Genomic DNA, 115,343 nt, shown 5'->3' with positions numbered 1-115,343 from the left:
CGACAGTTCCTCCGCCGCAGCGGCGACCGTCTCGACGCTGGCGGAGGTCTGCTGGGTGGCGGCGGCGACCGCTTCCGACCGGAGATTGGTCTGGTCTGCCGTGTCGGTCATCATCTTAGCCGCCTGTTGCAGCACCCGCGCCTCGCCGGTGACCGTGCGCAGGATGCCGCCAATTCTCTGTTCCAGCCGGTCGGCCAGCTGCCGCATGGCCTGGATGCGTTCTTCCTCCGCCCGCAGGTCGGCGTTGCGCTGCTCCTCCTCCAGCCGGCGTTTTTCGATGGCATTGCCTTTGAAGACGACGAGCGCCGATGCCATGGCTCCGATTTCGTCCGCGCGACCTTCGGCCGGCACGACCACAGCAGTATCGCCGTCGGCCAGACGATGCATCGCGTCGGTCATGGCGGACAGCGGACGGGTGACGCCGCGCGTCATCATGATGGCGGTGCCCAGACAGGCGACCAGCCCGATCAGGCCGCCGGCAATCACCACCAGCTTCAGCGAATCGACATCGGCCCGCACGGTGTCGATCGACCGGTTCAGCTTGGCGATCTCCGCGGCGGTGGCCGTATCGGTCTTGCTGACCAGGGCTTCCAGGCTGTCGGTGATGGCTTCCGCCGTCTTGTCGAATTCGCCCATCAGGCGGTTGCCGCCAGCCGGGCCGTCGGCGATGAAGGCTTCGGCCATCCGCTTGCCGGTGTCGTAATAAGGGGCGAACGCGCCTGCCGTCTCGCGCAACGACTCCTGAACATCGGTCAGGTCGAGCGTGGAGGCGAGTGCCGCAGCACGCGCGATCTCGGCCCTGAACCCTTCGGCATGCTCGGCCGCCTTGGCCGGGCCGTCATCCAGCCCGTCGAGCCCGCGGGTGGCGGACACATCGGTCAGCCATTGCTGAACCTGAATGACGTGGATCTGGATTTCCTTGATCGACTTGACCAGTTCCAGACCGTTCTCGGTCACGCGGTCGGACGCGCTTTCCATGGTGTTCAGCGAGTCGTGCTCCCCGCTCACCGTCATCCAGGTCGCCGCCATCGAGAACAGCAGGATGGCCGCAATCAGGGCCATTGCGATCGACAATCTGCGCTTGATCGACATTCCTATGTATCCCTCGCTCGAATCCGCTGACTTGGATCAGGCCGGACGAAGCGGAGGGTCGACGGACCCGCTGTCAGGCATCCTGTTTTTGAATAAGTGATCAATAACGATGCTGTCGAGCGGTTCCGTTCGCATTCAAACAGAAAGCCATAAAAATCCGAGCAGGGTTCAGAAAGATTTCCCGATAGTTTGGTCTTTATATTGATTGATCGGTCATTGAGTGAGCGGCGTGGGCGTTTGCGATTTATTCTCAGTCCGCTGGCGGCAATCCCTGCGCCGCCAGCGCAGCGCTCTGCCGCGCCGCCAGCGCATCTACGTCGAAGTCGCGGATCAGCCCCTGGAACATCTGGTACCAGTTCAGCTCCGCCTTCAGATGCAGGAAGACCGAGCCCAGCCCGACCGCGGCGCGGTCCATGAAGACGAACTCGCGCGGGATTTCCACGCCGCCGACGCGGCGCAGCTCGGCATGGACCTTGCCGGCCGTCTCACGACCGTAATGGCCGCCGTTGGTCTCCTCGATCTTACGCTGGCGGTCCTCCATGATCGGGGCATAGACGAAGCGCGCCCAGATGTTCAGCACGTCGACCAGCTCGTTCGACGGGTTGACGAAACCCCAGGTGCGGTAGGCCTCCACCGCCTGCTCGCGGTTGTCGGTGCGCAGCGCATTGTAGAGGTCGATCACGCCCTTGACGAAGCTGGGCTTGAAGACGCGGATGCAGCCGAAATCGAGCAGGTTGATCGAGCGGTCGGGCCGGACCGTGTAGTTGCCCAGATGCGGGTCGCCGTGGATGACGCCGTAATTGTAGAAGGGCACGTACCAGGCCCGGAACATGTTCATTGCCAGCTCGTCGCGCGCCTCCGGATGTTCGGCGACGAAGTCCAGGATCTTGCGGCCATGCACCCATCCCATGGTCAGCAGCCGCTTGCTCGACAGCTCCGGCACCACGTCCGGCACATGGACGCCGGCCGTGCCGGCCAGAATGGACTGATAAAGGCGGGTGTGTTTCGCCTCGCGCTCGTAATCCAGCTCCTCGCGCAGGCGGGCGCCGATCTCCTTCTGGATCTGGCGGGTGGAGATGGCGCTGTCGGTTCGCTCGAAGATCGCGAAGATCAGGCCGAGCTGCCGCAGGTCGGCCTCGACGGCCGAGGCCATGTCGGGATATTGCAGCTTGCAGGCAAGCTCCCGCCCGTCCGGCCCGATGGCCTTATGGACCTGACCCAGCGACGCGGCGGCGGCCGCCGTATGCTCGAAGCTCTGGAAGCGCGATTGCCAGCTGGGGCCAAGCTCGCTCGCCATCCGCCGCTTGACGAAGGGCCAGCCCATCGACGGCGCGTCGGCCTGCAACTGCGCCAGCTCCTGGGTGTATTCCTTCGGCAGGGCGTCGGGGATGGTCGAGAGGATCTGCGCCACCTTCATCAGCGGCCCTTTCAGCCCGCCGAGTGCGGCCCGCAGTTCCGCCGCGTGGCGCTCCCGCTCCACGCGGATTCCCAGCACGCGCTCGCCCGCCAGCCGCGCGGCCAGCCCGCCAACGGCGGTGCCGACCCGCGCATACCGCGCGACCCGTCCGCCCCATGTGTTCTCATCGTGTTCCGGCATGCCCACAAGGTGGGTTCGCCTCCGGCAAAAGGCCAGCCCCGCCCGTTCGGAGACCGCCGATGGACTGCCTCCGAAAGGCGCTGCGGCGCAGCATGCGATTTTCTTGACAGCTCTGTGAAAGGAGCGCAGGCTTCGTCTTACAGTAATCAACACCGAGGTGAAGTGAGCGAACATCGGAAACACCTTACCGTCCAAGCGGTTAGCTTGAGCGGAACAGTAGAGACCGATACCAGGGAGGGTGAGTAAGATCATGACTCCACCGGCGCTTACCTGATTATGCCGATCTGTTCGGCCGATATGACTGAGGTTTCAGTTCCGAATTCTTTCGCCTGATTGGCGACTTCATCCGGGCCGTAGATGCCCGCTGCGAAAGCCCTCGCTTCACATCGGAGCGAGGGCTTTTGTTTTGCCCGGAGCGTTACCCTCATCCCCAGCCTGGAAAGAGCAAAGCTTCCGGCAATACGTTTCAAACGATACTGTTTGCATATGAAATCAAATCCCGCTATCCACGGAACCGAACGGTGCGGCAGGACGCCGCAGGTCGGCGTGCGCACCCGTCACACGAAAAGAGGATGGGGAGGATCGCATGGGTCGGTTGCTGAAGCCTTTCGCGCTGGCGGTGCTGCTCGCGACGACGGCGTTGTCCGCTGTCGCGGTATCGGCGCAAGCCCAGACCGCCAAGCCGGTGCGAATCGGCGTGCTGGCGGACGAGGCCGGGTTCGCGTCCGACATCGGCGGCAAGGGCGCCGTGCTTGCCACCCGCATGGCGGTGGAGGATTTCGGCGGCACTGTGCTCGGCCGGCCGGTCGAGGTGCTGTCGGCCGACATGCAGAACAAGCCGGACGTGGCCTCCAACATCGTCCGCAGCTGGTTCGATGTCGACGGCGTCGACATGGTGACCGACATTCCGGTCTCCTCCGTCGCGCTGGCGGTGCAGGCGGTCGCGCGCGAGAAGAAGAAGGTGCTGATGATCAGCGCCGCGACGACGACCGAGCTGACCAACTCCCAATGCTCGCCCTACAGCATCCATTGGGCCGACGACACCGCGTCGCTGGCTGTCGGCACGACCAAGGCGGTCGTGCAGTCGGGCGGCACCAGCTGGTACTTCATCACCGCCGATTTCGCTTTCGGCACGGCGATGGAGAAGGCGGCGACCGACGCGATCAAACAGGCCGGCGGCACCGTGGTCGGCGGTGTGCGCCACCCGATGGGCACCAGCGATTTCGGATCCTACCTGCTCAGCGCCCAGGGCAGCGGCGCCAAGGTGGTGGCGCTCGCCAATGTGGGGGCGGAGACCATCGGCACCATCAAGCAGGCCGGTGAGTTCGGCCTGACCGAGTCCGGCCAGCGGCTTGTCGGCTATATCGTCTTCATCACCGACATCCACTCGCTGGGCCTCGATCTCGCCAAGGGGCTCTATGTCACCAGCGGCTTCTATTGGGACCGCAACGACCAGACCCGGGCATGGTCCAAACGTTTCTTCGAGCGCCACGGCAAGATGCCGACCAAGGAGCAGGCCAACACCTACCTCGCCACCCTGCACTGGCTGAAGGGCGTGAAGGCGGCGGGCACCACCGAGTCCGAAGCGGTCACCGCCGCGATGAAGGCGATGCCGACCGATTATTTCGGCACCCCCGGCAGCATCCGCAAGGACGGCCGCGTGCTGTACGACCTTGAGCTGTACCAGGTGAAGAGCCCGGCGGAGAGCAAGGCATTGTGGGACTATTACAAGCAGATCCGCAGCATTCCGGCGGCCGAAGCCTTCCTCCCGATCAAAACCAGCAGCTGCCCCTTCGTGAAAGCCCAGTGACTGGCGCAGAGGTGACCTGCGGGTCGCTGCCGGCGGAATCCGAGTCGAGAGGGGTTCCCGCCGGACTGCGATCCGGGTTACACTCCGCTCTTTAGGTGCTGCGGGGACGGTACGTGGATCTACAGGTGCAAAGCGAGCGGCAGAACGACACCGGACGGTTGCGTTCGTCGGCGCTGGTGCGCCCGGTCTTCGCCGCGCTGGACCTCGGCACCAACAATTGCCGCCTGCTGATCGCCAAATCGGCGCCGGGTGGCTTCCGCGTCATCGACGCTTTTTCCCGCATCGTCCGCCTGGGTGAGGGGCTGAGCCGCAACGACCATCTGTCGGAGCCCGCGATGGAACGCACCATCGCGGCTCTGCGCGTTTGCGGTTCCAAGATCGAGCGTCGCGGCTGCACCGCCGTCCGCGCCGTCGGGACCGAGGCCTGCCGCCGCGCCAGCAACACCGCCGCCTTCGTCGAGACGGTGGAGCGCGAGACCGGCATCCCCCTGGAAATCATCTCCAGCCAGGAGGAAGGACGGCTGGCGCTGGCCGGCTGTGCCGCATTGCTGGAGCCGACCCATCCCTATGCCATCGTCTTCGACATCGGCGGCGGCTCGACCGAGCTGATGTGGTTGCAGGTGGAGAAGGGCAGGGCGCCGCGCCTGCTCGACCAGACCTCCATCCGCTGCGGCGTCATCGGCCTGACCGAGGAGTATGGCGGCCCCAACGTCACCCGCGCCAACTACACCCAGATGGTGGAGGCGGTCGCCGATGCCATCGCCCCGTTCGAGGCGCGCAACCGCATCCAGAGCCGCGTCGCCGCCGGCAAGGTGCAGATGCTCGGCACCTCGGGCACGGTGACGACGCTGGCCGGCGTGCATCTGGGGTTGTGCCGTTACGACCGCCGGGCGGTGGACGGCAGCTATCTGCGGGTCGATCATGCCCGCGCGGTGATCGACCATCTGGTCGCGCAGGATTTCGACGGCCGCGCCCGCCATCCCTGCATCGGCCAGGACCGTGCCGATCTGGTGGTCGCCGGCTGCGCCGTGCTGGACGCGCTGTGCGACGTCTGGCCGGTGGAACGGCTGCGCATCGCCGACCGCGGCTTGCGCGAAGGAATTCTGGTGGACCTGATCGGGGCTGCCGGCGAATGAACATGCCCGGCGACCCGAAATAGCAATCGAGCCGATATAGTATGATCGGGCAGGTGGGGAAGGCTTCCCGCCTGCGCCGGATGACCGAGGAACAGCAGCGATCATGACCGAAAAGACTCCGTCGACGCGTCCGGGCGGACGCCGTGCCACGGTCCGTGTGAAGACTGCCGGCAAGCGCACGGAATCCTCCAAGCGCTGGCTGGAGCGCCACCTGAACGACCCCTATGTGGCCGAGGCGACCAAGCGCGGCTACCGCTCGCGTGCGGCGTTCAAGCTGTTGCAGTTGGACGAGAAGTTCCGCCTGCTCGCCCCCGGCAAGCGCGTGGTCGATCTCGGCGCCGCCCCCGGCGGCTGGACCCAGATCGCGGTGGAGCGGGTGCAGACCGCCAAGGACGGCTGGAAGGTCGTCGGGCTGGACATCCTGCCGATGGACCCGGTCCCCGGCGCCACCATCATGCAGGCGGATTTCCTCGAGGAGAGTGCCGCCGACCGGCTGAAGGACGCGCTGGGCGGCCCGGCCGATCTGGTGCTGAGCGACATGGCCGCCCCCACCACCGGCCACCAGCAGACCGACCATCTGCGCATCATGGGGCTGGCCGAGGCTGCCTATGATTTCGCGGAGGAGGTGCTGGCCCCCGGCGGCGCCTTCGTCGCCAAGCTGTTCCAGGGGGGGGCCGAACGCTCCCTGCTCGACCGGTTGCGGCGCGACTTCGCCGTCGTCAAGCACGCCAAGCCGCCGGCCAGCCGCGCGGAATCGTCCGAAACCTATGTGGTCGCCACCGGTTTCCGTGGCGGCAACGTGAACGACTGACTACGACTCTTTTCGCACTTGCATAACAGATGCTGTGTGCGCACGGGTTCACAAGCCCATGGTCTTGTGTATAAGTGCGCCACGTTTATCTTCCGGGAGATTCCACATGGCGCGCGACACCAAAATCCGCGAAGCCCTGACCTTCGACGACGTCCTGCTGGTTCCGGCCGAAAGCTCGGTCCTGCCGAACGACGTGGACACCCGGACAAGATTGACGAAGACCATCGAACTGGGCATCCCGCTGATGTCCTCGGCGATGGACACGGTGACCGAGAGCCGTCTCGCCATCGCCATGGCCCAGGCCGGCGGCATCGGCGTCGTCCATCGCAACCTGACCATCGAGCAGCAGGCCGAAGAGGTCCGCAAGGTCAAGCGCTTCGAATCGGGCATGGTCGTCAACCCGATCACCATCACGCCGTACGCGACGCTGGCCGACGCGCTGGAGCTGATGTCCTACCACAAGATCTCCGGCATCCCGGTGGTGGAAAGCCGCGATCAGCTCGGCAGCGGCAAGCTGGTCGGCATGCTGACCAACCGCGACGTCCGCTTCGCCACGGATCCCAAGCAGCCGGTCAGCGAACTGATGACCAAGGATCTGGTGACCGTCCGCGAGGGCGTCAGCCAGGAGGAAGGCAAGCGCCTGCTCCACCAGCACCGCATCGAGAAGCTGCTGGTGGTGGACGAGGATTACCGTTGCATCGGCCTCCTCACCGTCAAGGACATCGAGAAGGCGCAGGCCTATCCGAACGCCTGCAAGGACAGCAAGGGCCGGCTGCGCGTCGCCGCCGCCACCGGCACCGGCAGCGACGGTCTGGCCCGTGCCGAGGCCCTGTTCGACGCGGGTGTCGACGTGCTGGTGGTCGACACCGCTCACGGCCATTCGCTGAAGGTGCTCGATCAGGTCCGCGCCGCCCGCGCCCTGTCCAGCTACACCCAGGTCATCGCCGGCAATGTCGCCACCGCCGAAGCGGCCAAGGCGCTGATCGACGCCGGTGTGGATGCCGTCAAGGTCGGCATCGGCCCGGGCTCGATCTGCACCACCCGCATCATCGCCGGCGTCGGCGTGCCGCAGTTGACCGCGGTCATGGATGTGGTGGAGGAGTGCGAGAAGCACGGCATCCCGGTGATCGCCGACGGCGGCATCAAGTATTCGGGCGATCTGGCCAAGGCGATTGCCGGCGGCGCCAGCGTCGCCATGCTGGGCAGCCTGTTCGCCGGCACCGACGAAAGCCCGGGCGAGGTCATCCTGTTCCAGGGCCGCTCCTACAAGAGCTACCGCGGCATGGGCTCGGTCGGCGCCATGGCGCGCGGCTCGGCGGACCGTTACTTCCAGCAGGAGGTTTCGACCATGAAGCTGGTGCCGGAAGGCGTCGAGGGCCGCGTCCCCTACAAGGGCCCGGTGTCGGCGGTCATCCACCAGCTGGTCGGCGGCCTGCGCGCGGCCATGGGCTATACCGGCAGCGCCTCCATCGCCGAGATGCGCGAGAAGTGCCAGTTCGTCCGCATCACCAACGCGGGCCTGCGCGAAAGCCACGTCCACGACATCACCATCACCAACGAGTCGCCGAACTACCGGCAGGGCTGACGGTGACTTCGGGAGCGTCGCCGCCGGCCGTCACCCGGCGGCGACGCTCCCCTCCGCCACCATCTTCCAGGGCTGCCACCCGCCCAGCCGCACGCCGACCGCGAGGCTGGTGAAGGGGATCCGCAGTTCGATGTCCCGCGGCTGGAAAAAGGTCAGCCGTTCCGGTTCGCCCCGGTCGTCGAACTCCAGCCGGGCGCCTTTCGGCTCGGGTGCATACTCGTCGCTCATCACCTGCCAGATTTCCAGGTCGCTGCCGTGGTTGGTGATCTTGTACTGGCCGCAGCGCCAGGTCGCCGCTTCACCGACGCTGCCCTCCACCACCTTCTTGTCGCCTTCCATCCGCACGTCGCCGATTCCGGCGGCTTCGCCCTTCATCGACGGACCCTGCCGTTCGGCGCGGAAGCCCAGCCGCAGCCAGGCCGAGCGGCTGTGCGGGATCAGCCGGCGCACCGCACGCGCGTCGTCCGCCGCGAAATGGTCGGGGTCGTCGTAAAGGATGCGGTCCAGCGCGGCGGCGACGATCATGCGGTCGTCGATGCGCAGGTCCGGTGCAGTGGCTTTGCTCATCAGGCCAAGGGACTCCGAAGGGTGTGCCCATAGTATATAGGGACTTACGCCGGCCGTCGCCCCGATGAGGTCGCCCTGGTGAGGTCCGCCCCCCGACAGACTCCCGAAACCGGTTCTCAGGCGCTATCCTGCGCGGCCCTTCTCCGGAAGACCCCGATTCGTCACGAGACGCGCCATGCAGGACCTGTTCGACACGCCGCCCAATCCCCGCAGCATCGCCGTCGATGCCCTGACACCGGAGCAGGCGGCGGCGGATCTGGCGGCGCTGGCCGCCGAGATCGCCCACCATGACCGGCTCTATCACCAGCAGGACCAGCCGGAGGTCTCCGACGCCGATTATGACGCGCTGGTCCGCCGCAACCTCGCCATCGAGGCGCGCTTTCCCGAGCTGCGCCGCGCCGATTCGCCCAGCCTGCGTGTCGGCGCCGCTCCGGCCGCCGGTTTCGGCAAGGTGCGCCATGCCATCCCAATGCTGTCGCTGGGCAACGCCTTCGCGGCGGAAGATGTGGCGGAGTTCGATGCCCGTGTCCGCCGCTTCCTCGGCCTGTCCGACGATGCGCCGCTGACCTTCGTGGCGGAGCCGAAGATCGATGGGCTGTCCTGCTCGCTGCGCTATGAGAAGGGTGAACTGGTGCTGGCCGCCACCCGCGGCGACGGGGCGGAGGGCGAGAACGTCACCGCCAACGTCCGCACCATCCGCGACGTGCCGCACCGCCTGCCGGCGCCCTTCCCCGAGGTGCTGGAGGTGCGCGGCGAGGTCTATATGAGCCGCGACGATTTCCTGGCGATGAATGCCGCCCGCACGGAGAAGGGCGAGCAGTTGTTCGCCAACCCGCGCAATGCAGCGGCCGGCAGCCTGCGCCAGCTCGATCCCTCCATCACCGCGTCCCGGCCGCTCTGCTTCTTCGGCTATGCGCTGGGCGAGGTGTCGGAGCCGATTGCCGAGACCCAGTGGGGCATCCGCGAGCGGCTGAAGGGCTGGGGCTTCCAGTTGAACCGCCCGGCGGAGCTGTGCGACGGCAAGGACAAGCTGTTGGCCTACTATGAGGGCATCGGCCGGCGGCGCGCCGGTTTGCCCTTCGACATCGACGGCGTCGTCTACAAGGTCGACAGCCTGGAGCTACAGCAGCGGCTGGGCTTCGTCAGCCGGGCGCCGCGCTGGGCCATCGCCCACAAGTTCCCGGCCGAACAGGCGCAGACCCGGTTGAAGGAGATCACCATCCAAGTCGGCCGCACCGGTGCCCTGACACCGGTGGCGGAGTTGGAGGACATCACCGTCGGCGGCGTCGTCGTCAGCCGCGCCACCTTGCACAATGAGGACGAGATCGCCCGCAAGGACATCCGTGTCGGCGATCTCGTGGTGGTGCAGCGTGCCGGCGACGTCATCCCGCAGGTGGTGGAGGTGGTGCTGTCGCAGCGCCCGGCCGACTCGATCCCCTATGTGGCGCCGGAGACCTGTCCGGTCTGCGGCAGCCTCGCCATCCGCGAGGCGGGCGAGGTGGTGCGCCGCTGCACCGGCGGGCTGATCTGTGCCGCCCAGGCCAAGGAGCGGCTTCGCCATTTCGTCTCCCGTGACGCCTTCGACATCGAAGGGCTTGGCGAGAAGATCATCGAGGAATTTTGGGACGAGGGTTTCATCAAGTCTCCGGTCGATATTTTCACCCTGGAGGGCCGCGTCGAGCTTATCGGCCGGCCGGGCTGGAAGGAGAAATCGGTCCAGAACCTGTTCAAGGCCATCCAGCAGCGACGCGACGGCATTGACCTGCATCGGGTGATCTACGCGCTCGGTATCCGCCATGTCGGCGAGGTGACGGCCAAGTCGCTGGCCCGCCACTACAAGACCATGCAGGGTTGGGTCGGCGGCATGCTGGCGGCGGAGCAGGCGATGCCCGGCCAGGAATGGCGGGACCTTCACGCTTTGAGCGGAGTCGGTCCGGTCACCGCCGACACCATCCTCGTCTGGTTCGCCGATCCCGAGAGTGCATCCAAGCTGGACTTCTATGCCGGCAACGACGCGTTGCGGCTGGAGACCATCATCAGTTCGCTCGGCATCAAGCGGCTGAACACCCGCGCCGCTCAGGCGCTGGCCACCCGCTACGGCACCCTGTCCGACTGGCGGGCGGCGATGGAGCGTGCGGTGGCGCAGGCACCGGGTCAGCCTTGGCTCGATCTGGTCGCCACCCCCGATGTCGGCGAGGTGGCGGCCGAGGAGCTGGCCGGCTTCTTCGCGGAGGAGCGCAACCTCGTCATCGTCCGCGGCCTGATGGAGCGGCTGACCGTGCTGGACGCGGAACTGCCAAAGGCCAGCAACTCCCCCATCGCCGGCAAAACGGTGGTCTTCACCGGAACGCTGGAGCGGATGACCCGGTCGGAGGCGAAGGCACGCGCCGAATCGCTCGGCGCCAAGGTGGCGGGCTCCGTGTCCGGCAAGACCGACTATCTGGTCGCCGGGGCGGACGCCGGCAGCAAGGCGGCCAAGGCCAAGGAGTTGGGTGTCGAGATTCTGACCGAGGACGAGTGGCTGGCCCGGATCGGAGGCTGATTGGCTCCCCATCCGGCCTTCGCCAAAATGTCGCATCCCCGTTCGCCCGGATTGACGGACGGGGATTGGCGGAGTGAGGTCAGAAAACGCTTATAGTCAGAAGCGCAACGATGCCGGACAGGTGGACCGCCCCGAAAACGGGACGGCGCCGACGGGCGGTCAACGCCCGCACCCGCCTGCCCGGCTGCCAACGAAGGGGACGAAGGAAACGCCATGGAGCCAATTCAGTGGTCGCGCTGGATGAGCGTGGGCAACGACGCGCTGGACGAGGATCACCGCGTCCTGATCGCCATCGTCAACAAGCTGTATGACGACAAGAACCGCCAGGACCCGGCCCTGATCGGAGCCATCCTGGACGAGCTGATCGCCTACACCCGTCATCACTTTGCGGAGGAGGAGGCGCAGATGGAGCAGCTGAGCTATCCGACCTTCGCCGCGCACAAGGCTCTGCACGACCGGCTGACCCGGCAGGTCGAAAGCTACCGCGACGAATTCCGCGCGGGTGGCAGCCGGATCAGCGGCGAAGAGGTGTTCCTGTTCTGCTCCGACTGGTTGGGCAAGCACATCCTCAAGGAGGACACCCGCTTCGGCGAATATGCCGGCACCGGGGCGGAGATGGCGGCGGTGGGGTAGGGAGCCCTTCCTGTCCCGAGAGGGTGTACTCTTGGCACCCATGAAGATCCCATATTAAGAAAATTACCTAAAATACTGAAATAAATCGAGAATGCGGAAATCCCACCAAATTGCGCAGAGCGCCCGCTCCGAGAGGGGAGGGCGCTTTTCCTTTGCGTGGGTCGCAACGACGGCAGGGGAGGGGAGTGCGCCAAAGAAAAAGCCCTCCCCGGTGGGGGAGGGCAGGGGCAGACCTCTTGAAAAGACCATCCTGGAACGATGATGGCGATCAGGCGACCGCCAGCTGCTCCAGGCCGCGGCGCGCGACCGGCAGCGACACCGCCGTCTCGTAGCGCCAGGCGCTGCGGTCGGCGAACAGCGCACGCAGCAGCTGGTTGTTCAGGGCATGGCCGGAGCGCACGCCGTGGAAGTGGCCGACGATCGGCGCACCGGCCAGATACAGGTCGCCGACGGCGTCCAGGATCTTGTGGCGCACGAACTCGTCCTTGAAGCGCAGGCCCTCGGCGTTCATCACCGTGTCACCTGAAATGACCACCGCGTTGTCCAGCGAGCCGCCGCGGGCGAGGCCCATCTTGCGCAGCCCCTCGACCTCATGCAGGAAGCCGAAGGTGCGGGCGCGGCTGATCTCGTCCTTGAAGCTGTCGGGATCGATCTCCAGGGCGCGGGCCTGACGGGAGATGGCGGCGCTGTCGAAGTCGATCTCGAAGCTGTAGCTGGTCGCATCGTCCGGGGTGAAGGACGCGCTCTTGACGCCGTCGCCGATGGCGACCGGCTTCAGGATGCGGATGAAGCGGCGGGGCGACTTCTGCACGGCGCTGCCGGCCTGCTCGATGGCGGCGACGAAGGGAGCGGCGCTGCCGTCCATGATCGGCACCTCGATGCCGTCCAGCGAAACCACGGCGTTGTCGATGCCGCAGCCGGCCAGTGCCGACATCAGATGCTCGATCGTGCCGACGGTGGTGCCGTGGTCGTTGCCGATCACGGTGCACAGGCGGGTGTCGACAACCGTGTCCCAGCGCGCCGGAATTACAGAGGCAGCACCACGGAGGTCGGTGCGCAGGAAGGTGATCCCGGAATTCGCATCGGCCGGCGAAATCGTCAGCGTGACGATGACGCCCGAATGCAGCCCGACGCCGGCGATGGTCACCGACTTCTTCAGGGTCTGCTGGAACATGCCGTCCACGTTGCTGCGATTGTTGGCCACGATGTCTTTTCCATCTTGGTCGTGAAGGAGAGGTTTCCGGCGATCCGCGCCGCTTGATCTTGGGAGATCACTGCGTCGGCGGCTTTCGCTTTCGACCATGCTGATAGGTAACACCGGGGATCGGAAATCGGCAAATCACTCATTGTTACCGTTTGTTGCAGGGCAAAAGTGGTGCGCAATACAAGCAATCAGTTGTTTGAGGCAAGTAGCGTGAAATAAAAAATCCCCGGTAACGCACGACGGCATCACCGGGGTCCGAAAGGTTCGGTCAGGTTGTGGAGCCGCCGGCGCCGCGATTAGGAGGCTGCGGCGACGGCGGTTATCTCCGGCTTTCGCCGGGATCGGCCGGCCGCCAAACCCGACATATCGTCGGGGAAGGCGGCCAAGATCGGTTCACGTTCGGACGTTCTCGCCGCTCAGTTGGCCTGACGGCGCAAGAAGGCCGGAATGTCCAGTTCCTCCTGCTCGCCCGGCTTGCCGTCGGCCCGCGGGGCCGGAGCCTGCGCCTGCGGAGCGGCGGGATAGGCCTGGGCATGCTGCGGAGCGGACTGCTGCGGCGGATAGACCGGCTGCTGCTGCGGCGCCGGATACTGCTGGCCCGCCGGGTAGCCCTGGTGGGGAGCCTGCGGCTGCTGCTGCGGGTAGGCGGGCTGCTGCTGCGGATAGCCCTGGGGAGCCGGCTGGTACTGCTGCGGGGCCGGCTGCGGCTGATAGGCCTGCGGCGCGGGCTGCTGCTGCACCGGCTGCGGCGCCGGTTCGGACTTGCGGCCCAGGCCGGTCACCAGACCGAACAGGAAGTTGCCCTTGCGGGCCGGCGCCGGTTCCGGCGCGGGCGCCGGGGCCGGACCGACGGACAGGCCGCCCGGGTGCTGCTGGCCGGGGTGCTGCTGATGGCCCTGCGGGGCGGCATGGTGATGCTGCGGCGCCATCGGGGCCGGCTGCTGCGGCTGGTGCTGCGGCTGCTGGTGGCCCTGCATCTGCGGCGCCTGCGGGGTGTGCTGCTGGTGGGCCGGCTGCTGCGGGGTCGACAGCGGCGCGGCGCCGACGGTCACCGGTTGGCGCGGACCGGCGTCGGCCGGCTTCGGCGCGAAGAAGTGGCCGCCCTGGTTCTCGCCATGCAGCGGACCGGCGGCCGGCTTCGGCGCCTCGACAGGCTGCTGGCCATACTGCTGGGCCGGCTGCTGCTGCGCCGGGTCGTGCTGGATGGCGGCGGCACCGGCGGTGACCGGCTGCGGCGTGCGCAGGCCGGCGGCGGCGCTGGGAATGGCCGAGCCCTGGGCGGCGGCCGGAGCCGGAGCGCCGGTCAGGTTGCCGGGAGCGCCCGGCTTCTTGGCGCGGTCGCCAACCAGCGACAGGTTGACCGGGTGCAGGGTGCGCGGGTTGCTCATCGCCGCGGCGTCGATGCCGGTGGCGACGACCGACACGCGCATCACGCCGTCCAGCGAGCTGTCGAAGGTCGAGCCGAAGATGATGTTGGCGTCGGGATCGACCTCGTCACGGACGCGGTTGGCCGCCTCATCGACCTCGAACAGGGTCATGTCGTAGCCGCCGGTGATGTTGATGAGGACGCCACGGGCACCCTTCATCGACACGTCGTCCAGCAGCGGGTTGGAGATGGCGGCCTCGGCGGCTTCGATGGCGCGGCGTTCGCCGCCAGCCTCGCCGGTGCCCATCATCGCCTTGCCCATCTCGGTCATCACGGACCGGATGTCGGCGAAATCCAGGTTGATCAGGCCGGGCATCACCATCAGGTCGGTGACGCCGCGCACACCCGAATGCAGAACGTCGTCGGCCATCTTGAAGGCGTCCGCGAAGGTCGTCTTCTCGTTGGCGATGCGGAACAGGTTCTGGTTCGGGATGATGATGAGGGTGTCGACATACTGCTGCAGTTCGGCGATGCCGCCTTCCGCCAGCCGCATGCGGTGACCGCCCTCGAAATGGAAGGGCTTGGTGACGACGCCGACGGTCAGGATGCCGCGCTCGCGGGCAGCGCGCGCGATGACCGGGGCCGCACCGGTGCCGGTGCCACCGCCCATGCCGGCGGTGATGAAGACCATGTTGGAGCCTTCGAGATACTGGACGATCTCGTCGATCTGCTCCTCGGCCGAGGCACGGCCGACGTCCGGCTTGGAGCCGGCGCCCAGGCCGCGGGTCGTGCCGGTGCCGAGCTGGATGCGCTTCTCGCACAAGGAACCCTTCAGCGCCTGCGCGTCGGTGTTGCCGACGACGAAGTCCACGCCTTCCAGGTTCGACTTGATCATGTTGTTGACGGCGTTGCCGCCGGCCCCGCCGACGCCGAACACGGTGATGCGCGGCTTCAGTTCAGGCTCGATCTGGGGGATGGTCACGTTGATCATTCTATTCAGGCCTCCACAACCTGTTTTCGTTGGGTTTGATGTTTGATATGCCGCGACCGGCGCCCGGTTGTGTCCGGTGTCTGTCCGTTCGGGAATCGGTGAATGGCGGCTGCGGAAAGGATCATTACAGATTCTCCCGCAGCCACAGGCCGACGCGGCCGAGGAGCCCGGTTGACGCGACCGCCTCTTGGCCGGTCACCATCAGCTCCGTCGGGTTGCGGACGGCATGTAGGAGAAGGCCCGCCACCGTCGAGAAGGCCGGTCCGCCATGCGCCTCGTTGAGGCCGGCGATCCGGGTGGGTCGGGCGATGCGGACCTGCTTGTCGAGGATGGGGGCGGCCATCTCGCGCGTGTTGGGCAGCTGGCTGGCGCCGCCGGTCAGGACGACGCGCCGGCCGACCAGCTGGGAGTGGCCGGACTGCTCGATGGCGCTGCGCACCTCTTCGAAGATCTCTTCCATCCGCGCCTGGATGATGCTGACCAGGAAGGAGCGCGGGTGGCTGGCGGTGCCGCTGCCGCTGCGCTCGTCCTCGCCGATCTGCGGCACTTCGATCATCTCGCGCTCGTCGGCTGGGTTCACCCGGGCGCTGCCGTAGAGCACCTTCAGCCGTTCGGCATGGACCAGCGGAGTCGCCAGCCCGTGGGCGATGTCGTTGGTCACGTGCCGGCCGCCCAGGGGGACGAAGCCGGTCCACACCAGATTGCCCTCGGCGAAGATCGAGATGGTCGTGCCGCCGCCGCCGATGTCGACGCAGGCCGCCCCCATCTCCATCTCGTCCTCGACCAGACAGGCGAGGCCGGAGGCGAAGGGGCTGACGACGATGGATTCGATGTTCAGGTGGCAGCGGGCGATGCAGGCGTGCAGCGTGCGGATGGCGCCGGCCGCGGCGGTGACGACGTGCAGCTGGGCGCCCAGCGTATGGCCGCTCATCCCCTTGGGATCGCGGATGCCGCGGCTGCCGTCCAGGGTGAAGCCAAGCGGGATGGTGTGGATCAGCGCCTGATCGGGGCCGGCCTGCAAGGTGCGGGCATGGGCCATGGCGCGCCGAATGTCGCCCTCCGTCACCTCCTGGCCGGAGACCGGGACGGTGGCGGTGAAGGCGTGGGAGCGGGGATGGCCCATCGACAGGTTGACGACGACGTCATGCACCGTCTCGCCGGCCATCTGTTCGGCGGCATGCACGGCGGCGCCGATCGAGGTCTCCGCCGCCTCCATGTCGATGATGGTTCCGGCGCGGATGCCCGTGGCGATCTGGTGGCCAACGCCGATCACGCGGAGGGAGCCGGGCTCCTCCATCCGCGCGATGACGCAGCACACCTTCGTCGAGCCGACGTCCAGCGCCGTGACGATCCCGCCACGGGCCGGCCGCTTCGGCTTCTTGGCACCGTTGAATCCCATCCCGAACATGCCCCCCAAGACTTTCCCTAGACTTTTGTCCGCCGGCGACGGGCGCTTCCCCACAAGCGCCTGTCGTCACCGGGGCTTCAAGATTTCTTGCCGTTCTTCTTCTTCGTGTCGTCCTCCCAGCCCGGAAGCTGAGCGGTGGCGGAGGTCTGGATCGCGGCCTTGTCGGGCAGGCGCAGGTCGATGGCGACGATGTCGCGGTCCAGCACATGGCTGGCCGTGTGCATCTGCTCCAGTTGGCGCAGGGCGCGGCGCATCTCGGCATTGCCTTCCGGCAGCTTCACCGTCACGCCGTTGCTGAGCTGCAGGTTCCAGCGGCGGTCGCTGATCCAGCTGGCGGACGACAGCATCGGCGCGATGGTCGGCGCGCCGTCCAGCGCCGACAGCAGGGTGTGAACCTGCTGCGGAGCATTGGCGCCGATCACCTGCGGCAACGTCTCGATCCGCTGGTTGCCGCGGCGCGCCAGCTCCGCCGCGTCGGCCAGCGGACGGCCGGCGCGGTCGATGACGGTGAACTGGCGCTCATGCTGCCAGATCGCCATCGGCTGGCGCTCGGACAGGCGGATGTAGAGGAAGCCGGGCAGGCGCCGCTCGATGGAGGCGGACGACACCCAGGGCAACTCCTCCAGCCGCTGCTTGGCATCGGCAAGGTCGATGGACAGGATCGGCTCGCCCCGGCGGACGCCCAGCGCGTCGAGCACGACGTCGCGCTCGGTCTCGCTGCGGCCGACCACCAGGATCTCCGACAGGCGGAAGCCCATCTCGCCGGTCAGGCGGATGACGCTTTCCTGCGCCGCCTCCATCGTGTCGGCCAGATTGCCACGCTTCCAGGTAGAACCGGCGGCGCCAACCAGTCCCAGAACCGGCACCAGCACCAGCGCCGCCTTGACGGCGGAGCGGGTCCAACGGGGCCAGGCGCGGCGCCGCTTGCCTTTTTCCGCCGACGCGGCCATGGCGCGCGGCGGGGTCGGCATCTCGTCCCGGGCCCGCGCGCCGGCGGCGGCGCGGAAGTCCGGGTCGGCCATCAGGCGAGCTGACATGCGGCATTCTCCACGAGCCAGCCGACCAGCGCGCCGTAGGTGATCCCCACATGCGCGGCCTGTTCGGGCACCAGCGACAGGGGCGTCATGCCCGGCTGGTTGTTGATCTCCAGGAAATACAGACCGTCCGTTCCCGGCCGGCTGTCATCCCAGCGGAAGTCGCTGCGCGACACGCCCCGGCAGCCCAGGGTGTTGTGCGCCAGCACCGCCAGCCGCTTCGCCTCCTCCGCAACGATCTCGGGGATCGCCGCGGGGACGGTGTGGACGGCGTGTCCGGCGCTGTATTTCGCGGTGTAGTCGTAGAGCTGAGCCTGGAAGACGATCTCGGTCACCGCCAAAGCGCGGTCACCCATGACGCCCACAGTCAGCTCGCGGCCGGGGATGAACTCCTCGACCAGCACGCGTTCGCCAAAGGTCCCCCCGAACGAACCGTCGTCGCCGACCGGGCTGTTCTGCCCCTCGCGGACCAGGGTTACGCCAACGGTCGAGCCTTCGTCCACAGGCTTGACGATATAGGGCGCAGGCATGGGGTGGCTGCCGCCGGCGATCTCTCCACGCGACAGCACCATGCCCTTGGGCGAGCGGACGCCGACGGTGTCCAGCACGCGCTTGGTCATCGCCTTGTCCATGGAGATGGCGGCGGCCTGGACGCCCGAATGGGTGTAGGGCAGGCCCAGGAACTCCAGAACGCCCTGGATCGTCCCGTCCTCGCCGCCGCGGCCGTGCAGGGCATTGAACACCACGTCGGGGCGCGGGGTGGACAGGGCGTGCATCAGCCCGCCCAGGTCGCGCTGCACATCGATGGCGGTGACGCGGTAGCCTTCCTCCTCCAGCGCCTTGGCGACGCCGGCCCCGCTGACCAGCGACACCTCGCGCTCGGCCGACCAGCCGCCCATCAGGACGGCGACATGCTTCTTGTGGGCGTGGAGAAGGGCTTCGGTCATTGGGCGGTGCTTCCTTCGGCGGGAACGCCGATGCGCTTGATTTCCCAGTCCAGCGTGACGCCGCTGGTCTCGAACACGCGGCGGCGGACCTCCTCGCCCAGCGCTTCCAGCTGGGCGGCGGTGGCCGTGCCGTTGTTGATCAGGAAGTTGCAGTGCTTTTCCGACACCTGGGCGTCGCCGATGGACAGGCCGCGGCAGCCGGCCTTGTCGATCAGCTCCCAGGCCTTATGGCCCCCGGATATTTCAGGAGCAGGGTTCTTGAAGGTCGAGCCGCCGGTGCGGGAGCGGACCGGCTGGCTGTCGGCGCGCTTGTCGGAGATCTCGGCCATGCGGCGCGCGATCTCCAGCGGGTTGCTGGGCTCGCCGCGCAGGACCGCACCGGTGAAGATGCAATCTTCCGGTGCGGCGCTGTGGCGGTAGGTGAAGCCCATCCCGGCATGGCTGAACTCCAGCCGGCGGCCGTCGCGCGCCACGGCGGTGGCGGAGACCAGCACGTCGGCCAACTCGCGGCCATAGGCGCCGCCGTTCATGCGCAGGGCGCCGCCGATGGTGCCGGGAATGCCGGAAAGGAACTCCAGCCCGGCGATGCCGGCGTCGCGGGCGACCATGGCGACATTCAGGTCGAGCGCCGCCGCTCCGGCGGTCACGGTCATCCCGTCCGCGGCGATGTCGGTGAAGCCGCGGCCGAGCCGGATGGTGACGCCCGGCACGCCGCCGTCCCGCACCAGCAGGTTGGAGGCGACGCCGATCACCGTCACCGGCACCTCGGCCGGCAGGGCGGCCAGGAAGTCGGCGAGGTCGTCGGCATCGGCCGGACGGAACATCACCTCAGCCGGGCCGCCGACGCGGAACCACGTCACCGGCGCCAGCGGCGCGTCGGCGGTCAGCCGGCCGCGCACGGCGGGCATCCGTTCGATCAGGTGGCCGTCGGGGGCGGTCATGCCGGGCGCTGCCGTCATCGCGTCGCGCCATAGAGGGAGGCCAGTTCACCCGGCAGGGCGTTCGCCCACTGGGTGATGTTGCCGGCGCCCAGGCAGACGACGAAGTCGCCGGGCTTGGCCATCTCGCGCACCACCTGGGCCAGCTCCTGCTGGCTGTGCAGGGCGACGACATGGCGGTGGCCATGCATCCGCAGGCCCTCCACCAGGCTGTCGCGGCTGACACCTTCGATGGGGGCCTCGCCGGCGGCATAGACGTCGGCGACGATCACGGCGTCGGCGTCGTTGAAGCAGGTGCAGAACTCTTCGAACAGGGCGGCGAGGCGGGAATAGCGGTGCGGCTGGACGACGGCGATGGTGCGGCCGGTGCCGGCGGTGCGCGCGGCCTTCAGCACCGCGGCGATCTCCACCGGATGGTGGCCGTAATCGTCGATGACGGTTATGCCGTTGGTCTCGCCGGTCTTGGTGAAGCGGCGCTTCACGCCCTGGAACTTGGCCATGCTGTCGCGCATCACCACGTCGGGCAGGCCCATCTCGTTGCCGACGGCGAAGCAGGCCAGCGAGTTCTGGACGTTGTGCGGCCCGTACATCGGCAGGCGCACGCCGGCGATGGCGCGGCTCTCGCCGGTGTGGCGGTCGTAGATCAGCACATCGTACTTGGCGCCGTCGGGGCCCAGCTCCACGTTCACCGCGCGGATGTCGGCCTGCGGCGAGAAGCCGTAGGTGACGATGCGGCGGTCCGACACGCGGGGGATCATCGCCTGCACCTCGGGATGGTCGATGCAGAGCGCGGCGAAGCCGTAGAAGGGGATGTTCTGGACAAAGCTGTCGAAGGCGGCCCGCGCGTTGTCGAAGGTGCCGTAGAAGTCCAGATGCTCCGGATCCATGTTGGTGACGACGGCGATGCAGGCCGGCAGCTTCACGAAGGTGCCGTCGCTCTCGTCCGCCTCCACCACCATCCAGTCGCCGGTGCCGAGCCGGGTGTTGGAGCCATAGGCGTTGATGATGCCGCCGTTGATGACGGTGGGGTCGAGGTTGGCATGCTCCAGCATATGGCCGACCATCGAGGTGGTCGTGGTCTTGCCATGGGTGCCGCCGATGGCGATGGCCCATTTCAGGCGCATCAGCTCGCCCAGCATCTCGGCGCGGCGGACCACCGGCACCAGGGCGGCGCGGGCGGCCACGACCTCCGGATTGTCGCGCTTGACGGCGGAGGAGACGACGACGACGGCGGCCCCGGCGATGTTCTCGCCGCGATGGCCGACGAACACCTTGATGCCCAGTTCGCGCAGGCGCTTGACGTTGGCGTTCTCGGCGAGGTCGGAGCCCTGGACGGTGTAGCCCAGGTTCCGCAGCACCTCGGCGATGCCGCTCATGCCGATGCCGCCGATGCCGACGAAGTGGATGGTGCCGATCGAGAGGGGGAGGGCGCGCATGTCAGGCTTACTTTCCGCGGCGAAGCATCAGGCGAAGGGTGGCGTCGACCGCCCCGTCGGACAGGTCGTTGGGGAGGGGCTGCGATCCGTGGATCATCGACAGGCGGTCGCGCAGGAAGCCGCCCTCAGCGAGGAAGCGCGGCACCAGCGGGCAGCCCGGACGGTTGTACCAGCCGCCCTCGGTCCGAGTCATGTCCGCCGGCCAGTCCTGCAACGGCCGCGGCGTCGGCCGGGTCAGATTCCGCATGGGTTTCATCATTCCGCGGCCCCCTTGGCGCTGGCACCGGCGGATGAGTGCCGGGCGTGTTGGGATCGGTCGTGGTCGGAGTGGGCGTGATCGTGAGCGGCCGGGCCGCCGTCCAGCATCGCCAGCACGGCGTCGGCCAGCGCGGTGGCCGCGTCGGCGGTGCCCCAGCCATGGGCGGCGCGGGCCGCGGCGGCGAGCGCCTGCGGATCGGCCAGCAGGGCGGACAGCCGCTCGGCCAAAGCCTGGGCGGTAAAGGAGGGCTGCGGCACCAGCCAGGCGGCGCCGGCCTCCGCCAGATGGCGGGCGTTGGCGGTCTGGTGGTCGTCGGTGGCGTGCGGGTAGGGCACCAGGATCGCCGGACGGCCGACGCAGGTCAGCTCGGCGATGGTGGAGGCTCCGGCGCGGGTGACGGCGAGGTGGCAGGCGGCCAGCCGCTCCGGCACGTCGCGGAAGAAGGTCTGCAACTCCAGCCGGGCGAGGCCCAGCGGCTCCAACGCATCGCGGGCGGCCTCAAGGTCTTCCGGGCGGCATTGCTGCGCCAGATGGATGCGGGCGCGCATCTCCTCGGGCAGCAGGGCCAGCGCCGCGGGGATCACCTCGGAGAAGATTCGAGCGCCCTGGCTGCCGCCCATCACCAGCAGGCGGACGGGGCCGGCGGCGCAGGGCGCCTCGTAGGGTGACAGGCGGCGGGCGGCGACGGCCGGGCGGACCGGGTTGCCGGTGCGGACGATCTTGGCGCGCTGCGCCTCGCCCAGCTTTTCGATGTCGGCGAAGGCGACGGCGATGCGTTTGGCCCCGGCGATCAGCATCCGATTGGCGCGGCCCAGCACGGCGTTCTGCTCGTGCAGCAGGGCCGGCAGCTTCGACTGGATGGCGGCATAGACGGTGGGGACCGACGGGTAGCCGCCGAAGCCGACCACGGCGGCGGGATCGAGCCGGCGCATCAGCGCCCGCGCCTCCAGCAGGCCAAGGCCCATCTGCAGGGCGGCCTTCAGCTTGCCGGCGATGCCGGCGCCGGGGGAGGCGGCGCGGATGCGATGGACCGGCACCTCCGGCAGGTTCTCGCCGAAGGCATGGCCGCGCTTGTCGGTCACCAGCGTCACCGCCCGTCCACGGGCCAGCAGCTCGCGCGCCAGCGCCTCGGCCGGGAACATGTGCCCGCCGGTGCCGCCGGCGGCCAGCACGATCACCTTGTTGGCGTTGGCGTCGAAGCCCGCAGGGAAGCCCGCATTGGAGCCAGTCGTGCTCAAGTCGGTCGGCCTCCTCATTCCGCGGGGCCGAAGCGTTTGCGTGTCAGTGCCAGAACCATACCCATGCCGAACCCGAGAGCGAGCAGCGAAGAGCCGCCGTAGGAGATGAACGGCAGGGTCATGCCCTTCGTCGGCATAAGATGCAAGGACGAACCCATGTTGATCGCCGCCTGAAGGCCGAACTGGATCAGAAGACCGGCAGCGGCGAGCAAAACGAAATAATTGTTGTCGTTGAAGACACGAGCGAACCCGCGCAGAACGACGAAGGCGAACAGAACCACCAACCCCAGGCAGAAGATAAGGCCCAGCTCTTCGCCCGCGACCGCGAAGATGAAGTCGGCATGGCTGTCGGGCAGGTAGAACTTCACCGTGCCCTGGCCGGGGCCGGTGCCCATCAGCCCGCCGTTGGCGAAGGCCTCCAGCGAGCGGTTGACCTGATAGTTGTCGCCGGCATGCGGATCGAGGAAGCGGTTGATGCGGCTGGTGACGTGCGGCAGCGTGTAATAGGCGCCGACCAGCCCGACCACGCCCAGCCCGCCGAGCCCCATCACCAGCACGAGGTTCAGACCGGCCAGGAAGAACTGGGTGAACCACACGGCGGAAACGACGAAGGTCATGCCCAGATCGGGCTGAAGGATCAGGCCGGCCATGGTGATGCCGTAGAGCGCCATCGACACCAACGCACCGGGAAAGCCCGGGTTGGTGCGCGACAGCGAGAACAGCCAGGCGGCGACCACGGCGAAGGCCGGCTTGACGAACTCCGACGGCTGGATCGACAGGCCGGGGATGTGGATCCAGCGGCGCGCACCCTTGATCTCGACGCCCACCACCAGCGTGGCATAGACCAGCGCCACCGAGATCAGGAACACCGCCAGCGCCACCCGTCGCACGCCGCGCGGGCTGAGCAGGGAGACGCCGACCATGATGACGATCGCGGGGATCAGCATCATCACGTGGCGTTCGACGAAATAGAAGGTGTCCTGGATGCCGATGCGCTCGGCCACCGGCGGGCTGGCCGCGGTGATCAGGACGGTGCCGAGAAACATCAGCAGGGCGACGGCGCCCAGCTGCCAGCGGTCGACGGTCCACCACCAGCGGCCGAAGATCGATTGGTCGGTACGGTCGAAGGTGATCATGCAACGCCCCCGCTGGTGCCGTCCCCGGTGTACTCATGCGCCGCGACGATGTTCGCGACATAGGCGGCGAAGGCTTCGCCGCGCTTCTCGAAACTGGCGAACTGGTCCCATGACGCGCAAGCTGGGGACAACAGCACGCAAGCGCCTTCCAGCTGTTCCGCCAGGGCCAGTCCGGCCGCCTTCGCAGTCGCAACATCCAGCGTTCCACAGCGTGTATAAGCAACACCGTGTATGTCGAGCCATGCGGCGAATTGTTCCTGCGCCTCGCCGATCAGGAAAGCGTGGCGGACGCGGCCCATATAACCTTCCAGGCCGTTCAGCCCGGTGTCCTTGGCCTGTCCGCCGAGGATCCAGTAGATTGGGTCGAAGGTCGCCAGTGCCTTTTCGGTGGCGTCGGCGTTGGTCGCCTTGCTGTCGTTGACGAAGCGCACCCCGTCGAGCGTGCCGACCAGCTGCTGCCGGTGGGCGAGGCCGGGGAAGGTCGCCATCGCCGCGACGATGGCCGGCACCGGCAGGCCGGCGGCCTTGCAGGTGGCGAAGGCGGCGGCGGCATTCTGCCAGTTATGGGCACCCAGCAGGCTGGGCAGGCCGGACAGCTCCACGACCTTGGCTGCCTCGCTGTCGGTGTCGTCGACCAGCCAGCCGTCGGCGGCATAGACGCCGCCCGCCACCGGCCCCTGGGCGGAGATCGGCCAGATGCGCTGGTCGCCGGCGGCGACGAGGTCGGCGTGGATCTTGCGGCAATGCTCGTCGTCCACCCCGATCACCGCGGTGCGCGGCCAGGTCTGGCGGTGGAAGATCAGCTTTTTGGCGGCGATGTAGCCCTCCATCCCGCCATGGCGGGCGAGATGGTCGGGCGTGATGTTCAGCAGGACCGCGATGTCGAAGGTGATCGAGTGGGTCAGCTCCAGCTGATAGCTCGACATCTCCAGCACGCAGGTGCCGCCCGACCCGATCGGATCGAAGGTCAGCACCGGCGTGCCCAGATTGCCGCCAACGGCGGCCTTGCGGCCGGCGGCGGCCAGGATGTGGCCGATCAGGGTGGTGGTGGTCGACTTGCCGTTGGTGCCGGTGATGCCGATGAAGGCGCAGTCGCGCTCCGCCCGGCCCAGCAGCTCGATGTCGCAGATCAGCTCGATCCCCAGCGCGCGGGCGCGCTCGGCCACCGGATGCGGCTTGGGGTGGGTGTGGGGGATGCCCGGCGACCAGACGATGGTGGTCAGGTCCGACAGGTCGGCACTGGCGAGATCGACCACGGCGAAGCCCTCGGCCTCCGCCGCGGCACGGGAGGCGGGGTTGTCGTCCCACACCCGCACCTCGGCCCCGCTGTCGCGCAGCGCACGGGCGGTGGCGAGGCCGGACTTGCCCAGCCCCATCACCGCGACCGGCAGCTCCTGCATGTAGAACAGGTCGATCATCGCCGGTCCCCCCTCAGCGCAGCTTCAGCGTGGACAGGCCGACCAGCGCCAGGATCGAGGCGATGATCCAGAAGCGGATCACCACTGTCGGTTCGGCCCAGCCCTTCTTCTCGAAGTGATGGTGCAGCGGCGCCATGCGGAACACGCGCTTGCCGGTCAGCTTGAAGGAGGCGACCTGCACGATCACCGACACCGTCTCCAGCACGAACAGGCCGCCGATGATGGCCAGCACGATCTCATGCTTGGTCACCACGCTGACCGCACCCAGCGCGCCGCCCAGCGACAGCGACCCGGTGTCGCCCATGAAGACCATCGCCGGCGGGGCGTTGTACCACAGGAAGCCCAGGCCGGCGCCGACCAGCGCGCCGCAGAACACCGCCAGCTCGCCGGAGCCCGGCACATGGTGGATCTGGAGATAGTTGGCGAAGATGGCGTTGCCCGACAGGTAGGAGATCAGGCCGAAGCAGCCGGCGGCGATCATCGTCGGCACGATGGCCAGCCCGTCCAGCCCGTCGGTCAGGTTCACCGAGTTGGAGGCGCCGACCATGATGAAGGCGCCGAACGGCACGAAGAACCAGGACAGCTGGACCAGGAAATCCTTGACGAAGGGGACTGCCACGCCGCCCGACAGCGGCGGGGCCGACACCCACATGATCAGTGCCGAGGCGACCAGTCCGATGGCGATCTCCCAGCCCAGGCGGAAGCGGCCGGACAGCCCCTTGGTGTTGCGCTTGGTCAGCTTCAGGTAATCGTCGCCGAAGCCGATCAGGCCGTAGCCGATGGTCACCAGCAGGACGACCCAGATATAGGCGTTGGTCAGGTCGGCCCACAGCAGGGTGCTGACCGTCATGGCGATCAGGATCATCAGGCCGCCCATGGTGGGCGTGCCCTTCTTCTTGAAATGACTCTCCGGGCCATCGGCGCGGATGGGCTGTCCTTCACCCTGCTTGCGCTTCAGCCAGGCGATCAGGCGCGGAAAGAAGACGAAGCTGATGACCAGCGACGTGATCACGGCGCCGCCGGTCCGGAAGGTCAGGTACCGGAACAGGTTGAACGGCGAAAAGACGTCGGCCAGACCGAAGAGGAGGTTGTAGAGCATTTGGGTCCGTCAGCCTCGCGGGGCCTGCGCGGATTGCGCGGCCGCCTGCGGCTGGTTGGTGGTTCGGGAGGCGGCTTTGTCCTCGCTTTCGCGCCCGCTGTCGAGTGCCGCGAGCGCATCGACGATCAGACCTGTACGACTGCCCAGCGACCCCTTGACCATGATGACGTCGCCGCCCTTTACGGTCGCGGTCACGAGGGGGGCCAGCTCCACGCTGGTCTCGGTCCAGGCGCCGCGCATCGCCGCCGGCAGGCGGTCGAACAGCGTCTTCATATGCGGTCCGCAGGCATAGACGGCATCGACATGCGCAGCGCGCAGCGGCTCGGCCAACCCGATGTGCAGCGCGTCGGCGCGCTCGCCCAGCTCCCGCATATCGCCCAGCACGGCGATGCGCCGGCCACCGGCGCCGGGGTCGATCTTGCCCAGCACCTCCAGCGTCGCGGTCATCGCGGCGGGGCTGGCGTTGTAGCTCTCGTCGATCAGGGTGAAGGCGCCCTGCGGCAACTGGATGCGCTTGCGAGTGCCGCGCCCTTTGACCGGCGGCAGGCTGGACAGGGAGCGGGCTGCGGCGGCGACATCGGCGCCCAGCGCCTTCACCGCCAGCAGCACCGCCAGACTGTTCATCACCCAATGCCGGCCCGGCTGCGACAGGCAATATTGCACCCGTTCGCCGCGGATCAGTGCCGTCACCGCGCTGCAAGTGGCGTGCAGCGAGCAGTCGACCAGCCGGGCGTCCGCCTCCTCATGGGCGCCGAAGCTCCAGATGTCGGTCAGCCCTTGGCGGCGCGCCGCGGCGGCCAGCCGGCCATACTGCCCGTTGTCGCGGTTCAGCACGGCGATGCCGTCCGAGCCCAGCCCCTCGAAGATCTCGGCCTTGGCGTCGGCGATGGCCTCGACGCCGGAGAAGAACTCCAGATGCACCGCCTCGATTGTGGTGATGACGGCGACATGCGGCTTGACCTGCTGCGACAGCGGGCCGAGTTCGCCGGCGTGGTTCATCCCCAACTCGAACACGCCATAGCGGCTGTCGGCGGGCAGGCGGGCGAGCGACAAAGGCACGCCCCAATGGTTGTTCAGGCTGCCTTCATTGGCATAGGTCGCCCCTTGCGCCGCCAGGACGTGGCGCAGCGTCTCCTTGGTGCCGGTTTTGCCGACGGAGCCGGTGACGCCGACGAAGCGCGCGCCGCAGCGCGCCCGCGCCACCAAGCCCAGCGCCGCCATCGACTCCAGCGTGTCGGATGGGGCGATCAGCAGTGGCGCGCCTTCCGGGAGGCCGTCCGGCAGATGGTCGACCAGCGCCGCGGCGGCACCGGCGGCCAGCGCGGCGCCGATGAAGGCATGCCCGTCGAAATTCGGTCCGCGGATGGCGACGAACAGGTCGCCCGCCGCCACCTTGCGGCTGTCGATGGCGACGCCGGTCGCGGTCCAGGCGGATGGACCGGAGAGACGCCCGCCTGTCGCGGCCGCCGCCTCATCCGCTGTCCAAAGGACCGTCTTGTCCCCGCTCATGCTCCAACCTCCGCTACGGCTTTCCGGGCCTCGTCCGCGTCGTCGAACGGACGCACCTCGGTGCCGATCGTTTGTCCCTGTTCGTGGCCCTTGCCGGCGATGACCAGCACGTCGCCGGGCTGAAGCTGCCGCACCGCGGTGCGGATCGCCTCGGCCCGGTCGCCGATCTCCTCCAGCCTGCCGGCCAGTTCTCCGGTGGCCCCGGCCAGCACCTGACCCCGCACGAAGGCGGGATCCTCGGTCCGCGGGTTGTCGTCGGTGACGATGGCGCGGTCGGCCAGTCTGGCCGCCAGCGCCCCCATCACCGGCCGCTTGCTGCGGTCGCGGTCGCCGCCGCAGCCGAACACCGTCACCAGATGGCGCGCGGCATGCGACCTCAGCGCCAGAAGCACCGTTTCCAGCGCGTCCGGCGTGTGGGCGAAATCGACGTAGACCGTCGCCCCGTTGGGGTGGGTCGCGACATGCTGCAACCGGCCCGGCACACCCTCCAGCGAGGAAAGGCTGTCCAGCGCCCGCCCGACGTCACCGCCGGAACCGATGACCAGCCCCAGCGCGCAGAGCACGTTCCAGGCCTGGAACCGACCCGCCAGCGGCAGGTCCACCGTCACGTCGCGGCCGAGCACGGACAGGGAGAGGCGCTGGCCATGGGCCAGCGGCTCCACCCCGGTCACCCGAAGCTCGGTGCCGGCCAGACCATAGGACATGACCCGGTGGCCACGGTCGTTACAAATGGTGGCAAAATGTTGAAATTCCGGAGAATCGGCGTTCAGCACCGCCACGGCGCCCGGCGGCAGGACGCGGTCGAACAGCATCGCCTTGGCGTCGCGGTAGGCCTCCATCGTGCCGTGATAGTCGAGATGATCCAGCGTCAGGTTGGTGAAGCCGGCGGCCTTGATCGCCACGCCGTCCAGCCGGAACTGCTCCAGCCCGTGGCTCGACGCCTCCATCGCCAGATGCTCGATGCCGGCATCCTTGGCGGCGGCGAGGTCGCGGTGGAGCAACACCGGATCGGGCGTCGTCATCCCGCCATAGCCGTGCAGGCCGGGGCCGAGCAGGCCCAGCGTGCCCAGGCTACCGGCGGGCAGGCCGAGGCGCGTCCAGATCTGGGCGGCGAACTGGACGGTGGAGGTCTTGCCGTTGGTGCCGGTCACCGCCACCACCGTCTCCGGCTGGCGCCCGCCATGGAAGGCGGCGGCCATGAGCGCGAAGGCGAGGCGGGGCTGCGGGTCGGTCAGCAGGACGGCGGTGGAGCCGGCGGGCAGCTCGGTGCCCTCGGGCGCCAGCACGGCGACGGCGCCCCTGGCGAGTGCGTCGGCGATGAAGGCGCGGCCATCGGCCTTCACGCCGGGCAGGGCGGCAAAGACAAAGCCGGGCCTGACCGCTCGGCTGTCGGCGGTCAGCCCGGCGATGTCGGGGTCGGCAACGCCGCGGGTGGCGTCAGCGCGGCTTGGTCTGAGTTGGGAAAGACGCAACGGTGCTTCCCTTCGCGGGAGGTGGGGCGGTGACGGGCGGCAGCGACTGCTGCCAGCTGGTGGAACCGGCGGCGTTCAGATAGGTGGAGTTCAGGATCTCCGGCGTGTTCTCATCCACCACCGGCACGTTCAGCAGCGGGCCGATCTGCTTGACGATGCGGCCCACTGCCGGGGCGGCGACCCAGCCGCCGGTGGCGTAGCCGTAGGTCTTGGCCGTTGCCTGCGGTTCGTCGACCAGCACATAGACGATGTAGCGGGGATCGTTCATCGGGAAGGCGCCCAGGAACGACGACATTCGCGAGTTCTTCTGGTAATGCTTACCCTTTTGCTTGTCCGCCGTGCCGGTTTTTCCGCCGACGACATAGCCCTTCACTCCGGCTGACTTGCCGGTGCCTTCGGTGACCACGAAGCGGAACATGCGCCGCATCATGTCGGAGGTCTGGCGCGATACCACCTGTTCGGTCGGAACCTCGGCATCGGGCTGGCGCTTCAGCAACGTCGGCTTGTGGAAGAGGCCGCCGTTGATGACGGACGCGGCGGCGGCCACCGTGTGCATCGGGCTGACCGAGATGCCGTGGCCGAAGGAGATGGTGTAGCTGTTGACCTCGCGCCACGGGTTGGGCACCAGCGGCCAGCCGCTTTCCGGCAGCTCCAGACCCGTGGGCTTGGTGAAGCCCATCTTGGTCATGAAGGCCTTCTGCGCCGCCACGCCCACCTGCTGCACCATGCGCACGGAACCGAGGTTGGAGGAGTGCTGGAACACTTCCGCCACCGTCAGGGCGCGGTGCAGGTTGTGGTAGTCGTTGATGGTGAAGCGGCCGATCTTGACCGGGTGTGCCGCGTCGAACATGTCCGACACCCGGATCTTGCCGGTATCGAAGGCCAATGCAGAGTTGAAAATCTTGAAGGTCGAACCCATCTCGTACACGCCGAGGGTCGCCCGGTTGAACAGCGTGTCGGGGTTCAGGCCGGTCGGATCCTGCGGGTCGAAATCAGGCAGCGAGACCATCGACAGTACTTCGCCGCTGCGCACGTCGAAGACGATGCCAGCGGCGCCGATGGCGCTGAACTCCTGCACCGTGGCAGCCAGCTCCTTCTTCAGGACGTGCTGCAACCGCAGGTCGATGGACAGCTGAAGCGGCGTGCCGGGCTCCTCGGTCAGCCGCTTGTTGAAGCCCTGCTCCATGCCGGCAAGGCCGTTGTTGTCGATGCCGGTGAAGCCGACGATGTGCGAGGTCAGCGGGCCCGCCGGATAGAAGCGGCGCTCCTCCCGCTCGAACGCGACGCCGGGGATGCCCAGGCGGTGGACGGCGGCCTGCTGCTTCGGCGTCAGGTTGCGCTTCAGCCAGACGAAGCGGCGGTCGCCGCTCAGCTTGCCGAGGACGTCCTTGTAATCCAGGTCGGGCAGGGCGCTGACCAGCTTCTGCGCGGCCTCTTCCGGGCGCGAAACCAGCTTGGGGTCGGCGTAGAGCGACTGGGTGACCAGCGAGGTCGCCAGCAGGTTGCCGTTGCGGTCGGTGATGTCGGCACGGTTGGTGGTGGTGTCGCCCACCTCGAGCGCCACATGCTGGCGCGGCTCGCCGCCGCCCGCGAGCAGCGTGGCCATCGCCAGCTTGACGCTGATGGCGGTGAAGACGGTCGTGACCACGGCAGCCGTCACCATCAGGCGGTAACGGCTCTGCTCCAGCGCGACAGCCAGCGAGGTCCGCGGCTTGGCAGACGGCTGCGGGGCCGGCTGGGGAAAGGGCGAGGGCGCCGGCGGCGGCACATAGGTGCTGCCGGTGCTGGCGCCGGGCTGGCCGTAGCCGGCCGGGCCGCCGTGGTCGTGACCGATCATCGATTGGCCCCCAGGCGCGCAACGAGCAGCCCGAGGCTGTCGGTCGGCTTGGGCTGATAGGGCTGCTGCGCGGCGGGGGCCGCGGCGGCAACCTTAGGTGCCGGCGCCGGGATCGGGCGGGAGGCCAGTTCGGTCGGGCGCGCGGTCGGGGCGTTGGGCGCCAGCTTGCCGGCGGCGGCCGGCGCAGCCGACTTCTCCGTAGGCGCACGGGCGGAGCCGGGCACCAGGGCGGCCGGTTTGATCCGGTTGGCGCGGGATGGATCGGCAAGGGCGGCGCCGGAGGGCAGGGACGCCGGCACGACGACAGGCGCGCGTTCCAGCGCCTTTTCCATCGGCAGCGGCTTCGCCAGCCCGACCGGCGCGCTGACCGGAACGATTCCGGCAGCGGCGTTGTTGTTGGGAGCGGCAGGCACGCGGGCGGCGGCCAGCTGGGAATTGCCGGTGCCGGGCGCGCGGACCATCGGCGGCAACGGAGCGCCGGGCATGGCCTTGCCGGGCAGGTCCTGCGCCGGCGGCGGGACCGCATCGGCCGGGCGCATCGGGATCATGTCCATCGCCAGGTACTGGCGCGGCTCGGTCGGCTGCAGCGTCAGATAGGCCTGGGCCATGTTCTCCAGCTTGGTGGGGTCGTTCAGGTAGCTCCACTCGGCCTTCAGGACCTGGATCGACTCCTGCTCCAGAATGATCTTGCGGTTCAGCCCGGCGAGCTTCTCCTCAAGATCCTGGACGTCGTAGCTGGTCTGGAACAGCACGCCACCGGCGGCCGCGATCAGGCCACCCCAGAACAGCCAGGTCTTGCCTTTCATGCTGCCTCCTTGCCGGGCGCCGGGAACGCGGGCGCCTCGGTACGTTCAGCCGCGCGCAGCCGGGCGGACCGGGCGCGGGGATTGTTACGGGCTTCGGCCTCGCTCGGGTCCACGGGTTTCCGGGAGAGCAGGCGGAAGGATGGGTTATGCGCCGCGACCGCGGTCACGGGCGTGTGGCGGGACGGGGAGGGCGGCGGCGAGGAGCGTTCCCGCAGGAACGCCTTGACCTCGCGGTCCTCCAGCGAATGGAAGGAGACGACGGCGAGACGCCCGCCGGGCGCCAGCAGCGACTCGGCGGCGGACAGGCCGCGCCGCAGTTCGCCCAGCTCGTCGTTCACATGGATGCGCAGGGCCTGGAAGGTGCGGGTGGCCGGGTCGATCCCGTCGCCCTTCCCCTTCGGCACCACCGACCGGATGATCTCGGCCAGCCGTCCCGTGCGCTCGATCGGCGCCTCGCGGCGGGCGGCGACGATGGCGCGGGCGACGCGGCGCGCCATCCGTTCCTCACCCAGCTGGTAGACGATGTCGGCCAGATCCGATTCGTCGGCGGTGTTGACCACGTCGGCGGCTGTCGGCCCATCCCGTCCCATCCGCATGTCGAGCGGGCCGTCGAAGCGGAAGGAGAACCCGCGCTCCGGCTCGTCGATCTGGGGGGAGGAGACGCCGACGTCGAGCGCCACGCCGTCGACCGTTCCGACGCCATGGTCGGCGAGCAGCCGGTCCATATCGCCGAACCGGCCCTCGATCACCTCCAGCCGTCCGGGGAACTCCTGGGCCAGCGCACGGCCGCGCTCGATGGCGGCGGGGTCGCGGTCGATGCCGATCACGCGGCAGGAGGCCGATTGCAGCAGGGCGCGGCTGTAGCCGCCGGCGCCGAAGGTGCCGTCCACATAGAGGCCGCCGTCGCGCGGGGACAGCGCGGCGATCACCTCGTCCAGCAGGACGGGAATGTGAATGCGGGTGTCGGACATCAGGCGCCCTCCCCGCTCCGGCTGGCGGCGCCGCGGGAGGCCTTGGCGACGATCTGGCTGAGGGAGATGTCTTTGCGCACGACCTGTTCGCGCAGTGCCGCCTCGTGGGCTTTCAAGGCGTTGGGTTCCCAGATTTGGAAGGTTTTGCGGCGGCCGATGAAGGCGGCCTCTTCGGTGATGCCGGCGAACTCCGCCAGCTCCTTGGGCAGGACGATGCGGCCTTCGGCGTCGGAGGAGACGGGGATCAGCTTTCCGAAGATGAAGGTCTCGATCATGTCGCGCTCGTCGGCATCGAGGTCGGGGGATTCGAGGCTTTCGGAGAGGACGTCGAGATAGTCCTGGTCGGCGCCTTCAAGCGCCTGGTGGTTCAGCGAGGGCCAGAGATAGACGGTGCTGGGAGCCGACGTCTTGGCAAGCGACTGCCTGAACTGTGCCGGGATGGACACACGCCCTTTCCTGTCAACTTTGTTGACGTATGTGGACAGGAAAACGGCCATAGGCCCGGCGATCCCCCCTGCTATCCCCCGTGCGCGGTCGGGTGCTCCGCGCTAGCCCCGCTTGGCCCATTCAGCTCCCGCCTCCCGGTGTTAACCAGAATGGGTAAGAGCCCCCCTTAAATGGGCATTCTTGGGATAGCATGGGACGGCATGGGCGTCAACGCTCCCCCGAGTATTCAGACGGGGGTGTCAAGACTTTTGGGTCATGCTGTGGCATCCGGGCAAGTTGGTGTACGAAATCTCAGAATCTTCGCAGTATTCCGCTGGACTCTCGCGATGTGGATAAAGTTATCCACACACGTTCTTCGAACGTTCCAAAATTTTAAGAAAATGCCGCGTACGCATGGTTTGTCGGACTGTCGAATCGACCCCCTCGGACGGCATAGAACCTTGGGTGGGAAACCGCGGTCCGGCATGGGACAGCATGGGAAATCGCCCCACAGTTATCCACCGGCTGTGGATTAGTCTGGGGAAAATGTGGATGGGGCCGTGCACATCCTGGGGATGGCGGCGGAAAAGCCCGTCGGACTGCGGGGTGCAGGGGGAGGAGCGGTCGCATCCGCCCTGTGGATGACATCGGAAACCGCCCGTCGACTGCCCCTCTGCTGCCCACGCCGTCCCATGCCCGCGCGTCGAAAGGGGCGGGGCGAGGGCAAACGGGTGCCGCCACGGGGCGCCATGGGATCGGCCGCCCCGATGGGGGAGCCGATTTGGGACGGGCTGGGCAAAAGAGATGGGAAAGTGCCAGATGGCCTGTAAGCCGGGTTCTGTATCCCGCCCCGAGGGGCAGGCGATGGCCATTCGTCTGGGACGCCGGTTGCCCGGACGCCTCGCGCGACCAACCCGAGCGACGGCGCGGAAACGCGCTTGACCCACGCCCGTCCCGTTGCGGGGACAGTGGTCGGGCCGCTCCTATTCGGTCTTGCTCCCGGTGGGGTTTACCGTGCCGTCCCCGTTGCCGGGTCCGCGGTGCGCTCTTACCGCACCCTTTCACCCTTACCTGCGTCGAAACGCCGGCGGTTTGCTTTCTGTGGCACTTTCCCTAGGGTCGCCCCCGCCGGCCGTTAGCCGGCACCGTGTTTCCGTGGAGCCCGGACTTTCCTCCCCCGGTCGAAACCGAAGGCGGCCATCCGGCCATCTGGCGCGGTCGTTCTATAGGGAAGCGGCCGTGGGGGCAAACCCCAAATCGCGGATGCCGCCCGTTACCGTCCCGTCAACCGCAGCAGCGCGCGCAGGCGCCGCACCGTCTCGGGGTCGGGAAGGCCGGTCAGGCAGTCGGGATGGAAGTGACGCTGGAAGGCCAGCAGCGCCCGCGGCTCTGCAGGGCCATACCCATAGCGTCCCAGCAGTGCCGCGACCTCCACTGTGTCGGCGGGGCCGTCGTCTGGCTGGGACGGCGTGGGCCAGAGCCCGAGTCCCTGGGCGGCGAGGCCCGGCCAATCGAACAGTTCGCCCGGATCCTCCTTGCGGGTGGGGGCCACGTCGCTGTGGCCCAGCACGTCGGCGGCGGCGATGCCGTGCCGCGCGACGATGTCCAGGCAAAGCTCGGCGACTGCGGCCATCTGCACCGGCGGGAAGGGCCGGTAGCCGAACTCGTGGCCGGGATTGACGATCTCCACCCCGATGGAGCGGCTGTTGACGTCCTCCGCCCCGCGCCAGCTCGACCGGCCGGCATGCCAGGCGCGCCGGTCCTCCGGCACATGGGCATAGACGGTGCCGTCCTCGTCCACCGTGTAATGGGCGCTGACCTGGGACGCCGGGTCGCACAGCCGCTCTAGCGCATGGGCGGCGGTGGGCATGCCGGTGTAGTGGAGGATCAGCAGCTCTACCCGCGTGCCCTCCGCCCGCGGGCCGTGGTTGGGGGAGGGAAGGTCGATCCGGCGGAAGCGGCTCATGTCGGCATCAGGTCGGGTTGGTGACGGTCTCGCTGACGGTGCGCGGACGGCGCTTCACGATCACCGCGACGCCGCCGATGGTCAACAGTCCGCCGATGGCGAGGTTGATCGTCACCGGATCGCCCATCAGCAGCACGCCGCTGGCGACGCCGAAGACCGGCACGGTCAAAAGATAGGGCATGGTCTGGTTGACGGAATAGCGTCCCAGCAACGGATACCACAGCCCATAGGCGATGATGGTGACGGCGACGGCCATGTAGGCGATGGACGCCCAGCCGACCCAGGTGGAGTTTGCCAGCGCCGCCATCTGCCCATGTTCCGTCAGCAGCGACAGGACCAACAACTGCGGCATCGCGAACAGCGCCATCCAGCCGTTGACGGCAAAGCCGTTCACTGCCCCGATCAGCTTCATCTGCACGCTCGCCACCGCAAAGGCGAAGCTCGCGGCCAGGATCAGCAGCAGCGAATGGAGCGACTCGCCCAGCCGCGGCTCTCCGGCGATCACCGCCACGCCGGCGAAGGCGGCGGCCATGCCGATCCCGCGGCGCCAGCCCAGCTTGTCCTTGAACACCAGCGCCGCCAGCAGGGAAGAGAAGGGGACCTGCACCTGTGCCGCCAGCGAGGCGGTGGCGGCGTCGATCCCCTTTAGTCCGCTGAACATCATCGGGAAATGGATGCTGCCCAGCGTGACCGACAGCAGCGCGATCTTCCACAGCTTGTCGCGCGGCACGCGGAAGAAGGGGATGATCAGCACCGCCACCAGGGCGAAGCGCAGGAACATCACGAACAGCGGCGGAAATTCGGCCAGCGCCCATTTCGCCACCACGAAGTTCAGCCCCCACAGCGCCATCACCACCAGCGCCTGGAGTGTGTGGGCAAAACTCATGCCCGCCCGCCTTCCAACTCCTCGCGCATCGCCTCGAGCTCCAGCCAGCGCTCTTCCGCCGCGGCCAGCGCCGCCTGCTTGGCGTGCAGCTGCTCGCTCGTCTTCTGGTACTTGGCGGGGTCGCGGGTGAACAGGTCGGGGTCGGCCAGCGCCTTCTCCAGCTTGGCGATCTCGCCCCCCAGACTGTCCATGCGGGTGGGCAGTTCGTCCAGCTCGCGCTGATCCTTGTAGCTCAGCTTGCCGCGCGGCTTGGCCGCGGCGGCCGGTGCCTGGGTGGCCGGCTTAGGCTTGGTGGCCGCAGCGGCGGGCGCCGCCTTGGCCGGGCGCTGCACCAGATAATCGGAATAGCCGCCGGCATATTCGGTGGCGGTGCCGTCGCCTTCCAGCGCGATGGTGGCCGTCACCAGCCGGTCGAGAAAGTCACGGTCGTGGCTGACCAGCAGAAGCGTGCCCTGATAGTCGCCGAGCACATCCTCCAGCAGGTCCAGCGTGTCCATGTCGAGGTCGTTGGTCGGCTCGTCGAGGATCATCATGTTGCTGGGCTTGGCGAACAGCCGGGCCAGCAGCAGCCGGTTGCGCTCGCCGCCCGACAGTGCCTTGACCGGGCTGTCCAACTGCCGGGTGTCGAACAGGAAATCCTTCATGTAGCCGGCGACATGGCGCGACACGCCGTTGACCACCACCGCATCGCCGCCGAAGGGGCACAGCACCTTGCGGATGGTGTCCTCCGGGTTCAGCCCCTCGCGCCGCTGGTCGAAATAGGCGGTGTCGAGGTTGGTGCCCAGCTTCACCGTGCCCTCGTCGGGATCGAGTTGGCCGGTCAGCATCTTCAGCAGGGTGGACTTGCCGGCGCCGTTCGGCCCGATCAGGCCCACCCGATCGCCGCGCAGAATGCGGGTGGAGAAGTCCTTCACGATGGTCTTGCGGCCGTCGGGCGTGTCGAAGCCCTTGGAGATGCCGGTCGCCTCGATCACCAGCCGGCCGCCGCGCTCGGCCTCGGCGATGGCGAGCTTGGCCTGCTGGCCGCCCTTGATCTGCTCCGCGCGCCCGGCCCGCAGGTCCAGCAGGTTGCGTACGCGCCCCATGTTGCGGGTGCGCCGGGCGGAGATGCCCTCGCGCAGCCACTTCATCTCGCTTTCGATCTTGCGGTCCAGCTTGTGGGCCGCGGCCTCTTCCGACTCGAACACCTCGGCCTGCCAGGTCTCGAACTCGGCGAAGCCGCGGTCGGTCGCGCGCACGGTGCCGCGGTCGAGCCACAGCGTCCGCTTGGCCAGCCGGTTCAGGAAGGCGCGGTCGTGGCTGATCAGCAGCAGGCCGCCGCGGAAGGACAGCAGTTCCTCTTCCAGCCACTCGATGGTGGGGAGGTCGAGGTGGTTGGTCGGTTCGTCCAGCAGCATGACGTCGGGGTTGCCGACCAGCGTGCGGGCCAGCGCGGTGCGGCGCGATTCGCCGCCCGACAGGGTACGCGGGTCGAGGTTGCCGTCCACCTGGAGCCGGTCGAGCACGGCGTCGACGCGGTGCGCCTCGTCCTGCTCGTCGGCGGGCAGGCCCTGCACGACATAGTCCTGGACGGTGGCGCAGCCGGTGAAGTCCGGCTCCTGCGGCAGATAGGCGAGGCGGGCGCCCGGCTGGACGAAGACGGTGCCGCCGTCGGGTTGGATCATCCCGGCCAGCACCTTCATCAGCGTCGACTTGCCCGACCCGTTGCGGCCGACCAGACAGGCGCGGTCGCCGCGGCCGATGGACAGGTCGATGCCGTCGAACAGCGGACGGCCGCCGAAGGTGACGGAGACGCCCTGGAGCGCCGTGATGGGTGCGGGAGGAGCCATGGACCGTTCGTGCGCCGGAAAATCGAGGGAAGGGGATGGGTTATAGCGCGCCGTCCCCCTCCACCGCGACCCGGAAAAACGGTTGGGCGGGTTGCGCCCGGTGGAACCGCCCCTGCCGTCAGGCTGGGATCAGGCTGGTAATTGCGCGATGCCGGTCGGCGCCGGCACCTGCTGTTCCTGCATCTTGAAGCCGAAATAGGTGCCGTTGCTGATGCCGGTGAGGGCCAGCAGGTTGGCCGACAGCTCCGGCATGCCCAGCGTGCGGGTGACCTCGTAGAGGAAGGTGATGCCCAGCACCCCGGTCCAGGCCAGCAATTGCAGGCGATGGATGTTGTAGCCGGCGGCGTCGCTCAGCAGATCGGGCAGCAGCCCCTGGGTGGGCGGATAGACCTGCTCCAGGCTGGCGGCCATCGCCGTCCGGTCGGGCGGGGTGGCCGCAGCGGCGGCGATGTAGAGGGCGGCGTGCTGCTGGCGCCGGGTCTGGTCGTCGCTCGGCCGGCGGTCCTGGAAGGCAGCCAGGACCGAGGTGCCGCCGACGATCCCCATCAGCGCCATGGTGCCGGTGGTGATGGTGTCCATCGATCCGGTGATGGTCAGGATGGCGGCGTAGGAGGCGGTGACGATTCCGCTCCACCACAGAAGCTGGAAGCGGGCGAGGCTGTAGGGTGCCCGGTAGTCGGCCGGCATCGGCACGCCGGCAATCGGGGTGATGGCATCGGTGCGTCCGAAATGGCGGAAGAAGGCGAACAGGAACACCGCCGCCACCAGGACGAACCACACCGCTGCCAGCCCGAGATCGCGGTCGCTGGCGCCCTGGATGGACACCATCTGTGGCGCGGTCGTCATGCCGCCGCTGGCCGGGCCGAAGGCGACCGGCAGGGTCTTGGCCCCGGCGAGGCTGAAGAAGCCGCTGAAGGCGGTCTGCCAGGATGCCCGCCGCTTCGCCGCGTCGTCACCGTTGCCGGCGATGGAGGTCGAGGCGGTGCCCATCAGGTCGCCCTTGGCGGAGCAGGCGAAGCTGGCGCGGGCGCCGGGAACGGTCTGGCCGTTGGCGACCAGGACCAGCGCTTGCGCGTTCAGCATTGCCGCCTGCGTGGCGCAGTCGGTGCCGGCAGGCGGCACTCCCAGATTCAGCGTCAACGGCTGGCCCAGCACCACCGGGGCGTCGCCGGCTGTTGCGGGGGACGTCACCTGCGCCTGGGCGCCACACCCCATGGCAATCGCCGTTCCCAATATAGCGGCGAAGACCGTCCGGATGATCGTGCGTCGCATCGTCGTGTCGTTCCCAAAGCACGCGGGCAACCGGTCGCCCGCCCCGCCGGAGACGATATGTCAGGAAACGAGATAAATGCCATGAGAAAACAATTTTAAATGAACTCGACCGACAACAGCTCGCGGCAGGTCAGGACAGGGCGGTAGCACCTTCCCGTTCGCGGCGGATGCGGTCGTAGGCAGCATTGATCAGCGCGAGTTTCTGCGTTGCCAGATCGATGAATTCCTGTGGCATGCCTTGGGCGATCAGCCGGTCCGGGTGGTGTTTCCGGACCAGCGCCCGGTGCGCGGCCTTGACCGCATCGTCGCCGGCCAGACGCGCCACGCCGAGCACGGCATAGGGGTCGGTTTCCGTCGGGGTCCCGGCCAGATGGTGACCGGCGACGATGCGGCGGAAATCGGCTTCGTCGAAACCGAAGATCACGGCGACGGCGTGCAGATACTCGACCTCCGTCTCGTGCAGCTCGTCATCGGCCTCGGCGATCATCAGCAGGCTGTCGAGCAACTCCTCCAGCACCGCGTGCCTGTCCTCGAACAGCTTGGCGATCTGGCGGGCGTATTCCTCGAACCCGCGGGTGTCGCGGCGGGCGAGGTCGAAGACCCGGCCGACATTATCCAATTCCTCTGGCGGGACGCGGAACAGCCGCTTGAAGGTGTCGACCTCCACCCGTTTCACCACGCCGTCGGCCCTGGCCATCTTGGCGGCCAGCGCGATTACGCCGATGGTGAAGGCGACGGTCTGCTTGGCCGCTTCGGCCTCGGCATCGCTCATGCTGCGGCGCGGTTGCTCGTCCGCGCCGCAGGGCGACCACAGATCGACCGCGTGCCCGGCCAGACCGCCCAGCAGGGCGCCGAGCGGACCGCCGGTGAACAGGCCGGCCGCGCCGCCCAGGATCTTGCCCCAGATGCTCATGTCATGCCCTTTTGTGCACAGGCCACCCCACCCGTGAGCGCAGCATAGCGGCCGGGAAAGGGCAGGCCAACTGTGGCTTGCCGGCAACAGGCCAGCATTGTTGGTATCGCGAATTTCTAATAAGCGCTTGCGAATCCCGCCGGCCGCGCCATGTTGCAATGCAACAAAAGGTGCCGGAGAGAGCGCCGCTCGCGATAAGACGGTGCCTGCTGACGGCGGTGCCGGAGCCTGGGGAAGAACGTTCTGCACGAATGCGTTTTCGGATTTCGAGAACCGTGAGCAGAGCCATGCCTGTCATCCGCAAGATCATGCCGACCGAGCTGCCCCAGTACCGGGCGCATCTTCTCCGCCTCGACCGCACGGACCGTTATGCCCGCTTCGCCGGCACCCTGTCGGACGAGGCGGTGGAGCGGCATTGCACGGCCATCGACTGGGGTCGGACGGTGATTCTCGGCGCGTTCGAGGGCGGCGTGCTGCGCGGCGCCATCGAACTGTGCGGCGACCGCCTCCTCTGGCCCGAACAGGCTGAATTCGGCATCAGCATCGAGTCGGGATTGCAGGGCAAGGGTGTCGGCAGCACGCTGGTCCGCCGCATCCTGACCGTCGCCCGCAACCGCGGCATCCGGCATGTCCATATGGTGTGTCTGGCGGAAAACTCCCGCATGCGCGCCCTGGCCCGCCGGTTCGGCGGACGGCTGGCGCTCGACGGCGGCGAGATCACCTCGATGTTCGAGCTGCCGGCCCCCAATCAGTTCTCCATCGCCCTGGAGGCGCTGGAGGACGGCAGCGGCGCCTTCAACAGCATCCTGGCGGGCAATGCCATTCAGTCCCGTCTGTCCACCCGCCCGTGGGAGCGGCTGGCTGCCTGACGGTGACATCCGCAAGGCCGGTCGTCTGTGATCCTGTGCTCTTTCCGCCGCGTCCTTCTTTCCTGATGGGGGCTGGGCACTCAAGCTGTTGAAATTCGCTGCCGGATCGCGAAACTCCGGCCCACGCGCGGTGCGGTTGCCGCGCATGGACTTCGGCGGGTGCGACAATGGGTGAGACGAAGAACGCGGCGGTGGCCGGAGGGGCAGTGGCCGGAACGGCGGAGACCAAGCCGGCCCGGTGGCAGTTCTGGGTGGATCGCGGCGGCACCTTCACCGACATCGTCGGCCGCCGGCCGGACGGATCGGTGGTGACCCACAAGCTGCTGTCGGAGAATCCGGAGCGTTATGCCGACGCCGCCGTCCAGGGCATCCGCGAGCTTCTCGGGCTGAAGCCGGGGCAGCCGATCCCGCCGGACACGGTGGAGGTGGTCAAGATGGGCACCACCGTCGCCACCAACGCCCTGCTGGAGCGCAAGGGCGAACCGACCGTCCTGCTGATCACCGAAGGACTGGCCGACCAGCTGCGCATCGGCCATCAGGCCCGCCCGAAGATTTTCGCCCGCCGCATCGATCTGCCCGACCAGCTCTATTCCCATGTGGTGGAGGTGCCGGAACGGGTGATGGCCGACGGCCGCGTGTTGAAGCCGGTCGATCTGCATGCCGTGCGCCGCGGGCTGGAGGAGGCCTACCGCCGGGGCTTCCGCGCCGCCGCCATCGCGCTGATGCACGGCTACCGCTATCCGGAGCATGAGCGTCAGGTCGCCTCGCTGGCCCGCGCGGTCGGCTTTACCCAGGTGTCGGTCAGCCATCTGGTCAGCCCGCTGATGAAGCTGGTCGGCCGCGGCGACACCACAGTGGCCGACGCCTACCTCTCGCCGGTGCTGCGCCGCTATGTCGACCGGGTCGCCAACGACCTCAGCGTCGACGGCACGCCGGTGCCGCTGATGTTCATGCAGTCCAATGGCGGCCTGACCGACGCCCGCCGTTTCCAGGGCAAGGACGCCATTCTGTCCGGTCCGGCCGGCGGCGTGGTGGGCGCGGTGCGCACCGCCGGCATGGCCGGCTTCGACCGGGTCATCGGTTTCGACATGGGCGGCACCTCGACCGACGTGTCGCATTATGCCGGCGAGTATGAGCGCGCCTTCGACGCGGTGGTGGCCGGCGTGCGGGTGCGCGCACCGATGATGCACATCCACACGGTGGCGGCCGGCGGCGGTTCGCTCTGCGTCTTCGACGGCACCCGCTTCCGCGTCGGGCCGGACAGCGCCGGTGCCAACCCCGGCCCCGCCTGCTACCGCCGCGGCGGGCCGCTGACGGTCACCGACTGCAACGTGATGGTCGGCAAGATTCAGCCGCGCTTCTTCCCCAATGTCTTCGGCCCCAACGGCGACCAGCCGCTGGATGCCGAGGTGGTGAAGACCCGCTTCACCGAACTGGCCGCCACCGTCAACGCCAAGCTCGGCACGGCGATGACCCCGCAGGAGGTCGCCGAGGGCTTCCTGCGCATCGCCGTCGACAACATGGCGAACGCCATCAAGAAGATCTCGGTCGAGCGCGGCTATGACGTCACCGGCTACACGCTGAACGGTTTCGGCGGAGCGGCGGGCCAGCATGTCTGCGCCGTCGCCGACGCTCTGGGCATGACGCGGGTATTCCTGCACCCGCAGGCCGGCGTGTTGTCCGCCTACGGCATCGGGCTGGCCGACACCGTCGCCATCCGCGAACGCGCGGTCGAAGGCCCGCTGAGCGATGCCGTGGTCGACCGGCTGACCATGCTGTTCACCGATCTGGAGACCGAAGGGCGGGCGGAGCTGACCCGCCAGGGCGTCGATGCCGGGCGGCAGGCGATCAACCGCCGCGTCCATCTCAAGGCCGCCGGCTCCGACACCACGCTGACGGTCGCCTTCGGGTCGAAGGTGGCGATGACCAAGTCCTTCGAGGAGGCGCATCGCCGCCGCTATGGCTTCCTCACCCCCGGCACCGCGCTGGAGGTCGAGTCGGTGACGCTGGAGGCGGTCGGCCTGACCGACGTTCTGGAGGATCCCGAGCTTCCCGCCACCACTGCGGTGCTGCCGCGCCGGCTCGCCACCGTTGCCATTCACAGCGCGGGCCAGCGTCGTGAGGCGCCGCTCTACGACCGCCGTCAGCTCCAGCCCGGCAACCGCGTCGTCGGTCCGGCGATCCTGGCCGAAGCGGTCTCCACCACCGTGGTCGAGCCCGGCTGGATGGCCGAGGTCACCCGCAAGAACCATCTGGTGCTGACCCGGCTGGAGCCGGCGACCCAACGTCAGGCCGCCGGGGTCAAGGGTGGGGCGAAGGTCGATCCGGTGACGCTGGAGGTCTTCAACAACCTGTTCATGTCCATCGCCGAGCGGATGGGCGTGACGCTGGAGAAGACAGCCCGGTCGGTGAACATCAAGGAGCGTCTGGACTTCTCCTGCGCCCTGTTCGACCGCGACGGCGGCCTGATCGCCAACGCCCCGCACATGCCGGTCCATCTGGGATCGATGGGCGAGAGCGTGCGCGCCGTCATCCAACGCCGCGGCGGCACCTTCACCGCCGGCGAGAGCTTCGCGCTGAACGATCCCTATCACGGCGGCACCCATCTGCCGGACATCACTGTCGTCTCGCCGGTGTTCGACGAGGCGGGCAAGGATCTGCTGTTCTTCGTCGCCTCCCGCGGGCACCACGCCGACGTCGGCGGCATCACCCCCGGCTCGATGCCGCCGGACAGCAGGACCATCGCCGACGAGGGCGTGCTGCTGGACTGCGTGCCGCTGGTGGAGAACGGCCAGTTCCGTGAGCAGGAGATGGTGGAGCTTCTGCGCTCCGGCCCGCATCCGGCGCGCAACCCGGTGCAGAACATCGGCGACCTCAAGGCGCAGGTCGCCGCGAACGAGCAGGGCACCCGCGAACTGCACCGCGTCGTCCGCCTGCACGGCCTGTCCACCGTCATCGCCTATATGCGCCACGTCCAGGACAATGCCGAGGAGCAGGTCCGCCGCGCCATCGGCGTGCTGAGCGACGGCGACTTCGCGGTGACGCTGGACAACGGTGCGGTCATCAAGCTGCGGGTGTCGATCGACCATGGCGCGCGCTCGGCCATCGTCGATTTCTCCGGCACCAGCACCCAGCTGACCAACAACTTCAACGCCCCGTCGGCGGTCTGCCGGGCGGCAGTGCTGTATGTCTTCCGCTGTCTGGTGGACGACGAGATCCCGATGAACGAGGGCTGCCTGCGCCCCATCGAGATCGTCATCCCGCCAGGCTCGATGCTGTCGCCCAATCCGCCCGCCGCGGTGGTCGCCGGCAATGTGGAGACCAGCCAGTGCATCGTCGACGCCCTGTTCGGCGCGCTGGGGGTGATGGCGTCGGCCCAGGGCACGATGAACAACACCACCTTCGGCAACGAGTGGCACCAGTATTACGAGACGGTCTGCGGCGGGTCGGGCGCCGGCAACGGCTTTAACGGCACCGACGCCGTGCAGACCCACATGACCAACTCGCGCCTGACCGATCCGGAGGTGCTGGAATGGCGCTTCCCGGTGCTGGTCGAGAGCTTCCGCATCCGCCGTGAGTCCGGTGGGGCAGGGCGCTGGCGCGGCGGCGACGGCGTGATCCGCCGCCTGCGCTTCCTGGAGCCGATGACCGCCGCCATCCTCGCCAACCACCGCAAGATCGCTCCCTTCGGCCTGAAGGGCGGTGCCGACGGTGCCGTCGGCCGGACCTGGGTCCAGCGCACCGACGGCAGCGTGCAGGAGTTGGCCTCCCAGGACAGCGCCGTCATGCGGCCGGGCGATGCCCTGGTGGTCGAGACGCCGGGCGGCGGCGGCTTCGGGGCCGCAGGGTAAAGGGGAAAGTTGTGGGCGGCCGAGACAGTCTCTCGCCGCCCCCCTTCACTCCGCCCGATGCGGCGCCACGATGCCGAAGCGGTGCATCTGCCGATGGACGGTCGAGCGGTCGACCCCCATCGCGCGCGCCGTCGCTGAAATGTTCCAATGATGCCGTCGCAGCGTTTCGCGCAACCGGGCGGCCGGGTCCTCCTCCGTCGCCACCGTCTGCGCGGTCTCCTCCGGCCAGGCCCGGAACAGGCCGCTGTGCTGAACCGGCTCCGGAATGTCGCCAAGGTCGATCAGCCCGCCGTCGCTGACCGCGCAGGCATAGTCCAGTGCATTCACCAGTTCCCGCACATTGCCCGGCCAGCCATGGCCGCGCAGGGCGGCCAGCGCCGCCGGGGTGAGGCGGTAGCCGATGCCGTCTCGCTCCGCCCGCTCGGCCAGCAGCCGTTCGATCAGCCAGTCCAGGTCGCCGCGCTGGCGCAGGGGCGGCACGGTGAACACCGCGCCGTTGAGACGAAAGTACAAGTCGTCGCGGAATTTGCCGGCCTTGACCAGTTCCACCAGATCGCGGTGGGTGGCGCCGATGACGCGGACATCGACCGACACCGCCTTGGTCCGGCCGATCGGCGTCACCTCGCGCTCCGCCAGCACGCGCAGCAGCCGGGTCTGCGACGACAGCGGCATGTCGCCGATCTCGTCTAGGAACAGGGTGCCGCCGTCGGCCTCCAGGATCAGCCCCTTCTTGCCGCGCGCCGTCGCCCCGGTGAAGGAGCCAGGCTCGTAGCCGAACAGCTCGCTCTCGATCAGGTTCTCCGGCAGGGCGGCGCAGTTGACGGCGACGAAGGGCTTGGTGCGGCGGATGCTGGCCTTGTGCAGGGCCTTGGCCAGATGCTCCTTGCCAGTGCCGGTCTCGCCGTGGATCAGCAGGCTCATGCGGGTGTTGACCAGCTTGGCCGCCCGCGTCAGCACCGCCTTCAGCGTTGGATCTCCGCCGGACACCACGCGCAGCGGCTCCGGCAGCGGCTCTCCGCCATGATCCGGCGTGTGGTTGCGCGGCAGCGATACGGCGGGCGGCGGCATCGCCTGGGCGAACAGCGGAAGGCCGGTGCGGCGCAGGCGCAGCGTGCGCTGCTCGGTCGGCAGCGAACGGACGAAATGGACCAGGTCGTCCACCTCGCAGTCGAACAGTTCGGCGAAGGAGCGGCCGAGCGGTGACGCTCCGTCCTCCGCAAGCAGATCGTGGGCCTTGTGGTTGAAGCCGACCACCCGCCCGCCGCCGTCCAGCGCCAGGACGAAGTCGGGATCGACCTCCGCGAACTCCTGCGATGCCGACAGCTTCAGCACCCAGTCGCGGCGGAAGTTGTTGTAGAGGTTGGCCGTTTCGATCTTATGGACATAGGCGCGCACCATCTGAAGCGCCAGATACTGGCTGATCTTCGGTTCCGGCGAATGCAGGGCGGAGATGTCCAGCACGGCGGCCAGTTCGCCGCCGCTGTCGAAGACCGGGGCGGCGGTGCAGGTCAGCGGGATGTGGGTGGAGTCGAAGTGGTCGGTCTGGTGCACGGTCAGCGCCTGGGCGGTGGCGATGCAGGTGCCGACAGCACAGGTGCCGGCATGCCCCTCGTTCCAGTCCGACCCCAGATACAGCCCGGCCCGGCGCAGGTGGTTGTCGAAGGTCGGGTCGCCGATGAAATCCACCGTGACGCCGTTGCTGTCGGTCAGCAGCAGCACATAGCCCATACCGGCGACCTGCCGGTACAGCGCCTCCAGCCCAAAGCGGGCCATGCGCAGGAACTCGTCCATCGCGTCGCGATGCTCACGCAGCCGTTCCTGCGGCAGGATGTGCGGTTCCCGCCCAACGGTGGGGTCCAGCTTGTGGTCGGCGACGCATCGGCGCCACGAGTTTTCGATGATCGGATCGCGGGCGGACGGCACCCCTGCGGAGACGCGGCCGGTGGAGACACGGACGAGTTCATCGATGTGGGCCGCGCGTGCGCTGTCCATGGTCGTGCCTCCCGCACTCATCGTCCGCTTGTTCCACGAACATATTGAGACAGACAGTATCAAGCGCGCGACCCGATAGGCAACATGTGCAAAAGCATCAGATCGTCCCACCGGCTGGACGCCACCCACCACCCCGGAATACCAGCGTATGACCTCTGCTTTTGGTTATCCTGCCATGGCATGACGTTAAGGACATTTGCACAAGTAAGGTCTCATGCTCCATAAACGCGCAGAGATCGCCGGGAGCTTTCGATTTGCGGATTCTGATCGTCGACGATTCACCGCGCCACTTGACCATGATGGTGTACGAGCTGAACAAGCTCGGCTACGCCACCAGCGTTGTCAACAACGGCGCCGCCGCCATAGAGGCGGTGGCGAATGAGCGGTTCGACGTGGTGATGGCCGACATCCGTCTGGACGACATGACGGGGCTGGAGCTGTGCTGGCACCTGCGCACGGCCCAGGGGCTTCGCCATCTCTACCTGATCCTGATGATCCCCGGCAGCATGACCGACCAGTTCCACGAACTGGTGGAGGCCGGCGCCGACGAGTTCCTGCGAAAACCTTTGGATTGGAAATGGACGGCGGCGCGCCTGCTGGCGGCCTCGCGCGTCGTGGCGATGCAGCGCGATCTGGAGCGGCTGGCAACCACCGATGCCCTGACCGGGGCCATGAACCGCCGCCGCTTTCTGGAGAGGGGGGCTGAAGAGTTTACCCGCTCGCGACGATACGAGCGCCCGCTGTCGGTGGTGATGCTGGACATCGACCATTTCAAGCGGGTCAACGACAGCTATGGCCACGCCACCGGCGACGAGGCGATCCGCAGCACGGTGCGCGCCTGCAAAGACAGCTTGCGCGCCTGCGACCTGATCGGCCGGCTGGGCGGCGAGGAGTTCGCCGTGGTGATGCCGGAAACCCCGCCCGTGAATGCTTTCGCCGCCGCCCAGCGCCTGCGTCAGGCAATCGCCGCCCAGCCGGTGAAGCGGGAGGACGGCGGAGAGCTTTTCCTGACCGTCAGCCTGGGCCTGAGCTGGCTGACCGGTGGCGACACCGGCATCGAGCCCCTGCTGGCCCGTGCCGACGCCGCCCTCTACCGCGCCAAGAACGCCGGCCGCAACCGGGTGGAGGTCGAGCCGCAGATCGCATTGCCGAAGTCGATGACGGGGTAGGGGGAGCCACCGGTTCCCCGCAGTCGCCGATCCGCAGTCCACGCTGCGTCAAGCTGGAAGCGCGCAAAGAAAAACCCCCTGGCTTCCTTCCGGAGACCAGGGGGTTTTCTATGATGGTAGCAGCGGAGGGATTTGAACCCCCGACCAAGGGATTATGATTCCCCTGCTCTACCACTGAGCTACGCTGCCATCGAGTTCGCCGCTGTTGGCGTTTCCGCCGCCGTGGCTACCATCGTGTCCCGTCGTCGCCGCCGGGAGCCGCTATATAGGATAGGGCGACTTAGCCTGTCAACGCGGAATTTTCGGGGGGTGCGATTTTTTTTGGCCGACCAGCGGAAAGTCGCCTAAGCCCCTGATTCAGGCCGCCGTTTCCCCCGCTTCCATAAACTTGGCCGCATCCTCGCCCACGCCGCCGGCGGTGGCGGAAATCCAGCCGCCGCCCAGCACGCGGTCGCCCTGATAGACGACGCAGGCCTGACCCGGGGCGATGCCATGCTGGGGTTCCAACAGTTCGACGCGCGCGGTGCCGTCAGGCCCGGCGCGCCACAGGGCAGGGGAAGCCGGCTGGGCGGAGCGGAGCTTCACCGACACCTCGATCCCGGCGCCATTGGCTATATCGGGGCCCAGCCAGTTCACGTCGCGCACCATCACCAGCGAGCGGGCGAGGTCGCGGCGCGGGCCGACGACGACGCGGCGGCGGGCAGGCTCCAGGCGGACGACGTAGAGCGCCTCCTCCTCCTGGCCGCGGATGCCGCCGATGCCCAGCCCCTTGCGCTGGCCGACCGTGTAGTGGACGACGCCCTTGTGGCGACCCAGAACGCGGCCGTCGACATGGACGATGTCGCCGGGCTCGACGGAGCCGGGGCGCAGCTTCGCCACCACCTCGGCATAGTTGCCGTTGGGGACGAAGCAGATGTCCTGGCTGTCGGGCTTGGCCGCCACCTCCAGCCCGTGGCGCTCGGCCAGAGCGCGGGTTTCCGGCTTGGTCAGGCCGCCGAGGGGGAAGCGCAGGAACTCCAACTGTTCGCGCGTGGTGGCGAACAGGAAATAGCTCTGGTCCTTGGCGGGGTCGACGGCGCGGTGCAGCTCGGCGCCATGCGGGCCGGCGATGTGGCGGACATAATGGCCGGTGGCCAGCGCCTCGGCACCCAGGTCGCGGGCGGTGTTCAGCAGGTCGCGGAACTTGACGCGCTGGTTGCAACGCACGCAGGGGATCGGCGTCTCGCCGCGCAGATAGCTGTCGGCGAAATCATCCATCACGTCCTGGCTGAAGCGGCCTTCGTAATCCAGGACGTAATGCGGGATGCCGATGCGGTCGGCGACCTGACGGGCGTCGTAGATGTCCTGGCCGGCGCAGCAGGCGCCCGGCTTCTGCAAGGCGAGGCCGTGGTCGTAAAGCTGCAGCGTGATGCCGACGACGTCATAGCCCTCCTCCCGCAGCATGGCCGCGGTGACGGAGGAATCCACCCCGCCGGACATCGCGACGACGACGCGGGTGTCCTGGGGGCGCTTGGAAAGACCGAGGGAGTTCATGGCGCCCTATATAAGGCGGGCAGGCGCCCGGAAAAGGCAGGAATGCGCAGCGGGGTAATACAAGAGGCCGCCGGGTGCCGCAGCGCGCGGCGCCGTCCCGGCGGCCGGAACAGGGTTCCCCCGAACGCTTACTTCATCGCGTTGTTGCTGCCGCCCGGCAGGCGGACGACAAGGCCGTCCAGCTCTTCGGTCATGATGATCTGGCAGCCCAGGCGCGAGGTCTTGGTCAGGCCGAAGGCGAGGTCCAGCATGTCCTCCTCATCCTCCTGCGCGTCCGGCAGGACGTCGAACCACTCCGGCTCGATCACGACATGGCAGGTGGAGCAGGCCAGCGAGCCCTCGCAGGCGCCTTCCAGATCCAGGCTGTTCTTGTGCGCGATCTCCAGCACGGACAGGCCGAGCGGGGCATCCACCTCGCGGCGGGTGCCGTCGGTCTCGATGAAGGTCATCTTGGGCATGGGGTCCTCGTTCTTTTAAGGTTGCCTAGCGATTTAAGGGGCGATTGTAAGAAAAATGTGAATCACGGCCGCGGGGGCGTCCGCGCGGCACGGCGGTCGCGCACTTCGGAGGCCAGCGCCTCCAGCCGCTCCAGCCGGGCCAGGATGCGGGCGGCACCGTCGGCGGCCGGCAGGCTGTCGGGTGTTGACGCCGCCTGCGCCTTGCGGAAGGCGGGAGCGAGATATTTGATGCAGGCCTCGACCCGCTGGTTCAGGTCCAGCCCGATGCGGTCCAGGTCCAGCACGTCGTCGGCACGGGCCAGCCGGGCTGCGAGATCGGCGATTTCCTCGTCGCCGTCCTCGTCGCCATCGGCCGACATGCCGCCGATCAGCTCCAGCAGCGCATGGGCGCGGCGGATCGGATCGCGCAGCACCTCATAGGCGTCGCGCAGCGCCTCGATCTGGGCCTTGGCGTTGGCCTGCTGGCGTGGACCGCGGGCAGCGAAGCGCTCCGGGTCCATGGCGCGGGTGAAGCCGGCATGCTGCTTCGACAACTGCTCCAGATCGATGTCGAAACGGCGCTCCAGCCCCAGTCGGGTGAAGGGGTCGAGCGGCCGCGGTGGCTGTGCCGCGCCGCAGGCATGGCAGAACAGGGCGCGTGGCGCCACCGAGCGGCCACAGCTGCCGCAGGGCTCCAGATCGCCGGCGATGGCGCCGGAAATGCCGCCGCTGCTGTTGCCGGGCGGACCGGATTTGGGCGGGCCGGATTTGGAGCTGGTCATGCGCGCAGTCCGTCAAAACGCCGAAAGGCTCGGCCGATGGGATGGTTTACCCGACATGAGGCCGCTGTCGTCACGAAGGCCGCCGTCACGAAGGCCGCCTTCCGCGGGGTCATACCGATAAGCCGCATCCGGCGCAATGCGCGAATGCGGGCTTTCCGGGCCGAGGACAGATGGTCGCGCAGCCATGGCGGGTAACAGGCGGGATCAGCCATCCGCGGGCGCGCTTCGCCGCGCCATCGCGGTCCAGGCCGTCAGGAAGCGGTCGACCGCCTCGTCGTCGCTGGTCCAGCCCAGGCTGACCCGGATGGCGCTGGCGGCGGCCCGGTCATCTTCGCCCATCGCCGCCAGCACATGGGATGGCTTCACCTTGCCGCTGGAGCAGGCCGATCCGGCGCTGACCGCCACGCCGGCGAGGTCCAGCGTCATCACCTGGGTTTCGCCGGGCAGGCCGGCCAGCATCAGGCAACTGGTGTTGGCGACCCGCATTGCACCGGCCCCCATCGCCCGGGCGTGCGGGATGGCGGCCAGCGCCTCCCGCTCCAGCCGGTCGCGCAGGGATGCGAGGTCGGCGGCCTCCGCCAGCCCGTCCAGCGCCAGCCGTGCCGCGGCGCCGAAGCCGACGATGCCCAGCAGGTTCTCTGTGCCGGCCCGCTTGCGCCGTTCCTGCCCGCCGCCGCGGATCAGCGCGTCGGGTTCGAGCCCCTCCGCCAGGATCAGGGCGCCCACGCCGGTCGGCCCGCCCAGCTTGTGGGCCGACAGCGTCACCAGATCGACGCCGAGATCGCGCAGGGACAGCGGCATCCGTCCGGCCGCCTGCACCGCGTCGCAGTGGATCAGCGCGCCATGGGCGTGGGCGATCCGGGCGGCGTCGGCCACCGGCTGGATCACACCGGTCTCGTTGTTGACCAGCATCAGGGAAACCAGCGCCTGATGGTCGGCCGTGGCCAGCCGGCGCTCCAGCTCGTCCAGGTCGGCAACGCCATCACGGTCCACGCCGAAGCGCTCCGCCTCGGGCTGGGCGGCCAGCACCGACTCATGCTCGATGGCGGAGGTCAGTGTGCGGCGGCCGGGGAAGCCGCGGAGCGCAAAGTTGTTCGCCTCCGTACCGCTGCCGGTGAACAGCACCTGGGCCGGCTTCACGCCCACCAGCGCCGCCACGGCGGCACGCGCCTCCTCCACCGCCCGGCGGGCGCTGCGGCCGAAGGCGTGGACGGAGGATGGGTTGCCGACCAGATCCATCGCCTGACCCATCGCCGCCCTGACCTCCGGCTTCAGCGGAGCGGTGGCGTTGTGGTCGAGATAGACGCCGGTCCGCCGGAACGGGGCAACAGACGGGGCAACGGGCGGTGAAGTCACTTTTCAGGCACGCTCAACGTGGAAGGCCAATCTCGCTCCGCCGGATCACTCGGCGGCGGCGGCGGCGCTGTCGGCGGCCGGGGCCGGGCGCAGCAGGTTCAGGCCGCTGGTGCCGATGATCCGCCGCTCCACCACATCGGCGACGGTGACCGAGCTGAGATACATGTGGATCTGGTTGCCCAGCTCTTCCCACAAATCGTGGGTCAGGCAGCGCGAGCGGTTGGTACGGCAGCCCTGCGGCGTGCCGTTGGCGCAGCGGGTGGTGCGGATCGGCTCATCCACCGCCAGGATGATATCGGACACCCGGGTCGCATCGGCCGGGTGGGCAAGCAGATAGCCGCCGCCGGGACCGCGCACGCTCTTGACCAGACCGCCCTTGCGCAGCTTGGCGAACAGCTGTTCCAGATAGGACAGGGAAATCTCCTGCCGCTCCGCGATGTCGGCCAGCGCGACCGGGCTGCCCTGGCTGGTGGCGGCCAGATCGACCATCGCCATCACGGCATAGCGTCCCTTGGTGCTGAGTCTCATCGCGATTCTCCTTGCGCTTCGTGCATCCCGTTTGCGTGGGACGCCACCGTCTCTGGCGGTGTGGGTGTTGAACAGGGGAAGGCAGCGGGCGGACGATCCGCTTCCAACTCGCCGACACGGGCCTGCAGCGCCGTCATCTGGTCGAGCAGGCCGGTCAGCGCGCGGGCCACCGGGTCGGGGATGTCGCCGCAGGGTGTGCCATAGGGCATGAATTTGCGGGTTTCGGCGCGGTCGCGTGCCACCACCGGCTTGGCCGGGATGCCGACCACCGCCGTGTCGGCCGGGACGTCGGCCACCACCACCGCATTGGCGCCGATACGCGCCCCGCGGCCGATGGTGATGGCGCCCAGGATCTTGGCGCCGGCGCCGACGATGACGCCGTCGCCCAGCGTCGGATGGCGCTTGCCGGGATTGAGCGAGGTGCCGCCCAGCGTCACCCCATGATAGAGCATGACGTCGTCGCCGATCTCCGCCGTCTCGCCGATCACGACACCCATGCCGTGGTCGATGAAGAAGCGGCGGCCGATGGTGGCGCCGGGATGGATTTCGATGCCGGTCAGCGACCGGGCGATCTGCGAGATCAGGCGGGCGGTGGTGTGCAATCCGGCGTCGCGGGCACGCCGGGCGATGCGGTGGAGAACGATGGCGTGCAAGCCGGGGTAGCAGAGGGCGACCTCGAGCCGGGACCGCGCGGCGGGATCGCGCGCCATGATCCCATCGATCTCTTCGCGAAGATGCTTGAACACGCCATCACCCGCCGTGGTATAGTCCGCCGCTCTCATCGGCCGCCCGTGCCCGGTTTCGGCCTGTCGGACCCTTGCGGTTCAGGACCTTCCGGTCCGGAACCTCGACGGTTCCGACCGGCAGGGACCCGGACTTATCGATGGGTCCGGCTAGCGCTGGAGCCGATCGGGCGGGTCAGGCGGGTTGTCCCGGAGGACGTTACGACGCATATATGATGACCAAGCAAAACGGTCAAGAATTGTGTGCGGAAAACCCCACTCCAAGACGGGAAAATCCGTGATGGGCCAAACGGCCCGTGCGCCGGGGCGGTTTGCCGGATGAAAGTCCGGCCGGTCGTTGCGGTGGTTCCAACAACCCTTTGTCCGCGTCAGGAACGTCGTTCCCATGCCTGAAGTGCTCTTCAACGGTCCCGCCGGTCGCCTGGAAGGCCGTTACACCCACGGCAAGCAGCCGAACGCCCCGGTCGCGCTGCTGTTGCACCCGCACCCGCAGCACAATGGGACGATGAACAACAAGGTGGTCTTCACCCTGTTCCAGTCGTTTACCAAGCGCGGCTATTCGGCGCTCCGCTTCAACTTCCGCGGCGTCGGGCGCAGCCAGGGCACCTACGACAAGGGGGAGGGCGAGCTGGCCGATGCGGCGGCGGCGCTGGATTGGTTGCAGACCTACAACCCCAACGCTCCGCTCTGCTGGATCGGCGGCGTGTCGTTCGGCGCCTGGATCGGCATGCAGTTGCTGATGCGCCGTCCGGAGATCGACGGCTTTGTGTCGGTTTCGCCGCCGGCCAACCTGTTCGACTTCTCGTTCCTGGCGCCGTGCCCGTCCTCGGGCCTGATCATCAATGGCGACAAGGACGAGGTGGTGCCCCAGGCCGCGGTGACCAAGCTGGTGACCAAGCTGTCGCACCAGAAGGACATCCGGATCGACCACCGCGTCGTTCCCGGCGCCAGCCACTTCTTCGTCAACCGCACCGACGATCTGGCGATCCAGGTGGACGATTATCTGGACAAGGCGCTGGGCAATCCCATCGCGGCGGTGGCCGAGTAAGCAGGATCAAGCAAGGGAGAGCGGGGGAGGGGGCAAGCGGCCCGGACCTCCCCATCCCCTCATTGTTCGCAGCCCAGAACCCACACATCATAGATCGGGTTCTCCATCGCCGAGAGTGCGGGGCTGGAGGCAAACATCCAGCCGCTGAAGACCTGTTCCGCCTGCTCGCCCGGCTTGATCTCCGTCACTTCCAGGAAAGCGGCGGATTCCGGCGTCTCGATCGGCGGATTTTCGCGGCAGGCGCGCAGGGTGATGCGCAGGCTGCTCATCGCCTTGGTCTCCCCGACCTTCATGGTGAAGGTGGAGGTGCGGGCGGTCACTTTGTCCAGCCATTGCAGCTTGGCCGCCGGCCGCTCGATCATCTGGCTCGGCACCGGAGCGGCCTGGACGGCCACGGATGCTAGCAGCGCCGCGGCACCCAGCAGGCCGGCGGCTGGCCGGAGAAGATTGGGCCGGAGATAACTAGAAAGTCTCGTCACGTCGGATCGCTTCCGTAATTGCGGACGGCACTCCATGGCAAGACCCAGCCTGTCAGCGGGAACTTTGCCGGGGCGCTCCGCCTTCTATCCCGGAAGCGGGGTCACCGTCTAGTGGCGGGGTCCAGTGGTGGGGACGCCGGGGTGCGTTGTGCGGAAATTGCGGCTCAGCGTGTGACGGTGCTGCGTGACGCCGGCGCACTGTAGGTGGCGCCGGACCCGCTCTGCGTGGCGTTGCGGTCTTCGATCTTCTGGGTCGCCGCACCGGCGCCGGCCCCCGCAGCCGCTCCGACCACGGCACCCACCGGTCCGCCGACCACGGCACCGCCAAGCCCGCCGGTGGCCGACTTCTCTTCCATGTCGGCGCCGCAGGCGGCGGTCGCCAGAGACAGGCCGAGGGCGGCCAGATGGAACAGACGCATCGCGTTCCTCCTGCTTCGTGATCCGGCTGCGAGGTCGATCCGGACTGGAGAAGGAACGCTTGGGCGGGGCCGTCGGTTCCGGCCACGCCCTGGGTTGGACGTCACAGCTCGTTGGACATCACAGCTTCGGCGGCTGGGCCGGGGCCTGTCCGGGGGCCTGGCCCTGCTGGCCGTTGGCCTGATCGCCCGACTTGCTCATGCTCTGCAGCGAGAAGATGACCTGACCCAGCAGTTGTTCCAGGCCCGGCGTGCTCTGGGTGAATTCGATCTTGCCGTTCGGCTTGATGGCGTCGGGATCGCCGCCCGGCTCCAGCGACAGGAACTTGCCGCCCAACAGGCTTTCCGAGGCGATGACCGCCGCGGTGTCCTTCGGCAGCTTCACCGAATTGTCGACCGACAGGTGAACCACCGCCTGATAGGTGGTGGGATCGAGCGTCAGTCCGGTGACCGTGCCGACCTTCACGCCGCTGATCCGCACGTCGGCGCCGCTCTGCAGGCCGGTGATGCTGTTGAAGTTGGCGGTGATGTCATAGCCCTGCACCTTGCGCAGGTCCGCACTTTTGTAGGCGAAGGCAAGGAACACGGCGGCCACGGCGAGCACGACGCCGCCAAGCACGGTCTCAATCACATTCCGGCGCATAGAGCTATCCTGCTGCGAATTCCCGAATCGAAACCCGGCCCGCATGGGGGCCGGGCTTTCCGTTCCGCTTTCCGTTCCGACCCGATGGCCGGTGCCGGTGTGGATCAGCTCGGAGTCCAGGGCTCGTAATCGCCGGTGGCCGGCACGCGCTGCCCGCCGGCCAGCACATGGCCGGGCGGACGGTAGGCCTGGACCGAGCCCGACATGTTGGGCAGATGTTCCTTCTGCCACGGCTTGTGGTAGGCGCTCGACCCCTCGGGCAGCGGCTCCTTGGTGGTGTGGTGCAGCCACCCGTGCCATTCCGGCGGGATCTTGGAGGCGTCGGGCTCACCGGCATACAGGACCCAGCGGCGCTCGCGCGTGCCGGGCTTGGTGTCCTTGTTGCGGTAATAGACGTTGCCGAAGCGGTCGCTGCCGACCTTGGCGCCCCGACGCCACGTGACGTAACGGATGTGAATGTTCGCCAGTTTGGTGAACAGGGAGATCGGCTCGCTCATCGTCGCTCACGAATTCCGGAGTCTGGCCCCGCGGAAACGGGGCTGGTCGAATGCGGGCCGCACTATGACACCGCAAGACACGCGCGTCCACCGTTGGTGAGGCCCAAGCTGCCCGAAGGGTGGAAAGAGCGGAGCTATTGCAGGCGGGTCGCGGCGATCCTGGCCGTATCGACCGGGGTGGCAGTGCAGCCGCCCAGCGTCGGGCCGACCGGAAGCTCGCCGAAGGCCGCCAGCGCGCCCTCGGCCTTCAGCCGGCCGACGAATCCCGGCTCCACGCCGCGGGCGACCCAGGCGAATCCGAGCCAGGTGGAGCGCACCGGCTCGCCCCCGGCCCGCACCATCGCCGCCATCGCCTCGGCATCGCTGGTGCCGGGGGAGAAGACCGCCAGCATCATGCCGTCGGTCGTGTCGGGCAGCGCGGCGCGTTGCAGTGACAGCCCCATCAACCCGGCCCAGACCAGCAGGATGCCGCCCAGCAGTGCCGCGGCAAGGCCGTGGCCGATGGGAAATGCGGCGGGGGAGGGGGCGGGGCTATCGCTCATGCGTGTTTATCTTACGCCTTTGCTTCGGCCGCCGCCAGCGACGGGGCGGGCTTCTCGGCGATCGGCCAGTGGACGATTGTCGCGAACATCGCCAGCGCCACGCCCAGCCACCAGACGACGTCGTAGGACCCCGTCCGCTCATACAGTACGCCGCCGAGCCAGACGCCCAGGAAGCCGCCGACCTGATGGCTGAAGAAGGCGAAGCCGTAGAGGGTGCCCATGTAGCGGGTGCCGAACATCAGCGCGACGAGGCCGGAGGTCGGCGGCACGGTGGACAGCCAGAGCAGGCCCATCACCGCGGCATAGGCAATGACCGTGACCGACGAGATCGGCAGCAGGATGAAGATTGCCGTCGCGATGCCGCGCGAGAAATAGTTGGCGCACAGCAGGTAGCGCTTGCTGACCTTGCCCGCCAGGATGCCGGAGGCATAGGAGCCGACGACGTTGAACAGGCCGATCAGCGCCAGCGCCCAGGCGGCCAGCGTCGGGCTGATGCCGGCGGCGGTCAGGTAGGGCGGCAGGTGGGTGGTGATGAAGGCCAGTTGGAAGCCGCAGACGAAGAAGCCGGCGACCAGCAGCACATAGCTGCGGTGCTGGAAGGCCTGACGCACTGCGGCGACGTAGCCGATGTTGGCGCCGGTCACCGCCGGAGTGCCGCTTGCCGTCATGCCCTTGGGGCCGGGGAAGACGCCAGCCAGCAGCGGCACCGCGATCATCGAGGCGGCCAGCAGCAACAGGGCTGTCTGCCAGCCGAAGCCGGCGATGAACGCCTGACCCATCGGCGCGAACAGGAACTGGCCCATCGATCCGGCGGCGGTGGCGATGCCCACCGACCAGCTGCGCTGTTCCGGCGGCAGCAGCCGGGTGAAACCGGCGATGATGATGCCGAAGGAGGCGCCGGACAGGCCCAGCCCGATCAGCACGCCGGCGGTCAGGTACAGTTCGGCGCTGGTGGTGGCATAGGGCATCAGCGCCAGCCCGGCGGCATAGAGGATCCCGCCGCCAGCCAGCACCGGGGCCGGACCGTAGCGGTCGGTCAGCGCCCCGGCGAAGGGGCCGCCGGCACCCCACAGGATGTTCTGGATCGCCATCGCCAGCGCGAAGACGTCGCGGCCCCAGCCGCGGGTTTCCGAAAGCGGGCCGATGAACAGGCCCATGCTGGAGCGCGGTCCGAAGGCCAGCATCGAGATCAGGCAGCCGCAGACAACGACGAGTGCGGGCGTCCTCCAGGAGGGCGCCGGTGCAGGGGTAACGGTGGTCAAGGCATCCTCCCGGATCCGGGCGCCGCTGCGGGGTATCGCCGCGCGCCGGTGTTATGGAACTGCTCTGCCTGCGACGATAGGCGGGCCTCAACAGTTCGGCAAATTCATAATCGGCAATCGGGTCATTCCGCAGCGGAATGCAGGAGGGGATGCTCGTCCATCGCGTGCTTGGCCGCTGTGCACCCGGGCAGGCGTCCAGCCGCCAGTTCCTGCCGAAGCGCCTCCTCCAATCGGTCGAAGACCGGGGCGATGCGTCCGGCCGTCCGCGACTGGATCAGCCAGATCGTCACCGACATCCGGAAGTTGGGAAGGTCGAGCGGGCGCACCGCCGTCGCATCGGGGATCGGTGCGATCAGCCCCATCGGTGCCAAGCCGAAGCCGACGCCGCGGGTCACCAGCGACACCAGCAGGCTCTGGTCGTAGGCCTCCACCGTCACGTTCGGCTGCAAGCCGAGCGGCGCCAGCGCCTGCTGCAGCGCCTCGCGGTAGCGGCAGCCGTTCGGTTGCAGCACCCAGCCGCGCCGGTTCATGGCGGCGAGATCGCTGGATGCGTCATCGGGAGAGGCGATGACGTTGACCGGTTCTGTGCCGATCCGGCGGACCGGCAGGTCGTCGGGGGGCATCTGCCCCTCGCACAGCAGGATCACCGCGCCGTCCAGCGTGCCGGCGCGGACCTGCTCGATCAGCGGGTTGCTCCAATCCGAATGCAGCCGCAGGGTCAGGCCGGGGAAGCCGGCGCGCAACTCGTCCAGCGGCCGTCCAGTGGCCAGAGCGGTCAGCACATGGGCCATGCCGAGCCGCAGCAGCCCGCGCGGTTCGGCCGACCCGGCGAACGCGTCGGCGAAGTCGCTGGCCGCCGCCAGGATGCGCCTTGCATGGGCCAGCGCCAGTTCGCCGTCGCGGGTCAGGGCCAGCGGCTTGGTCTGCCGGTCGAACAGCACGACGCCAAGCTCCGCCTCCAGCCGCTGGATCAGCCGCGACACGGCGGACTGCGTCAGCCCCAGCCGGTTGCCGGCCTCCTGCACCGACTGCGCATCGGCAACGGCGATGAAGGTGCGGATCTCGTTGAGCTTCATGGGGCGGCCATACGGTCGGGTGGGGTGTACACCGGCAGGACGCGGCACTGCGTCTTCGCGACTGGTGTACCAGTGTCGGACCGCGCTACCCTCGGGTCAAGACATCGATAGGGAGCCGTTCATGTCCGCCACTCCGCCCGACCGTTCCAGCCGCGAATATCCCGACCGCCCCTGGGTTGGCGTCGGGGCCGTCGTCTGGCGCGGCGACAAGGTGCTGCTGATCCGGCGGGGCAAGGCGCCGCGGATGGGGCAGTGGAGCCTGCCGGGCGGAGCCCAGTCGGTCGGCGAGACGGTGTTCGAGACCGCGGTGCGCGAAGTGCGGGAGGAGACCGGGCTGGAGGTCGTGCCGACCGGGATCGTCACCGTGGTGGACGCCATCACCCCCGATGCCGAGGGGCGCGTCCACTACCATTACACACTTGTCGAGGTGGCGGCGGAGAGTGCAGAGGGCGAACCGCTCTGCGCCGACGATGCGCTGGAGGCCTGCTGGGCGACCGCCGATGAGGCCGGGGAACTGACGGAGTGGGACGAAACCCGCCGGGTCATCCTGATGTCTGCGGCCCAGCGGCAGAGCCTCCCAACCCGATAGGCGGCAGGATCGCGCTGCGCTCGGCAAGGAAATCGTCCACCCCGTCGGCGGTCAGCGGGCGCGACAGCCAATAGCCCTGCAAGACATCGCAGCGGTAGGCTTGCAGGTAGAGCCGCTGTTCCGGCGTCTCCACCCCCTCCGCCACCACGCCCAGCTCCAGCGCGTGGGCCAGCGCCACCACCGCCTGGACGATGGCGGCGGCATCACGGTCCTCCACCATCGCCTGGACGAACTGCTTGTCGATCTTCAGCGCCTCCACCGGCACCCGGCGCAGGGTCGCCAGCGAGGACCAGCCGGTGCCGAAATCGTCCAGCACCAGCCTGATTCCGGCGCCCCGCAACCGCAGCAGCGCCTCCCGCGCCTCGGCCGTCTGGCTGAACATGCTGGTTTCGGTCAACTCCAGCTTCAGGTTGGCGGCGGGCAGGCCGGTCTCCGCCAGGATGCCCAGCACCTTCAGCACCAGCCCCGGATCGTCGAGCTGCCGCGCAGACAGGTTGACCGACACCGGAATGTCGGGATAGCCGGCGCGAAGCCAGCCGGTCGCCGCGACACAGGCCGTCCGCAGGGTCCATTCGCCGAGCAGGTGGATCGCCTCCCCCTGCTCGGCCATCGGCACGAAGACATCGGGGGGCAGCATGGTGCCGTCGGACAGGCGCCAGCGCGACAAAGCCTCGAACCCGGTCAGGCGGTTGGTGACGACATCGGCCTGGGGCTGGAAGACTAGGGACAACTCCTGCCGGTCGATGGCGTCGCGCACCCGCGCGGCGAATCCGGCGTCGGATATCCCCTGTGTGCCGGGTCCGTTCGCGGGTCCGTTCGACGTCGCGTGCGTGTTCGCCACCGTCCGCTCCCTCTCGACAACCATTCCTTGGCTCTTCAAAACCCCGTTGGGGGTCGCTGCCATAACAACCACAGGAGGGGTTTGTTAACCATGTCGCGAAAGAGCTTGACGAATTTTATATGGTTACGAAAGTGTTAACGTTGCTGCGCCGGTGACAAGAAAAGGTCGAAGCCGAAGCGGCACAGCTCCCCTATGGGACGTGAACGCTTACGCCCGAGCTGCTCCCCGTTTGAGACGACTGGGCAGCAGCTCACCCGATTGATCGAGGACTGGATAGGCAGCGGCAACCAGATGGGCGTTGATCCGCCGCAGGTCGCGCAGGATGTCGAGGTGGAGGGCGCTGGTCTCCACGCTTTCCTTGCGGCCGGCGCGCAGGCGGGCGAAATGCGCCTCGGTGGCGCTGGTCTCCAGATCGCGGATCACCTCCTTTTCATGGATCAGCGCGCGGGCCGAGCGGACATCGCGCGACACGAAGACGGCGGCGGCCAGCCGCTGGGTTTCGCTCAGCCGTTCCAGCATGCCGGCGATCTCGCCGGCCCCCTCGGTGGAGAAGCGCAGCTTGCGTCGGATTTTCTTCGAGGCCGTCTCCATCAGATTGCAATCGACGATGTCGCCGACATGCTCGAGGTTGATGGTGAAGGTCAGCACGTCCGACATCCGGCTGGCGTCGCTTTCGTCCAGATCCTCGACATTGATCTGGGTGAGATAGCCTTTGATCGCCTCGTGCAGCCGGTCCAGCACATCGTCCATCCGGCGGATTTCCTGCACCCGCTTGCGGTCGTCGGTCTGGAGCACGTCCAAGGCACCGCGCAGCATGCCATCCACCGTGTCGGCCATGCGCAACGCCTCGCGCGAGGCATTGGCGATGGCAAGATGGGGGATGCGCAGCGCGCTGCGGTCGAGATAGAGCGGCATCGCCGGGTCGGCGACCGCCACCCGCTCCGGGAACATCCGCGTCAGTGCTCGCGCGAACCAGGGCAGCGGGCCGATGAACAGCCCCGCCATCGCCAGGTTGAAGGCGAGGTGGAAGTTGGCGGCGAGCCGCGTGGCATCCGGCGACACCGTTTGCAGGCCGGCGGTGATCGGCCCCAGCAGCGGCACGACAATCAGGCAGCCGACGAGGCGGTTGATCAGGTTGCCGACCGGCAGCCGCCGGGCCGCCGGGTTGCGGCCGTCGCCGCCCGGCCCCTCGATCACCGGATTGACGGCGCTGCCCAGATTGGCGCCGGCGACCATGGCGATTGCGGCTTCCGGCCCGATCACCCCGCCGCCAGCCAGCGAGGCGATCAGCAAGATGGCGGCGACGCTGGAATGGGCGGCCCAGGACAGCAGTGCCGCCAGCATCACCGCCACCACCGGATCGGCGGTCAGCATCGCCAGCATCCGCCGCAGCATCGGTGCATTCTCCGCCGGGGCGATGGTCGCCAGCAGCAGGTGCAGCGACAGCAGCATCAGGCCGAGCCCGATGGCGACGCGGCCCAGGTCGCGGCTGCGCGTCCGCGCCCCACGGCGGAAGGCGATGAAACCGCCCAGCAGCAGGACCGGCGCCACATGGGCGACGTCGAAGGCGAGGATCTGGACGATCAGGGTGGAGCCGACATTGGCACCCAGCATCACCGCCAGCGCCGGCATCAGCGACACCAGCCCGGTGGCGGTGAAGCCGGTCGCCATCAGGCCGGTGGCGGTGCTGCTTTGCAGCAGCATGGTGATGCCCATGCCGGACAGGAAGGCGGTCCAGCGGTTGCGCAGCCCGGCCCCGAGGATGCGGCGCAGGTCGCCGCCCAGCGCGCGGGTCAGCCCGCTCTGCACCATGTGCAGCCCCCACAGGAGCAGCACGACATTTCCGGCGAGTTCCAGCAGCACCCGTGTCGCCTGCATCGCACCCCCTTTGTCGGATCGGGGATGCGGTCAGGCGGCACCCCTAACTGAAGGGTAGGGTGCGCGGATTGTTGCGACAATATGACAGTTGGGTGACAGCGTAGGGGGAAGGGGAGCGATTAAGCTCCCGTTCCCCCGGTCGGCATGACTCAGACGTTGAAGCGGAAGTGGAATATGTCGCCGTCCTGGACGACATATTCCTTGCCTTCCTGGCGCATCTTGCCGGCGTCCTTCGCCCCCTGCTCGCCACCCAGCGTGACGAAGCTGGTGTAGTCGATGGTCTCGGCGCGGATGAAGCCGCGCTCGAAGTCGGTGTGGATGACGCCGGCGGCCTCGGGCGCCTTGGCGTTGCGGCGCACGGTCCAGGCCCGCGTCTCCTTCGGGCCGACGGTGAAGAAGGTGATCAGGTCCAGCAGCTTGAAGCCGGCTCGGATCAGCTTGTTCAGACCGGTTTCCTCCAGCCCCATCGACTCAAGGAACTCGGCCTTCTCGGCCGGGTCGGACAGCTGGGCGACCTCGGACTCGATGGCGGCCGAGATCACCACGACCTCGGCGTTCTCGGCCTTGGCCTTTTCGGCGACCTTGGCCGAGAAGCTGTTGCCGGTCGCGGCCGACGCCTCTTCGACGTTGCAGACATAGAGGACCGGCTTGTCGGTCAGCAGCATGAACTGCTTGAACACCGACCGCTCGTCGTCCGACACCTCGACCACGCGGGCGGGCTTGCCGTCCTGCAGCACCTTCAGGGCGCGCTCCATCAGGTCGGCCTTGATCTTGCTGTCCTTGTCGCCGCCCTTGGCCTTTTTCTGCAGGCTGGTCAGCTGGCGCTCAAGGCTTTCCATGTCGGCGAGCATCAGCTCGGTTTCGACCACCTCGGCATCGCGCAGCGGATCGACATTGCCCTCGACATGGGTGATGTCGTCGTCCTCGAAGCAGCGCAGCACATGGACGATGGCGTCCACCTCGCGGATGTTGGCGAGGAACTGGTTGCCCAGCCCTTCACCCTTCGACGCCCCGCGGATCAGGCCGGCGATGTCCACGAACTCCAGCTGGGTCGGGACGACCTTCTGCGACTTGGCGATCTCCGCCAGCTTGTCCTGCCGCGGGTCGGGCACGCTGACGCGGCCGACGTTCGGCTCCTTGGTGCAGAAGGGGAAATTCGCCGCCTCGGCCGCCTGGGTGGCGGTCAGGGCGTTGAAAAGGGTCGACTTGCCGACGTTCGGCAGGCCGACGATGCCGCAATTGAAGCCCATGGTTGGGTGCTCGCCGTCGGAAATTCTGGAATTGACGCGCTTTATCCTACGATGGGGACCAAAGCGCAAACGCGAAGTGGGGGAATGCCAGAACCGGCAAGGCCCGGCAGGGACTTATTTGCCTTGGGTCGCCACCGTCACCTTGTTCATGAACAGCTCTGGCTGCCCATCCACGATCAGCGGCAGATTGTCGGAGACGGCGTCCAGCAGCGGGTCGATCCAGCCCTGGTCGGCCTTGGCGAAGTCGTGCAGCACATAGCCGCTGACCAGATCCTTGTTGCCGGGGTGGCCGATGCCGAGCCGGACGCGCCAGTAGTCCTTGCCGATATGCGCGTCGATGGAGCGCAGGCCGTTGTGGCCGCCATGGCCGCCGCCCTTCTTCACTCGGATTTTGCCGGGGGGCAGGTCCAGCTCGTCATGGATGACGACGACGTTCTCGGGCTTCAGCTTATAGAACTGGAGGGCGGCCACCACCGACTGGCCGGACAGGTTCATGAAGGTGGCGGGCTCCAGCGCCAGCACCTTGTCGCCGGCGACGGTGCCTTCGGCGGTCTGGCCCTGGAACCGCTTCTTCCACGGGGTGAAGCGGTGGCGCTGGGCGATGGTCTCCACCGCCATGAAGCCGATGTTGTGGCGGTTGCGGGCATACTCGTTGCCGGGGTTGCCCAATCCGACCAGTAGCAGCATGTCCCTCACCCTTTATCCGGAAATCAGGCTCCACAAACGAAGTGGGGGGCCGAAGCCCCCCACCGTAACCATCTTCGAAGAACGGACGCTCCCGATCAGGCAGCGGCGCCCTCTTCCGACTTCAGGCCCGACGGCGCAACGATGGTCGCGATGGTGAAATCGCGGTCGGTGATCGTCGAGGTCACACCCTCCGGCAGCTTGACCGAGGAGATGTGGATCGAGTCGCCGACATCGAAGCCTTCGCACGAGATGGTGATGTGCTCGGGGATGCTGTCGGCCGGGCAGCTCAGCTCCAGCTCGTGACGGACGATGTTCAGCACACCGCCGCGCTTCAGGCCGGCCGACTTGTCCTGGTCGGCGAACTCGACCGGAACCTGCACGTTGATGCGGGTGTCGGACGAAACGCGCAGGAAGTCGACATGCAGCGGGACATCGGTCACCGGGTGGAACTGCACGTCGCGCGGCAGGACGCGATGGGCAGCGCCGTCGACGGTGACCTCGAACAGGTGCGTGAAGAAGCCCGGCTGATGCAGGACGCGGGTGAACTCGAACTTCTCGAGCGAAATGGTGACAGGAGCCTGCTTACCACCGTAGATGACGGCCGGAATACGGCCGTCACGGCGGGTCTGGCGGGCGGTCCCCTTGCCGGCCCGTTCGCGCGTCTCAGCGCCGAGCGGAATGATCTTGGTCATGACGATGCTCCAAAACGAAAAGGGCGCCGGCCTCCAGGGGTGCCGACGCGTGCGCGGCGTGCATACGGCAAATAGCAGAGCACGTCAAGGTCCGCGCCGAATGGAACATTTGAAACATCGCGCCGCCGGCTGTTCAACGTTCCATCCCCACACCCGTCCCATCCGTCGCCACCAGTCTGCCACGGCGGGGCGGAGCGGGTGAAATTATCGTCAAGAAGACTGACGTTAGGAAGACTGGAGCGGGCGCGACAGGGCGATGGAGCGCACGGCCGGATCGGCCTCCAGCCCGGCGAGGTCGGCCGCAGCGATCTCGGCGGTGACGATGCCCGGGGCTATCGGCCGGCCGCTGGACAGGCAGTCGGGTGCGGTGGCGTTCGCATGCAGGCGGACGATCACAGCGACACGCTGGGCGTCGTCCAGCGGCTGGGTCAGCATCGACGGGGAGGGGCTTTCCAGCTTCCTGAGCGAGGCGAGGTCAATCGGCATGCCGGCCATCCATAGGAAGGGGCGAAGGGCGACAGGAAAAGATCTGCCCTCCGCGTCCGGGCGATGATGAGCCCCACCCCCCGTCAAGGCAAGCATGCGGGCGATGGCGGCCCATCGTCACATTCCGGCGGTTCAGGCCCTGGCCTGGCCTCCGCCCTGGGTGGCATACCACTCGTCGAAGTCCTGGTTGCGGGCGGAGTCGTAGTCGAAATCCTCCAGGATGGCCGCGGCCGATGCCCGTCCGTGGCCGTGCTGCGGATCCCAGTCCGCTCCATCGGGCGGGTCGCGGTGGACCATGCGGATCAGGCGCTCGCGCAGAATCGCCGTGTCCATCGGCAGGCGCTTGCGGATCGACCGGGCATAGATCAGCGCGATCAGTCCGGTCACCGCCGGGGCGGCCATGCTGGTTCCGTATTTCTCGACCACACCGGTCACCGTCCGCGACCACGCCGCCTTGACGCGGTGTCCGGGGGCGGAGAGGTCCGGCTTCTGCCGCCCGTCACGGGTCGGGCCGGCGCTGGAGAAGAAGGAAATGGGCGTGCCGGTCGAATGGGCATCGTGCGACCCGACGATGATCGTCGAATGGCCGGTCGAGATCGAGCCCAGTATGTGCGAGGCGACCGGCTGGGCGAACTGCGCCTGACCGGCATCGGACCGCTCGATCCAGGCGTGGTAGTCGACGGGGCCGTCGTCCAGCGTCCGGAGCCGGATGGTCCATTCCCCCTTCGGCGCCCCCAGGGCGATCCAGATGCCGATCACGTTGTCGTGGTTGTTGGGGTCGTCCAGCCGGTTGACGATGAAGACCGCCGGCGGCTTGCCCGGAACGCCGTAGGGCAGCGAGCCGTTCGGATCGACCGGGCCGATCTCGGTGCCGTCGGGGGCGACCAGCGTCACCGACAGACGCCGCTGGCCGGGATACCACAGCTCCACCTCGCCGCCGGCAGACGTGGTCTCGTAGCCGGGGATGGTGAGCGTGGGGATGCCCAGGCCGATGGAACATTCGCCGCCGGCCGGGACGGTGCCGCTGGTGTGGGTTCCGCTCTGCTGGGAATTGCCGGCGGCGATCACCACGGCGCGGTAGGGGCCCGCATTGACCATGGCATCCAGCCCCTGCTCCACCAGGGAGGTGCCGTCATGCGGACCGCCGTTGGTGCCCAGGCTGAGATTGACCACGCAAGGGCGGTTGCCGGCGGCGTTGAAGATGTAGTTGACCGCTTCCAGCAGCTGGACGGTGCTGCCCAGCGTGTGGTTCAGCTGGTCGGGCGAGTTGAACGGGGTGGGGAGCTTGGCATCGACGAAGATCAGCGACGCCTTCGGCGCCACGCCCGGCTGCTTCGATCCCAGCCCGTTGCCCGCGGCGATGTCCATGACATGGGTGCCGTGGGTGCCGTTTTCCTGGGGCCTGGCGGGATCGTCCTTGGCCGGAGCGTAGCCGAGGGCTTCGTAGGGATCGTCGCTGGCCAGCGCCGCGTCGATCTGCGCGGGCGTGTAGAGCGCGCCATAGGGGAAGAGCGAATTGGGCGTGCCGGACTGGTCCCACAGCGCCAGCAGGCGCGTACGCCCGTCGGCCTGCCGGAAGTTCCGGTGCACGTAGTCGCAGCCGAAATCGACCACGCCGACGACGACACCCTCGCCATCCCGGTGCGCATGCTGGACCCAGGGCGGCAGCACGCCCGGCACTGCGGGATCGTGCAGTCCCGGCACCGCGACCGTGCCCAGACCCATCTCCGAAATGGTGGCGTCCAGCGCGGAATGGGTCGGCTGCGCCGCCTTCAGGCTGAGCACCACGGCATGGGCGTGAACCGCCTCGACCTGATCGGCATGCAGGCGGCCGGTGACGATCCACGAGCCGTCGGCCGCCTTGCCGATGGTGCTGGCGGATTTCACGCCCGGCAGGGCAGCCCACTCGTCCGGCGAGGTGACGCGGGCCATGACCGGCACCTCTTCGTCGGCAGCCGGTGCTGCGGCCATCTGGTCCTGCGCGGGGCTCTGCGCGGAGCGGGCATGGCGGCGGGCATGGGAATCGCGGTTGAGGATGCGGAGCTGGAGCCGGTGGTCCATCGGAGCGCCGGGGCCGCCCGGAAGGCTCCGCCCGGCGGACAGATCGGGAGACTCGACCGGGGTCAGGCCCATATGGTGGGCATGAAGCGGTAACCGTGGCGCCATTGGCGGGGGCCTCCGTAAGCGGGATCCGAACCACAGACCGCATTCCGGCCAGCCGGACGGGGAAGGCCTCTACGAGAAGGTGCGGGCCCTACCGTAATGCATGCAAAAGACTGTTGTCTGCGGATGATGTATATTTTTACGGAAGATACTTTCCAGATTGCAACCGCTCAGAATGGTCCCGGCCTCACAGCCCCGTCGGGGTCGGGCGCGTGTCGGCGGTCCTCGTGCTACCCTGGTCGATCAGCGGCTGGAGCGCCGGGGCGAGGCTTTTCAGCAGTTGGGCGGGCAGGGCGCTGGTGAAGCGGTAATTGTCGGCCTCCGGCCCATGGACGAAGGCGGTCATGGTGCCGAAGAAGCGGTCGCCGATGTAGAAGACGAAGGTGGCGGTGCGGTTGACCGCCTTCGATTCGATCAGCACGCCGCCTGGCCCCCAGCGGTCGAGCCGGTGGTCGCCGGTGCCGGTCTTGCCGCCCATCGGGATCGGTGCGCCCGCCGGATCCTTGAAGGAGCCCCAGACGCGCTTGGCGGTGCCGTTCTGCGCCACATCCATCAGGGCGCGGCGCAGGGTGGCGCAGACCTCCGGCCGCAGCACTCGCTCGCCCTGCAAGGGGCCCAGCCCGAGCTTCGCCTCATAGGGCGTGCCGGCGGCGAAGTGCAGCGAGCGGATCTTCACCGTCGGCTGGCGCACCCCGTCGTTCAGGATCAGCCCCATCAGTTCCGCCAGCGCCGCCGGGCGGTCGGCCGAGCTGCCGATGGCGGTCGCCAGCGACGGCACCAGCGTTTCGAACGGATAGCCGACGCTGCGCCATTGGGCGGTGATGCGCTGGAACGCCTCCTCTTCCAGCCCGATGCGGATGCGGGTGTTCTGGGCGGCCATGCCCTTCTTGAACAGCCAGCGATAGCTCTCCTGGCGTTCGTCGGCGCTGGCGGCCAGCACCTCCGCCCGCTTGGCGTCGGGATGCTGCTGGAGATAGGCGACCAGCCACAGCTCCAGCGGATGGACGCGGGCGAGATATCCCAGATCGTTCAACGGGAAGCGGTCCGGCCCGTATTTGGAATAGAGCGCCGACAGCTCGGCGTCGGACAGCGCTTTTCCCGGCAGCCGGCCGCGCAGGAAGCTGGAGAACTCCGCCAGCCCGGCCTTGGGCCGCACGCTGCGGAAGATCACCGCCAGCCGGTGCGGCACCGGGCGCGAGCGGGTCGCCAGCCGGGCCAGCGCCTCGTCCGGGCTGCGCTTGCGGTAATCGTTGTAGAAGCGGTTGAGGAAGTCGGTGCCCTCGCGGTCGGCGAAGCGGGCGAGATAGGCCTGCCGGGCGGGATGATCGGGGGTGCGCAGGATGTCGGCGCCGTCGTCCGCCCCCTCGTCCATATAGAACTGGACGACATCGCGCATCAGCCGGATGAAGGGCAGGTTGACGCTGTTCCGCAGCGCTTCCTGCACGGTCAGGATGCGGCCGTTGTCGTCCTTGTTGAAGTTGACGAAGCTGTGCTGGCCGCCGCCAGTGAAGAAGACCTCGCCGGGGCTGGCGGAATAGCGCCGCTCCATCGCCGCATCGAGCATGACCGGCAGCCGGCGGTCGGGCGCCGCGGCAAGCCAGGAGGTCGCCCAGCGGGTCAGGTTGTCCGAGGCCTCGTCCTCGACATCGCCCAGCAGCTCCTTCGGCAGATGGGCGTAGCGGCTGTGCAATTCGGCGACGATCTGCAGATATGTCGCCAGCGTGCGCAACTTGGCGGTGGAGCCGAGGTCCAGCTTCGCCCCGTCGTTGATGTCCAGCGGCTGGTCGAGGTTGTCGGCCTGGACGCGCAGGTAATTGGCCTCGGGGCCGCGCTCGTAGAGGGTGATCGAATAGACCAGCTTCGACAGGTCGTTGTTGCGGGCGTCGAGCAGCCGCTCGCCGGTCAGCCCGAGCGAGCGGGCATAGTCGGGGTCGTTCAGCCTGCCCAGCACCTCCACCACGCGGGCCTGGGTTTCGGCGTCCAGGGTGGATTGCGCGGTCAGGTCGAGCCGGTCGAGCGCGTAGAAGTTGGAGACGCCAAGCATGCCGAGCAGCCGGGCGCGGATGGCGTTGGTCGCCTTCTGCTCGACATAGGAGGTGGCGGGGCTGGTCGGCGCCTCCTCGCGGAAGACAAGCGGGGTGGCGAGGGCGGCGTCGCGCAGGGCGGGATCGATCACGCTGGCCTGGGCCAGGGCGCGCAGATGGGCGTCGGCCAGCCGGTCGAGCGCGGCACGGTCCTGGATCAGGTAATGGGACGGCCGCCGCTGGGCCAGCAGCAGGGCCAGCACCTGCTTGTAGGCCAGCGCCTTCAGCTTCAGGGTGCGCGGGTCGCCTGCGGGGTCGCTGAGCACGCGCTTGGCGATGGCAAGGTCGGTGCCGAACCAGGCCCACAGCCCGTCGCCCAGCCCGTTCACCTCGCCGAAGCCCGAGCGCGCGGTCAGCGGGGTGGAGTTCAGGTAATCGACCAGGATGCGGCGGCGCGCCTGGGTCGTGTCCTCGCCGTCGCTGTAGGCGCGGACGCTGGCCGAGGTCATCTGGCGCAGCTTCTCGACGCTGCCGACGGTCTGGCCGTCGGGCGAATGGCGGTATTTCTCGATCTGGGTGGCGAGCGTCGAGCCGCCGGGGGAGCGCTGGCCCGGCCGGATCATCTGGATCGGCAGCATGGCGACGGCGGCGCCGAAGCGGTCCCATTCCACCGCCGGGTTGCGGCGCGGCTGGTCCTCGTCCAGAAGTTCGCGATTCTCGATGAACAGCAGCGTGTCGGCGACCAGCTTCGGCACATCGTCGAAACCGTCGAACACCCGTTCGGGATAGCGCGCCGAATACATGACCGCGCCGTTGCGGTCGAGCAGGGTCAGCCCGGCCTGCGTCTTCTCGCGGTAGATCGGAAAGCCGCCGCCGGCCATGAAGCGGTCGAGGGCCGGCGACAGCACCGCCTGCTGCTCGATTGCGTAGACGTCGTGGGTCAGCGCGTCGAGCTGGCCGGGCAGGGCGGTGTAGCCGAGCCGCTCGTTGTACGGCCCATGCTTGGGATGGCGCGCCTGGGGATTGGGGCCTTCGCGCAAGGAGACGGTCATCGACTGGGCGACGCCGGAGAGCAGCCGGGCCTGGAGGCGCGAGGTCTCCATTTCCCGCCAGCCGGCATAGCCGGCGGCGGCGAGCGTGATGGACAGCGTCGCCGCAATCGCGACCCGCCCGGTCCAGCGCCCAAGCTGCATCCACCCCTTTGCCATCTCGGATGCGCACCCCCTGTCGCCCGACCCACACGGCCGGTGTAGGTCGGAACGATAGGCGAATTATGGTTAACGGGGGTTTAAGGGGGTGCCTCTCACCCCTCCAGCAGCGTCTTCGCGCGGGCGGCCAACTCCGTCAGCGGAACCTCGACCTGCTCGCCTTTGACCAGATGCTTCAGGGTCGCGGTGCCGCGGGCCTTTTCGTCGGACCCCATCAGCAGGACGACGGGGATGCCGGCGCGGTCGGCATATTTCATCTGCTTGGCGATCTTGCCGCCGTCCAGCTGGATTTCCGTGTTGATGCCGGCGGCGCGCAACTCGCTGGCCATGCGGAAATAATCGGCGGACAGGGCCGGGTCCATCTGCGTCACCAGCACCTGGGCGGTGGGGGTGGCGTCCTTGATGATGCCGGCCTCCATCAGCTGGTAGAACAGGCGGGTGGCGCCGATGGAGATGCCGACGCCCGGCAGCTTCGACTTGGTGTAGTGGCTGGCGAGATTCTCGTAGCGGCCGCCGGAGCAGACCGAGCCGATGCCGGGATGGTCGTTCAGGAAGGTCTCGTAGACGGTGCCGGTGTAGTAATCGAGGCCGCGCGCGATGGCGAGGTTGATGCGCACCGTGCCCTCCGGCACCTGGAAGGCCTTCAGCCCCTCGATGACGGTGGTCAGCTCGCCCACGCCTTCGCGGAAGAGGTCGGTCTCGATGTCGAGTGCGCCGAGTGCGGCCAGCGTCTCGGCGTTGGTGCCCTCCATGGCGATCAGCGACAGGATGGTGTCGGCGGCATGCTCGGTCACGCCGAGGCCCAGCAGGCTCGCGCGCACCTTGTCCTGACCGATCTTGTCCAGCTTGTCGATCTCGCGCAGAACCAGAACGCGGGTGTCGGCGTCGGCGACGCCCAGACCGTCGAGCAGGCCGAGCAGGATCTTGCGGTTGTTCACGTTGATGGTGAAGCCGCCGAAGTTCAGCTCGGTGAAGACATGGTGGATGACCGCCGGGATCTCGGCGTCGTAATGGGCGGACAGGCTGTCCTTGCCGATCACGTCGATGTCGCACTGGTAGAATTCGCGGAAGCGCCCGCGCTGCGCCCGCTCGCCGCGATAGACCCGCTGGATCTGGTAGCGGCGGAAGGGGAAGGCGAGGTCGCGCTCATGCTCCGCCACATAGCGGGCGAGCGGCACGGTCAGGTCGAAGCGCAGCGCCAGCTCCGGCTTGTTGCCCTGCTGGATGGCGCCGGTGGACTGGACGAAATAGACCTGCTTCTCCGTCTCGCCGCCCGACTTGGTCAGCAGCGTGTCGACCGTCTCGAACACCGGGGTTTCGACGGGGACGAAGCCGAACCGCTCATAGCCGCGGCGGATGGTGTCCAGCATGCGCTGGAAGGCCACCTGCTGGCGCGGCAGCAGCTCCATCGTTCCGGGCGGGGTGCGGGGCGTGATCAGGCTCATCGGAGAAGGTCCGCGCTTGGATAGGAAAAGCGTGGGTTTTCTAGCCCCTTTCGCCGGCCCCGTCACCTGCGGCCAAAAAAGGCGGCGGAAAAATTTTCAGGCTCCTCGAAAATTTTTTGGAAGGGCGTGGAATGAACGGCAGCGGGGCCACGTTCATCTAAGCACGATCCCGCAACGAGGATCGCTCACCGAAATGGAGAAACCAAATGTCCGGCACCGTCTTTGGGTCGCGTATCCGCTCGTCCGTTTCGACTTTTGCGTTTGTCGCCCTGATGGCGACGGCCCCCGTGCTGAGCGCGGGTGCGGCAACGGTCGCGCCGGCCGTTCCGGCCACGCCGGCCCCCGCCGCGACGACCGACTCCACCACGACGGCTCCGAAGCTCGACCAGAAGGCCGATCAGAAGGCTGTCACCAAGAGCGAGGCCACCAAGACCGAAGTCCAGAAGACCGAGGCCCCGAAGGCCGATGCCACCAAGGCGGATGCCGGCAAGACCAAGCATGAGCAGGTCGCGGCCACCCCGAAGGCCGAAGTGACCAAGACCCAGGCCGACGCCGTCGCCAAGGAACTGGGCGCCAAGCCGACCGACCAGCTGACCGTCCAGCTCGGCAAGTACCACGAGCAGATGCTGGCCGCCCATGCGCTGAAGGACAGCGCCGCCCGCGACAAGGCGGTGGCCGACGCCCGGCAGCAGCTCGCCGGCATCGGCGGCAAGCCGGTGACCGCGGAGCAGGCCGCGAAGATCGACGGCATCCTCGGCCTGAAGACCTCGACCACCATCCAGTAAAGTTTCGGGCCAGTAAGGTCTGCCCATGACGGCCAGCCCCCCGCCAACGCCGGCCGGCGGGGGGCTGCCGGCTTCCCTTCATGTTTCCAGCCTGCGTTTCCGGTTTGGGGACCGCCTCTGTTGAGATGCCGCGGCGATGGCGATAGAACGTCGTCCAAGCTCACCGCCCCTCGACACCAGCGCCGGGACCCGATCCATGCCGAACGACCGTCTTGTCATCCGCCGTCCCGACGACTGGCATGTCCACCTGCGCGACGGCGCCATGCTGAAGGCGGTTCTGCCCTTCACCGCCCGCCAGTTCGGCCGCGCCATCGTCATGCCGAACCTGAAGCCGCCGGTGGCGACGGCCGCCGACGCCATGGCCTACCGCGAGCGCATCCTGGCGGCCCTGCCTGACGGCGTCGCCTTCACCCCGCTGATGACCGCCTACCTAACCGACGGCACCGATGCCGGCGATCTGGCCCAGGGCTTCACGGATGGGGTCTTCGCCGCCGCCAAGCTCTATCCCGCCAACGCCACCACCAACAGCGCCCATGGCGTCACCGACATCGCCCGCATCGCCCCGGTGCTGGAGCGCATGGCGGACATCGGCATGCCGCTGCTGATCCATGGCGAGGTCACCGACCAGTCGGTCGACATCTTCGACCGCGAGGCGGTGTTCATCGACAGCATCCTGGCCCCGCTGCTGGAGCGCCACCCCAGCCTGCGAATCGTGCTGGAGCATGTGACGACCGCCGACGCCGTGCAGTTCGTGCGGGCCCATGCCGCCAGCGGCCGGATCGCCGCCACCATCACCGCGCACCATCTGCTGATCAACCGCAGCCACATCTTCCAGGGCGGCATCCGCCCGCACCTCTACTGCCTGCCGATCGCCAAGCGCGAGACGCACCGGGTGGCTCTGGTCGAGGCGGCGACGAGCGGCGAGGGGCCATTCTTCCTCGGCACCGACACCGCCCCGCATACGGTGACCGCCAAGGAGGCCGCCTGCGGCTGCGCCGGCTGCTTCACCGCGGCCAACGCGCTGGAACTCTATGCCGAGGCGTTCGACGAGGCCGGCGCGCTCGACAGGCTGGAGGCTTTCGCCAGCCTGAACGGCCCGCGTTTCTACAACCTGCCGGTCAGCGAGGAGCGGGTGGCGCTGGAGCGCCGTCCGTCGGTCGCCCCCGACCTGATCCTGGTCAGCGAGGGCGACGCCGTGCTGCCCTTCCGCAGCGGCGAGACCCTGCGCTGGAGCTTTGCCGGCGCGGTGTGACGGTCTGCGGACCGGTTTCGCGGAAAAGGGCGCGGATAGGGGAAGGACGGAACGGTCATGGCGACGATCCAGGAAGCTCTGCTCATCGCCTTCGACCTGCACCAGGAGCGGCGCCTCGAAGAGGCGGATGCCATCTATCGCCAGATTCTGGACGCGGTTCCCGACCATGTCATGACGCTCCACCTGCGCGGCATCCTGCTGGGGCAGAGCGGCAGGCTGGAGGAGGGTTGCGACCTGATCCGGCAGGCAATCGCCGGCGATGGAACGCAGCCGGATTTCCACACCAACCTCGCCGGCCTGCTGGAGGCGCTGGGCCGGTCCGGCGAGGCCCTCGACCCGATGGTCCGCGCCGCCACCCTCGACCCGACCCGGATCGTCCAGCTCAACGATTTTGCGATGCGGTCCTTGAAGGCGGGCCGTCCCGGCGAGGCCGCGCAGGCGCTCCGTGCTGCGGTCGGGCTGCAACCGCTTTCCATCGAGCTGCGCTGCAACCTTGCGGTGGCGCTGGCCGCCGACAGGCAGGGTGCGGCGGCGGCGGCGGAGCGCTGCATCGCCCTGCTGCTGGTTCCCGATGCCGCCGAGATGCTGCGGCTGCTGGGGGAATATCTCCTGCAACTGGGCCGGCAGGCTCCCGACGGCGAGGCGGCACGGACGCTCCGGCGTGCCCTGATCCTCGACCCGCTGCATCACGGCCTCTGGAACGGGCTGGGCAGGCTGCACAAGGAGGCCGGACGATTGATGGAGGCGCGCCGGGCCTACGAGTCCGGCCTTGCGGTCGATCCGGCGGCAGCGGAGCTGTGGAACAACCGTTCGAATGTCCTGAAGGGGCAGGACGATCTGGAAACCGCGCTGGCCGGCCAGCGCCGGGCGGCGGCGTTGCGGCCGGACGAGATCGGCATCCGCAGCAATCTGGGCGACGCGTTGCTGCTCGCGGGCCATCCGGAGGAGGCCTTGGCGAACACGCAGGCGGTGCTGGCGCTCGCTCCCGAGCTGGGGGAATCCCGGCTGCTCCGTGCCCTGGCCCTGCTGACGCTGGGCCGTTTCGAAGAGGGGTGGGCGGCCTGGGAAGACCGCTGGACCGTGCAGCCCTGGCTGTTCGCCGCCGGACGCTTCCCGCAACCGGCCTGGACGGGCCAGCCGCTGGGTGGGAACCGTCTGCTGATCTGGGGCGAACAGGGGATCGGCGACGAAATCCAGTTCGCCAGCCTGCTGCCGCTGCTGGTCCGGGCGGGTGTCCGCTGTGTGTTGGAATGCGAACCGCGGCTGGTTCCGTTGTTCACGCGCTCGCTGCCGGAGGTGGAGGTGGTCGCGCGGGGCTGGCCCCCCGATGCAAACCTGACGCTGACCGAGGGGGCCGACCCGGACCATGCGCCGATTGCCGCGCAAATCCCGGCGGGCAGCCTGCCGCGCCTGCTGGCGGACGCCGGGGGAGTCCCGTACTCCGCCGCGCCCTATCTGCTGGCCGATCCGGCCAGGGTCTCGGATTTTCGCGCGGCGATTCCGGCCGGCACGCTGGCGGTCGGCATCGCCTGGCACACCACCAATCCCAAGCACGGGCGCAGCCGCAACATGCCGTTGCGCGTGTTGGCCCATGCGCTCCACCGGCCCGGCGTCCGCCTCGTGGTGCTGCAATATGGCGACTGGACGCAGGAGATCGCCGCCTTGACGGCGGAGGGCATCGACATCGGGGAACTGCCCGGTCTCGATCCCTGGGGCGATCTGGACGGGCTGGCCGCGGCGGTTGCCGCCGTCGACCTCGTGGTCTCCATCGACAATGTCACCGTGCATCTGGCCGGGGCGCTGGGGCGCCCAACCTGTGCACTGCTGCCCCATGCCGCCGAATGGCGCTGGCTGCGCGACCGGTCGGACACCCCCTGGTATCCGACCGTCACCCTATGCCGCCAACAGGCGCCGAAGGACTGGAGCGTGCCGCTTCGGCTTGCACGGCAACGGCTTGACGAACTGGCCGACGGATAACCGGCTCCGCTCTGTCCCTGTCCGACCCAGGCCACGCAGTCTCAGAACAGGCTGCCCTGTACCGGCACCGGCCGAGGCTTGCGCGGTGCCGCCTTTTTCTCCGGCTTGGGGTCCGCCTGCGCCTCGGGCTTCATCTCCGCCTTGGGCGCGCCGCCATCGACAGTTGCGGCAACTTTGGCATCGTCGGCGAAGACGATGTTGACGGCCAAACCCGGCGTCGCCTGATCGGCGCGGGTCACCGGGCGGCCGTCGCGGTCCTCGACCAGGGCGAAGCCACGGGCCAGCACGCCTTTGTAGCTGTAACTCTCCAGCAATTGGCCGAGCGACGCCAGAGACGCCGCCTTGTCGGCAACACCCTTGGCATGGCTGCGGTCGAGGCGCGGCGTCAGGTCGGCGATGCGGCGGGTGCCTTCATCCAGCTTTACCCGCGCCGGGGTCAGCGACAGCCGGCCGGCAACCCGGTCGAACCGCCCGCCGGCGGTGGTCACCGCATGGCGCAGGCCTGAATCGAGGGCGCGGCTTTCCGACGCCAGCTTCTGCTCGGCCTGGGCCAGCTTCTCGCGCGGATGGCGCAGCTTGGCGGCCAGCTCGCCGACGCGGGTGCGGCGGCGCTCCAGCAGGGCCATCGCTGCAAGGTTCAGCCGCTCCGCCCGGTCGTCCAGCCGCTGGGCATGGCCTTCCAGCAGGGCGCGGGGATCGCCGAGGCCGCGGGCCAGCCCCTCCACCCGGTTGCGGCGGTCCTCCACCGCGCGGGAGGCGCAGGCGAGCAGCCGGCGCTCGTCGTCGAGGATCTGGGCCAGCAACTCGCCGCGCACCGGCACCGCCATCTCGGCGGCGGCGGTCGGGGTGGGCGCCCGCAGGTCGGACGCGAAGTCGATCAGCGTGGTGTCGGTTTCGTGCCCGACGGCGGAGATCAGCGGAATGGCGCTGGCCGCCGCGGCACGGACGACATTCTCCTCGTTGAAGGCCATCAGGTCCTCCAGCGAGCCGCCGCCGCGCGCGACGATGATCAGGTCGGGCCTCGGAACGCGCCCCCCCGGCTGGATGCGGTTGAAGCCCTCGATGGCCGCCGTCACTTCGGCCGCCGCGCGCTCGCCCTGCACCGCGACCGGCCACAGCAGGACATGGCGGGGGAAGCGGTCGTTCAGCCGGTGCAGGATGTCGCGGATGACCGCCCCGGTGGGGGAGGTGACGACGCCGATCACGTCGGGCAGGAAGGGGATGCGCTTCTTGCGGGCGGGATCGAACAGCCCCTCCGCCGCCAGCCGGCGCTTGCGCTCCTCCAGCATCTTCAGGAGCGCGCCTTCGCCGGCCAGCTCCATCGACTCGACGATCAGCTGGTACTGCGAGCGGCCGGGATAGGTCGTCATCCGCCCGGTGACGATGACCTCCAACCCCTCTTCCGGCCGGATGGCCAGCTTCGCCATGGTGCCGCGCCAGCACACCGCCTCGATCACCGCGGTGTCGTCCTTCAGCCGCATGTAGCAGTGGCCGGAGCTGTGCTTCTTCGGCTGGCTGATCTCGCCGCGGACGCGGACGAAGCCGAACTCCTCCTCGATGCTGCGCTTCAGCCGGCGGGCGAGGTCGCCAACGGTGAATTCCGGAAGGTTGGAGCCGGGGCGCGGTTCCGGAGCAATCAGCGGCGTGGAGATTTGGGGTGCGTTTTCGGACGTCATGGCGCTCTTGAGTTGGGGCGCCGCCATGATACAAGGCGCGCAGATCGCAACAAGGCGGAAGGAGCGCCCCCCATGAAAGTCCTCGTCGTCGGATCGGGCGGTCGTGAGCACGCGCTCTGCTGGGCCATTTCCAACTCGCCGCTGTGCGATGCGCTCTATTGCGCGCCGGGCAATGCCGGCATCGCCGACGTCGCCACGCTGGTGCCCATCGGGTCGGAAGATGTCGACGCGCTGGTGCGCTTCGTCCAGGACAACGCCATCGACTTCGTCGTCGTCGGTCCGGAGGGGCCGCTGGTGCTGGGTCTGGTGGACAGGCTGACCGCGCTGGGCGTCAAGGCCTTCGGGCCGAGTGCGGCGGCTGCGGAGCTTGAGGGGTCCAAGGGCTTCATGAAGGACATCCTGGCGAAGTACGGGGTGCCCACCGCCTTCTATGAGCGCTTCAAGGATCCCGAAGCCGCCAAGGCCTATGTGCGCAAGCATGGCGCCCCCATCGTGGTGAAGGCCGACGGGCTGGCCGCCGGCAAGGGCGTCACCGTCGCCCGCACCGAGCAGGAAGCCTTCGAGGCCATCGACGACGCGCTGGTCGGCGGCCGCTTCGGCGCCGCCGGTGCCGAGGTGGTGGTGGAGGAGTTCCTGGACGGCGAGGAGGTCAGCTTCTTCGCGCTGTGCGACGGCGAGAACGCGCTGCCGCTGGCCTCGGCCCAGGACCACAAGGCGGTCGGCGACGGCGACACCGGCCCGAACACCGGCGGCATGGGCGCCTATTCCCCGGCCCCGGTACTGACCGCCGATTTGCAGGATCGCGTGATGCGCGAGATCATCCTGCCGACGGTCAAGGGCATGGCGGCGGAAGGCAAGCCCTTCAAAGGCGTGCTGTTCGCCGGCCTGATGATCATGCAGACGCCGGACGGCCCGGTGCCGAAGACGCTGGAGTTCAACGTCCGCTTCGGCGACCCGGAATGCCAGACGCTGATGATGCGGCTGAAGTCCGACGCGCTGGCGGCGCTGGTGGCGGCGGCCGACGGGGTGCTGGACAGCATCGACCTGCGCTGGCACGACCGGACCGCGCTGTGCGTGGTGATGGCGGCCAACGGCTATCCCGGCGATTACACCAAGAACACCGAGATCCGCGGGCTGGACAAGGCCGGCGCGGTGGATGGCGTGACCGTGTTCCACGCCGGCACCAAGCGGGCCGAGGATGGCCGGGTGCTGTCGGTCGGCGGCCGGGTGCTGGGCGTGACTGCGCTGGCGCCAACAGTGGCGGAGGCGCAGACGGCGGCCTACAAGGCGGTGGACGCGCTGGACTGGCCGGGCGGCTTCTGCCGCCGCGACATCGGCTGGCGGGCGGTGGGGCGGTAAGCTCTGCTGTCGGACAGAAAATCGGGGGGCGCAGCGATGCGCCCCCCTTTCTTTTCCCTCAGGTCTTTTCCCTTTACGCCCGCAGCCGTTCCGACGTGGAGGCGATGTTCTGCGACACCACTTCGATGTCGCGGACCACGCGGGTGACGCTGTGGGCGATCTCCTTGGTCGCCGATTCCTGCTGCGACACGGCAGCGGCGATGGTGGTGGAGATCTGCTGAACGTCGGTGACGATCGTGCCGATGCGGCGGATGGCGTCGACCGCATGCAGCGCCTCCTGCTGGACCGACGCGATCTGCGCCGCGATGTCGTCGGCCGCGCTGCCGCTCTGCTGGGCCAGCGACTTCACCTCGTTCGCCACCACGGCGAAGCCGCGGCCCGCCTCGCCGGCGCGGGCGGCTTCGATGGTGGCGTTCAGCGCCAGCAGGTTGGTCTGCGAGGCGATGCTGTTGATCAGCTTGGTGATGGCGCCGATGCGCTCGGCCGAGGTGACCAGGGCTTCCACCGCGGCGTTGGTGCGGGTCGCCTCCTCCGATGCCTTTAGCGAGGCGCCGGACGCCTCGTTGGCGCGGTTGCTGATGTCGGAGATCGAGGCCGACAGCTCCTCTGTCGCGGCGGCGACGGTCTGGGCGTTGGCGGTGGCGCGGTCGGCGGCGGTGCCGACTTCGCGGTCCAGAGACTCGGCAAGGGTGGCGATGCTGCTGCGGCGTTCGCCGTCCAGTTCCGCCTGCCGCAGTTCGGCCATCTTCTGGGCGTGGATGTCGATCAGCGAGCCGCAGGCGCGCAAGGCCAGGCCGTTGCCGTCGCGGGCGACGCCGCCGATGGCGCGGAACCAGCGATAGGTGCCGTCCTTCAGCTTCAGCCGGTAATCGACGTCGTAGCCGGTGCGGCCGCTGCGGTCGTTCAGGCAGGCCATGAAGCCGTCGAAGGTCGGCTTGGCGTCGTCCGGGTGCAGCCGGTCGGCCCAGGAATTGACGCCGTCGGGAAAGCCGGCCTTGTCGTCACGGTCGAACCCGGCGAGGCGGCGGAACTCCGGCGACCAGTGCCACCGGCTCTGCGCATGCATCGGGTCGGCGTTGTAGAACACCGCATCCCACAGCCCGACGCCGGCATGGCGGTCGAGCAGCTTGGCCCGCTCCAGTTCGTTGCGCTCGGCATCGATGTCGATCAGCGATCCGCAGGCGCGGAGCGCAAGGCCGCTGCTGTCGCGGGCGACGCCGCCGATGGCGCGGAACCAGCGATAGCTGCCGTCCTTCACCTTCAGCCGGTAATTCACATCATAGCCGGTGCGGCCGCTGCGGTCGTTCAGGCAGGCCATGAAGCTGTCGAAGGTCGGCTTGGCGTCGTCGGGGTGCAACCGGTCGGCCCAGGATCCGACCTTGTCGGGGAAGCCGGCCGTGTCGTCGTGGCCGAAGCCGACGAGGCGGCGGAATTCCGGCGACCAGTGCCAGCGGCTCTGCGCATGCATCGGATCGCCATTGTGAATCACGGCGTCCCACAACCCGACACCCGCATGGCGTCCCAGCAGAGCCAACTCTTCGGCTGCCTGATTGTCCTGGGGCTTGCGGAACGACAGCATTCTTTTTAACTCCCGATGGCTGAAGGCGACAGACGCATCATGGGCATATATTCGTTAAACAAACACTTAACAGAGCATACCTTGTTTATACTTATCATATGCACCGGTTGCTGCGATCTGAAGAATTTCGTCCGGATTTTCTGTGGGGTGAATTTGTTTGCATGCGTTTGCTGTTGAGAAATTCTGTTCCGGCATGGCGATAACAATAATGCGCAGAGCGAGAGCCAAACCGTCGGCAATGGCCTAGCGGCGCTTCCTGAAGAAGTCCCGCAGCAGCGCCCCGGCCCTGGTCTCGCCGATTCCGCTGTAGATTTCCGGCGCGTGGTGGCAGGTCGGCTGGGTGAAGAAGCGCGGGCCGTGGTCGACGGCGCCGCCCTTGGGGTCGTAGGCGCCGTAATAGACCCGCCGGATGCGGGCGAAGCTGATCGCCGCGGCGCAGAGCGCGCAGGGCTCAAGCGTCACATACAGGTCGCAGCCGGGCAGGCGGGGCTGGCCGCGCTCCGCACAGGCGGCGCGGATCGCCAGCAGTTCGGCATGGGCGGACGGGTCGCACAGCTCCTCCGTCCGGTTGCCGGCGGCGGCGAGCACCGCGCCCGTGGCGGGATCGACGACGACGGCGCCGACCGGTACCTCGCCGCGCGCGGCGGCGGCCTCGGCGGCGGCGAAGGCGAGGTCCATATGGGAGGGAGGGGGCATGGCCGGGCAGGGTGCCAACCGCCCGCCGGGCCCGTCAACCGGATTCCGGTGTCGGGGCGCTGGACTCGTGTTGCGGGCGGCGCGTCCAGGCCCTATGGTCCGGCCATGGACCGCTCCGATACTGTCAAGAAATCCGATTCCGCCAATAATGGCGGTGAACGCATCGCCAAGCGACTGGCGCGCGCCGGCCTATGCTCGCGCCGCGACGCCGAACGCTGGATCGCCGAGGGCCGCGTCGCGGTCAACAGCCGCGTGCTGGACAGCCCGGCCTGCGTGGTGCGCCCCGGCGACATCGTGCAGGTCGACGGCAAGGTCATTCCGGAACCGGAGCCGGCCCGCCTTTGGCGCTATCACAAACCGTCGGGTCTGGTCACCACCGCCCGTGACGAGAAGGGGCGCGAGACCGTTTTCGACCGCCTGCCGCCCGACCTGCCGCGCGTGGTCTCCATCGGCCGTCTCGATCTGACGACCGAGGGGCTGCTGCTGCTGACCAACGACGGCGAGCTGGCCCGCTTCCTGGAACTGCCGGCCACCGGCTGGACCCGCCGCTACCGCGTGCGCGTCTTCGGCGAGGTCGATGAGAGGCAACTGGCGGCGCTGGAGAAGGGGCCGACCATCGAAGGCGTGAAGTACGGCCCGATCGAGGCCGCGCTCGACCGCATCCAGGGCCGCAACGCCTGGCTGACCGTCAGCCTAAAGGAAGGCAAGAATCGCGAGATCCGCAAGGTGATGGAGTCGCTGGGGCTCCAGGTCAACCGGCTGATCCGCGTCGCCTATGGCCCGTTTCAGCTCGGCAAGCTGGAGGAGGGCGCCGTCGAGGAGGTGCCGAAGCGCGTAGTCCGCGAACAGATCGCCCCCTTCTTCGGCACGCCCGAAGGGGCGGAATCGACCGAGTCCGGTACCAAGCAGCGCGCCAAGGCCCGTGCCGAAGCGGCGGGGAAATCCGGTCCAAAGGCCGCATCTTCCAAAGTCGGCGCTGCGGCGAACGCCGATGCCAAGGCGGCGCCGAAGCGCGCGCCGCGGTCCGCCACCAAGCGGCACGAGGCCGAGGCCGCCCGCACCGAAGAGACCAAGCCGGCGCGGCGCGGCGCATCCACCCGCGGCACCCTGTCGCTCGGCGGCGGCTCGGCGAAGCCGGGCCGTTCCGGCAAGCCGGAGGGTGCCCGGTCAGACGCCCCGCGGTCCGAGGGCGCACGTTCTCGCGATGACAGGCCTCGTGACGAGAGGCCCCGCGATGACAGGCCGCGCGACGGCAAGGCTCCGGGCTTCAAGCCGGGCGGGTCCAAGCCGGCTGGTCCGAAGGGTGCCGGTCCGGCACCGCGCGGTGGGCCGAAGGCCGGCGGCGGCGAGAGGTCTGGCGGCGGGGCTGGTGGACGGACGGAGCGCCCGCGTGCGGATCGTCGGCGGTAAGCACCGCGGCCGCAGTCTGGTGGCACCGGGCGGGCACGATACCCGCCCCACCACCGACCGCACCCGGCAAGCCATCTTCAACATCCTGGCCCACGCCGACTGGGCGCCCGAGTTCGAGGGCGCCGCGGTCGTCGATGCCTTTTGCGGCACCGGTGCGCTGGGGCTGGAAGCCCTGTCGCGCGGTGCGTCCTGGTGCGGCTTCCTCGACATGGGCCGGCCGGCGCTCGACGCCGTGCGCGCCAATGTCGAGGCTCTGCGCGAGACGGCGAACGCCCAGATTCTGCGTGCTGATGCGGCCAAGCCGCCGCCGGCGCCCCGTGCCTGCATGCTGGCCTTCCTCGACCCGCCATATGGCCAAGGGCTGGCGCCGCGTGCGCTTGAGGGTCTGCTGCGCGCCGGCTGGCTGGCCGACGGCGCGCTCGCCGTGGTTGAGGTCGCCGACCGCGATCCGCTGCCTCTTCCCGACGGTTTTTCGGCGCTCGACGAGCGCCGCTATGGCGACACCCGCGTCGCCTTCCTGACGGTCCGCCACCCGGCCTGACCGCATGGACGGTTCCCGCTTGCCCTGCCCTTGGCGTTGCGGGTCAGTCCTTTAGATCCCCCTGAGTTCCATTTTTTACCGACCCCGCCCACCCGCCGTTGGGGACGCATCCCTGGCGTTCCAAGGCTGCCGCCCGTGTTTTTCCATCATGCGGAAAGACGAAACGGATTGTTGAGTTCCAAAACAATCCGAGCAAAACATTATGTGTCGCCGATGCGGTTCCTCTATGGAAACGGCGGCATCTATCTATCTCCTAAGACTGCACACCCTCGTTTGAGGGGGCCGTGCAGGTACCGGCACGGCTTCTTTTTACAGAACACGCGACCGATCGGGTGATCCGATAACAGAACCGGTGTGGACCGCTCGCCGGATGTGGTGTGTAAGGTAAGTTTTACTTGATCAGACTGTATGCCTACGGCGTCGATCCGTCCGTCGGTGTCTTTTTGTCCCCGGTTTTGGCATACCAGATTACATATCTGGCATTCCTAAATCGGGACAATCGAACTCCGAGCGATTGTCGGCATCCGCGCCGAGTTCCGGAAAGGAACCGTCAGCAAGAGCGGTCCGTCCGGGTCATTCCGCAATCGTGATTGGCGTGCCGGTCCCCGGGAGAGGGGCCGTGCCGCCGGCTCAGGCAAGTTTAAGGGAGGCACGATGGCTCATATGAATTCACAACCGGCGGCGGAATCCGCGGCGCCGGTGACCGACGCGGTGCGCTGGACGCAGATCGTCGTCGGCATCGTCTGCATGGTGGCGGCGGCCAACATCCAGTATGCCTGGACGCTGTTCGTCCCGGAAATCCAGGCGACCCATGGCTGGACGCGCGCATCGATCCAGACCGCCTTCACCATCTTCGTCGTCGTGCAGACCTGGCTGACGCCGATCGAGGGTTACTTCATCGACAAGTACGGCCCCCGCGTGATCGTCGCCGCCGGCGGCTTCTTCACCGGCCTGTCCTGGATCGTCGACAGCTATGCCGGCACGCTCGCCATGCTGTATGTCGGTTCGGCCATCGGCGGCATCGGCGTCGGCTGCGTCTACGCCACCTGCGTCAACAACGCGCTGAAGTGGTTCCCGGAAAAGCGCGGTCTGGCGGTCGGCCTGACGGCGGGCGGCTATGGCGCCGGTTCGGCCCTGACCATCCTGCCGATCTCGGCGATGATCCACAGCAGCGGCTATCAGTCGGCCTTCTTCTGGTTCGGCCTGGTGCAGGGCGCCATCATCATCTGCGCCGCGCTGTTCCTGCGCATGCCGCAGAAGGAGCAGGTCAAGGCCTCCACCAAGGTCGCGCAGACCCGCCGCGACTACACGCTCGGCGAAGCGGTCCGCACCCCGGTGTTCTGGGTCATGTGGGCGATGTTCATCGGCACCGTCACCGGCGGCCTGATGGCTGTGGCCCAGCTGGGCGTCATCGCCCACGATCTGGGCGTGAAGGAAGCACCGGTCAGCGTCTTCGGCCTGACCATGGCGGCTCTGCCCTTCGCCCTGATGCTCGACCGCGTGATGAACGGCATCTCGCGTCCGCTGTTCGGCTTCATCTCCGACCACATCGGCCGTGAGGCGACCATGTTCGTCGCCTTCACCCTGGAAGGCGTCGGCATCATCATGCTGAGCCGCTTCGGCCACGACCCGATGATGTTCCTGATCCTCAGCGGCATGGTCTTCCTGGCCTGGGGCGAAGTGTACAGCCTGTTCAGCGCCACCTCGGCCGACACCTTCGGCACCAAGCATGCCGGCAAGATCTACGGCGTCCTGTACTGTGCCAAGGGTGTCGCCGCCCTGCTGGTCCCGCTGGGCAACCTGCTGATGGAAGCCACCGGCACCTGGGCGACCGTGCTGTATGTCACCGCCACCATGGATCTGACCGCCGCGGCCTGTGCGCTGCTGGTCCTGAAGCCGATGCTGGCCCGGCACCACGCCCGGAACGAGGAGTTGGCACGCCGTGCCGAACATGGCGATGCAAGCCGCGCCGTCCCGGTCGGGGCCGCCGCCGGCACCGCCAACGGGTAAGGCGCAGTCGGGGGGCTTCGCTCGGAAGACTGACTGACGGATGCGGGCCGGGATGCGCGAGAAGCGCCCCGGTCCGCATCGTTCATTCGATCCAGAAGGGACGGTCCTTGGCCTTGCCGGGTTTGCCGTCGGAATTCTTTTCCGCTTGGGCCGCCTGCTGGAAGCGGTCGGAGGAGAACAGGATGCCCGGCTCCTCTTCCGTCTCGTCCTTCTCCGGCTCGATCACGGTGAAGCCGCCGCGGTCGCTGGCCATGTAGACGGCATGGCCGATCATGCCGGTCAGCGCGAGGAACAGAAGGGCCTGGGTCTCGATCATGGCGGAAACGTCCTTATCGGGAGGGGCGGGGCGTCGACAGGAAAAAAGGGGACAGGAACAAAGGCGATAGGAACAACAGTGCATGAGGCCGAACGACGTCCCCCGCGGACAGCGGGTGCCCACGGTGACGGTTCAGTCATGCTGTACTGCAACATAAGCAAACTGGCATGCCACCGCAAAAAGTTTTGCATGCCAGATGCCGGATGCCTGACCTGCAACTTTGCCGCAGGCGCATCTACCGCCGAAGAACGGTTTGCCCCGCAACCAAAGTGGCCTCGCCGCTGTTCCCCGCCTGTCCTCCCCGCATCGGGCCGGGAGTTGGGCATCGCGATGGAGCGGCCATGATCCGGGACCTCTGGTACAAGAATGCGGTGATCTACAACCTGTCGCTGTCGACCTTCATGGATGCCAACGGCGACGGCGTCGGCGATTTCCAGGGGCTGCTGCGCCGGCTGGATTATCTGCACGGGCTGGGGGTGACCTGCCTGTGGCTGGGGCCGTTCCAGACCTCGCCGATGAAGGACGACGGCTACGACGTCGCCGACTATTACAATGTCGATCCGCGGTACGGCACGCTGGGCGATTTCGTCGAGTTCACCCATGCCTGCGAACAGCGCGGCATCCGGGTGATCATCGATCTGGTGATCAACCACACCTCCGACGAGCATCCCTGGTTCAAGGCCGCCCGCAGCGATCCCGACAGCAAATATCGCGACTGGTATGTCTGGTCCGACAAGAAGCCGGAGAATGCCGACCAGGGCATGGTCTTTCCCGGCGTGCAGAAATCGACCTGGACCTATGACCGCGAAGCCAAGGCCTGGTATTTCCACCGCTTCTACAAATTCCAGCCCGACCTGAACACCGCCAATCCGGAGGTGCATGCCGAGCTGCTGAAGATCATGGGCTTCTGGATCCAGCTGGGCGTCGCCGGATTCCGCATGGACGCCGTGCCCTTCATCATCGCGGAGAAGGGGGCGGACGTCACCAAGCCGAAGGAACAGTTCGGCATGCTGCGCAGCTTCCGCGAGTTCGTGCAGTGGCGGCGCGGCGACGCCATGCTGCTGGCGGAGGCCAACATCCTGCCGGAGGACGACCTGCACTATTTCGGCACCGACGGCGACCGCTGCCACATGATGTTCAATTTCCAGGTCAACCAGCATCTGTTCTATGCGCTGGCGACCGCCGACACCGCACCGCTCGCCAAGGCGCTGGAGGTGACGAAGCCGCGGCCGGCCACCGCCCAATGGGGCACCTTCCTGCGCAACCACGACGAGCTTGATCTGGGCCGGCTGACCGAGGAGCAGCGGCAGGCGGTGTTCGCCGCCTTCGGGCCGGACAAGTCGATGCAGCTTTATGACCGCGGCATCCGCCGGCGGCTGGCGCCGATGCTGAACGCCGACCGGCGGCGGATCGAGCTGGCCTACAGCCTGATGTTCACCCTGCCGGGGACGCCGGTCATCCGCTATGGTGACGAGATCGGCATGGGCGACGACCTGTCGCTGCCCGAACGGAACTGCGCCCGCACGCCGATGCAGTGGTCGGACGAGCCGCATGGCGGCTTCACCAAGTCCGACGCGCCGGAAAGCCCGGTGATCAGCGGCGGCGTCTTCGGCTATGAGCGGATCAACGCGGCGATCCAGCGCCGCGACCCGCAATCGCTGCTGAACTGGACCGAGCGCATCATCCGCATGCGCAAGGAGTGTCCGGAAATCGGTTGGGGCGACTTCCAAATCCTGAAGACGGGCCGGCCGGAGGTGCTGGCTCTGCGCTATGACTGGCGCAACAACGGGGTGGTCGTCCTGCACAACCTGTCGGACAAGCCCTGCGAGATCGTCCTGGATGTGGACGGCCATGGCGAGGATTGCCGGCTGGTCAACCTGCTGTCGGAGGACCACAGCGAACCCGATGCCAAGGGTCGCCACCATCTGGTGATGGAAGCCTACGGCTATCGCTGGTTCCGGGTCGGCGGGCTGGATTATCTGCTGCGGCGGACGGAGGGGGACGGCAAGCCCGGCGAGCAGGTTTAGAGTCTGTCTGGTGCTTATTGAAGCACCAGACAGACTCTAACCTTTTGGTTTTTCCGTGTGATTCACGCTTCAAGCGATTCCGCTTGAACCGATCACACTCTAAGCGACGTCCAGCCGGACCGGCGCGCCGTCTTCCGTCCGGTCATAGGCGGCGCGGGCCTCCAGCATCTGCGCGATGTGGGTTTCGGCCCACATCCGCAGTGGCACCAGCGTTTCGGCCAGCGTGGCGCCCAGCGGCGTGATGGAATATTCGACGGTGACCGGCACGGTCGCGAAGGCCCTGCGGCTGACCAGCCCGTCACGCTCCAGGCTTTTGAGGGTCTGCGACAGCATCTTCTGCGAAATGCCCTCGATCTCGCGGCGCAGCTGGTTGAAGCGCATCGGCCCGCTTTCCAGCAATCCCAGGATCAGCACCGTCCATTTGTCGGCGATCCGGTCCAGTGCCTGCCGGGTCGGGCAGGCGGAGGCATAGGCGTCGGGCAGTCGATCCACCTCCGACGGCCGCTTGCCGCCCAGCCCCAACAGGGTCCTGTCCATCCGCATCCACTCCCAGTTCAGTCATCCAGACCGGCAACCCGGCGGTTACGCGCGGGTGACCATGTCACGAAAAGGTGCCTTCTTTACACCAGATTTCCAAAGGGGCATCAAGTCACTATTGGAAACCTAGTTGAAGGACACCCGCCATGAACGTCGCCATCATCGGTGCCGCCGGCCGCGCCGGCAGCCGCATCCAGGCCGAACTGCTCCGCCGCGGTCACAGCGTCACCGCCATCGTCCGCGATCCCGCCAAGGTCGCCGCCGCCCCCGGCCTGACCGTGAAGGCCGGTGATGCCAACAAGGCGGAAACGCTCGCCCCGCGGCTGGCCGGCCATGACGCGGTGGTCAGCGCCGTGATGTTCCTGATGGGCGATGCCGACAGCCTGATCGGCGCGGTGAAGACCTCCGGCGTGCCGCGCTATCTGGTGGTCGGCGGCGCCGGCAGCCTGGAGGTGGCGCCGGGCAAGCGCGTGCTCGACCTGCCGGAATTCCCCGAAATCTACAAGGCCGAGGCCACCAAGGGCGCCGAGTTCCTCGACCGTCTGAAGGCCGAACCGGCCCTGAACTGGACCTTCCTGTCGCCGTCGGCCGAGTTCGTGCTGGGCGAGCGGACGGGCAAGTTCCGCCTTGGCGCCGACTCGCTGCTGGCGGACGAGACCGGCCGCAGCTGGATTTCCTACGAGGACTTCGCCGTGGCGCTGGTCGATGAGATCGAGACGCCGAAGCACGAGCGCAAGCGCTTCACGGTGGGGTACTGAGCGCGGCCGGGGTATCTCTCCGGTAGGTTGTCCGGAGCAGGGGGCTGCAATCTTCCATTACCCCTCCCATGTCTTCGGCAAGGGCAGATCAAGCCCGGCAAGACAAGACATGGGAAGGAACGGAATGGCTCTGATCCCCTGCGCCGCCTGCGGCCACACGATCTCCACCGAAGCGCCGTCCTGCCCGTCCTGCGGACACCCTGGTGCGAACGCGACGGGTGGCCGCGACGGGATGGCGCGGATCGCCGGGACTGTCGCCGGCTCCTACATCTCGGCGCAGATGCTTGCCAGCATCATCGTCGGCTCGGTCGCCATCGTCAGCTTTGCCGCCATCATGATCGCGGTGATCCTGAAGGGGTGAGCCTAGGCAGCCAAGACCGGCAGCGGAACTGCCGGTCTACCTCCGCCCGAACAGCCTCTCAATATCGGCCAGCTTCAGTTCCACATAAGTCGGCCGGCCGTGGTTGCACTGGCCGCTGTGCGGGGTCGCCTCCATCTGGCGCAGCAGGGCGTTCATCTCGTCGACGCTCAGCGTGCGACCGGCGCGGACGCTGCCGTGGCAGGCCATCGTCGCGCAGACCTCCTCCAGCCGTTCCTTCAGCGACAGGGCGTCGCCCAGTTCGGACAGTTCCTCGGCAAGGTCGCGGATCAGGTTCTTCACGTCGGACTGGCCGAGCAGGGCCGGGACCTCGCGCACCATGACGCAGCCGTGGCCGAAGCCTTCGATCACCAGACCGAGTTCTGCCAGTTCGGCGCTGCGGGCCAGCAGGCGGTTGGCGGAGGGTTCGTCCAGCTCGATCAGTTCGGGGATCAGCAGGGCCTGGCGCTTGACGCCGCCTTCCAGCAGGGCGGTCTTCATCCGCTCGTAGACCAGCCGTTCATGGGCGGCGTGCTGGTCGACGATGACGATGCCCTCGCGGGTCTGCGCCACGATGTAGGTGGTGTGGACCTGTGCCCGCGCCGCGCCCAGCGGGTGGCTGTCGGGCGGCGGCTCGGGCTTGTGGGCGGCGGGGTCTGGGGTGCGGTATTCCGGCGGGCGCGCTGCCGGGGCGAAGCCGTTGCCGAAGCCGCTGAGTCGGCCTTGCAGCGGCGGCAGCCCCGTCTGGGTCGGCGCCTGGAAGGCGGCGGAGCGCTCCGCCAGACCGCGCGGCACGGATGTGGGCGTGTAGGAACCACCCCAACCGCTCCCGCTTGACCCGCCGCCGGAGCGGCCGTAGGGCAGAGGGGAGGGGGTGAAGCCGCTGTCGGTCCCAGCAGCATCGCCGGCAGGTTCCGGCCGCAGGGCGCCCAGCGTGGCGAGGCCGACGGTGGTGGAAGCGCGGTGGCCGGCCTCGGCCAGCGCGTGCTTCAGCGAGCCGACGATCAGGCCGCGCACCAGACCCTGGTCGCGGAAGCGCACCTCGGCCTTGGCCGGGTGGACGTTCACGTCGACCTCCTGCGGGTCGATGTCGAGGAACAGCGCCAGCATCGGGTGGCGGTCGCGCGGCAGGAAATCGGCGTAGGCGGCGCGCACCGCACCCACCATCAGCTTGTCGCGGACCGGGCGGCCGTTGACGAACAGATGCTGGTGCTTGGCGGTCGGGCGGTGAAGGGTCGGCAGGCCGATCCAGCCGGCCAGCGACGCCCCCTCGCGCACCGCCGTCACCGGAACGGCGTTCTCCTGGAAATCGCGGCCCATCAAGGCACCCAGCCGGGTCAGCCGGGCGTCCAGCAAATCGCCCTGCGCAGCACTCAGCCGCAGTCCGCCGCGCCCGCCGTCGGAGAGCGTGAAGGCGACGCCGGGATGGGCCATCGCCAGCCGCTCCAGGCAATCGGCGATGTGGTCGTATTCGGTGCGCGAGGCTTTCAGGAATTTCAGCCGGGCCGGCACGGCGGCGAACAGGTCGCGCACCTCGATCCGCGTGCCCTGAGCCAGCGCCGCCGGCTGCGGCTGGCCCTTGGCGCCGGCATCGACGGTCAGGCTCCAGGCGCTGTCGGCGTCGCGGGCGCGGCTGGTGATGGTCAGGCAGCTGACGGCGCCGATGGACGGCAGTGCTTCCCCGCGGAAGCCGAGAGAGCGGATGTCGAGCAGGTCGTCGCTCGGCAGCTTGGAGGTGGCATGGCGTTCGACCGCCAGCGCCAGCTCGTCCGGCGTCATGCCGCAGCCGTCGTCGGTGACGGCGATCAGCGACTTGCCGCCGTCGCGCGCCACCACGTCGATGCGGGTGGCCCCGGCGTCGATGGCGTTCTCCACCAGCTCCTTCACGGCGGCGGCGGGACGTTCGACCACCTCGCCGGCGGCGATGCGGTTGACCAGTGTTTCTGGGAGCAGACGGATCGGCATGCCCATAGATATAGTGCCGACCGTCGGCCGACACCACCATCATCAGGCCGCTATTCGCGTTTACAGACCCTTCAGGGCCTTCATGTATTCAACCAGCTTGCGTTCGTAGAAGGGTTGCGGCGACTGGTAGCGGGCGACGAGGCCGGCTTCCGCCGTCATCTTCACCACCATGCCCATGCAGGAGACGTCCACCGGATCGCCGCCGAGGTCGAATTGCAGGCGGAAATCGAACTTTTGCTTGGCGATCAGGTCGCCGTCATAGGGACGGATGCGGAAGGAGCCGATGACGAACTCCTCCGGCACATATTCGTGATGGTCGATGACGATCTTCGGCGGGGTGGAGGGGCGTTCCTTGCGCGGCTCGGCCGCGGACTTCGCACCGCCCGGCTCCTTGTTGCCTCCAGAGAATTTCGACAGCCAAGACATGAAGAGCGACGTCCTCTTGTTCCGAAACCCTGAAACCATACCGACATATTCAGACAGTTTTGGGGGCACATCGTTTAACAACAGTTAATGGCATAAGCATTCGTTACGGCCCGGTAATTTTCCTGCCGGGACCGCGTATTGACGTTGCCGGCCTCGCCGACGGAGCCGTGACTTTCGGGGTTGCTCCTCCCTGCCGCTTCCGCTGCCGTCATGCTAGGCTTGGACCTCGTCCCGTTGCCGCCCGCCCTTTGCCGCCCTTTTGGGGGAACCGCCATGCCACTGTTGCCGGTGATCCGCGATTTCGCTGCGGAGGCGTCGGATCCCCGGCGCTACGCCGCGCTCGGCGGCGGTTGGTCGCTGGCGGTTGCCGACGTCACCGGCAGCACGCTGCTGGCCACGCAGGGACGCCATCGCGACGTCAATTTCGTCGCCGCCGGGGTGGTCGCGGTGCTGTCCGACGCGGTGCGCATCGGGCAGGAGCCTGCCGCCTGCCAGTTCGGCGGCGACGGCGCCATCGCCGCGGTGCCGCCGGGGCGGGAGGACGGGGCGCGGGCGGCGCTGTCCGCGCTTGCCCACTGGTCGGCGGAGGTGATGGACGTGCCGCTGCGCGTCGGGCTGGTGCCGGTGCAGGCTCTGCTCGACCAGGGGCTGGAGGTGATGGCGGCGCTGCACGATGTCGGCAACGGCAACAGCTTCGGCCTGTTCCTGGGTGCCGGGGTGGTGGCGGCCGATGCCTGGGTGAAGGAGGATGCGCGCTGGCGCCTGCCGCCGCAGCCGGGCCCGCTGCCGGGGCTGGAGTCGGTGTCCTGCCGATGGAACCCGGTGCCGCCGCGGCGCGGAACCGTGCTGTGCGTGATCGTCGATGCGGTCGATCCGGGAGCCGAGGGGCTGCTGGAGCTTGCCCGCGTCCAGCGCGCCATCGAGGCCATCGTGCCCACCGCCGGCGCCGCCCCGCTGGGGGTGGGGGAACGGCTGGAAACGCGCTGGCCGCCTGACTTGCGCTCCCTGCTGATGGAGGCGCGCGGCGGCCGGGATGATGCCGGTCTCGGGCCAAGTCCGGGCACGCGCGTCCGCCGGGTGGGCAAGGCGCTAGCCGGGTCGGGACTGCTGGTCCTGCTGCTGAGGCTGGGCCTGTCGCTCGGCAATTTCGATCCGCAGCGCTACCGACGCCACATGGCGGAGCGCACCGATTTCCGCAAATCGGCCGGCGGGCCGCGGCTGGTGCTGGACGTGACGGAGGGGGAAGCCGACGCCATCGAGACGCTGCTGGCCCAGGCGGCACAGGCCGGCTCGATCCGCTACGGCACCGCGCGGGCCGATGCGACCACCGTCACCTGTCTGGTCGGCGACGTGATGGCCGACCGCCATGTGCATTTCGTCGATGGGGCCGGGCTGGGGTTCTGGCGCGCCTCGGTCATGCTGAAGGCGATGAAGGCGCGGGAAAAGGCGGGGCAGGCGACGGAACCGGAGCCCGCCGCCGCCCTGTCGTGATCCGACCGGTCAGGCGGTGATGTCGACGCCCTGCGAGCCGCGCGGCGTCAGGCTGGCGAACAGGCTCTGCGCGCCGGAGATGTCGCCGGAGCTGAGCGAGCTGCTCAGGCTGCCGAGATTCTTCTTCAGGGTGCCCAGGAAGTCGGTGGAGCTGCTGTCGCTGCCACTGTCGTCCCCGCTGTCGCTGGCGCTCTTCAGCATATCCGACAGGGCCGACAGCGAGTCCTGGGCGCCCGACACGTCGCCGGATTGCAAGGACTGGGCGAGGCTGCCGACGGTGCTGCGCAACTCGTCCGATCCGCCCTCGTCACCCGGCGGCGGACCGTTCGGCGGTGGGCCGCCCGCTCCGCCGGGACCTCCACCGGGACCGCCGGCACCGCCCGGAACGCCGCCGGGCGGGCCGTTCTTGGACATCGCCTGCTGGACCTGACCGATGTCACCGCTCTTCAGCGCCTCTCCCACGCTGGACAGCAGCTTCGACAGCGGGTCCTTACCGGTGCTGGCGCTTGTGCTTGACCCGCTGCTCGACCCGCTGCTGCTGCCCTGCTTGTCGGACTGCAGCTTCGACAGGGAGTCGTAGGCGGACTGGACGGCGGTCATGTCGCCGGACTCCACCGCCTTCTTCAGGCTGTCGACTCCCTCGCGGATTTCTTTACCCGGCCCTTGCGGCCGCTGATAGGTCTGGCCGACGGCCGACGCACTCACCATGGATACCGACATGGCACTCTCCAACGGATAGCCTCACAAGAGGCAGTACGGGGGAGGCATGGGACTCCTGCGCACCGGAAGGCGGGTGACCGTGCGGCTTCGATAAAATTGTCGGAAATGCCGCAGGCGGGGATCAGATACGGCCGGCTACCCGCCGTCCGCCGCCTTCCGACGGCACGATCTCGGTTCCGACCGGCCACAGCGCCAGCAACGCAAGCTTCAGATGCGCCCAGGCGAAGGGCAGGCCGATGATGGTGATGGCGAGCCCCGCCGCCGCGATCAGATGGCCGAGCGCCAGCCACCAACCGGCCAGCACGAACCACACGATGTTGCCGATGAAGCCGAGCGCGCCGGTGCCCATGTCTTCGCGCCCGCGGAACTCATCCCGGCGCACGGCGGTTTGTCCAAAGGGGAGCAGGGTGTAATGGGCGATGGTCAGGGCGGAGCGGGCCCAGGGCAGGCCGATGATGGACACGGCCATCAGGACCCCGGCCAACAGCCAGCCGAGCGCCATCCAGATGCCGCCCGTGACCAGCCAGAGCAGATTGAGGAGAAGACTGAGCAGAGGCATGACAGTTACCCTCCCTTTCGCCGCAGATGTGGGGACGCTCATACGGCGCGCCTAGAGGTGGGCCGGACAGATATCGGCAGATGCGAAGATGGGGCACCCCGTCCGGCGGCGCGAAAGAGGGGGAGCCTCATGCCATCCATGCCTTGAACCGGATCCGTACGGTCCACAGATCCGAATCAGGCATCATGACGACGCATCCGGACGGGCCCTTTGCCGGCACCACCGCCGGCGGGCCGCCTTCCGGATCACACGGATCGGAGGCCGCATGAACGAGGCTTTGAACACCGACGCCGGCGCCGACGCGCCGAACATGCCGGGCGAGGGCGAATCGCTCTCGCCGGTGGTCGCCGCCATCCTCGGCACCGCCGTCGCGGCAGCGGCCAAGCGCGGCGGCAATGGCGACGTGGTCCGCGGACTGATCGCCGGTCTGCGCATCCTGCGCGCCACCGTCGAGGAAGAGGCCGGCTATACCATGGCCGCCGCCGTCGACAACGCCATCCGCACCCGCCTGCTGGCCGACAACCTGTCGCGCCTGCGCGTCAGCGGGGAGAAGCCGCAGGCCGTCCCGCTGCCGGACCCCGGGCCGGGCGCCAGCGCCGCCGCCGCCATTTTCGAAAGCGCGGCGGAGTCCTGCCTGACCGTCAACGCCCATGCGGAGGACAATGGGCCGCTCGAAACCGCGGTCTTCGCCTTCACCGCACAGTTGCTGCAACAGTTGGGTGGAGCGCCGGAGTGGCGCAGCCTGGTCGGCGAACTGCGCCGCCCCTTGGCGGTCGCACCCGACCCGGAAGGGGAGGAGGTGACGCTGCATTGACCGGTCGCCACGGCAGTCGTCTCGGCCGGTGATCGGGCCGCTGATCGCCTGTGATCGAAAGCGGCCGGGAGCCGGCCGGCAAGTCATGGAATTTGCTTTGCTTTTGTCGTGTTTCGACGGTGGCTGAAACCTTTTGCGGGCAGGGTGGGGTTTTAGCCCCTTTTCAGGGTTTTGCCCGATTTATCGAACGGGACGACTTCGGTTCGGCTTCGTTACGGTTGGGTTCGGCGGTGGGACGGTCCCATCGCGGAACGCCACCATCGGGGACCCGACCGTGTTCTTTCACACCCAGCCTTCCACCGTCCGCGCCGGACGGGCAGACACCGCCCGCTGTCCGGTGAACGGTCTGACCGCGGACGGGGTGGGTGCTGCCTGGGCCGGCGACCGCACGGCCGACCGGGCCGGCGATCCGTCCGGGCGGCGGGTGATCTTCCTTCATCCCGGCAAGGGGGCGTGGTGGCGCCTGCTGGACCATGTTCCGGCGGGCCAGGAATGGCTGACCGTGCCGGCCGCCGCCGGAGCGGCGATGCTTTCCCCGCTGCTGGTGGAGCGCGGCGGGCGCCGGCCGGTTCTGGTCGCCGGTGCGGTGACGGCGCCGCTCGCCATCGCCGCGGCGCTGGATTTTCCGGAACAGGTCGGCGGCGTGATGATCGTCGACGATGTCGGCGCCGACTCGCCGATGCGCCGGCGCTGGAACGCCCTGGCCGCCTGCTTCGGCCGGCCGTTGCCGACGATGCCGACGGGCGATCTCGGGGACCTTGAACCCGAACTGCCGGCGGTGCGGGTGCCGGTGACCCTGATTCAGGGCAGCGACCCGGCCGGGCTGTTCATGCGGCTCGAAAGCGGGCTGACCGGGTGCCGCACCCTGACGGTCGTCGCCGTGTCCGACGCCGCCGCCATCCGCCCGCGCACCCATGCGCCCGAACTGCGCGGCGCCCTGCTGGCGCTGGTCTCCGCCGTGGAGCGGGCGCAGCGGTAAGGGAGTTTCTTTTACAGGCTCTGGGCGGTCAGCGCCGCCTGTGTGCGGTTGCGGACGCCGAGGTGCCGCAGGATGGCGGTGACATGGACCTTCACCGTGCCTTCCGTCAGTCCCAACTCATGGGCGATCTGCTTGTTCGATTTGCCGTCGCGCAGCCGGGCGAGAACATCGCGCTGACGCGGCGTCAACTGGTCGCCGTTGGCATTGGCCATCCCGGCATTGTCGTCCATCGGCTCGCCGGAACCGTGCCCCCCATAGCCGCCATGCATCTGTTCGACACGGTCGGCGCCGCGGATGGCCTGTTCGGGAAGATAGATTCCGCCGGCGAGGACCAACTGCAAGGCGCCCAGCAGGACCTTGGCGCTGGAGGATTTCGGGATATAGCCGGCAGCGCCGTTTTCCAGGGCCGCCAGCAGGTCGGACCGTTTTTCCGACCCCGACACCACTACCAGAAGCGCCTTCGGCAGGTTGGCATGAATGTCGCCGAGCGCCGAGAAACCGGTCCAGCCGGGCATCCCCAGATCGAGCAGGATCAGGTCGAACGGTCTGGTGCCGTCGCACAGCGCCCGCACCTCGTCATAGGTGCTCGCCTCGAAAAACGTCATGTCGGCGTCGAATTGCGCCAGGAGTCGGCGCAGACCGTCTCGGAACAGCAGGTGATCGTCGGCGATCAGCACGTTCATCGCAGGCATTTCCAGAAGGTTGCGGCGATCTCACACCGGGATGGCGTCATCGGCCCGCAGTTCACATAAGCACGTCCATTCTCACGCTGTAGTTCGCTTTTGGTCTTAGACCGCTTCCTCTATGCCTGCCGTCCTTACCGGCCATGGGTCTGGCGGGGGGATGCGCGGGCTGCCCGGACGGTTTGCGGAAACGGAAAAGCGCTGCAAAAGGCAACGTCCCGCTCCGTTGGCCGCCTGCCCCGGATGGAAGGGGCGGACGGCCAGGACGGAAGGCGGGCGGGGCCATTCGGCAGAGCGGTATGCCGATCCGTCGGATCGGGCGGCAATCAGACGGTGGCGGCGACGCCGGTTTCGGCGGCCTGATCGCCGATGCCGTTGTTCAGCGCCCAGATCGCGGCCTGGGTGCGGTTGGAGGCGTTGATCTTGCGGAGCAGGCTCTTCAGGTGAACCTTCACGGTGGCTTCCGTGATGCTCAGGTGGTTGGCGATCATCTTGTTGCTGTTGCCGTTCAGCAGGCAGCGCAGGATCTGCACCTCACGCTGCGACAGGCCCTTGCGGCGGGTCGGCAGCTCGGCGCCCATGTCCTCGGTGCGGCCGCTGACCAGAAGCTCGGCGAGGTGGGTCGGGAACACCTTCTCGCCCATCATCACCAGCTTCAGCGACTGCATCAGCGCCTCGCAGGCGATGTCCTTCAGCAGGTAGCCGCCGGCACCGGCGCCGAGCGCGGCCGACAGGCGGCGGGTTTCCAGATCGTTGGTCAGGATGACGATCCGGATCGACGGGTGAGCTTCGCGCAGGCTGCGCATCGCTTCGACTTCCTCGTCGGCGCCGCTCGGCAGGTCGATGAGGATCAGGTCCGGGTTCTGGCCGGTGCCGAGCGTCGACAGGCCCTCGCGCAGGCTGCCGGCTTCGCCGACGACGTTGAAGGGGGTGCCTTCGAACAGACGCTTCATGCCCTCACGGAAAAGCTTGTTGGCATCGATGAGGAAAACGTTGATGGCATCCATGGTCTCAGCCCGCCTTTTGTTCCGTTCCGATCAAAGTGGCGCCGGGTGGCGCTTCGGAGGCATCCCCGACCTTCCGCTCCTGCGTCCGGTCCGCTCCCCCTCAGGGTTCGGGGGTGCCTCCTTGTGATCCATAGATACCCCCGATTTGCGCCGCGCAAAATTTCGCTTAGGTAAAATTCGCGTCGAGCAATGGGCATATGCCGTAAGCCTGCATAAGACAAGATGAGGACATAATGCAGCTTGCCCTGGTCAGGTGGAATAACTGTCTGTGACAGAAAAGGGGAAATCGTTAACGGTCGTGCCGTGACTTCGTAAGGACACTGAACGATAGTGTCGGGTGACTTTCACGACGAAGGGCCTCGGCCGGGCAGAACTACGTCATCGCCCGATGGTTGGAGTCCTATATCCCGGAAATTTGCCATTAGGCATAAGCGTGGCCGTGCCGCTCTCCGTCGCCGGGCGGGGTATGCCGCCATTGACGGGGGTCGTGCCGGGGCGTTCTGTGCTGTATACGTTCCAGCCGCGACAGAGCATTCGCACGCTTTCTCCGATTTTCTCGTCCATTCCCTTTCGTCCATCCCCAGGCCGGGACGCCATGTCAGACGCTTATGATGATGATCCGTTGAGCCACGCCGCTCCCGCCGCCGGTCCCGCTTCAGGATTTCCGGCGGCAGCGCAGCGCTTCGCCTATCTGGACGGGCTCAACCCGACACAGCGGGCGGCGGTGGAGGCTCTGGATGGACCGGTCCTGGTGCTGGCCGGCGCCGGAACCGGCAAGACGCGGGTGCTGACCACCCGGCTGGCCCATCTGCTGATGACGCGCCGTGCCGCCGCCTTCCAGATCCTGGCGGTGACCTTCACCAACAAGGCCGCCCGCGAGATGCGCGAGCGCGTCGGCCATCTGATGGGGATCGAGCCGGAGGGCTGGTGGCTCGGCACCTTCCACGCGCTGGCCGCCCGCATCCTGCGCCGTCATGCCGAGCTGGTCGGGCTGAAGTCTAATTTCACCATTCTCGACACCGACGATCAGGTCCGCCTGATCAAGCAACTGCTGCAAGCCGAGAACATCGATTCCAAGAAGTGGCCGCCCCGTCAGGTGCTGGGCGCCATCGAACGCTGGAAGGACCGCGGCCTGACGCCCGACCGGCTCGGCGATGCCGACGGCGGCGACGTGGCGGGCGGCCGGGTGGTAGCGATCTACCGCGCCTATCAGGAGCGCCTGCGTACTCTGAACGCCTGCGATTTCGGCGATCTGCTGCTGCACAACCTCGCCATCTTCCAGAACCATCCGGACGTGCTGGCGGAATATCACCGCAAGTTCAAATATCTTCTGGTCGACGAGTATCAGGACACCAACGTCGCGCAGTATCTGTGGCTGCGCATCCTGTCGCAGGCGCACAAGAACATCTGCTGCGTCGGCGACGAGGATCAGTGCCTGATCGCCGGCACCCTGGTCACCATGGCCGACGGCAGCCGGCGGGCCATCGAGGACATCGGCGCCGGAGACGCCGTTCTGTCCAACTATGGCAGCGGCGACCTGCGGCCGGCCATCGTCGCACGGACCCATGCGAAGCCATACCGCGGAGAGGTGGTGGTCGTCCAGACCAGCGCCGGGCGCCGGATCGTCAGCACGCCGGAGCATGTCCATTTCGCCGGCTATCGCCTTGGACTGACGCCCCAGACCTATTTCACCTATCTGATGCACAAGGAAGGGACCGGCTGGCGACTTGGCACGTCGCAGGTCTACACGGCCGGACAGGTCAAGCCGATGGTCGGTTTCATGCAGCGTCTGTTGCAGGAACGGGCCGACGCCTTGTGGATCGTCGGAACGCACAGCAGCGAGAACGACGCGCGGTCCGACGAATACATCACCTCTCTGCGATACCAGATTCCGACCTTGCCGTTTGTCCCGCGCAGGGGCAGGTCGGAGAATGGGCTGGTTCAGGATGCCGCCTATCTGTCGAAGGTGTTCTCATCCTTCGACACTGATGCGGGCGCCGCGCGTCTTCTTGCCGACCGCGGGCTGCCGATGGATCACCCGCACCACCGTCCACGCTCGCGCAATGCCAGCCGGAGGAATGTCGTGCTCACGCTGTGCGGTGATCGGCGCGGCCCGACGCCGATGCATCGGATTTCCATCGTCGGCAACGACGAGCCGGGAAGTGCCGCACTGAGGGAGCTCGGCTTCAGCGTGCGTGCCGCGAAAGCAGGATCCGACAGCTGGCGCGTGGAAACGGCGAACAAGGATTATGGGCAGCTGATCGGCGAGGCGGAACGGGTCCGCAGTGCGTTCGGATCGGCGAACCTGATCCGTATGGCGCGGCTTGGGACCAACCTGGGCGATGTGACGGAAGCGAACTCTCTTCCCTTCACGCCGGCGGCCTCTGTTCTTCCGGGGATGGCGATGTTCGCCGAGGACGGCAGTTATGACATCGTCGCCTCGGTGGAGCGTGAGTTCCATGAAGGGACGGTCCACGATCTGGATATCGAGTCGACCCATAATTTCTCCGCCGACGGTGTCTTTACCCACAACTCGATCTACGCTTGGCGTGGTGCCGAGATCGGCAACATCCTGCGGTTCGAGACCGATTTCCCCGGCGCCACCATCGTCAAGCTGGAGCAGAACTACCGCTCCACCGGCCATATCCTGGCCGCCGCGAGCGGCCTGATCGCCAACAACCAGGGCCGGTTGGGCAAGACGCTGTGGACCGAGGCCGATGGCGGCGAGCCGGTCAAGGTCAAGGCGGTGTGGGACGGCGAGGAGGAGGCGCGCTGGGTCGGCGAGGAGATCGAGACTCTCCAGCGCAAGGGCACCTCCCTGGCGCAGATCGCCGTGCTGGTCCGCGCCGGCTTCCAGACCCGCGAGTTCGAAGAACGCTTCATCACGCTCGGCCTGCCTTACAAGGTGCTGGGCGGCCCGCGCTTTTACGAGCGGCAGGAAATCCGCGATGCGCTGGCCTATTTCCGCGTCGTCAATTCCGGCGACGACGATCTGGCCTTCGAACGCATCGTCAATCTGCCCAAGCGCGGCGTCGGTCCGGCGGCGATGCAGAGCCTCTACACCGCCGCTCGCGCCCGTGGCCTGTCGCTGACCGAGGCCGGCTGGGCGCTGACCGAAACGGACGAGCTGAAGCCGAAGCTGCGCGCCACCCTGCGCGGGCTGCTGCAGGACTTCTTCCGCTGGCGGACGCTGATGGCGACGGTTCCGCACACCGAGCTTGCCCGCACCGTCCTGGACGAGTCCGGCTACACCCGCATGTGGCAGGAGGACAAGACGCCGGAGGCTCCCGGCCGGCTGGAGAACCTGAAGGAGCTGATCACCGCCATGGCGGAGTTCGAGAACCTGCCGGGCTTCCTGGAGCACGTAGCGCTGGTGATGGAGAATGCCGAGGCCGCCGGCATCGAGCAGGTCACGGTGATGACCCTGCACGGCGCCAAAGGGCTGGAGTTCGACCATGTCTTCCTGCCGGGCTGGGAGGAGGGCGTGTTCCCCAACCAGCGCGCGCTTGACGAGACCGGCATCGCCGGGCTGGAGGAGGAGCGGAGGCTGGCCTATGTCGGTCTGACCCGGGCGCGCCGCCGCGCCTATGTCAGCCATGCCGCCAACCGCCGGCTCTACGGCAACTGGGTCAGCGCCGTCCCGTCCCGCTTCGTCGAGGAGATCCCGCAGGACAATGTGGAGGCCGAGGCGGCCAACGGCCTGTTCGCCGGCAGCGGCGGGCGCGGCGGTTTCGGTGGCGGGGCAGGGCCTTACGGGGCCGGCGGCTTCCAGTTCCGCGGCTCCACCCGTCAGGCGCCGGCGCCCAAGACGATCACGCTGGACCAGGGCGCCTATGCGGTGGCGCCGCGGCCCCGGCCGGATTCGCCCTTTGCCAAGGGCGCGCGGGTCTTCCACCAGAAATTCGGTTACGGCACCGTGGTCGGCGTGTCGGAGGACAAGCTGGAGATCGACTTCGACCATTCCGGCAGCAAGAAGGTGATGGACAGCTTCGTCGTGCCCGCCGACAAGGCGGGCTGAGTCACAGGACAGGCTGTGTCACGGGGCCTGCCCGCCGACAAGGCGGGCCGATCCTAAGCTGCACCCGCCGGCACGGCGCGCTATGCCGGGACACGGCAGTGGACGGCTTGCCGCACTGTGACGGCCGTCACAGCCGCGGCAGCCGCAGCCGCCCAAGATCGCAGCGGTGCAACGGAGCCGGAGGCCAACCACCGTGTTCGGAACGGGCAGCGTCAGTTACGAGGTACAGAGCCGCCGCGAAGGCCGTTGGCGCATCGAGGGGGCCTACACCGACCAGGAATCGGCGCTGTCGGCCGCCCGCTCGCAACTGGCGGCGACCGGCGTGGAAGAGGCGAAGGTGGTGAAGTTCCGCACTGTCGCCGGCCTGTCGCTGGAAACGGTGATCCTGCACAAGACGGTGCCCCAGACCCAGCGCAAGGGCCTGACCCTGGGCGGCACCGCGGAGGGTGCGCCTTTCTGCCGCACGCCGGACGACCTGCGCGGGTTCGAGAGCCGGGTGGTGATCGGCCGGCTGCTGCGCCCCTATCTGGACGCCCAGCGCATCACCCCGACCGAACTGCTGCATTCCTGGCCGCTGTTCCGCCGGCTGGAGGAGCAGGGGGCGCTGCTGGGCGCCGCCATCCATGCCGCCGCCCGCCACCATGCCGATGTCCACGGCGTCTCCCATGCCGCCCGCGCCCGCGAGCTGCGCCAGCTGGTGGAGGCGGTCAGCGGGGCGGCCCGCGACGCCCTGGCCGAACGGCGCCGGCTGCCGCGTTTCGATGCCGCCGACCTGCCGGGCACCAGCGGCGCCATCGACGAAGCGGTCGGGCCGGGCGGCCATGACGCGCTGTTCCTCGTTCTGCTGTCCCAGCATCTGGAGGCCGGCGGGCCGCTCGCCGGGAAGCTGGACATGCTGCTGGCGCTGATCGGCGAGGATGTCGAGCCGCGGCATCTGGTCCTGCTCGACGGCGTGATCGCCGACATCACGGGATCCGCCGACACGGTGAAGGAGTTGCTGGGCGCGCAGCCGACCCTGCATGCCGGGCTCGGCGCCCTTGCCGACGCCCTGTTCGACCGCGATCCCGATCCGGCGTTGGTGCCGGCGCTGGCGCCGATGGCCCCCTCGCTGCGCCGGGTCTGCCGCCTTGCCCTGGAAGGCCGCCTGCCGCAGAGCCGGGCCGTCCTGGTGGAGCGCCTGCGCCAGAGCATCGCCGGCGACCAGCCGCTCGACCGCCGCGACGCCAAGGTGGAAGCGGTGCTGACCCATGACCTCGCCGCCCGGTTGAAGGGGGCGGACGGCGCGACGCTCGGCGGGGCGGCCATGGAAAAGGCGCTGGAGCGCCGTCTGCTGCGCCATCGCCAGTCGGTCCTGCGCGCCCAGGGCATGCACGACATCGCCGACCGGCTGGCAAGTCGTTAGGAGGACGGCCGGTAAGGGTTTCCATCGGAATGGGACGGTCTCCGGAATCCTTGGTCTCTTTCGGGCTTGATGCTAAAAACGCCGCTTCTGTTCTCGCGTCGTCGTCGGAAAGCCCCTGTCATGTCGCAAACCCCGCTCTGGCGCATCGCGCTGGTCGTTCCCGAAGCCCATGCGCCCGCCTTTGCCGAGGCGGTAGGCGACCATGCCGATGCGGTGTCGACCTTCGAACTGGAGGAAGGCGGCAACTGGCTGGTGGAGGCGACCCTGTACGGCGCCCCGGACGAGGCGCGGCTGCAGTCCCGCGTCGCCGTGCTGGCCAAGGCCCTGGGCATCGAGGAGCCGCGGCTGGCTGTCGAGAACCTGCCGCCGATCGACTGGGTGTCGCATAGCTACCAGGGCTTTCCGCCGATTCGCGCCGGGCGCTTCTTCGTCCATGGCTCCCACCATGAAGGCATCGTGCCGGCCGGCAGCATCCCGCTGCTGGTCGATGCCGCGACCGCCTTCGGCACCGGCGAGCATGGCTCGACCAACGGCTGCCTCCAGGCGCTCGACCGGCTGTCGCGCCACCTGAAGCTGCCGCGCGGCGGCCGGCGCGGCGCGCTCGACATGGGCTGCGGCTCGGGCATCCTGGCGCTGGCCGTTGCCAAGCGCTGGCGCGTGCCGGTGACGGCGGTCGACATCGACCCGGAGGCGGTGCGCGTCACCCGCATCAATGCGGCGCTGAACGGTCAGAAGGGCATGATCCGCGCCCAGGGAGGCGACGGCTACCACACCCGCATCGTCGGCCGGCACAAGCCCTACACCCTGATCACCGCCAACATCCTGGCCCGCCCGCTGTCGCGCATGGCGCCGCAGCTGCGCCGCCACCTGAAGAAGGGCGGCTATGCCGTGCTGGCCGGTCTGCTGAACCGGCAGGAGCGCCACGTCATCCAGGCCCACCGCAACCAGGGCCTGCGTCTGGTCGCGCGCATTCCGGTCGGGGAATGGACCACTCTCGTGGTGAAGCGCTGATCCAGAGGGGCGTTAATTCGGGGGCCGTTGAAACAAAAGGGCCGGCTTGCGACTTCCCTTAGGGACGATGTTCCGAAATCTTGCTGGGGAGCCACCATGCTGAACCGCATCCGGTCCTTGTTCACGGGCGACGACGGCATCGAGCCGGGCGAGGACGCCCTGCAGGCCGCCGCCGCCGCCCTGATGGTCGAGGCCGCGCGCACCGACGACACCATTTCCGAGGCTGAGCGCGACCGCATCCTGTCGGCGGTCCGCAGCCATTTCAAACTGAGCGAGGAGGAGGCGCAGGACCTGCTGTCCGCCGCGGTGTTCGACACCGAGGACGTCTCCCCCTATCTCCGCTACGTCAGCGTCATCATGGACCGCTGCCCGCCCGGCCACCGCCTCTGGATCATCGAGATGCTGTGGGAGGTCGCCTACGCTGACGGCGCCCTGAACGATCTGGAATCGAGCCTGCTGCGGCGCATCGGCGGCCTGCTGCACATCTCCGACGTCGAGCGCGGCGAGGCCCGCAAGCGCGTGCTGGCGCGCCTCGGCCTACCGGACGACGCCGGTTTGCCGGTCTGACCGCGACACCATGATCTGAACTCTGTGCGATGGACGCGTGAGGGGGTGGCGCGATGCCGCTCCTTCACGCCTCCATAAAAACCATCAGCGCCGAATCCAAGGCTCGACCCGAGCCGCTCCGATGGTTCCGCCCGCCTTTCGACAGCTGTCCTGCTGCGACGAGCGTGCTGCCGATGATCTCCTGGCCAAATGCCGCCAAGGCGATGGGGCCGGGAAAGTTCACGAAGACGTGGGGGCCGAATATCAAGCAGTCCAAAGTGCAAGCATTTTCTGCGCATCGGCGTGGTCAGGGTTCAGCAATAGTGCTTCTCGCATGTCCTGTGTTGCCTGCGCATGGTTTCCCAGCATTTTGTAGACATAGGCTCGGTTGTACTTGACCCAAAACGGAACATAGCCGCAGTTCTCAGCCGCATCGAACTCTGTCAGCGCCCGCTCGCAATCGCTCGGGCTGTTTTGATACAGCATGATGGCGAAGATGTAGTGGCCGAATCCGTCATTGGGAAAGTCCGTTACATAGCTTTCCGCCGCTTTTTGCCAGTCCGGCAGTGCGAGTGGTGTCTGGGCATAAGCGGCAAGCACTGCACGTCGCGGGTCGATCAAGGCCGGATTAACACGGCCGAATCCATTGACCTCAGCCTCCACCGACGGTGAGAAAGCCGCATCCAGATCCCTGAAAGTATCCCCGAAATAGCTGTAAAGATTGCTCGCTGAATAGAATGACAGGTTTTTCTCATCCCACGCATCGATCAGATTTTTGTAGATGGTTTCACACTTGATGAGTTTCTCATCCTCTTCCTCCATCAAGTCGGGAAGGGCGCTGCGGTCGAACTGGTTTGCCTCGTGAATTGCAGCGCCGGAAATGACAGCATTCGTGCCCAGCCGTTCGTTCAGGCTGTGGAATACACGTTCTGAATAACGCTCCATCGGGATCGCGCAGACATTCGGCAGGAAGCTCATGAATCGCATCATGAGCGCCACCGACATTATCCAAGTGTCCAGGATCTCGGTGTAGCTGTTTCCCGGAAACATCCGGCGCATGGATATGGTGGCCTGCAACGGATTTCGAAATGTGAAGATGTAAGTCGCACTGAAGTAATTTCTGGCGAAAAAATCCCAGATGGCCATCTGTTCTGTGCGAGACGGGCCGAGAGCGACTTTGTCGCCGACCCGCCGATAATATTTCGACAGCTCGGACAGGACTTGTTTTCCGGTCACATGGTTGGGAACACCGGGTGGAACATAGTGTCCCTTTTGCCATGTGCGTTTCCGCTGCAATCCACGGCGGTTGAAAACGTCCGCATAATGAGAAACGTTCTGATACCAGTAGATTTCTGCTTCCTGGAGGATGCAGATCTCAGGATCGGTATTCAGGATATGAGTCAATACTGTTGTGCCGGAGCGAGCGTGACCAATGATGAAAATCTCTGGACCCATTTCGAACCGCTTCTCCATTGACGATGAAATCTCATCAGGCCGCTCTGCATTCTAATGTCAGCTCAACCGTTCCGCCGCAGAAAAGAAAGCTCTGAAATCGAACTAAAGTGATAAATCACCTGCGAATGCATTCAAAAATTGCGCATTTTGGTGAAATTAGAGAGAAATTCTGACATCGGGAGGAGATTTGTCGCATTTACTTGAGGTCCCTTCGATGAAGTACCCGGATGCTGGAGCCTGACAGCGTCACCCTCGACAGGGCCGGCTATGCCGATGGTAAATCTGCAATTACGGAGAGAATTGGAGGGCCGCCGCCCCGCCGCTTGCGCAGGACCGGCGGCGTGCCTAGCCTGTGTCCACAGGATTCACTCTTCCGAGGAACAGGTTCCGTGCCCAGCGCGATTCCCTCCGCTGCCTATCGTGGCGACGACGCCCTTGCGACCCTGCTGACCGAGGCCGGGACCGGCCGGTCTCCCGCCGATGTCCGCGCGCTGCTGGCCGGCGTGCTGGCGGCGCCGGAGGGGGAGGAGCCCGCCGCCTGGACCGTCCTGGTTGGCGAAAGCCTCCCGCCGGCCCTGGCCGAACAGCTCCACGCGCTGAAGGCGCAGCTCGCCGCCGAGGCGCCGACGGCCCAGCCCGGTCCGGCGCAGCGGCTGGACGATCTGCGCGCCGCGCTGAAGCGCCGTGACCTCGACGGCTTCATCGTGCCGCGCGGGGACGAGCATCAGGGCGAATATGTGCCGCCGCGCGCCCAGCGGCTGGGCTGGCTGACCGGCTTCACCGGCTCGGCCGGCAATGCGGTGGTGACAACCGACCGTGCCGCGATCTTCGTCGATGGCCGCTACACCCTCCAGGTCCGCAGCGAGGTGCCGGCCGAGCTGTACGAGTACAGGCATCTGATCGAGGACCCTCTGGCCGACTGGATCGTCGCGGCGCTGCCCGAAGGCGGACGCTTCGGCTTCGACTCCTGGCTGCACACCATCGGCTGGGTGGAGAAGACCCGCGCTGCCCTGGAGCGCGCCGGCATCCTGCTGGTGGCCTGCGAGGACAATCCGCTCGATTCGGTGTGGCAGGGCCAGCCGCCGGCCCCGCTCACCCCGGTGGTGCCGCAGGACGAGGCCTTCGCCGGCGAAAGCTCCGCCGACAAGCGGGCCCGGCTGGCCGACGAGCTGGGGCAGAAGGGCATCGCCGCCGCGGTGCTGACCCAGCCGGACAGCATCGCCTGGCTGCTGAACATCCGCGGCGCCGACGTGCCCTGCACGCCGCTGCCGCTGTCCTTCGCCATCCTGTCCGCCGATGCGTCGGTGGAGCTGTTCCTCGACCCGCGCAAGCTGGCGCCGCAGACCCGCGCCCATCTGGGCAATCGGGTGCGGGTCCGGCCGGTCGAGGAGTTCGGCGCCGCGCTCGACGCCGCCGCCCGCGGTTCCGCCCGCGTGCTGGCCGACCCGACCTGCACCTCGGCCTGGATCGTCGACCGGCTGCATCTGGCCGGCGCCAGGGTGGAGCGCGACGGCGACCCCTGCGCCCTGCCCAAGGCCTGCAAGAACGCGGCGGAGCTGGCCGGCACCCGTGCCGCCCATGTCCGCGACGGTGCCGCCCTCGTCCGCTTCCTGCACTGGTTCTCGGAAGTGGCGCCGACCGGCAGCCTGACCGAACTGGCGGTGGTGGAGCGGCTGCTGGCCTGCCGGCGCGAGAATGAGCGCTTCCGTGGCGTCAGCTTCGACACCATCGCCGGGGCCGGTCCCAACGGCGCCATCGTCCATTACCGGGTGACGCCGGAGACCGACCGCCGGCTGGAGCCGGGCAGCCTGTTCCTGCTGGACAGCGGCGCCCAGTATCTGGACGGCACCACCGACGTCACCCGCACGCTGGCGGTCGGCGAGCCCGACCCGGCGATGGCGGCGGAGATGCGCGACCGCTTCACCCGCGTGCTGAAGGGCCACATCGCCCTGTCCACCGCGCGCTTCCCGCGCGGAACCACCGGCTCGCAACTGGACGTGCTGGCGCGGCTGCCGCTGTGGCAGGCGGGGCTGGATTATGACCACGGCACCGGCCATGGCGTCGGCAGCTTCCTGTCGGTGCATGAGGGGCCGCAGCGGGTGTCGAAGGTCGGCAACACCGTCGCCTTGCAGCCGGGCATGATCCTGTCCAACGAGCCCGGCTATTACAAGACCGGCGCCTACGGCATCCGCATCGAGAACCTGATCGTCGTCCAGCCGGTGGAAGATCTGGCGGGTGAGCTGGCCGGGGCCGAGCGGCCGGTGTTGGAGTTCGAGCCGCTGACCCTGGTGCCGATCGACCGCGCGCTGATCGAGCGGGCGCTGTTGAGCGATGCCGAGGCCGCCTGGGTCGACGCCTATCATGCAAGGGTGCGCGAGTCGCTGTCGCCGCTGCTCGACGATGCCGCCCGCGGCTGGCTGGCGCAGGCGACCGCACCCCTGTGAGCGGAGCGGGCGGCTGTATCAATTGTCGGCCGGAGGCTGGGGGTGCCCCTGATTCCGCAAGATGTTGCCGCTCGTGGTAACACGTTCTTTACCCAGCTGCTTCAGTGTGACCCAAGGGGATGACTTTTGGCGGCAGTTAGGGCACTACAGTCGGCATCACTTCCCGGATTACGGCGCAGCCCCCGCGCCGGGTGGGCGTAACGGCCGGTCAGACACCGGCAACGGATTATTGCGGAGACGTCTAGATGAAGATCCTCGTCGTCGATGATTACGCCACCATGCGGCGCATCGTGCGGAACCTGTTGACCCAGATCGGCTACACCGACATCGACGAGGCCGGCGACGGCGTGTCGGCGCTGGCGAAGCTGCGTGAGAGCAAGTTCGGCCTCATCATCTCCGACTGGAACATGGAGCCGATGACCGGCTTGCAGCTCCTGAAGGAAATCCGCGCGGATGCGAAGCTGGCGGCGACGCCCTTCATCATGGTCACCGCCGAGAGCAAGACCGAGAACGTCATCGCCGCCAAGCAGGCCGGCGTGAACAACTACATCGTCAAGCCCTTCAACGCCGACACGCTGAAGCAGAAGATCCAGGCCGTCATCGGCGGCTGATCTTCGGGCTTGCGATGTGGGGGTAGCAAGGACGGCACCCGCCGTCCGGCGCCCGGTTCGGCCGCCCGGGTCAGCGGGGCGGCCGGCTGATCCAGTTTGGGGAGTGGACCGGTTTGGAGCAGCTTCCGCAGCTGTCCGATGAAGAGTTCGAGCAGATCGAGGACGCCATTGCCCGATCGGCGAAGGGCAGGGCATTCCTGCGGCGGCTCCACCGGCGGTCCCTCGGGGCCGCGACGGAGGAAGTGCGCGCCATGCTTCAGGAGTTCCGCGACTCCTGGAGCCGGCAGAACGAAGCGGTGGAGGCCGGCAAGCATGTCGGCGTTCTGCGCAGAGAGCTGATGGAGATGGCCGCCTCGATCGAGCAGGCGAGGCGGGAAGTGGCGGCGCTGCGTCCCCCCGACGGCTCGGGCGACAAGATATTGTCGGCGACCAACGAGCTGGACGCCATCGTCATCTCCACCGAACGCGCGTCCTTCGAAATCCTGAACGCCGCCGAGCGGCTGATGGATCTGTCGGGCAAGCTGCGGGCCGGCGGCGCCGATCCGGCGCTCTGCAGCGATATCGACACCCAGGTCAACGACATCTTCACCGCCTGTTCCTTCCAGGATCTGACCGGCCAGCGCACCAGCAAGGTCGTCAACGCGCTCCGCTATATCGAGCAGCGCGTCATGGCCATGATCAGCATCTGGGGCGAGGACGGGCTGGCCGGCATCATGGTCAAGGAAGAGCAGACGGACACCCGTCCGGATGCCCATCTGCTGAACGGTCCGCAACTGGATGGCCATGGCGTCAGCCAGGCCGATGTCGACAGCATGTTCGACAGTCCGGCTCCGGCCGCCGCTCCGCCGCCGCCTCCGGCCGCCGCTCCGGTGCAGTCGAGCCAAGCCGACATCGACAGCATGTTCGACGCGCCAATGCCCGCTGCGGCCCCCGCGGCCGCTCCGGTCAAGTCCAGCCAGGCGGATATCGACAGCATGTTCGATGCCCCGGCAGCCGCCCCTGCGGTGGCGAGCCAGTCCGACATCGACAGCATGTTCGACGCCCCCGCCCCGGCGAAGAAGCCGGTTCCGAAGCCGCCGGGCGCCGCCCCGAAGGCGAAGGCCGCTTCCAAGCCCGCATCGCCGCCCCCGCCGCCCGCAGCGGCGGAGCCGCCGGTCCCGCTGGATCAGGCGGCCATCGACGCCCTGTTTGGGTAAGGGTCGGCGCCAAGCCGACGGACTCCGAAGCCGACAAAGCCGAGCCGACAGAGCCTCATGGGTTTCCCGGATTGACCGCCCCAGCCCGCCGATGGCCGGATGGGGCAGGTCAGCCGATCAGAACGCAGAACCGACACGCGACCAGACATCCATCACCACAGGCCACAAGGCGGCCGTTTCCGAGAGGCGGGACCGAGGATGAAGCAGATGACCAAGCCCTTCATGGCCGAGCTTCAGAAAGCCCGCAAATCCGGGCACCCGTTCCAGGCATTGATCGAAGATGGCGCCGCCGCGGCGGCGCTTCCGGCGCCGACGCAGGTGGTTCAGGCCGACAACACCGAGGTGCTGCGCGCCATCGGCGATCTCGGCGCCAAGCTCGACCGCTTCCTGACCATGGATGCGGCGCAGATCGACCAGATCCAGGTGGAGATCGCCGACATCTCCGGCCGGATCAAGGCGACCAAGGTGGAGATGGCCGCCATCCGCCACCCGCTGGCCGGCGACGACAAGTTCCAGCAGGCCAGCCAGGAACTGAGCGCCGTCGTTTCCGCGACGGAGGCCGCGACCAACACCATCATGGCCTGCGCCGAAGAGCTGGAAGAGGTGGTGTCGGAGCTGAAGTCGTCGCTGCCGGAGGGCTATCACAACGACCGCGTCAACGACATGGTCGATGTGATCGTCCGCATCTATGAGGCCTGCAACTTCCAGGATCTGACCGGCCAGCGCATCACCAAGGTCGTCCGCGCCATGTCCTTCATCGAGGAACGCGTCGATGCGATGATGGGCCTGTGGAACAGGCGCGAGTTCGAGGCGATGCCGCTGCCGCCCTCCGTCACCAAGAAGGACGAGAACCTGGACCTGCACGGGCCGGCCGAGGCCACGCCCGACAGCGGCAACATCAGCCAGGCCGACATCGACGCGCTGTTCGGCTAAGGCGCTTCCGATCCAAATTCCGCCGCGGGCGGGGAGGGGCATATCGCCCACCCCCGCGTTACCGCTTGCGGCGCCCTTACCCCGGCGTGCTATACAGGGGCAACTTCGAAAGCGCCCAAGACGACGATGCTTCCTCGCCCGTACCGCCTGCCGCTGACGGCCATTCTCCTGTCCGCCGCCCTCTCCGCCTGCTCCTCCACCAAGGAGGATGCGTATGTCGAGCGTCCGGCCGACCAGCTCATGTCGGAAGCTGACGCGGCGATGCGCGAGGAATCCTACAAGAAGGCCGCCAAGCTCTACGACGAGGTGGAGCGCCAGCATCCCTATGCGGATGCGGCCAGCAAGGCGCAGCTTCTTGCCGCCTACGCCCAATACCAGGATCTGAAGTACGACGACGCCATCCTGGCGCTCGACCGCTTCATCCAGCTTCATCCGGGCAGCCCGGATGTTGATTACGCCTATTACATGCGGGCGCTGTGCTATTACGAGCAGATCACCGACGTGCGCCGCGACCAGCGGATGACGCGCCGGGCGCTCGACGCCCTGCAGGAGGTGGTCCGCCGCTTCCCCGACAGCAAATACGCCCGCGACGCGAAGCTGAAGATCGACCTGACCAACGATCACCTTGCCGGCAAGGAGATGGAGGTCGGGCGCTTCTACCTGCGTCAGCATCAGTACACCGCCGCGATCAACCGGTTCCGCGCCGTCGTTGAAAACTACCAGACCACGTCCCATGTGCCTGAGGCGCTGCACCGTCTGGTGGAGTGCTATCTGGCGCTGGGCGTGACCGACGAGGCGAAGGCCGCCGCGGCCGTGCTCGGCCACAACTTCCCCGGCAGCGAATGGTACACGGACAGCTACGCACTGCTGGTGGACGCCAATCTGCGTCCCGAGCGAAACGAGAAGTCCTGGCTCAATCGAGCCTGGAACTCCCTGTTCTAGGACGCTCCATGCTCGTGTCGCTGACGATCCGGGACGTCGTCCTGATCGAGCGATTGAGCCTGTCCTTCCGCAAGGGCCTGTGCGCCCTGACCGGTGAGACCGGCGCCGGCAAGTCGATCCTGCTCGACGCGCTGGGGCTGGCACTCGGCGCGCGTGCGGATTCGGGCCTGGTGCGCCACGGCGCCGATCAGGCCTCCGTGACCGCGGAGTTCGAGCTTTCGGGCGACCACCCGGCATTCGCCATCCTCAAGGAACAGGGTCTCGACTCCGATTCCGGCGATGGCGCACTGGTGATCCGCCGCACCGTCAACACCGATGGGCGCAGCCGCGCCTGGGTGAACGACCAGCCGGTCGGCGTCGGCCTGTTGAAGACGCTGGGCGCCGAGCTGGTCGAGGTGCATGGACAGTTCGACACCCATGGGCTGCTGAACCCGCAGACCCACCGCGGCGTGCTCGATGCCTATGCCGGCCTGTCCGCCCAGGCGGCGCAGGTCGCCGCGTCCCACCGGGCCTGGAGGCAGGTGGAGGATGCGCGCCATTCCGCTGCCGCCGACATCGCCCGCGCCCGCTCCGAAGAGGAATATCTCCGCCACGCCGTGGCCGAGCTGGACGCGCTCGCTCCCAAGACCGGCGAGGAGGAGGAACTGTCGGAGACCCGCGCGGTGCTGATGCATCGCGAGAAGCTGGTCGACGGCATGAACGCCGCCTATGCCGACCTGTCGGGCGACCGCGGCGTCGAGCGCGCCTTGTCCTCGGCCATCCGCACGCTCAGCCGCATCGCCGACCGGGCCGGCGGCACGCTGGATCCGGTGATTGCCGCCCTCGACCGTGCCGCGACCGAGGCGGGGGAGGCGATTGCCTCTCTCCAGGCCGTTTCCAGCGGCGTCGACATGGACCCGCGGGCGCTGGAAAAGCTGGAGGAGCGGCTCTTCGCGCTGCGCGCCGCCGCCCGCAAGCATGGCGTCGATGTCGATGCGCTTGCCGCCCTGCGCGAGGAGATGGCCGGCCGCCTGCTGCTGATCGAGGATCAGGGCGACCTGCTGGCCAAGCTGGCGAAGGAGGCCGAACAGGCCCGCGCCGTCTTCCACAAGGCCGCCGAAGCGCTGGGCACGGCCCGTCGCGAGGCCGCCGGCCGGCTGGACGTGGCGGTTGCCGGCGAACTGGCACCGCTGAAGATGGAGAAGGCGAAGTTCCGCACGCTGGTCGAGCCGGTCGACGAGTCGGAATGGAGCGCGTCGGGCATCGATCGCGTCGCCTTCCAGGTCGCGACCAACCCCGGCTCGCCGCCGGGCGCGCTCAACAAGATCGCATCGGGCGGTGAACTGGCGCGCTTCATGCTGGCGCTGAAGGTGGTGCTGGCGCAGACCTCCACCGTCGGCACTTTGGTGTTCGACGAGGTGGACACCGGCATCGGCGGCGCCGTCGCCGCCGCGGTGGGCGAGCGGCTGGAAACGCTGGGCCATGGCCTGCAGGTGCTGGTCGTCACCCACAGCCCGCAGGTCGCGGCGCGCGGTGCCGTCCATTTGAAGGTGCAGAAATCGCAGAAGGGCGAGCAGGTCACCACCGGCGTCGCCGAACTGGACGGCGACGAGCGGCGCGAGGAGATTGCCCGCATGCTGTCAGGCGCCACCGTCACCGCCGAGGCCCGTGCGGCGGCCGACAGCCTGATCGCCGGCCGCGGCTGACGCCCGGAGCGCATGCTCTGAAAAGGAGTGTCACTCCCCGGCCAGCGCCTCGGCATGGCGGCGGAACAGCCGGACGAGGGCATCCACCACCGCGGCCACCGCCGGCGCATCGCGCCGGCGGTGGACCAGCAGATGGACGTCCTCGCTGAGCGCGGCCGGTGGATCGACGACGCGGACCAGCGTCGGCTCGGCATCGCCCAGCACGCAAGGCAGCAACGTCAGCCCCATCCCGCGCCGGGCGGCATCGAGCCGCATCGGCAGTTCGCTGAGCCGGGCGACGATGCGGGCGCCGCGGTCGCGGACCGTGTCGTCCAGCCATCCCGATTGCGATGGCCGCCGCCGTGTTTCCGGCAGCCCGACCACGGGCGTGCCGTCCCAGCGTCCGGACCAGTCGTCGCGCAGCCCCCGCATGGCATAGAGGGTGAAGCCGAAGCCTCCCAGCCGGCGGGTGACTAGATCGCCTTCGACCGGCACCCGGTCCATGCGCAACGCGATGTCGGCCTCGCGCTGGGCCAGGTTCAGGGCGCTGCGGGTGCTGAGGATGGTCAGGTCGGC

96 protein-coding genes, 1 tRNA gene and 1 other RNA gene (2 of these 98 only partly in view) are annotated in these 115,343 nt (G+C 68.0%); 34 read left to right on the top strand and 64 right to left on the bottom strand.

The features are described 5' to 3' along the window. Both ABNQ39_RS07975 and ABNQ39_RS07970 read right to left on the bottom strand, forming a co-directional pair. Window positions 1-1,092, bottom strand: the 5' portion of a protein-coding gene (locus ABNQ39_RS07975) for a methyl-accepting chemotaxis protein (RefSeq protein WP_376956660.1). The gene continues 630 nt to the left of window position 1, outside the view; the window shows 1,092 of its 1,722 coding nt (coding positions 1-1,092); the start codon lies at window positions 1,090-1,092; its stop codon lies off the left edge, out of view. Between the two features lie 250 nt (window positions 1,093-1,342). Continuing rightward, entirely contained in the window at window positions 1,343-2,689 is a 1,347-nt protein-coding gene (locus ABNQ39_RS07970; RefSeq protein ID WP_376956658.1) for an ABC1 kinase family protein, read from the bottom strand. A gap of 586 nt (window positions 2,690-3,275) precedes the next feature. Between ABNQ39_RS07970 and ABNQ39_RS07965 the strand changes: the two genes are divergently transcribed. The 4 genes from ABNQ39_RS07965 (at window position 3,276) to guaB (ending at window position 8,031) form a co-directional block, all read left to right on the top strand. Next, the gene (locus ABNQ39_RS07965) at window positions 3,276-4,499 is read left to right on the top strand and encodes an ABC transporter substrate-binding protein (protein WP_376956656.1); all 1,224 of its coding nucleotides are present in this window, start codon (window positions 3,276-3,278) and stop codon (window positions 4,497-4,499) included. Between the two features lie 113 nt (window positions 4,500-4,612). Continuing rightward, window positions 4,613-5,635 (top strand): Ppx/GppA phosphatase family protein, encoded by a 1,023-nt coding sequence (locus tag ABNQ39_RS07960; protein ID WP_376956654.1) that lies wholly within the window; start codon window positions 4,613-4,615, stop codon window positions 5,633-5,635. 103 nt (window positions 5,636-5,738) lie between these two features. Next, window positions 5,739-6,446: an RlmE family RNA methyltransferase gene (locus ABNQ39_RS07955; protein ID WP_376956651.1), complete on the top strand. Its 708-nt coding sequence runs from the start codon at window positions 5,739-5,741 to the stop codon at window positions 6,444-6,446. Window positions 6,447-6,552: 106 nt separating this feature from the next. After that, a complete protein-coding gene (gene guaB / locus ABNQ39_RS07950; protein WP_376956649.1) occupies window positions 6,553-8,031 on the top strand; it encodes an IMP dehydrogenase in 1,479 nt (492 codons plus the stop codon). Window positions 8,032-8,061: 30 nt separating this feature from the next. On the opposite strand, the gene ABNQ39_RS07945 is transcribed toward guaB, so the two are convergent. After that, window positions 8,062-8,598, bottom strand: coding sequence for a hypothetical protein (locus tag ABNQ39_RS07945; RefSeq protein ID WP_098739412.1), 537 nt, complete (start codon window positions 8,596-8,598; stop codon window positions 8,062-8,064). A gap of 175 nt (window positions 8,599-8,773) precedes the next feature. Here ABNQ39_RS07945 and ligA point away from each other — a divergent pair, with 175 nt between their 5' ends. Further along, window positions 8,774-11,140 (top strand): NAD-dependent DNA ligase LigA, encoded by a 2,367-nt coding sequence (gene ligA / locus ABNQ39_RS07940; protein WP_376956647.1) that lies wholly within the window; start codon window positions 8,774-8,776, stop codon window positions 11,138-11,140. Between the two features lie 213 nt (window positions 11,141-11,353). After that, window positions 11,354-11,773, top strand: a complete 420-nt coding sequence (locus tag ABNQ39_RS07935; protein WP_376956645.1) for a bacteriohemerythrin — start codon at window positions 11,354-11,356, stop codon at window positions 11,771-11,773. A 268-nt stretch (window positions 11,774-12,041) separates the two neighbouring features. Here ABNQ39_RS07935 and lpxC read toward each other — a convergent pair whose 3' ends face one another. From lpxC to ABNQ39_RS07815, 24 genes are all read right to left on the bottom strand, one after another. Further along, window positions 12,042-12,977: a UDP-3-O-acyl-N-acetylglucosamine deacetylase gene (gene lpxC / locus ABNQ39_RS07930; RefSeq protein WP_376956643.1), complete on the bottom strand. Its 936-nt coding sequence runs from the start codon at window positions 12,975-12,977 to the stop codon at window positions 12,042-12,044. A 416-nt stretch (window positions 12,978-13,393) separates the two neighbouring features. Then, window positions 13,394-15,334, bottom strand: coding sequence for a cell division protein FtsZ (gene ftsZ / locus ABNQ39_RS07925; RefSeq protein WP_376956641.1), 1,941 nt, complete (start codon window positions 15,332-15,334; stop codon window positions 13,394-13,396). Between the two features lie 124 nt (window positions 15,335-15,458). Further along, entirely contained in the window at window positions 15,459-16,733 is a 1,275-nt protein-coding gene (ftsA, locus tag ABNQ39_RS07920) for a cell division protein FtsA (protein ID WP_098741034.1), read from the bottom strand. 86 nt (window positions 16,734-16,819) lie between these two features. Further along, window positions 16,820-17,779: a cell division protein FtsQ/DivIB gene (locus ABNQ39_RS07915; RefSeq protein WP_376956638.1), complete on the bottom strand. Its 960-nt coding sequence runs from the start codon at window positions 17,777-17,779 to the stop codon at window positions 16,820-16,822. Next, window positions 17,764-18,723, bottom strand: coding sequence for a D-alanine--D-alanine ligase (locus ABNQ39_RS07910; protein WP_376956636.1), 960 nt, complete (start codon window positions 18,721-18,723; stop codon window positions 17,764-17,766). The genes ABNQ39_RS07915 and ABNQ39_RS07910 overlap by 16 nt, the downstream gene beginning before the upstream one ends. Then, window positions 18,720-19,682 carry a UDP-N-acetylmuramate dehydrogenase gene (gene murB / locus ABNQ39_RS07905; RefSeq protein ID WP_376956634.1) on the bottom strand — a complete coding sequence of 321 codons (963 nt, stop codon included), beginning with the start codon at window positions 19,680-19,682 and terminating at the stop codon, window positions 18,720-18,722. The genes ABNQ39_RS07910 and murB overlap by 4 nt, the downstream gene beginning before the upstream one ends. Then, the gene (murC, locus tag ABNQ39_RS07900) at window positions 19,679-21,097 is read right to left on the bottom strand and encodes a UDP-N-acetylmuramate--L-alanine ligase (RefSeq protein WP_109096544.1); all 1,419 of its coding nucleotides are present in this window, start codon (window positions 21,095-21,097) and stop codon (window positions 19,679-19,681) included. Before murC ends, murB begins: the two co-directional genes overlap by 4 nt. Window positions 21,098-21,104: 7 nt before the next feature. Next, entirely contained in the window at window positions 21,105-21,344 is a 240-nt protein-coding gene (locus ABNQ39_RS07895) for a hypothetical protein (RefSeq protein WP_244592762.1), read from the bottom strand. 8 nt (window positions 21,345-21,352) lie between these two features. Next, window positions 21,353-22,612, bottom strand: coding sequence for an undecaprenyldiphospho-muramoylpentapeptide beta-N-acetylglucosaminyltransferase (murG, locus tag ABNQ39_RS07890; protein WP_376956631.1), 1,260 nt, complete (start codon window positions 22,610-22,612; stop codon window positions 21,353-21,355). Further along, complete coding sequence (gene ftsW, locus ABNQ39_RS07885; RefSeq protein WP_376956629.1) at window positions 22,609-23,730, bottom strand: putative lipid II flippase FtsW; 1,122 nt, start codon at window positions 23,728-23,730, stop codon at window positions 22,609-22,611. The genes murG and ftsW overlap by 4 nt, the downstream gene beginning before the upstream one ends. Then, window positions 23,727-25,148, bottom strand: coding sequence for a UDP-N-acetylmuramoyl-L-alanine--D-glutamate ligase (gene murD, locus ABNQ39_RS07880; RefSeq protein WP_376956627.1), 1,422 nt, complete (start codon window positions 25,146-25,148; stop codon window positions 23,727-23,729). The genes ftsW and murD overlap by 4 nt, the downstream gene beginning before the upstream one ends. Before the next feature lie 13 nt (window positions 25,149-25,161). Next, a complete protein-coding gene (gene mraY, locus ABNQ39_RS07875; protein ID WP_376956625.1) occupies window positions 25,162-26,247 on the bottom strand; it encodes a phospho-N-acetylmuramoyl-pentapeptide-transferase in 1,086 nt (361 codons plus the stop codon). A 9-nt stretch (window positions 26,248-26,256) separates the two neighbouring features. Continuing rightward, window positions 26,257-27,756, bottom strand: coding sequence for a UDP-N-acetylmuramoylalanyl-D-glutamyl-2,6-diaminopimelate--D-alanyl-D-alanine ligase (locus ABNQ39_RS07870; protein WP_376956623.1), 1,500 nt, complete (start codon window positions 27,754-27,756; stop codon window positions 26,257-26,259). Beyond that, window positions 27,753-29,228: a UDP-N-acetylmuramoyl-L-alanyl-D-glutamate--2,6-diaminopimelate ligase gene (locus ABNQ39_RS07865; protein ID WP_376956621.1), complete on the bottom strand. Its 1,476-nt coding sequence runs from the start codon at window positions 29,226-29,228 to the stop codon at window positions 27,753-27,755. Before ABNQ39_RS07865 ends, ABNQ39_RS07870 begins: the two co-directional genes overlap by 4 nt. After that, window positions 29,194-31,065, bottom strand: a complete 1,872-nt coding sequence (locus ABNQ39_RS07860; RefSeq protein ID WP_376956619.1) for a peptidoglycan D,D-transpeptidase FtsI family protein — start codon at window positions 31,063-31,065, stop codon at window positions 29,194-29,196. The genes ABNQ39_RS07865 and ABNQ39_RS07860 overlap by 35 nt, the downstream gene beginning before the upstream one ends. After that, a complete protein-coding gene (gene ftsL / locus ABNQ39_RS07855; protein ID WP_376956617.1) occupies window positions 31,062-31,871 on the bottom strand; it encodes a cell division protein FtsL in 810 nt (269 codons plus the stop codon). The genes ABNQ39_RS07860 and ftsL overlap by 4 nt, the downstream gene beginning before the upstream one ends. Next, window positions 31,868-32,842: a 16S rRNA (cytosine(1402)-N(4))-methyltransferase RsmH gene (gene rsmH, locus ABNQ39_RS07850; protein ID WP_376956615.1), complete on the bottom strand. Its 975-nt coding sequence runs from the start codon at window positions 32,840-32,842 to the stop codon at window positions 31,868-31,870. Before rsmH ends, ftsL begins: the two co-directional genes overlap by 4 nt. After that, a complete protein-coding gene (locus ABNQ39_RS07845; protein WP_244592763.1) occupies window positions 32,842-33,288 on the bottom strand; it encodes a division/cell wall cluster transcriptional repressor MraZ in 447 nt (148 codons plus the stop codon). Before ABNQ39_RS07845 ends, rsmH begins: the two co-directional genes overlap by 1 nt. 791 nt (window positions 33,289-34,079) lie before the next feature. After that, window positions 34,080-34,481: RNase P RNA component class A (gene rnpB, locus ABNQ39_RS07840), an RNA gene on the bottom strand. Window positions 34,482-34,541: 60 nt separating this feature from the next. Beyond that, window positions 34,542-35,234 carry an N-acetylmuramoyl-L-alanine amidase gene (locus ABNQ39_RS07835; protein ID WP_376956612.1) on the bottom strand — a complete coding sequence of 231 codons (693 nt, stop codon included), beginning with the start codon at window positions 35,232-35,234 and terminating at the stop codon, window positions 34,542-34,544. 7 nt (window positions 35,235-35,241) lie between these two features. Beyond that, complete coding sequence (locus ABNQ39_RS07830; protein WP_376956610.1) at window positions 35,242-36,120, bottom strand: DMT family transporter; 879 nt, start codon at window positions 36,118-36,120, stop codon at window positions 35,242-35,244. Continuing rightward, complete coding sequence (locus ABNQ39_RS07825; RefSeq protein WP_376956608.1) at window positions 36,117-37,949, bottom strand: ABC-F family ATP-binding cassette domain-containing protein; 1,833 nt, start codon at window positions 37,947-37,949, stop codon at window positions 36,117-36,119. The genes ABNQ39_RS07830 and ABNQ39_RS07825 overlap by 4 nt, the downstream gene beginning before the upstream one ends. 129 nt (window positions 37,950-38,078) lie before the next feature. Continuing rightward, entirely contained in the window at window positions 38,079-39,221 is a 1,143-nt protein-coding gene (locus ABNQ39_RS07820; protein ID WP_376956606.1) for a hypothetical protein, read from the bottom strand. Between the two features lie 130 nt (window positions 39,222-39,351). Beyond that, complete coding sequence (locus tag ABNQ39_RS07815) at window positions 39,352-40,134, bottom strand: TerB family tellurite resistance protein (protein ID WP_376956604.1); 783 nt, start codon at window positions 40,132-40,134, stop codon at window positions 39,352-39,354. Between the two features lie 287 nt (window positions 40,135-40,421). Here ABNQ39_RS07815 and ABNQ39_RS07810 point away from each other — a divergent pair, with 287 nt between their 5' ends. Both ABNQ39_RS07810 and ABNQ39_RS07805 read left to right on the top strand, forming a co-directional pair. Next, window positions 40,422-41,003, top strand: coding sequence for a GNAT family N-acetyltransferase (locus tag ABNQ39_RS07810; RefSeq protein WP_376956602.1), 582 nt, complete (start codon window positions 40,422-40,424; stop codon window positions 41,001-41,003). Window positions 41,004-41,170: 167 nt separating this feature from the next. After that, entirely contained in the window at window positions 41,171-44,854 is a 3,684-nt protein-coding gene (locus ABNQ39_RS07805; protein WP_376956600.1) for a hydantoinase B/oxoprolinase family protein, read from the top strand. Window positions 44,855-44,899: 45 nt separating this feature from the next. Here the strand turns inward: ABNQ39_RS07805 and ABNQ39_RS07800 are convergent, their stop codons facing one another. Further along, window positions 44,900-46,846 carry a sigma-54-dependent Fis family transcriptional regulator gene (locus ABNQ39_RS07800; protein ID WP_376956598.1) on the bottom strand — a complete coding sequence of 649 codons (1,947 nt, stop codon included), beginning with the start codon at window positions 46,844-46,846 and terminating at the stop codon, window positions 44,900-44,902. A gap of 254 nt (window positions 46,847-47,100) precedes the next feature. On the opposite strand from ABNQ39_RS07800, the gene ABNQ39_RS07795 reads away from it, so the two are divergent. Beyond that, window positions 47,101-48,015: a GGDEF domain-containing protein gene (locus tag ABNQ39_RS07795; protein ID WP_376956596.1), complete on the top strand. Its 915-nt coding sequence runs from the start codon at window positions 47,101-47,103 to the stop codon at window positions 48,013-48,015. 114 nt (window positions 48,016-48,129) lie between these two features. On the opposite strand, the gene ABNQ39_RS07790 is transcribed toward ABNQ39_RS07795, so the two are convergent. From ABNQ39_RS07790 to epsC, 7 genes are all read right to left on the bottom strand, one after another. After that, a tRNA-Met gene (locus tag ABNQ39_RS07790) sits at window positions 48,130-48,204 on the bottom strand. Between the two features lie 168 nt (window positions 48,205-48,372). After that, complete coding sequence (gene mnmA / locus ABNQ39_RS07785; protein WP_376956594.1) at window positions 48,373-49,548, bottom strand: tRNA 2-thiouridine(34) synthase MnmA; 1,176 nt, start codon at window positions 49,546-49,548, stop codon at window positions 48,373-48,375. Window positions 49,549-49,676: 128 nt separating this feature from the next. Further along, window positions 49,677-50,006, bottom strand: a complete 330-nt coding sequence (locus ABNQ39_RS07780; protein ID WP_109086201.1) for a ferredoxin family 2Fe-2S iron-sulfur cluster binding protein — start codon at window positions 50,004-50,006, stop codon at window positions 49,677-49,679. Between the two features lie 62 nt (window positions 50,007-50,068). Continuing rightward, a complete protein-coding gene (locus ABNQ39_RS07775) occupies window positions 50,069-50,767 on the bottom strand; it encodes a molecular chaperone DnaJ (protein ID WP_376956591.1) in 699 nt (232 codons plus the stop codon). Between the two features lie 204 nt (window positions 50,768-50,971). After that, window positions 50,972-52,123, bottom strand: coding sequence for a cysteine desulfurase family protein (locus ABNQ39_RS07770; protein WP_376956589.1), 1,152 nt, complete (start codon window positions 52,121-52,123; stop codon window positions 50,972-50,974). A 45-nt stretch (window positions 52,124-52,168) separates the two neighbouring features. After that, complete coding sequence (locus tag ABNQ39_RS07765; protein WP_376956587.1) at window positions 52,169-52,651, bottom strand: Rrf2 family transcriptional regulator; 483 nt, start codon at window positions 52,649-52,651, stop codon at window positions 52,169-52,171. Beyond that, window positions 52,648-53,433 carry a serine O-acetyltransferase EpsC gene (epsC, locus tag ABNQ39_RS07760; protein ID WP_376956585.1) on the bottom strand — a complete coding sequence of 262 codons (786 nt, stop codon included), beginning with the start codon at window positions 53,431-53,433 and terminating at the stop codon, window positions 52,648-52,650. Before epsC ends, ABNQ39_RS07765 begins: the two co-directional genes overlap by 4 nt. 346 nt (window positions 53,434-53,779) lie before the next feature. On the opposite strand from epsC, the gene ABNQ39_RS07755 reads away from it, so the two are divergent. Further along, window positions 53,780-54,442 carry an alpha/beta hydrolase gene (locus tag ABNQ39_RS07755; RefSeq protein WP_376956583.1) on the top strand — a complete coding sequence of 221 codons (663 nt, stop codon included), beginning with the start codon at window positions 53,780-53,782 and terminating at the stop codon, window positions 54,440-54,442. Between the two features lie 59 nt (window positions 54,443-54,501). Here the strand turns inward: ABNQ39_RS07755 and ABNQ39_RS07750 are convergent, their stop codons facing one another. The 7 genes from ABNQ39_RS07750 to ABNQ39_RS07720 all read right to left on the bottom strand — a co-directional run bounded on the left by ABNQ39_RS07750 (window position 54,502) and on the right by ABNQ39_RS07720 (window position 59,357). Next, a complete protein-coding gene (locus tag ABNQ39_RS07750; RefSeq protein ID WP_376956581.1) occupies window positions 54,502-54,921 on the bottom strand; it encodes a DUF2155 domain-containing protein in 420 nt (139 codons plus the stop codon). 164 nt (window positions 54,922-55,085) lie between these two features. Next, a complete protein-coding gene (locus ABNQ39_RS07745) occupies window positions 55,086-55,340 on the bottom strand; it encodes a hypothetical protein (protein ID WP_376956579.1) in 255 nt (84 codons plus the stop codon). A gap of 118 nt (window positions 55,341-55,458) precedes the next feature. Then, window positions 55,459-55,980, bottom strand: a complete 522-nt coding sequence (mlaD, locus tag ABNQ39_RS07740; protein ID WP_376956577.1) for an outer membrane lipid asymmetry maintenance protein MlaD — start codon at window positions 55,978-55,980, stop codon at window positions 55,459-55,461. A gap of 104 nt (window positions 55,981-56,084) precedes the next feature. After that, on the bottom strand, window positions 56,085-56,477 hold the full coding sequence (locus tag ABNQ39_RS07735) for an NADH:ubiquinone oxidoreductase subunit NDUFA12 (protein ID WP_098739448.1): 393 nt from the start codon (window positions 56,475-56,477) through the stop codon (window positions 56,085-56,087). Window positions 56,478-56,611: 134 nt separating this feature from the next. Beyond that, the gene (locus ABNQ39_RS07730; protein ID WP_376956575.1) at window positions 56,612-57,019 is read right to left on the bottom strand and encodes a hypothetical protein; all 408 of its coding nucleotides are present in this window, start codon (window positions 57,017-57,019) and stop codon (window positions 56,612-56,614) included. A gap of 11 nt (window positions 57,020-57,030) precedes the next feature. Then, window positions 57,031-58,281 (bottom strand): MFS transporter, encoded by a 1,251-nt coding sequence (locus ABNQ39_RS07725; protein ID WP_376956573.1) that lies wholly within the window; start codon window positions 58,279-58,281, stop codon window positions 57,031-57,033. A 122-nt stretch (window positions 58,282-58,403) separates the two neighbouring features. Then, window positions 58,404-59,357 carry a LysR family transcriptional regulator gene (locus tag ABNQ39_RS07720; RefSeq protein ID WP_376956571.1) on the bottom strand — a complete coding sequence of 318 codons (954 nt, stop codon included), beginning with the start codon at window positions 59,355-59,357 and terminating at the stop codon, window positions 58,404-58,406. A gap of 121 nt (window positions 59,358-59,478) precedes the next feature. Between ABNQ39_RS07720 and ABNQ39_RS07715 the strand changes: the two genes are divergently transcribed. Further along, on the top strand, window positions 59,479-59,946 hold the full coding sequence (locus ABNQ39_RS07715; RefSeq protein ID WP_376956569.1) for an NUDIX hydrolase: 468 nt from the start codon (window positions 59,479-59,481) through the stop codon (window positions 59,944-59,946). Here the strand turns inward: ABNQ39_RS07715 and ABNQ39_RS07710 are convergent. The 9 genes from ABNQ39_RS07710 to hisS form a co-directional block, all read right to left on the bottom strand. Continuing rightward, window positions 59,900-60,787, bottom strand: a complete 888-nt coding sequence (locus tag ABNQ39_RS07710) for an EAL domain-containing protein (RefSeq protein ID WP_376956567.1) — start codon at window positions 60,785-60,787, stop codon at window positions 59,900-59,902. The genes ABNQ39_RS07715 and ABNQ39_RS07710 overlap by 47 nt on opposite strands. A gap of 207 nt (window positions 60,788-60,994) precedes the next feature. Beyond that, window positions 60,995-62,665 carry a Na/Pi cotransporter family protein gene (locus tag ABNQ39_RS07705; RefSeq protein WP_376956565.1) on the bottom strand — a complete coding sequence of 557 codons (1,671 nt, stop codon included), beginning with the start codon at window positions 62,663-62,665 and terminating at the stop codon, window positions 60,995-60,997. Window positions 62,666-62,814: 149 nt separating this feature from the next. Then, entirely contained in the window at window positions 62,815-63,915 is a 1,101-nt protein-coding gene (ychF, locus tag ABNQ39_RS07700; protein WP_098739455.1) for a redox-regulated ATPase YchF, read from the bottom strand. A 114-nt stretch (window positions 63,916-64,029) separates the two neighbouring features. Then, a complete protein-coding gene (gene pth / locus ABNQ39_RS07695; protein ID WP_376956562.1) occupies window positions 64,030-64,602 on the bottom strand; it encodes an aminoacyl-tRNA hydrolase in 573 nt (190 codons plus the stop codon). 95 nt (window positions 64,603-64,697) lie between these two features. Then, window positions 64,698-65,294 (bottom strand): 50S ribosomal protein L25/general stress protein Ctc, encoded by a 597-nt coding sequence (locus ABNQ39_RS07690; RefSeq protein WP_376956560.1) that lies wholly within the window; start codon window positions 65,292-65,294, stop codon window positions 64,698-64,700. Between the two features lie 225 nt (window positions 65,295-65,519). Then, a complete protein-coding gene (locus ABNQ39_RS07685) occupies window positions 65,520-65,780 on the bottom strand; it encodes a hypothetical protein (RefSeq protein ID WP_376956558.1) in 261 nt (86 codons plus the stop codon). A 132-nt stretch (window positions 65,781-65,912) separates the two neighbouring features. Beyond that, window positions 65,913-67,946 (bottom strand): S8 family peptidase, encoded by a 2,034-nt coding sequence (locus ABNQ39_RS07680; RefSeq protein WP_376956556.1) that lies wholly within the window; start codon window positions 67,944-67,946, stop codon window positions 65,913-65,915. A 184-nt stretch (window positions 67,947-68,130) separates the two neighbouring features. After that, a complete protein-coding gene (locus ABNQ39_RS07675; RefSeq protein WP_376956554.1) occupies window positions 68,131-71,175 on the bottom strand; it encodes a transglycosylase domain-containing protein in 3,045 nt (1,014 codons plus the stop codon). Window positions 71,176-71,270: 95 nt separating this feature from the next. Continuing rightward, entirely contained in the window at window positions 71,271-72,620 is a 1,350-nt protein-coding gene (gene hisS, locus ABNQ39_RS07670; protein WP_376956552.1) for a histidine--tRNA ligase, read from the bottom strand. A gap of 272 nt (window positions 72,621-72,892) precedes the next feature. On the opposite strand from hisS, the gene ABNQ39_RS07665 reads away from it, so the two are divergent. The 3 genes from ABNQ39_RS07665 (at window position 72,893) to ABNQ39_RS07655 (ending at window position 76,634) form a co-directional block, all read left to right on the top strand. Further along, window positions 72,893-73,405: a hypothetical protein gene (locus tag ABNQ39_RS07665; RefSeq protein ID WP_376956550.1), complete on the top strand. Its 513-nt coding sequence runs from the start codon at window positions 72,893-72,895 to the stop codon at window positions 73,403-73,405. 196 nt (window positions 73,406-73,601) lie between these two features. After that, window positions 73,602-74,657: a dihydroorotase gene (pyrC, locus tag ABNQ39_RS07660; protein WP_376956548.1), complete on the top strand. Its 1,056-nt coding sequence runs from the start codon at window positions 73,602-73,604 to the stop codon at window positions 74,655-74,657. Window positions 74,658-74,714: 57 nt separating this feature from the next. After that, window positions 74,715-76,634 (top strand): tetratricopeptide repeat protein, encoded by a 1,920-nt coding sequence (locus ABNQ39_RS07655; protein WP_376956546.1) that lies wholly within the window; start codon window positions 74,715-74,717, stop codon window positions 76,632-76,634. Window positions 76,635-76,675: 41 nt separating this feature from the next. On the opposite strand, the gene xseA is transcribed toward ABNQ39_RS07655, so the two are convergent. Next, complete coding sequence (xseA, locus tag ABNQ39_RS07650; RefSeq protein ID WP_376956544.1) at window positions 76,676-78,310, bottom strand: exodeoxyribonuclease VII large subunit; 1,635 nt, start codon at window positions 78,308-78,310, stop codon at window positions 76,676-76,678. A gap of 72 nt (window positions 78,311-78,382) precedes the next feature. Here xseA and purD point away from each other — a divergent pair, with 72 nt between their 5' ends. Continuing rightward, on the top strand, window positions 78,383-79,669 hold the full coding sequence (gene purD / locus ABNQ39_RS07645; protein ID WP_376956542.1) for a phosphoribosylamine--glycine ligase: 1,287 nt from the start codon (window positions 78,383-78,385) through the stop codon (window positions 79,667-79,669). 73 nt (window positions 79,670-79,742) lie between these two features. Here purD and ABNQ39_RS07640 read toward each other — a convergent pair whose 3' ends face one another. Beyond that, window positions 79,743-81,248, bottom strand: a complete 1,506-nt coding sequence (locus ABNQ39_RS07640) for a methyl-accepting chemotaxis protein (protein ID WP_376956540.1) — start codon at window positions 81,246-81,248, stop codon at window positions 79,743-79,745. 243 nt (window positions 81,249-81,491) lie between these two features. Further along, entirely contained in the window at window positions 81,492-81,944 is a 453-nt protein-coding gene (locus tag ABNQ39_RS07635) for a nucleoside deaminase (RefSeq protein WP_376956538.1), read from the bottom strand. A gap of 105 nt (window positions 81,945-82,049) precedes the next feature. On the opposite strand from ABNQ39_RS07635, the gene ABNQ39_RS07630 reads away from it, so the two are divergent. The 3 genes from ABNQ39_RS07630 (at window position 82,050) to oxlT (ending at window position 85,905) form a co-directional block, all read left to right on the top strand. Further along, window positions 82,050-83,354: a pseudouridine synthase gene (locus ABNQ39_RS07630; RefSeq protein ID WP_376956536.1), complete on the top strand. Its 1,305-nt coding sequence runs from the start codon at window positions 82,050-82,052 to the stop codon at window positions 83,352-83,354. Continuing rightward, on the top strand, window positions 83,335-83,895 hold the full coding sequence (gene rsmD / locus ABNQ39_RS07625) for a 16S rRNA (guanine(966)-N(2))-methyltransferase RsmD (protein ID WP_376956534.1): 561 nt from the start codon (window positions 83,335-83,337) through the stop codon (window positions 83,893-83,895). The genes ABNQ39_RS07630 and rsmD overlap by 20 nt, the downstream gene beginning before the upstream one ends. A 663-nt stretch (window positions 83,896-84,558) precedes the next feature. Beyond that, complete coding sequence (oxlT, locus tag ABNQ39_RS07620; RefSeq protein ID WP_376956532.1) at window positions 84,559-85,905, top strand: oxalate/formate MFS antiporter; 1,347 nt, start codon at window positions 84,559-84,561, stop codon at window positions 85,903-85,905. Between the two features lie 82 nt (window positions 85,906-85,987). Here oxlT and ABNQ39_RS07615 read toward each other — a convergent pair whose 3' ends face one another. Further along, window positions 85,988-86,221: a hypothetical protein gene (locus ABNQ39_RS07615; RefSeq protein ID WP_376956530.1), complete on the bottom strand. Its 234-nt coding sequence runs from the start codon at window positions 86,219-86,221 to the stop codon at window positions 85,988-85,990. 341 nt (window positions 86,222-86,562) lie between these two features. On the opposite strand from ABNQ39_RS07615, the gene ABNQ39_RS07610 reads away from it, so the two are divergent. Beyond that, complete coding sequence (locus tag ABNQ39_RS07610; RefSeq protein ID WP_376956528.1) at window positions 86,563-88,248, top strand: alpha-amylase family protein; 1,686 nt, start codon at window positions 86,563-86,565, stop codon at window positions 88,246-88,248. Window positions 88,249-88,347: 99 nt separating this feature from the next. Here ABNQ39_RS07610 and ABNQ39_RS07605 read toward each other — a convergent pair whose 3' ends face one another. Beyond that, window positions 88,348-88,785, bottom strand: a complete 438-nt coding sequence (locus ABNQ39_RS07605; RefSeq protein WP_376956526.1) for a winged helix-turn-helix transcriptional regulator — start codon at window positions 88,783-88,785, stop codon at window positions 88,348-88,350. A gap of 146 nt (window positions 88,786-88,931) precedes the next feature. Between ABNQ39_RS07605 and ABNQ39_RS07600 the strand changes: the two genes are divergently transcribed. After that, entirely contained in the window at window positions 88,932-89,543 is a 612-nt protein-coding gene (locus ABNQ39_RS07600; protein WP_376956524.1) for an NAD(P)-dependent oxidoreductase, read from the top strand. A 124-nt stretch (window positions 89,544-89,667) separates the two neighbouring features. Continuing rightward, window positions 89,668-89,904: a hypothetical protein gene (locus ABNQ39_RS07595; RefSeq protein WP_376956522.1), complete on the top strand. Its 237-nt coding sequence runs from the start codon at window positions 89,668-89,670 to the stop codon at window positions 89,902-89,904. A gap of 36 nt (window positions 89,905-89,940) precedes the next feature. On the opposite strand, the gene mutL is transcribed toward ABNQ39_RS07595, so the two are convergent. Next, window positions 89,941-91,866, bottom strand: a complete 1,926-nt coding sequence (gene mutL / locus ABNQ39_RS07590; protein ID WP_376959766.1) for a DNA mismatch repair endonuclease MutL — start codon at window positions 91,864-91,866, stop codon at window positions 89,941-89,943. A gap of 60 nt (window positions 91,867-91,926) precedes the next feature. Further along, entirely contained in the window at window positions 91,927-92,292 is a 366-nt protein-coding gene (locus ABNQ39_RS07585; RefSeq protein WP_376956520.1) for a hypothetical protein, read from the bottom strand. Window positions 92,293-92,565: 273 nt separating this feature from the next. Here ABNQ39_RS07585 and ABNQ39_RS07580 point away from each other — a divergent pair, with 273 nt between their 5' ends. Continuing rightward, window positions 92,566-93,783: a DUF3095 family protein gene (locus ABNQ39_RS07580; RefSeq protein ID WP_376956519.1), complete on the top strand. Its 1,218-nt coding sequence runs from the start codon at window positions 92,566-92,568 to the stop codon at window positions 93,781-93,783. A gap of 9 nt (window positions 93,784-93,792) precedes the next feature. On the opposite strand, the gene ABNQ39_RS07575 is transcribed toward ABNQ39_RS07580, so the two are convergent. Together ABNQ39_RS07575 and ABNQ39_RS07570 are read right to left on the bottom strand one after the other, a co-directional pair. Then, a complete protein-coding gene (locus tag ABNQ39_RS07575) occupies window positions 93,793-94,503 on the bottom strand; it encodes a hypothetical protein (RefSeq protein WP_376956517.1) in 711 nt (236 codons plus the stop codon). Window positions 94,504-94,624: 121 nt separating this feature from the next. Continuing rightward, on the bottom strand, window positions 94,625-95,062 hold the full coding sequence (locus ABNQ39_RS07570) for a YccF domain-containing protein (RefSeq protein WP_376956515.1): 438 nt from the start codon (window positions 95,060-95,062) through the stop codon (window positions 94,625-94,627). 265 nt (window positions 95,063-95,327) lie between these two features. Between ABNQ39_RS07570 and ABNQ39_RS07565 the strand changes: the two genes are divergently transcribed. Then, window positions 95,328-95,876, top strand: a complete 549-nt coding sequence (locus ABNQ39_RS07565) for a hypothetical protein (protein ID WP_109052174.1) — start codon at window positions 95,328-95,330, stop codon at window positions 95,874-95,876. Window positions 95,877-96,150: 274 nt separating this feature from the next. Then, a complete protein-coding gene (locus ABNQ39_RS07560; RefSeq protein WP_376956513.1) occupies window positions 96,151-96,855 on the top strand; it encodes an alpha/beta fold hydrolase in 705 nt (234 codons plus the stop codon). A gap of 11 nt (window positions 96,856-96,866) precedes the next feature. Here the strand turns inward: ABNQ39_RS07560 and ABNQ39_RS07555 are convergent, their stop codons facing one another. Next, window positions 96,867-97,538 (bottom strand): LuxR C-terminal-related transcriptional regulator, encoded by a 672-nt coding sequence (locus tag ABNQ39_RS07555; RefSeq protein WP_376956511.1) that lies wholly within the window; start codon window positions 97,536-97,538, stop codon window positions 96,867-96,869. A gap of 326 nt (window positions 97,539-97,864) precedes the next feature. After that, the gene (locus tag ABNQ39_RS07550; protein ID WP_376956509.1) at window positions 97,865-98,545 is read right to left on the bottom strand and encodes a LuxR C-terminal-related transcriptional regulator; all 681 of its coding nucleotides are present in this window, start codon (window positions 98,543-98,545) and stop codon (window positions 97,865-97,867) included. 622 nt (window positions 98,546-99,167) lie between these two features. On the opposite strand from ABNQ39_RS07550, the gene ABNQ39_RS07545 reads away from it, so the two are divergent. The 4 genes from ABNQ39_RS07545 (at window position 99,168) to ABNQ39_RS07530 (ending at window position 105,543) form a co-directional block, all read left to right on the top strand. After that, a complete protein-coding gene (locus ABNQ39_RS07545) occupies window positions 99,168-102,563 on the top strand; it encodes a UvrD-helicase domain-containing protein (protein ID WP_376959738.1) in 3,396 nt (1,131 codons plus the stop codon). 193 nt (window positions 102,564-102,756) lie between these two features. Next, the gene (locus tag ABNQ39_RS07540; RefSeq protein WP_376959737.1) at window positions 102,757-103,965 is read left to right on the top strand and encodes a hypothetical protein; all 1,209 of its coding nucleotides are present in this window, start codon (window positions 102,757-102,759) and stop codon (window positions 103,963-103,965) included. A gap of 120 nt (window positions 103,966-104,085) precedes the next feature. Then, window positions 104,086-104,976, top strand: coding sequence for a 50S ribosomal protein L11 methyltransferase (locus ABNQ39_RS07535; RefSeq protein WP_376959736.1), 891 nt, complete (start codon window positions 104,086-104,088; stop codon window positions 104,974-104,976). 96 nt (window positions 104,977-105,072) lie between these two features. Next, window positions 105,073-105,543 (top strand): TerB family tellurite resistance protein, encoded by a 471-nt coding sequence (locus ABNQ39_RS07530; protein WP_376959735.1) that lies wholly within the window; start codon window positions 105,073-105,075, stop codon window positions 105,541-105,543. Window positions 105,544-105,786: 243 nt separating this feature from the next. On the opposite strand, the gene ABNQ39_RS07525 is transcribed toward ABNQ39_RS07530, so the two are convergent. Beyond that, a complete protein-coding gene (locus tag ABNQ39_RS07525) occupies window positions 105,787-106,995 on the bottom strand; it encodes a sulfotransferase (protein ID WP_376959734.1) in 1,209 nt (402 codons plus the stop codon). 371 nt (window positions 106,996-107,366) lie between these two features. On the opposite strand from ABNQ39_RS07525, the gene ABNQ39_RS07520 reads away from it, so the two are divergent. The 6 genes from ABNQ39_RS07520 to recN all read left to right on the top strand — a co-directional run bounded on the left by ABNQ39_RS07520 (window position 107,367) and on the right by recN (window position 114,788). Next, window positions 107,367-109,421 (top strand): aminopeptidase P family protein, encoded by a 2,055-nt coding sequence (locus tag ABNQ39_RS07520; protein WP_376959733.1) that lies wholly within the window; start codon window positions 107,367-107,369, stop codon window positions 109,419-109,421. A gap of 245 nt (window positions 109,422-109,666) precedes the next feature. Further along, window positions 109,667-110,032, top strand: coding sequence for a chemotaxis response regulator CheY (locus ABNQ39_RS07515; protein WP_012974572.1), 366 nt, complete (start codon window positions 109,667-109,669; stop codon window positions 110,030-110,032). A gap of 113 nt (window positions 110,033-110,145) precedes the next feature. Then, the gene (locus tag ABNQ39_RS07510) at window positions 110,146-111,228 is read left to right on the top strand and encodes a protein phosphatase CheZ (protein ID WP_376959732.1); all 1,083 of its coding nucleotides are present in this window, start codon (window positions 110,146-110,148) and stop codon (window positions 111,226-111,228) included. A gap of 207 nt (window positions 111,229-111,435) precedes the next feature. Continuing rightward, the gene (locus ABNQ39_RS07505; RefSeq protein WP_246307267.1) at window positions 111,436-112,161 is read left to right on the top strand and encodes a protein phosphatase CheZ; all 726 of its coding nucleotides are present in this window, start codon (window positions 111,436-111,438) and stop codon (window positions 112,159-112,161) included. 126 nt (window positions 112,162-112,287) lie between these two features. Further along, window positions 112,288-113,103, top strand: a complete 816-nt coding sequence (locus ABNQ39_RS07500) for an outer membrane protein assembly factor BamD (RefSeq protein ID WP_109449154.1) — start codon at window positions 112,288-112,290, stop codon at window positions 113,101-113,103. Window positions 113,104-113,111: 8 nt separating this feature from the next. Further along, entirely contained in the window at window positions 113,112-114,788 is a 1,677-nt protein-coding gene (recN, locus tag ABNQ39_RS07495) for a DNA repair protein RecN (protein ID WP_376959731.1), read from the top strand. 30 nt (window positions 114,789-114,818) lie between these two features. Here recN and ABNQ39_RS07490 read toward each other — a convergent pair whose 3' ends face one another. Then, window positions 114,819-115,343, bottom strand: the 3' portion of a protein-coding gene (locus ABNQ39_RS07490; protein ID WP_376959730.1) for a LysR family transcriptional regulator. 381 nt of this gene lie beyond the right edge of the window; only the last 525 of its 906 coding nucleotides appear in the window; its start codon lies beyond the right edge, outside the window — the gene reads right to left on this strand; its stop codon occupies window positions 114,819-114,821.

Origin of the sequence: Azospirillum sp. A26, assembly GCF_042604635.1 — a bacterium.
Taxonomy (GTDB): domain Bacteria; phylum Pseudomonadota; class Alphaproteobacteria; order Azospirillales; family Azospirillaceae; genus Azospirillum; species Azospirillum palustre.
Note: the sequence above shows the minus strand (reverse complement) of the source record. Positions and strands in the feature narration are given on the sequence as shown.

Bases quoted from the DNA above. Each gene is read 5' to 3' on its own strand.
- ABNQ39_RS07825 (WP_376956608.1), bottom strand. From the start codon at position 37,949: ATGGCTCCTCCCGCACCCATCACGGCGCTCCAGGGCGTCTCCGTCACC.
- ABNQ39_RS07665 (WP_376956550.1), top strand. From the start codon at position 72,893: ATGGCGACGGCCCCCGTGCTGAGCGCGGGTGCGGCAACGGTCGCGCCG.
- ABNQ39_RS07630 (WP_376956536.1), top strand. From the start codon at position 82,050: ATGGACCGCTCCGATACTGTCAAGAAATCCGATTCCGCCAATAATGGC.
- ABNQ39_RS07690 (WP_376956560.1), bottom strand. From the start codon at position 65,294: ATGACCAAGATCATTCCGCTCGGCGCTGAGACGCGCGAACGGGCCGGC.
- pyrC (WP_376956548.1), top strand. From the start codon at position 73,602: ATGCCGAACGACCGTCTTGTCATCCGCCGTCCCGACGACTGGCATGTC.
- ychF (WP_098739455.1), bottom strand. From the start codon at position 63,915: ATGGGCTTCAATTGCGGCATCGTCGGCCTGCCGAACGTCGGCAAGTCG.
- murG (WP_376956631.1), bottom strand. From the start codon at position 22,612: ATGAGGAGGCCGACCGACTTGAGCACGACTGGCTCCAATGCGGGCTTC.
- ABNQ39_RS07765 (WP_376956587.1), bottom strand. From the start codon at position 52,651: ATGAGACTCAGCACCAAGGGACGCTATGCCGTGATGGCGATGGTCGAT.
- ftsZ (WP_376956641.1), bottom strand. From the start codon at position 15,334: ATGATCAACGTGACCATCCCCCAGATCGAGCCTGAACTGAAGCCGCGC.
- ABNQ39_RS07580 (WP_376956519.1), top strand. From the start codon at position 92,566: ATGCCACTGTTGCCGGTGATCCGCGATTTCGCTGCGGAGGCGTCGGAT.
- pth (WP_376956562.1), bottom strand. From the start codon at position 64,602: ATGCTGCTACTGGTCGGATTGGGCAACCCCGGCAACGAGTATGCCCGC.
- rsmH (WP_376956615.1), bottom strand. From the start codon at position 32,842: ATGTCCGACACCCGCATTCACATTCCCGTCCTGCTGGACGAGGTGATC.
- ftsA (WP_098741034.1), bottom strand. From the start codon at position 16,733: ATGGGATTCAACGGTGCCAAGAAGCCGAAGCGGCCGGCCCGTGGCGGG.
- hisS (WP_376956552.1), bottom strand. From the start codon at position 72,620: ATGAGCCTGATCACGCCCCGCACCCCGCCCGGAACGATGGAGCTGCTG.
- ABNQ39_RS07810 (WP_376956602.1), top strand. From the start codon at position 40,422: ATGCCTGTCATCCGCAAGATCATGCCGACCGAGCTGCCCCAGTACCGG.
- ABNQ39_RS07515 (WP_012974572.1), top strand. From the start codon at position 109,667: ATGAAGATCCTCGTCGTCGATGATTACGCCACCATGCGGCGCATCGTG.
- ABNQ39_RS07895 (WP_244592762.1), bottom strand. From the start codon at position 21,344: ATGCGGAATCTGACCCGGCCGACGCCGCGGCCGTTGCAGGACTGGCCG.
- ABNQ39_RS07735 (WP_098739448.1), bottom strand. From the start codon at position 56,477: ATGAGCGAGCCGATCTCCCTGTTCACCAAACTGGCGAACATTCACATC.
- purD (WP_376956542.1), top strand. From the start codon at position 78,383: ATGAAAGTCCTCGTCGTCGGATCGGGCGGTCGTGAGCACGCGCTCTGC.
- ABNQ39_RS07955 (WP_376956651.1), top strand. From the start codon at position 5,739: ATGACCGAAAAGACTCCGTCGACGCGTCCGGGCGGACGCCGTGCCACG.
- mutL (WP_376959766.1), bottom strand. From the start codon at position 91,866: ATGCCGATCCGTCTGCTCCCAGAAACACTGGTCAACCGCATCGCCGCC.
- xseA (WP_376956544.1), bottom strand. From the start codon at position 78,310: ATGACGTCCGAAAACGCACCCCAAATCTCCACGCCGCTGATTGCTCCG.
- ABNQ39_RS07555 (WP_376956511.1), bottom strand. From the start codon at position 97,538: ATGAACGTGCTGATCGCCGACGATCACCTGCTGTTCCGAGACGGTCTG.
- ABNQ39_RS07965 (WP_376956656.1), top strand. From the start codon at position 3,276: ATGGGTCGGTTGCTGAAGCCTTTCGCGCTGGCGGTGCTGCTCGCGACG.
- ABNQ39_RS07675 (WP_376956554.1), bottom strand. From the start codon at position 71,175: ATGGCAAAGGGGTGGATGCAGCTTGGGCGCTGGACCGGGCGGGTCGCG.
- guaB (WP_376956649.1), top strand. From the start codon at position 6,553: ATGGCGCGCGACACCAAAATCCGCGAAGCCCTGACCTTCGACGACGTC.
- recN (WP_376959731.1), top strand. From the start codon at position 113,112: ATGCTCGTGTCGCTGACGATCCGGGACGTCGTCCTGATCGAGCGATTG.
- ABNQ39_RS07705 (WP_376956565.1), bottom strand. From the start codon at position 62,665: ATGCAGGCGACACGGGTGCTGCTGGAACTCGCCGGAAATGTCGTGCTG.
- mraY (WP_376956625.1), bottom strand. From the start codon at position 26,247: ATGCTCTACAACCTCCTCTTCGGTCTGGCCGACGTCTTTTCGCCGTTC.
- ABNQ39_RS07720 (WP_376956571.1), bottom strand. From the start codon at position 59,357: ATGAAGCTCAACGAGATCCGCACCTTCATCGCCGTTGCCGATGCGCAG.
- ABNQ39_RS07800 (WP_376956598.1), bottom strand. From the start codon at position 46,846: ATGGACAGCGCACGCGCGGCCCACATCGATGAACTCGTCCGTGTCTCC.
- ABNQ39_RS07575 (WP_376956517.1), bottom strand. From the start codon at position 94,503: ATGTCGGTATCCATGGTGAGTGCGTCGGCCGTCGGCCAGACCTATCAG.
- ABNQ39_RS07730 (WP_376956575.1), bottom strand. From the start codon at position 57,019: ATGAGCGATAGCCCCGCCCCCTCCCCCGCCGCATTTCCCATCGGCCAC.
- ABNQ39_RS07615 (WP_376956530.1), bottom strand. From the start codon at position 86,221: ATGATCGAGACCCAGGCCCTTCTGTTCCTCGCGCTGACCGGCATGATC.
- ftsW (WP_376956629.1), bottom strand. From the start codon at position 23,730: ATGATCACCTTCGACCGTACCGACCAATCGATCTTCGGCCGCTGGTGG.
- ABNQ39_RS07915 (WP_376956638.1), bottom strand. From the start codon at position 17,779: ATGTCAGCTCGCCTGATGGCCGACCCGGACTTCCGCGCCGCCGCCGGC.
- ABNQ39_RS07605 (WP_376956526.1), bottom strand. From the start codon at position 88,785: ATGGACAGGACCCTGTTGGGGCTGGGCGGCAAGCGGCCGTCGGAGGTG.
- oxlT (WP_376956532.1), top strand. From the start codon at position 84,559: ATGAATTCACAACCGGCGGCGGAATCCGCGGCGCCGGTGACCGACGCG.
- ABNQ39_RS07910 (WP_376956636.1), bottom strand. From the start codon at position 18,723: ATGACCGAAGCCCTTCTCCACGCCCACAAGAAGCATGTCGCCGTCCTG.
- ABNQ39_RS07970 (WP_376956658.1), bottom strand. From the start codon at position 2,689: ATGCCGGAACACGATGAGAACACATGGGGCGGACGGGTCGCGCGGTAT.
- ABNQ39_RS07815 (WP_376956604.1), bottom strand. From the start codon at position 40,134: ATGAGCATCTGGGGCAAGATCCTGGGCGGCGCGGCCGGCCTGTTCACC.
- ABNQ39_RS07635 (WP_376956538.1), bottom strand. From the start codon at position 81,944: ATGCCCCCTCCCTCCCATATGGACCTCGCCTTCGCCGCCGCCGAGGCC.
- ABNQ39_RS07585 (WP_376956520.1), bottom strand. From the start codon at position 92,292: ATGTCTTGGCTGTCGAAATTCTCTGGAGGCAACAAGGAGCCGGGCGGT.
- murD (WP_376956627.1), bottom strand. From the start codon at position 25,148: ATGATCGACCTGTTCTACATGCAGGAGCTGCCGGTCGCGGTGATGGGG.
- ABNQ39_RS07745 (WP_376956579.1), bottom strand. From the start codon at position 55,340: ATGCGTCTGTTCCATCTGGCCGCCCTCGGCCTGTCTCTGGCGACCGCC.
- ABNQ39_RS07535 (WP_376959736.1), top strand. From the start codon at position 104,086: ATGTCGCAAACCCCGCTCTGGCGCATCGCGCTGGTCGTTCCCGAAGCC.
- ABNQ39_RS07945 (WP_098739412.1), bottom strand. From the start codon at position 8,598: ATGAGCAAAGCCACTGCACCGGACCTGCGCATCGACGACCGCATGATC.
- ABNQ39_RS07525 (WP_376959734.1), bottom strand. From the start codon at position 106,995: ATGGAGAAGCGGTTCGAAATGGGTCCAGAGATTTTCATCATTGGTCAC.
- ABNQ39_RS07805 (WP_376956600.1), top strand. From the start codon at position 41,171: ATGGGTGAGACGAAGAACGCGGCGGTGGCCGGAGGGGCAGTGGCCGGA.
- ABNQ39_RS07780 (WP_109086201.1), bottom strand. From the start codon at position 50,006: ATGCCCAAGATGACCTTCATCGAGACCGACGGCACCCGCCGCGAGGTG.
- ABNQ39_RS07505 (WP_246307267.1), top strand. From the start codon at position 111,436: ATGACCAAGCCCTTCATGGCCGAGCTTCAGAAAGCCCGCAAATCCGGG.
- ABNQ39_RS07860 (WP_376956619.1), bottom strand. From the start codon at position 31,065: ATGATCGGTCACGACCACGGCGGCCCGGCCGGCTACGGCCAGCCCGGC.
- ftsL (WP_376956617.1), bottom strand. From the start codon at position 31,871: ATGAAAGGCAAGACCTGGCTGTTCTGGGGTGGCCTGATCGCGGCCGCC.
- ABNQ39_RS07500 (WP_109449154.1), top strand. From the start codon at position 112,288: ATGCTTCCTCGCCCGTACCGCCTGCCGCTGACGGCCATTCTCCTGTCC.
- ABNQ39_RS07565 (WP_109052174.1), top strand. From the start codon at position 95,328: ATGAACGAGGCTTTGAACACCGACGCCGGCGCCGACGCGCCGAACATG.
- ligA (WP_376956647.1), top strand. From the start codon at position 8,774: ATGCAGGACCTGTTCGACACGCCGCCCAATCCCCGCAGCATCGCCGTC.
- mnmA (WP_376956594.1), bottom strand. From the start codon at position 49,548: ATGAACTCCCTCGGTCTTTCCAAGCGCCCCCAGGACACCCGCGTCGTC.
- murC (WP_109096544.1), bottom strand. From the start codon at position 21,097: ATGCGCGCCCTCCCCCTCTCGATCGGCACCATCCACTTCGTCGGCATC.
- ABNQ39_RS07715 (WP_376956569.1), top strand. From the start codon at position 59,479: ATGTCCGCCACTCCGCCCGACCGTTCCAGCCGCGAATATCCCGACCGC.
- ABNQ39_RS07655 (WP_376956546.1), top strand. From the start codon at position 74,715: ATGGCGACGATCCAGGAAGCTCTGCTCATCGCCTTCGACCTGCACCAG.
- murB (WP_376956634.1), bottom strand. From the start codon at position 19,682: ATGACGGCAGCGCCCGGCATGACCGCCCCCGACGGCCACCTGATCGAA.
- ABNQ39_RS07680 (WP_376956556.1), bottom strand. From the start codon at position 67,946: ATGGCGCCACGGTTACCGCTTCATGCCCACCATATGGGCCTGACCCCG.
- ABNQ39_RS07820 (WP_376956606.1), bottom strand. From the start codon at position 39,221: ATGCGACGCACGATCATCCGGACGGTCTTCGCCGCTATATTGGGAACG.
- ABNQ39_RS07640 (WP_376956540.1), bottom strand. From the start codon at position 81,248: ATGCTGTCGTTCCGCAAGCCCCAGGACAATCAGGCAGCCGAAGAGTTG.
- epsC (WP_376956585.1), bottom strand. From the start codon at position 53,433: ATGAGAGCGGCGGACTATACCACGGCGGGTGATGGCGTGTTCAAGCAT.
- ABNQ39_RS07835 (WP_376956612.1), bottom strand. From the start codon at position 35,234: ATGAGCCGCTTCCGCCGGATCGACCTTCCCTCCCCCAACCACGGCCCG.
- ABNQ39_RS07870 (WP_376956623.1), bottom strand. From the start codon at position 27,756: ATGAGCGGGGACAAGACGGTCCTTTGGACAGCGGATGAGGCGGCGGCC.
- ABNQ39_RS07600 (WP_376956524.1), top strand. From the start codon at position 88,932: ATGAACGTCGCCATCATCGGTGCCGCCGGCCGCGCCGGCAGCCGCATC.
- ABNQ39_RS07570 (WP_376956515.1), bottom strand. From the start codon at position 95,062: ATGCCTCTGCTCAGTCTTCTCCTCAATCTGCTCTGGCTGGTCACGGGC.
- ABNQ39_RS07755 (WP_376956583.1), top strand. From the start codon at position 53,780: ATGCCTGAAGTGCTCTTCAACGGTCCCGCCGGTCGCCTGGAAGGCCGT.
- ABNQ39_RS07610 (WP_376956528.1), top strand. From the start codon at position 86,563: ATGATCCGGGACCTCTGGTACAAGAATGCGGTGATCTACAACCTGTCG.
- ABNQ39_RS07830 (WP_376956610.1), bottom strand. From the start codon at position 36,120: ATGAGTTTTGCCCACACACTCCAGGCGCTGGTGGTGATGGCGCTGTGG.
- ABNQ39_RS07935 (WP_376956645.1), top strand. From the start codon at position 11,354: ATGGAGCCAATTCAGTGGTCGCGCTGGATGAGCGTGGGCAACGACGCG.
- ABNQ39_RS07550 (WP_376956509.1), bottom strand. From the start codon at position 98,545: ATGGATGCCATCAACGTTTTCCTCATCGATGCCAACAAGCTTTTCCGT.
- ABNQ39_RS07530 (WP_376959735.1), top strand. From the start codon at position 105,073: ATGCTGAACCGCATCCGGTCCTTGTTCACGGGCGACGACGGCATCGAG.
- ABNQ39_RS07685 (WP_376956558.1), bottom strand. From the start codon at position 65,780: ATGCCGATTGACCTCGCCTCGCTCAGGAAGCTGGAAAGCCCCTCCCCG.
- mlaD (WP_376956577.1), bottom strand. From the start codon at position 55,980: ATGCGCCGGAATGTGATTGAGACCGTGCTTGGCGGCGTCGTGCTCGCC.
- ABNQ39_RS07595 (WP_376956522.1), top strand. From the start codon at position 89,668: ATGGCTCTGATCCCCTGCGCCGCCTGCGGCCACACGATCTCCACCGAA.
- ABNQ39_RS07775 (WP_376956591.1), bottom strand. From the start codon at position 50,767: ATGACCAGCTCCAAATCCGGCCCGCCCAAATCCGGTCCGCCCGGCAAC.